This is a genomic window from Leisingera sp. ANG-DT, from assembly GCF_000813785.1.
Taxonomy (GTDB): Bacteria; Pseudomonadota; Alphaproteobacteria; order Rhodobacterales; family Rhodobacteraceae; genus Leisingera.
In genome coordinates, this window is sequence record NZ_JWLE01000005.1 from 109,068 (window position 1) to 220,899 (window position 111,832).

At 63.8% G+C, this 111,832-nt stretch carries 108 protein-coding genes, 1 tRNA gene and 1 riboswitch (2 of these 110 only partly in view); of the genes, 47 read left to right on the forward strand and 62 right to left on the reverse strand.

Annotated elements, in window-relative coordinates; all coding sequences use genetic code 11:
- On the reverse strand, positions 1-57 hold the 5' portion of the coding sequence (locus RA21_RS05780) for a universal stress protein (RefSeq protein WP_019296687.1). 351 nt of this gene lie to the left of the window's left edge; only the first 57 of its 408 coding nucleotides appear in the window; its start codon is at positions 55-57; its stop codon lies beyond the left edge, outside the window.
- Between the two features lie 170 nt (positions 58-227).
- On the opposite strand from RA21_RS05780, the gene RA21_RS05785 reads away from it, so the two are divergent.
- Positions 228-770, forward strand: a complete 543-nt coding sequence (locus RA21_RS05785) for a hypothetical protein (RefSeq protein WP_039147229.1) — start codon at positions 228-230, stop codon at positions 768-770.
- Between the two features lie 36 nt (positions 771-806).
- Here RA21_RS05785 and RA21_RS05790 read toward each other — a convergent pair whose 3' ends face one another.
- Positions 807-1,130: an antibiotic biosynthesis monooxygenase family protein gene (locus tag RA21_RS05790; protein ID WP_019296689.1), complete on the reverse strand. Its 324-nt coding sequence runs from the start codon at positions 1,128-1,130 to the stop codon at positions 807-809.
- 153 nt (positions 1,131-1,283) lie between these two features.
- Here RA21_RS05790 and RA21_RS05795 point away from each other — a divergent pair, with 153 nt between their 5' ends.
- Positions 1,284-1,943 carry a hypothetical protein gene (locus tag RA21_RS05795; RefSeq protein ID WP_052257606.1) on the forward strand — a complete coding sequence of 220 codons (660 nt, stop codon included), beginning with the start codon at positions 1,284-1,286 and terminating at the stop codon, positions 1,941-1,943.
- Positions 1,944-1,970: 27 nt separating this feature from the next.
- Entirely contained in the window at positions 1,971-2,456 is a 486-nt protein-coding gene (locus RA21_RS05800; RefSeq protein WP_039147232.1) for a HugZ family pyridoxamine 5'-phosphate oxidase, read from the forward strand.
- 2 nt (positions 2,457-2,458) lie between these two features.
- Here the strand turns inward: RA21_RS05800 and RA21_RS05805 are convergent, their stop codons facing one another.
- The 3 genes from RA21_RS05805 to RA21_RS05815 all read right to left on the reverse strand — a co-directional run bounded on the left by RA21_RS05805 (position 2,459) and on the right by RA21_RS05815 (position 7,064).
- Positions 2,459-4,744 (reverse strand): hypothetical protein, encoded by a 2,286-nt coding sequence (locus RA21_RS05805; protein WP_039147235.1) that lies wholly within the window; start codon positions 4,742-4,744, stop codon positions 2,459-2,461.
- A 97-nt stretch (positions 4,745-4,841) separates the two neighbouring features.
- Complete coding sequence (locus RA21_RS05810; RefSeq protein WP_039147236.1) at positions 4,842-5,243, reverse strand: DUF4864 domain-containing protein; 402 nt, start codon at positions 5,241-5,243, stop codon at positions 4,842-4,844.
- Positions 5,244-5,420: 177 nt separating this feature from the next.
- Positions 5,421-7,064: a lysine--tRNA ligase gene (locus tag RA21_RS05815; protein ID WP_039147238.1), complete on the reverse strand. Its 1,644-nt coding sequence runs from the start codon at positions 7,062-7,064 to the stop codon at positions 5,421-5,423.
- Positions 7,065-7,316: 252 nt separating this feature from the next.
- Here RA21_RS05815 and RA21_RS05820 point away from each other — a divergent pair, with 252 nt between their 5' ends.
- Together RA21_RS05820 and RA21_RS05825 are read left to right on the forward strand one after the other, a co-directional pair.
- The gene (locus tag RA21_RS05820) at positions 7,317-7,739 is read left to right on the forward strand and encodes a tellurite resistance TerB family protein (RefSeq protein WP_039147779.1); all 423 of its coding nucleotides are present in this window, start codon (positions 7,317-7,319) and stop codon (positions 7,737-7,739) included.
- A gap of 122 nt (positions 7,740-7,861) precedes the next feature.
- Entirely contained in the window at positions 7,862-8,269 is a 408-nt protein-coding gene (locus RA21_RS05825) for a DUF2513 domain-containing protein (protein ID WP_039147240.1), read from the forward strand.
- A gap of 54 nt (positions 8,270-8,323) precedes the next feature.
- Here RA21_RS05825 and RA21_RS05830 read toward each other — a convergent pair whose 3' ends face one another.
- Complete coding sequence (locus tag RA21_RS05830; protein WP_039147243.1) at positions 8,324-9,235, reverse strand: PLP-dependent cysteine synthase family protein; 912 nt, start codon at positions 9,233-9,235, stop codon at positions 8,324-8,326.
- Positions 9,236-9,352: 117 nt separating this feature from the next.
- On the opposite strand from RA21_RS05830, the gene RA21_RS05835 reads away from it, so the two are divergent.
- Positions 9,353-9,727 (forward strand): winged helix-turn-helix transcriptional regulator, encoded by a 375-nt coding sequence (locus RA21_RS05835; RefSeq protein ID WP_019296698.1) that lies wholly within the window; start codon positions 9,353-9,355, stop codon positions 9,725-9,727.
- Here the strand turns inward: RA21_RS05835 and RA21_RS05840 are convergent.
- Positions 9,724-10,443 carry a GNAT family N-acetyltransferase gene (locus RA21_RS05840; RefSeq protein WP_039147244.1) on the reverse strand — a complete coding sequence of 240 codons (720 nt, stop codon included), beginning with the start codon at positions 10,441-10,443 and terminating at the stop codon, positions 9,724-9,726. The genes RA21_RS05835 and RA21_RS05840 overlap by 4 nt on opposite strands.
- Positions 10,444-10,552: 109 nt before the next feature.
- On the reverse strand, positions 10,553-12,040 hold the full coding sequence (gene dacB / locus RA21_RS05845) for a D-alanyl-D-alanine carboxypeptidase/D-alanyl-D-alanine endopeptidase (RefSeq protein WP_082008905.1): 1,488 nt from the start codon (positions 12,038-12,040) through the stop codon (positions 10,553-10,555).
- A gap of 132 nt (positions 12,041-12,172) precedes the next feature.
- Here dacB and RA21_RS05850 point away from each other — a divergent pair, with 132 nt between their 5' ends.
- The gene (locus tag RA21_RS05850; protein WP_241477385.1) at positions 12,173-12,979 is read left to right on the forward strand and encodes a DMT family transporter; all 807 of its coding nucleotides are present in this window, start codon (positions 12,173-12,175) and stop codon (positions 12,977-12,979) included.
- On the opposite strand, the gene RA21_RS05855 is transcribed toward RA21_RS05850, so the two are convergent.
- The 3 genes from RA21_RS05855 to RA21_RS05865 form a co-directional block, all read right to left on the reverse strand.
- Positions 12,959-13,591: a nicotinate-nucleotide adenylyltransferase gene (locus RA21_RS05855; protein WP_082008895.1), complete on the reverse strand. Its 633-nt coding sequence runs from the start codon at positions 13,589-13,591 to the stop codon at positions 12,959-12,961. The two genes, RA21_RS05850 and RA21_RS05855, sit on opposite strands and share 21 nt — an antisense overlap.
- A 188-nt stretch (positions 13,592-13,779) precedes the next feature.
- Positions 13,780-14,310: a YcnI family copper-binding membrane protein gene (locus RA21_RS05860; protein WP_039147249.1), complete on the reverse strand. Its 531-nt coding sequence runs from the start codon at positions 14,308-14,310 to the stop codon at positions 13,780-13,782.
- Positions 14,311-14,365: 55 nt separating this feature from the next.
- The gene (locus RA21_RS05865; protein WP_039147251.1) at positions 14,366-14,704 is read right to left on the reverse strand and encodes a hypothetical protein; all 339 of its coding nucleotides are present in this window, start codon (positions 14,702-14,704) and stop codon (positions 14,366-14,368) included.
- A gap of 227 nt (positions 14,705-14,931) precedes the next feature.
- On the opposite strand from RA21_RS05865, the gene RA21_RS05870 reads away from it, so the two are divergent.
- From RA21_RS05870 to RA21_RS05895, 6 genes are all read left to right on the forward strand, one after another.
- Positions 14,932-15,465, forward strand: coding sequence for a DUF2059 domain-containing protein (locus RA21_RS05870; RefSeq protein WP_162183421.1), 534 nt, complete (start codon positions 14,932-14,934; stop codon positions 15,463-15,465).
- A gap of 218 nt (positions 15,466-15,683) precedes the next feature.
- A complete protein-coding gene (gene ettA, locus RA21_RS05875) occupies positions 15,684-17,339 on the forward strand; it encodes an energy-dependent translational throttle protein EttA (protein ID WP_019296706.1) in 1,656 nt (551 codons plus the stop codon).
- Positions 17,336-17,947, forward strand: a complete 612-nt coding sequence (locus RA21_RS05880) for a DMP19 family protein (RefSeq protein ID WP_039147252.1) — start codon at positions 17,336-17,338, stop codon at positions 17,945-17,947. Before ettA ends, RA21_RS05880 begins: the two co-directional genes overlap by 4 nt.
- A gap of 277 nt (positions 17,948-18,224) precedes the next feature.
- A complete protein-coding gene (locus tag RA21_RS05885) occupies positions 18,225-18,599 on the forward strand; it encodes an eCIS core domain-containing protein (RefSeq protein WP_019296707.1) in 375 nt (124 codons plus the stop codon).
- 136 nt (positions 18,600-18,735) lie between these two features.
- Entirely contained in the window at positions 18,736-18,954 is a 219-nt protein-coding gene (locus RA21_RS05890) for a hypothetical protein (protein WP_039147253.1), read from the forward strand.
- Between the two features lie 156 nt (positions 18,955-19,110).
- Complete coding sequence (locus tag RA21_RS05895; protein ID WP_019296709.1) at positions 19,111-19,353, forward strand: hypothetical protein; 243 nt, start codon at positions 19,111-19,113, stop codon at positions 19,351-19,353.
- Between the two features lie 48 nt (positions 19,354-19,401).
- Here the strand turns inward: RA21_RS05895 and RA21_RS05900 are convergent, their stop codons facing one another.
- A complete protein-coding gene (locus RA21_RS05900) occupies positions 19,402-19,827 on the reverse strand; it encodes a thioredoxin domain-containing protein (RefSeq protein WP_039147784.1) in 426 nt (141 codons plus the stop codon).
- A 164-nt stretch (positions 19,828-19,991) separates the two neighbouring features.
- Between RA21_RS05900 and RA21_RS05905 the strand changes: the two genes are divergently transcribed.
- Together RA21_RS05905 and RA21_RS05910 are read left to right on the forward strand one after the other, a co-directional pair.
- Entirely contained in the window at positions 19,992-20,564 is a 573-nt protein-coding gene (locus tag RA21_RS05905; protein ID WP_039147254.1) for a L,D-transpeptidase, read from the forward strand.
- A 230-nt stretch (positions 20,565-20,794) separates the two neighbouring features.
- Entirely contained in the window at positions 20,795-21,004 is a 210-nt protein-coding gene (locus RA21_RS05910; RefSeq protein ID WP_008557431.1) for a cold-shock protein, read from the forward strand.
- Between the two features lie 52 nt (positions 21,005-21,056).
- On the opposite strand, the gene RA21_RS05915 is transcribed toward RA21_RS05910, so the two are convergent.
- Positions 21,057-21,698 (reverse strand): arylesterase, encoded by a 642-nt coding sequence (locus RA21_RS05915; protein WP_039147257.1) that lies wholly within the window; start codon positions 21,696-21,698, stop codon positions 21,057-21,059.
- 48 nt (positions 21,699-21,746) lie between these two features.
- Between RA21_RS05915 and RA21_RS05920 the strand changes: the two genes are divergently transcribed.
- A complete protein-coding gene (locus tag RA21_RS05920) occupies positions 21,747-22,451 on the forward strand; it encodes an ABC transporter ATP-binding protein (protein WP_039147258.1) in 705 nt (234 codons plus the stop codon).
- Positions 22,448-24,973, forward strand: coding sequence for an ABC transporter permease (locus RA21_RS05925; RefSeq protein ID WP_039147260.1), 2,526 nt, complete (start codon positions 22,448-22,450; stop codon positions 24,971-24,973). Before RA21_RS05920 ends, RA21_RS05925 begins: the two co-directional genes overlap by 4 nt.
- A 24-nt stretch (positions 24,974-24,997) precedes the next feature.
- Here RA21_RS05925 and RA21_RS05930 read toward each other — a convergent pair whose 3' ends face one another.
- Positions 24,998-25,447, reverse strand: coding sequence for an RrF2 family transcriptional regulator (locus RA21_RS05930; protein ID WP_019297740.1), 450 nt, complete (start codon positions 25,445-25,447; stop codon positions 24,998-25,000).
- Between the two features lie 100 nt (positions 25,448-25,547).
- Here RA21_RS05930 and RA21_RS05935 point away from each other — a divergent pair, with 100 nt between their 5' ends.
- Positions 25,548-26,120, forward strand: a complete 573-nt coding sequence (locus RA21_RS05935; RefSeq protein ID WP_029204977.1) for a gamma-glutamylcyclotransferase family protein — start codon at positions 25,548-25,550, stop codon at positions 26,118-26,120.
- On the forward strand, positions 26,117-27,310 hold the full coding sequence (locus RA21_RS05940; RefSeq protein ID WP_039147262.1) for a DUF2254 domain-containing protein: 1,194 nt from the start codon (positions 26,117-26,119) through the stop codon (positions 27,308-27,310). Before RA21_RS05935 ends, RA21_RS05940 begins: the two co-directional genes overlap by 4 nt.
- Positions 27,311-27,391: 81 nt before the next feature.
- On the opposite strand, the gene gltX is transcribed toward RA21_RS05940, so the two are convergent.
- The 4 genes from gltX to RA21_RS05960 form a co-directional block, all read right to left on the reverse strand.
- Positions 27,392-28,717: a glutamate--tRNA ligase gene (gene gltX / locus RA21_RS05945; RefSeq protein ID WP_039147264.1), complete on the reverse strand. Its 1,326-nt coding sequence runs from the start codon at positions 28,715-28,717 to the stop codon at positions 27,392-27,394.
- A 121-nt stretch (positions 28,718-28,838) separates the two neighbouring features.
- A complete protein-coding gene (locus RA21_RS05950) occupies positions 28,839-29,267 on the reverse strand; it encodes a DUF1801 domain-containing protein (RefSeq protein ID WP_039147266.1) in 429 nt (142 codons plus the stop codon).
- Between the two features lie 75 nt (positions 29,268-29,342).
- The gene (locus RA21_RS05955) at positions 29,343-30,674 is read right to left on the reverse strand and encodes an NAD(P)/FAD-dependent oxidoreductase (RefSeq protein ID WP_029204976.1); all 1,332 of its coding nucleotides are present in this window, start codon (positions 30,672-30,674) and stop codon (positions 29,343-29,345) included.
- 179 nt (positions 30,675-30,853) lie between these two features.
- Positions 30,854-32,512 (reverse strand): NAD+ synthase, encoded by a 1,659-nt coding sequence (locus RA21_RS05960; RefSeq protein WP_039147268.1) that lies wholly within the window; start codon positions 32,510-32,512, stop codon positions 30,854-30,856.
- A gap of 182 nt (positions 32,513-32,694) precedes the next feature.
- On the opposite strand from RA21_RS05960, the gene RA21_RS05965 reads away from it, so the two are divergent.
- Complete coding sequence (locus RA21_RS05965; RefSeq protein ID WP_039147271.1) at positions 32,695-34,131, forward strand: MORN repeat-containing protein; 1,437 nt, start codon at positions 32,695-32,697, stop codon at positions 34,129-34,131.
- Positions 34,132-34,187: 56 nt separating this feature from the next.
- Here the strand turns inward: RA21_RS05965 and RA21_RS05970 are convergent, their stop codons facing one another.
- Positions 34,188-34,853, reverse strand: a complete 666-nt coding sequence (locus RA21_RS05970; protein WP_039147273.1) for a pyridoxamine 5'-phosphate oxidase family protein — start codon at positions 34,851-34,853, stop codon at positions 34,188-34,190.
- 95 nt (positions 34,854-34,948) lie between these two features.
- Between RA21_RS05970 and pdxR the strand changes: the two genes are divergently transcribed.
- Entirely contained in the window at positions 34,949-36,325 is a 1,377-nt protein-coding gene (gene pdxR, locus RA21_RS05975; protein WP_039147276.1) for a MocR-like pyridoxine biosynthesis transcription factor PdxR, read from the forward strand.
- A gap of 74 nt (positions 36,326-36,399) precedes the next feature.
- On the opposite strand, the gene RA21_RS05980 is transcribed toward pdxR, so the two are convergent.
- Positions 36,400-37,944 (reverse strand): alanine/glycine:cation symporter family protein, encoded by a 1,545-nt coding sequence (locus RA21_RS05980; protein ID WP_019297730.1) that lies wholly within the window; start codon positions 37,942-37,944, stop codon positions 36,400-36,402.
- Between the two features lie 21 nt (positions 37,945-37,965).
- A complete protein-coding gene (locus tag RA21_RS05985) occupies positions 37,966-38,400 on the reverse strand; it encodes a universal stress protein (RefSeq protein ID WP_039147279.1) in 435 nt (144 codons plus the stop codon).
- 502 nt (positions 38,401-38,902) lie between these two features.
- On the opposite strand from RA21_RS05985, the gene RA21_RS05990 reads away from it, so the two are divergent.
- Positions 38,903-40,489, forward strand: coding sequence for a 2-isopropylmalate synthase (locus RA21_RS05990; RefSeq protein WP_039147281.1), 1,587 nt, complete (start codon positions 38,903-38,905; stop codon positions 40,487-40,489).
- 57 nt (positions 40,490-40,546) lie between these two features.
- Here the strand turns inward: RA21_RS05990 and RA21_RS05995 are convergent, their stop codons facing one another.
- The 3 genes from RA21_RS05995 to RA21_RS06005 all read right to left on the reverse strand — a co-directional run bounded on the left by RA21_RS05995 (position 40,547) and on the right by RA21_RS06005 (position 43,390).
- Entirely contained in the window at positions 40,547-42,289 is a 1,743-nt protein-coding gene (locus RA21_RS05995) for an adenylate/guanylate cyclase domain-containing protein (protein ID WP_039147283.1), read from the reverse strand.
- Positions 42,290-42,354: 65 nt separating this feature from the next.
- The gene (locus RA21_RS06000; protein ID WP_039147286.1) at positions 42,355-43,077 is read right to left on the reverse strand and encodes an SDR family NAD(P)-dependent oxidoreductase; all 723 of its coding nucleotides are present in this window, start codon (positions 43,075-43,077) and stop codon (positions 42,355-42,357) included.
- On the reverse strand, positions 43,067-43,390 hold the full coding sequence (locus tag RA21_RS06005; RefSeq protein ID WP_039147288.1) for a darcynin family protein: 324 nt from the start codon (positions 43,388-43,390) through the stop codon (positions 43,067-43,069). Before RA21_RS06005 ends, RA21_RS06000 begins: the two co-directional genes overlap by 11 nt.
- Positions 43,391-43,541: 151 nt before the next feature.
- Between RA21_RS06005 and RA21_RS06010 the strand changes: the two genes are divergently transcribed.
- Positions 43,542-44,114, forward strand: a complete 573-nt coding sequence (locus RA21_RS06010) for a TetR/AcrR family transcriptional regulator (RefSeq protein WP_193747133.1) — start codon at positions 43,542-43,544, stop codon at positions 44,112-44,114.
- Here RA21_RS06010 and RA21_RS06015 read toward each other — a convergent pair.
- Complete coding sequence (locus tag RA21_RS06015; protein WP_039147294.1) at positions 44,051-44,845, reverse strand: 23S rRNA (adenine(2030)-N(6))-methyltransferase RlmJ; 795 nt, start codon at positions 44,843-44,845, stop codon at positions 44,051-44,053. The genes RA21_RS06010 and RA21_RS06015 overlap by 64 nt on opposite strands.
- A gap of 132 nt (positions 44,846-44,977) precedes the next feature.
- Here RA21_RS06015 and RA21_RS06020 point away from each other — a divergent pair, with 132 nt between their 5' ends.
- From RA21_RS06020 to RA21_RS06050, 7 genes are all read left to right on the forward strand, one after another.
- The gene (locus RA21_RS06020; protein ID WP_039147296.1) at positions 44,978-45,754 is read left to right on the forward strand and encodes a hypothetical protein; all 777 of its coding nucleotides are present in this window, start codon (positions 44,978-44,980) and stop codon (positions 45,752-45,754) included.
- Between the two features lie 231 nt (positions 45,755-45,985).
- A complete protein-coding gene (locus RA21_RS06025) occupies positions 45,986-47,032 on the forward strand; it encodes a rod shape-determining protein (RefSeq protein WP_019297721.1) in 1,047 nt (348 codons plus the stop codon).
- Between the two features lie 64 nt (positions 47,033-47,096).
- Entirely contained in the window at positions 47,097-48,038 is a 942-nt protein-coding gene (gene mreC, locus RA21_RS06030) for a rod shape-determining protein MreC (RefSeq protein WP_039147299.1), read from the forward strand.
- Entirely contained in the window at positions 48,031-48,567 is a 537-nt protein-coding gene (locus RA21_RS06035; RefSeq protein ID WP_019297719.1) for a hypothetical protein, read from the forward strand. Before mreC ends, RA21_RS06035 begins: the two co-directional genes overlap by 8 nt.
- The gene (gene mrdA / locus RA21_RS06040; RefSeq protein WP_019297718.1) at positions 48,567-50,513 is read left to right on the forward strand and encodes a penicillin-binding protein 2; all 1,947 of its coding nucleotides are present in this window, start codon (positions 48,567-48,569) and stop codon (positions 50,511-50,513) included. Before RA21_RS06035 ends, mrdA begins: the two co-directional genes overlap by 1 nt.
- Complete coding sequence (rodA, locus tag RA21_RS06045; RefSeq protein ID WP_039147302.1) at positions 50,510-51,661, forward strand: rod shape-determining protein RodA; 1,152 nt, start codon at positions 50,510-50,512, stop codon at positions 51,659-51,661. Before mrdA ends, rodA begins: the two co-directional genes overlap by 4 nt.
- A 17-nt stretch (positions 51,662-51,678) precedes the next feature.
- Positions 51,679-52,611, forward strand: a complete 933-nt coding sequence (locus RA21_RS06050; RefSeq protein ID WP_039147305.1) for a 2-hydroxyacid dehydrogenase — start codon at positions 51,679-51,681, stop codon at positions 52,609-52,611.
- An 83-nt stretch (positions 52,612-52,694) separates the two neighbouring features.
- On the opposite strand, the gene RA21_RS06055 is transcribed toward RA21_RS06050, so the two are convergent.
- The 7 genes from RA21_RS06055 to RA21_RS06085 form a co-directional block, all read right to left on the reverse strand.
- On the reverse strand, positions 52,695-54,710 hold the full coding sequence (locus RA21_RS06055; RefSeq protein WP_039147307.1) for a M3 family metallopeptidase: 2,016 nt from the start codon (positions 54,708-54,710) through the stop codon (positions 52,695-52,697).
- 81 nt (positions 54,711-54,791) lie between these two features.
- Positions 54,792-55,142 (reverse strand): hypothetical protein, encoded by a 351-nt coding sequence (locus RA21_RS06060; protein WP_039147309.1) that lies wholly within the window; start codon positions 55,140-55,142, stop codon positions 54,792-54,794.
- Between the two features lie 9 nt (positions 55,143-55,151).
- Entirely contained in the window at positions 55,152-56,201 is a 1,050-nt protein-coding gene (locus RA21_RS06065; RefSeq protein WP_039147312.1) for a HesA/MoeB/ThiF family protein, read from the reverse strand.
- Complete coding sequence (gene dut, locus RA21_RS06070; RefSeq protein ID WP_019297712.1) at positions 56,201-56,656, reverse strand: dUTP diphosphatase; 456 nt, start codon at positions 56,654-56,656, stop codon at positions 56,201-56,203. The genes RA21_RS06065 and dut overlap by 1 nt, the downstream gene beginning before the upstream one ends.
- A gap of 39 nt (positions 56,657-56,695) precedes the next feature.
- Positions 56,696-57,892: a bifunctional phosphopantothenoylcysteine decarboxylase/phosphopantothenate--cysteine ligase CoaBC gene (coaBC, locus tag RA21_RS06075; protein ID WP_039147315.1), complete on the reverse strand. Its 1,197-nt coding sequence runs from the start codon at positions 57,890-57,892 to the stop codon at positions 56,696-56,698.
- A gap of 60 nt (positions 57,893-57,952) precedes the next feature.
- Positions 57,953-58,762: a ChaN family lipoprotein gene (locus RA21_RS06080; RefSeq protein ID WP_082008899.1), complete on the reverse strand. Its 810-nt coding sequence runs from the start codon at positions 58,760-58,762 to the stop codon at positions 57,953-57,955.
- Positions 58,763-58,785: 23 nt separating this feature from the next.
- Positions 58,786-59,664: an RNA polymerase factor sigma-32 gene (locus RA21_RS06085; RefSeq protein WP_029204974.1), complete on the reverse strand. Its 879-nt coding sequence runs from the start codon at positions 59,662-59,664 to the stop codon at positions 58,786-58,788.
- Positions 59,665-59,937: 273 nt separating this feature from the next.
- Here RA21_RS06085 and cobU point away from each other — a divergent pair, with 273 nt between their 5' ends.
- The 4 genes from cobU (at position 59,938) to RA21_RS06105 (ending at position 63,394) form a co-directional block, all read left to right on the forward strand.
- Complete coding sequence (gene cobU / locus RA21_RS06090; protein ID WP_039147322.1) at positions 59,938-60,456, forward strand: bifunctional adenosylcobinamide kinase/adenosylcobinamide-phosphate guanylyltransferase; 519 nt, start codon at positions 59,938-59,940, stop codon at positions 60,454-60,456.
- Positions 60,453-61,034 carry a histidine phosphatase family protein gene (locus tag RA21_RS06095; RefSeq protein ID WP_039147326.1) on the forward strand — a complete coding sequence of 194 codons (582 nt, stop codon included), beginning with the start codon at positions 60,453-60,455 and terminating at the stop codon, positions 61,032-61,034. Before cobU ends, RA21_RS06095 begins: the two co-directional genes overlap by 4 nt.
- Positions 61,035-61,092: 58 nt before the next feature.
- Positions 61,093-61,776, forward strand: a complete 684-nt coding sequence (locus tag RA21_RS06100; protein WP_039147329.1) for a glutathione S-transferase — start codon at positions 61,093-61,095, stop codon at positions 61,774-61,776.
- Between the two features lie 115 nt (positions 61,777-61,891).
- Complete coding sequence (locus RA21_RS06105; RefSeq protein ID WP_039147331.1) at positions 61,892-63,394, forward strand: YifB family Mg chelatase-like AAA ATPase; 1,503 nt, start codon at positions 61,892-61,894, stop codon at positions 63,392-63,394.
- Between the two features lie 19 nt (positions 63,395-63,413).
- Here RA21_RS06105 and gshB read toward each other — a convergent pair whose 3' ends face one another.
- From gshB to rsmI, 3 genes are all read right to left on the reverse strand, one after another.
- A complete protein-coding gene (gene gshB / locus RA21_RS06110) occupies positions 63,414-64,346 on the reverse strand; it encodes a glutathione synthase (protein ID WP_039147334.1) in 933 nt (310 codons plus the stop codon).
- Between the two features lie 71 nt (positions 64,347-64,417).
- Entirely contained in the window at positions 64,418-64,792 is a 375-nt protein-coding gene (locus RA21_RS06115) for a YraN family protein (protein WP_019297703.1), read from the reverse strand.
- Positions 64,793-64,795: 3 nt separating this feature from the next.
- Positions 64,796-65,653, reverse strand: coding sequence for a 16S rRNA (cytidine(1402)-2'-O)-methyltransferase (rsmI, locus tag RA21_RS06120; RefSeq protein ID WP_039147336.1), 858 nt, complete (start codon positions 65,651-65,653; stop codon positions 64,796-64,798).
- Positions 65,654-65,740: 87 nt separating this feature from the next.
- Here rsmI and RA21_RS06125 point away from each other — a divergent pair, with 87 nt between their 5' ends.
- The 5 genes from RA21_RS06125 (at position 65,741) to RA21_RS06145 (ending at position 72,124) form a co-directional block, all read left to right on the forward strand.
- On the forward strand, positions 65,741-66,907 hold the full coding sequence (locus tag RA21_RS06125; RefSeq protein ID WP_019297701.1) for a penicillin-binding protein activator: 1,167 nt from the start codon (positions 65,741-65,743) through the stop codon (positions 66,905-66,907).
- Complete coding sequence (locus RA21_RS06130; protein WP_446720192.1) at positions 66,867-69,707, forward strand: [protein-PII] uridylyltransferase; 2,841 nt, start codon at positions 66,867-66,869, stop codon at positions 69,705-69,707. Before RA21_RS06125 ends, RA21_RS06130 begins: the two co-directional genes overlap by 41 nt.
- The gene (gene murJ / locus RA21_RS06135; RefSeq protein ID WP_019297699.1) at positions 69,704-71,254 is read left to right on the forward strand and encodes a murein biosynthesis integral membrane protein MurJ; all 1,551 of its coding nucleotides are present in this window, start codon (positions 69,704-69,706) and stop codon (positions 71,252-71,254) included. The genes RA21_RS06130 and murJ overlap by 4 nt, the downstream gene beginning before the upstream one ends.
- Entirely contained in the window at positions 71,251-71,838 is a 588-nt protein-coding gene (locus RA21_RS06140) for a Crp/Fnr family transcriptional regulator (protein WP_039147338.1), read from the forward strand. The genes murJ and RA21_RS06140 overlap by 4 nt, the downstream gene beginning before the upstream one ends.
- 88 nt (positions 71,839-71,926) lie before the next feature.
- Entirely contained in the window at positions 71,927-72,124 is a 198-nt protein-coding gene (locus tag RA21_RS06145; protein WP_039147341.1) for a YgaP family membrane protein, read from the forward strand.
- A 117-nt stretch (positions 72,125-72,241) separates the two neighbouring features.
- Here RA21_RS06145 and RA21_RS06150 read toward each other — a convergent pair whose 3' ends face one another.
- Entirely contained in the window at positions 72,242-72,928 is a 687-nt protein-coding gene (locus RA21_RS06150; protein WP_039147343.1) for a rhomboid family intramembrane serine protease, read from the reverse strand.
- Positions 72,929-73,027: 99 nt separating this feature from the next.
- Here RA21_RS06150 and trpS point away from each other — a divergent pair, with 99 nt between their 5' ends.
- Entirely contained in the window at positions 73,028-74,056 is a 1,029-nt protein-coding gene (gene trpS / locus RA21_RS06155) for a tryptophan--tRNA ligase (RefSeq protein WP_039147344.1), read from the forward strand.
- A 151-nt stretch (positions 74,057-74,207) separates the two neighbouring features.
- Positions 74,208-76,277: an OmpA family protein gene (locus tag RA21_RS06160; RefSeq protein ID WP_039147787.1), complete on the forward strand. Its 2,070-nt coding sequence runs from the start codon at positions 74,208-74,210 to the stop codon at positions 76,275-76,277.
- Between the two features lie 70 nt (positions 76,278-76,347).
- On the opposite strand, the gene RA21_RS06165 is transcribed toward RA21_RS06160, so the two are convergent.
- The 5 genes from RA21_RS06165 to paaG all read right to left on the reverse strand — a co-directional run bounded on the left by RA21_RS06165 (position 76,348) and on the right by paaG (position 79,772).
- Positions 76,348-76,557, reverse strand: coding sequence for a hypothetical protein (locus RA21_RS06165; protein WP_039147347.1), 210 nt, complete (start codon positions 76,555-76,557; stop codon positions 76,348-76,350).
- 62 nt (positions 76,558-76,619) lie between these two features.
- The gene (locus tag RA21_RS06170; RefSeq protein ID WP_019297692.1) at positions 76,620-77,216 is read right to left on the reverse strand and encodes a TetR/AcrR family transcriptional regulator; all 597 of its coding nucleotides are present in this window, start codon (positions 77,214-77,216) and stop codon (positions 76,620-76,622) included.
- Positions 77,217-77,232: 16 nt separating this feature from the next.
- Positions 77,233-78,543, reverse strand: coding sequence for a phenylacetate--CoA ligase PaaK (gene paaK / locus RA21_RS06175; RefSeq protein WP_039147350.1), 1,311 nt, complete (start codon positions 78,541-78,543; stop codon positions 77,233-77,235).
- 15 nt (positions 78,544-78,558) lie between these two features.
- Positions 78,559-78,984 carry a hydroxyphenylacetyl-CoA thioesterase PaaI gene (paaI, locus tag RA21_RS06180; RefSeq protein WP_019297690.1) on the reverse strand — a complete coding sequence of 142 codons (426 nt, stop codon included), beginning with the start codon at positions 78,982-78,984 and terminating at the stop codon, positions 78,559-78,561.
- A 2-nt stretch (positions 78,985-78,986) separates the two neighbouring features.
- Positions 78,987-79,772 carry a 2-(1,2-epoxy-1,2-dihydrophenyl)acetyl-CoA isomerase PaaG gene (paaG, locus tag RA21_RS06185; RefSeq protein ID WP_039147352.1) on the reverse strand — a complete coding sequence of 262 codons (786 nt, stop codon included), beginning with the start codon at positions 79,770-79,772 and terminating at the stop codon, positions 78,987-78,989.
- A 127-nt stretch (positions 79,773-79,899) separates the two neighbouring features.
- Here paaG and paaZ point away from each other — a divergent pair, with 127 nt between their 5' ends.
- From paaZ to RA21_RS06200, 3 genes are all read left to right on the forward strand, one after another.
- The gene (paaZ, locus tag RA21_RS06190) at positions 79,900-81,930 is read left to right on the forward strand and encodes a phenylacetic acid degradation bifunctional protein PaaZ (protein ID WP_039147354.1); all 2,031 of its coding nucleotides are present in this window, start codon (positions 79,900-79,902) and stop codon (positions 81,928-81,930) included.
- A gap of 84 nt (positions 81,931-82,014) precedes the next feature.
- A complete protein-coding gene (locus RA21_RS06195; protein ID WP_039147356.1) occupies positions 82,015-82,815 on the forward strand; it encodes a PaaX family transcriptional regulator C-terminal domain-containing protein in 801 nt (266 codons plus the stop codon).
- 192 nt (positions 82,816-83,007) lie between these two features.
- Positions 83,008-83,084: transfer RNA gene (locus RA21_RS06200), tRNA-Met, on the forward strand.
- Between the two features lie 194 nt (positions 83,085-83,278).
- Here the strand turns inward: RA21_RS06200 and rtcR are convergent.
- The gene (gene rtcR, locus RA21_RS06205) at positions 83,279-84,859 is read right to left on the reverse strand and encodes an RNA repair transcriptional activator RtcR (protein ID WP_039147357.1); all 1,581 of its coding nucleotides are present in this window, start codon (positions 84,857-84,859) and stop codon (positions 83,279-83,281) included.
- Between the two features lie 175 nt (positions 84,860-85,034).
- On the opposite strand from rtcR, the gene RA21_RS06210 reads away from it, so the two are divergent.
- Together RA21_RS06210 and RA21_RS06220 are read left to right on the forward strand one after the other, a co-directional pair.
- Positions 85,035-86,591, forward strand: coding sequence for an RNA-binding protein (locus RA21_RS06210; RefSeq protein WP_039147359.1), 1,557 nt, complete (start codon positions 85,035-85,037; stop codon positions 86,589-86,591).
- Between the two features lie 532 nt (positions 86,592-87,123).
- Positions 87,124-88,539 (forward strand): RtcB family protein, encoded by a 1,416-nt coding sequence (locus tag RA21_RS06220; RefSeq protein WP_039147362.1) that lies wholly within the window; start codon positions 87,124-87,126, stop codon positions 88,537-88,539.
- A 50-nt stretch (positions 88,540-88,589) separates the two neighbouring features.
- Here the strand turns inward: RA21_RS06220 and RA21_RS06225 are convergent, their stop codons facing one another.
- The 3 genes from RA21_RS06225 to RA21_RS06235 all read right to left on the reverse strand — a co-directional run bounded on the left by RA21_RS06225 (position 88,590) and on the right by RA21_RS06235 (position 93,744).
- A complete protein-coding gene (locus RA21_RS06225) occupies positions 88,590-89,573 on the reverse strand; it encodes a GlxA family transcriptional regulator (protein ID WP_039147365.1) in 984 nt (327 codons plus the stop codon).
- Positions 89,574-89,596: 23 nt separating this feature from the next.
- Positions 89,597-92,071 (reverse strand): GcvT family protein, encoded by a 2,475-nt coding sequence (locus tag RA21_RS06230; protein ID WP_152610502.1) that lies wholly within the window; start codon positions 92,069-92,071, stop codon positions 89,597-89,599.
- A 152-nt stretch (positions 92,072-92,223) separates the two neighbouring features.
- A complete protein-coding gene (locus RA21_RS06235) occupies positions 92,224-93,744 on the reverse strand; it encodes a trimethylamine methyltransferase family protein (protein ID WP_039147367.1) in 1,521 nt (506 codons plus the stop codon).
- Positions 93,745-93,837: 93 nt separating this feature from the next.
- On the opposite strand from RA21_RS06235, the gene RA21_RS06240 reads away from it, so the two are divergent.
- Positions 93,838-94,752: a LysR substrate-binding domain-containing protein gene (locus RA21_RS06240; protein ID WP_039147371.1), complete on the forward strand. Its 915-nt coding sequence runs from the start codon at positions 93,838-93,840 to the stop codon at positions 94,750-94,752.
- 1 nt (position 94,753) lies between these two features.
- Here the strand turns inward: RA21_RS06240 and RA21_RS06245 are convergent, their stop codons facing one another.
- The 17 genes from RA21_RS06245 to ybeY form a co-directional block, all read right to left on the reverse strand.
- A complete protein-coding gene (locus tag RA21_RS06245) occupies positions 94,754-95,614 on the reverse strand; it encodes a metal ABC transporter permease (protein ID WP_029204970.1) in 861 nt (286 codons plus the stop codon).
- Positions 95,614-96,492, reverse strand: a complete 879-nt coding sequence (locus RA21_RS06250; protein ID WP_039147373.1) for a metal ABC transporter permease — start codon at positions 96,490-96,492, stop codon at positions 95,614-95,616. The genes RA21_RS06245 and RA21_RS06250 overlap by 1 nt, the downstream gene beginning before the upstream one ends.
- Complete coding sequence (locus tag RA21_RS06255) at positions 96,492-97,409, reverse strand: manganese/iron ABC transporter ATP-binding protein (protein ID WP_052254210.1); 918 nt, start codon at positions 97,407-97,409, stop codon at positions 96,492-96,494. Before RA21_RS06255 ends, RA21_RS06250 begins: the two co-directional genes overlap by 1 nt.
- 95 nt (positions 97,410-97,504) lie before the next feature.
- A complete protein-coding gene (locus RA21_RS06260) occupies positions 97,505-98,407 on the reverse strand; it encodes a metal ABC transporter substrate-binding protein (protein WP_039147376.1) in 903 nt (300 codons plus the stop codon).
- Between the two features lie 109 nt (positions 98,408-98,516).
- Positions 98,517-100,067, reverse strand: coding sequence for an alkaline phosphatase family protein (locus RA21_RS06265; protein ID WP_039147378.1), 1,551 nt, complete (start codon positions 100,065-100,067; stop codon positions 98,517-98,519).
- A gap of 143 nt (positions 100,068-100,210) precedes the next feature.
- A complete protein-coding gene (locus tag RA21_RS06270) occupies positions 100,211-100,966 on the reverse strand; it encodes a maleate cis-trans isomerase family protein (RefSeq protein ID WP_019297674.1) in 756 nt (251 codons plus the stop codon).
- 13 nt (positions 100,967-100,979) lie between these two features.
- A complete protein-coding gene (locus RA21_RS06275) occupies positions 100,980-102,146 on the reverse strand; it encodes a M24 family metallopeptidase (protein ID WP_039147793.1) in 1,167 nt (388 codons plus the stop codon).
- Between the two features lie 134 nt (positions 102,147-102,280).
- Entirely contained in the window at positions 102,281-103,426 is a 1,146-nt protein-coding gene (locus RA21_RS06280; RefSeq protein ID WP_039147380.1) for an amidohydrolase, read from the reverse strand.
- Between the two features lie 167 nt (positions 103,427-103,593).
- On the reverse strand, positions 103,594-104,127 hold the full coding sequence (locus tag RA21_RS06285; RefSeq protein ID WP_039147383.1) for a hypothetical protein: 534 nt from the start codon (positions 104,125-104,127) through the stop codon (positions 103,594-103,596).
- Between the two features lie 97 nt (positions 104,128-104,224).
- Entirely contained in the window at positions 104,225-104,848 is a 624-nt protein-coding gene (locus RA21_RS06290; RefSeq protein WP_019297670.1) for a (d)CMP kinase, read from the reverse strand.
- Positions 104,845-106,191 (reverse strand): 3-phosphoshikimate 1-carboxyvinyltransferase, encoded by a 1,347-nt coding sequence (aroA, locus tag RA21_RS06295; RefSeq protein ID WP_039147386.1) that lies wholly within the window; start codon positions 106,189-106,191, stop codon positions 104,845-104,847. The genes RA21_RS06290 and aroA overlap by 4 nt, the downstream gene beginning before the upstream one ends.
- Before the next feature lie 86 nt (positions 106,192-106,277).
- Positions 106,278-107,054: a tRNA (guanine(46)-N(7))-methyltransferase TrmB gene (gene trmB / locus RA21_RS06300; RefSeq protein WP_039147389.1), complete on the reverse strand. Its 777-nt coding sequence runs from the start codon at positions 107,052-107,054 to the stop codon at positions 106,278-106,280.
- Between the two features lie 79 nt (positions 107,055-107,133).
- The gene (locus tag RA21_RS06305; protein WP_039147392.1) at positions 107,134-107,790 is read right to left on the reverse strand and encodes a COG3904 family protein; all 657 of its coding nucleotides are present in this window, start codon (positions 107,788-107,790) and stop codon (positions 107,134-107,136) included.
- A gap of 169 nt (positions 107,791-107,959) precedes the next feature.
- Positions 107,960-109,141, reverse strand: a complete 1,182-nt coding sequence (metK, locus tag RA21_RS06310) for a methionine adenosyltransferase (protein WP_019297666.1) — start codon at positions 109,139-109,141, stop codon at positions 107,960-107,962.
- Positions 109,142-109,147: 6 nt separating this feature from the next.
- Positions 109,148-109,196, reverse strand: a riboswitch (SAM-SAH riboswitch).
- A 61-nt stretch (positions 109,197-109,257) separates the two neighbouring features.
- Positions 109,258-110,757, reverse strand: coding sequence for an apolipoprotein N-acyltransferase (gene lnt, locus RA21_RS06315; RefSeq protein WP_039147393.1), 1,500 nt, complete (start codon positions 110,755-110,757; stop codon positions 109,258-109,260).
- Positions 110,754-111,653, reverse strand: a complete 900-nt coding sequence (locus RA21_RS06320; RefSeq protein WP_039147396.1) for a hemolysin family protein — start codon at positions 111,651-111,653, stop codon at positions 110,754-110,756. The genes lnt and RA21_RS06320 overlap by 4 nt, the downstream gene beginning before the upstream one ends.
- Positions 111,654-111,675: 22 nt before the next feature.
- Positions 111,676-111,832, reverse strand: the 3' end of a protein-coding gene (gene ybeY / locus RA21_RS06325; protein WP_029204967.1) for an rRNA maturation RNase YbeY. Its footprint extends 356 nt past the window's final position; only the last 157 of its 513 coding nucleotides appear in the window; the start codon falls outside the window, past its right edge — the gene reads right to left on this strand; its stop codon occupies positions 111,676-111,678.

Here is a 111,832-nt window from a genome sequence, read left to right on the forward strand (position 1 = left end):
CCCGGTCACGTCGCGCTCCGGGTCAAATGAGATCGGCACCAGAATATTGTGATACATGTCTGTTCTCCCTTCTTTGCCAGTCTACACCCTTTTCCCGCCCGGCGCGTTGACCATGATCATCCGCGGCGTGCAGAGCGCAGGCTTGTCCGCAACGCCCCAGACCGCATAAGGTTCCAGTCATGGGCCCGCCCGGCGGTGCGCTGAGATAGTCTTTGAAAGGGACCCGGATGATTTTGAAATCCCTCTCCGCCGGTTGTCTGGCCGTGGCCCTGGCCCTGCCCGCAGGCGCCAGCCCGTCAGTACCGCAGGGCAGCTACACCATCGCGATGTCGGACAACGTCACCGCCAAGGCGGTGAAAGTGCTGACCAGCGGCAACGGCACCTGCCGCCAGCTGCCCTCCGCCTATCAGATCGACTGCTACCGGCAGTTCTACCGCCGCGCCGCAGCGGAGCTGAGCCGCTACCCGGACTACAAGGACGGCCGCAAGGCGCTGAAGATGGTGGAGAGCACTCTGAATGCGGCGCTGAAGCAGTACCGGGACAGATCGGCGGCGCCGCTGCGCAGCGGCGGCCAGACGTTCAAGGCGATCAAGCCGGAGGGTTTGAGCCCGGCGGCCGAAGCCTTCCGGCGCGCCCGGGCTGATGCGGTGACCATCCTGCTGCGTTCCCAGGGGCCGATCAAGGTGCACTACGAGCGCATCGCCGCGGTGGTGGATTCGGCCAAGGTCATCATCCGCTCCGGGCTGATGACCCTGCGCCGGTTTATCTAGGGTCAGGCAGCCCGCCGCCTGACCCGGGCCGGGGCCTCAGGCCCCGAACACTTCGGCGACGTCATACATCACCGGCTCGAAGCTGCGGCACAGCTCGTTGATCTTACGGTTGCGCTCGCGCATCTCCGGGCTGCGCAGCATCGCCATGAAATCCTCGCGGCGGCGCCATTGCGAGTAGTTGGCGATCCGGGTCTGCGCATCGTTCACATGCAGGCCGGCCGCAATGAAGCCCGGCTGCTTGGAAATGAAGTCGGCATAGGCGTCCTCAAGCGCCTCCAGCAGGTCCTGGCATGTCCCCGGCGTCATCTCGAATGTGGTGATAACGGTCTGGATGTCCGCGGTTTTTGCTATTTTCGGCATTGGCTCCTCCGTTGACTTGGGTCCAGCCTACGCCCGATCACGCGGAAAGCGCACGACATTTTTTACGGAACACCCCAGGGCAGCGACCATTGTGGTTAATACAACCTTAACCATAACGCCAAACCCTTGAGGAACTCGTGATGAGGCCCAGGGATGAGAACTGCCTATGCCGCCTGTCTTGCCGTGCTGCTGGCCCCGCCGGCGGCTGGCGGCGCTTGGCTGGAGGTGCCGGGCAAGGGCTTTGCCGCGGCCAGCGCCACCTACCGGCAGACCGACAGCGGTGCACTGCATGAGCTGGGTTATTACGGCACTTACGGGATTTCGCAGAAACTGACCCTGGGGGTAGACCTGAACCAGAATGCGGATATCTCCGGGCACGCGATGATCTTCGCACGGCTGCCGCTGCACGCGGGGGAAAGGTACAGGCTTGCGGTTGAGGCCGGCTTCGGCGGCAATCATTACCGCGGCCAATGGGCCTTGATGCAGAGAACGACCCTGTCCTACGGGCGTGGCTTCGGCTCCGCCACAGCAAGCGGCTGGCTGGCCGTTGATGCCGCCTATGAATTGCGCAACAGCGGTCTGGCGGCGGCCTGGAAATTTGATGCCACCCTGGGCCTGAACCGCCCCGGCAAACCTGCACCGATGCTGCAGATTGAGACCTACAAGCCGGAAGGCGGCCAGTTTTCCTATACGCTGACGCCGTCGCTGCGCTATCCGCTGCCTGCCGGGCGCGAGCTGATCCTGGGGTTGGAGCACCGCAACGCGGGCGGCGGCAGTCTTGGCCTGAAGCTGGGGCTGTGGCAGAAATTCTGAACCCTTTCCCAGGACAGAAAGCGCGATATGGCCGATGTGATCCGCCCCACCGATGATGAAGCCCGCGCACTGGCGCGCGGCCTGATGGAAACCGCCCGCTTTGCTGCGCTTGGCGTGCTGCTGGAGGGTGGCCAGCCGCTGGTGACGCGGGTGGCCTTCGGGCTGGACCCGGACGGATGCCCGGTCAGCCTGGTCTCGGACCTGGCGCAGCACACAGGGGCGCTGCGGCAGCACCCGGCCTGTTCGCTGCTGGTGGGGGAGCCGGGCAGCAAGGGTGATGCGCTGACCTACCCGCGCCTCAGCCTGCTGGCAGAGGCGGCGTTTGTGCCGCGCAGCGATCCGGCGCATGAGGCGCTGGCGGCGGCCTATCTGCGCCATCAGCCCAAGGCCAAGCTTTACCTGCAGTTTGCCGATTTCAGCTTTGTCCGCTTTCGTGTCACGGCGGCGCATCTGAACGGCGGCTTCGGCAAGGCCTTCCGCCTTGCCGCTGCTGATCTGCTGCCCGGCAGCTGACATCAGCTGTCCATCCGCATCAGCACCTGCACCTCGCCCTTGACCGCCTCCTGCCAGCGCAGGCGGATTTCGTCGTTGTTCGATCCCTGCAGCACGTCGGCATAGGGCGCGAGGTAACGGATGCTGTTGCCGCTGGTGCGCAGCGCCCCCTGCGCCACCACGCTGTCGACAAAGCGCGCATAGCCCCGGAACGGCAGCTCCCCGTCTGAATCCACGGTCCAGGACGACGACGCCGAGGACTGGTCATGCAGCACCCGCAGCGGATTGGCGGAATGAGCGGTGACATTGTGGTACATGTTGCCGGTGACCACCACGTTCTTGGACCGGCTGAAGTCGAGATCGGCAAAGCTGGTGTCGACCCGTTCCGCCCGGTCGATGCTGCCATTGGTGGAACGGAACTTGTTGCCGGTGATCGAGACGCCGTTGAGGAAGTTGCCGCTGCCGTAAGGTTTCACCACGATGTAGCTGAACCAGGGCGCGACATCGCCGGACAGGAACACATTGGCGTTGATCGACAGCGCGCTGAAGGAGAAGCCGCCGGTGTAGTCCGGGGTGGAGTCGCGTTCGTTGGTCCATTCGATGAAGCAATTGTCGACATAGTTGTCGGACACGGTGGAGGTGCAGTTGTTGGAGGTCAGCACCAGCCCCGCGGTGCGCACCCCGTTCGGCACGCTGTCGCCCTGAAAGAAATGGTTGCCGGTCACTGTGTTGTTGCTGCCGCCCAGGATCGCGAAGTGGCGGAAGCGGGTGGCACGGTTGCTGCGCAGCTTGGCGTCGTTGTTGTTGACGTTGAGCCCGATGCTGACCCGCTGCGACACATCCAACGGGTCCTCGTCCGACAGGAACTGGCAGTTGTCGACCAGTATGCCCTGGCAGCCAGTGCCGATGGAGGTGATGCCGCGGTCCTTGGGGCGGGAGATGAAGCAGCTGTCGATCGAGGTGACGGATCCCGCGGGCGACAGCCGCAGGGCGCTGCAGCGGCCGTTGCACTGGAACTCGATATCCTGCAGCCCGAACTTGCTGAGCGAGCTGAAACCGCTGAAATCCACCAGGTACTTGAAATCTCGGAAGGTGAAATTCTGGGTCCCCTCAGCATCATAAAGCGCCCCGCTGAGGGTCAGCTCGCCGGCCCCGGTGTTCTTGGATTTCACATAGATCTCGCGGCCCACGCCCGCGCCCTCAACCAGCGATCCGACGGCGATGTTGGCGATATTGGACACATTGGTCAGCTTCTTGGAGTCCGACGCGCTGTAGGTCGCCTGCGAGGTCACAACATCCGTGTCCCAGGCGGAACTGCTGGCGGCCTCCAGCTGGCCGTTGCGGATGACGCGGCGGGTTGCATAGGAGGATTTGTTCGGCACCGCTGCGGCCATGTCGATGGGGCCGGTGACGGTGATCTTGCGGCCCATCAGGTCGAGCGATTCATGGTCAGAGTTGTTGATCAGAGCCTGAAATGCTTTCTTGAAGCCCAGCTCCTCATCCCCGAAGGCGGCGGCATAGGCGGGGAAGTTGTAGTTCTTTGTCAGCAGCAGCATGGCGCTGTCCGGCATCTCAACCGTTCCTTCGAACACCGCTTGGTGGTTCAGCGACACCGTGCTGCCAAGGTAGTATTCGCCCGCAGGCACCAGGATGCGGCGGCCGTCTGCGGCGGCATCTGCGGCCTCGAACGCAGCCGCGCAGTCAAAGCTGCCGTTGCCGATGGCGCCGTAATCGGTCACGTCCACCACGTTCAGCATATCGCGCAGGAAGGCGCTGGTGATGTCGGTGATCTCGATATCATCAATCCGCACCACGCCGCCGTTGGCGCCGGTGAGGTCGAGGCCGAAGTGGCCGTACGCCGCATTGCGGCCCCAGGGCATGTCGACCCCGCCGCGGCTGCCGCTGCCGACGATGCCGGTCACCTCCACCACCTCGCCATAAGTGCTGAGCGCGACCTGCGGAGCGGTTTCTGAAACGCCGCTGATGTGGCTGCCATTGCTTTGCGCCGCCCAGCCGGCCACGCGGACCGAGGGCAGCGCGCCGCTGACGGCCTTGATTCGCACCTTGATCTGCAAATAGCAGCCCGGCGTGAGCGGTGTCTGGCCCATGAAGCGGAGTTTCTGGGTGTTTTCGGTCTTCTGCATCTCCAGGCAGCCGCCGAAATCCGCGTCCGCCGCCACAAAGACCGCATTGGCGGCGCCGTCATAGGTGTCAGAGCCGGGGGTGCCGTCGCCGCTGGACCAGACATTCAGACCTTCCGCAAAGGCGGGGGGCATCAGCTGCAGACCTTCGGTGATTGCCTTGTTCATGGAAGCTTCCTTTCCTGCTGCGCATGTCGCGTTCGGGGAAAAGGAAGTACAGAAAGGGCGTTAAATTCCGCCAAGCGGTGCGTACGCTGCCCTGGGTTCAGACGCTGTCAGCCTGCCCTTGCAGCAGGTGCACCGCGTTGATTTTCCAGCCGCTTTCCAGATTAACCATTTGGTAATCCAATAGGTGCACGGCGCCGCTTTGATCGGTGATCATCACCCGCTGCCACAAGCTGCCGGCCACCTCGCGCAGATCCAGATAGCGCACCTCAGCCGGGCGCCAGACCATCGGATAGCCCTGCTGCACCATCTCGCCAAACCGCTCTGGCGTGCCGAAAATCCGCCGGATATTCGGGGAGGCGTAGGTGAACGCCGTCTCAGCATCATTGTTCAGGAAGGCCTCAAACTGAGAGCCGATCACATCTGTGACCGGCTCTTTCTGAGCTATTGCCGGAAAGGACAGAAGAAAAACACTTACCCCCGCAAACAGAACACTGCGCATCTGTCCCTCCCGGTCCGTTCCCTTAAGTTAGACCAGAGTGACGCAGCGTCAAAACATTTTTTGCGATTTGGTAATTTTCTTGCGCAGGGGAAGGCCGCAGGCGCGCTGTGCGCCGCATCGCTGAAACGAAAAGGGCGCGGAATACCGCGCCCTGTCTCATTGTCGTTGAATGCAGGCTCAGGCCAGTTCGCCTGCCAGCGCCTTTTCGATCAGCGCGATGGTGTCCTCGACGCCGTAAAGCGCGATGAAACCGCCGAAACGCGGGCCTTGGGAGGCGCCCAGCAGCACCTCGTAGATCGCCGAGAACCAGGCGCGCAGCGGCTCAAACCCGTGGATCTTGCCGATGGCAAAGACCACCGACTGCAGGAATTCCTCATCCGCGAAGTTGGCCTCGGGCAGCGGGTCGTCGTTGCCTGCGATCTCGTTCTTCTTGGCAATCGCAGCCAGTGCGGCCTCCGGTGATTTCAGCGCGTCTGCCAGATCGCTGAGTGCTGCGCGCTCCTGATCGGTGGGCAGGCGGAATTCCTTGGCCGGCTTCACGAAGTCGTTGAAATAGGCGACCGCAAAGCCCGCTGCCTGATCCATGCCCGGGTGGGTGTCCGGGGTGGCGTTGGGGGCGTATTTGTTGATGAAGCCCCACATGGTTGCCTTGTCCTCGGCGCTGGAGGCAGAGGCCAGGTTCAGCAGCATCGAGAACGGCACCACCATGTCGGACTGCGGAACGTCGCCGCCGTGGATGTGCCACACCGGGTTGTTCAGCTGCGCCTTCAGGTCCTGTGTGTGGTAGGCGCGCAGCTGCTGATGGTATTCGTCCACCGCCTTGGGGATCACGTCGAAATGCATCCGCTTGGCGGTCTTGGGCTTCTGGTACATGAAATACGCCAGGCTCTCGGTCGAGGCGTAGGTCAGCCATTCGTCGATCGAGATGCCGTTGCCGGAGGATTTGGAGATCTTCTGGCCGTTGGCATCCAGGAACAGCTCATAGGTGAAATGCTCCGGCGCGCGCTGGCCCAGCACCCGGCAGATGCCGTCGTAGATCGGCGTGTTGGTGGAATGGTCCTTGCCGTACATCTCGAAATCGACTTCCAGCGCGGCCCAGCGGGCGCCGAAGTCCGGCTTCCACTGCAGTTTCACGTTGCCGCCAGTCACCGGCAGGGTCCATTCCTTGCCGTCCTCGTCGTCGAAAGTGATGGTGTAGGTCTCGGCGCAGACCTTCTTCATCGGCACGTAAAGAACGCGGCCGGTGTCCGGGTGGATCGGCAGGAAGATCGAATAGGTCTGGCGGCGCTCCTCACGCAGGGACTTCAGCATGATCGCCATGATGTCGTCGTACTTCTCGACGGCGCGCTTCAGGATCTCGTCGAACTGGCCGGAGCCATAGAATTCGGTGGCCGAATAGAACTCATACTCGAACCCGAAGGTGTCGAGGAACCGGCGCAGCATGGCGTTGTTGTGGTGGCCAAAGCTCTCATGCGTGCCGAACGGGTCCGGCACCGAGGTGAGCGGCTTTTGCAGGTGCTCTGCCAGCGCCTCCTGGTTGGGGACGTTGCCCGGCACCTTGCGCATGCCATCGAGGTCATCGGAGAAGCAGATCAGCTTGGCGGGGATGTCCGAGATGGTCTCAAACGCCTTCTTGATCATGGTGGTGCGGGCGACCTCGCCGAAGGTGCCGATATGCGGCAGGCCCGACGGGCCATAGCCGGTTTCGAACAGCACATAGCCCTTTTCCGGCGCGCCCTTGGCATAACGTTTGAGAACCCGGCGGGCTTCTTCAAACGGCCAGGCTTTGCTCTTCAGAGCTTCTTCGCGCACATCAGACATTTGTGTTCTCCATCGGCGGCAGTTCTGTCAGCTATCGGGGTGCCGCGTGATCATCCCGGATGCCCCATGCATCCGGCCCTTCCCTCTATTGTGCCTGTGCAGCATGAGTCAATAATGGCAGCCCTGCCGGCACGGGGATTTGCGGGCCGCAGCCGCGCAAAAATTGCCGCAGCGCGCGGTCTGCCGTTGAACCCGGCTGCAGGCATACCTATCCTGATTGCATCGCAATATTTCCAGACAAGGAATTCGTCCATGACAGAGCAAACCCCGCACCCGATGTCCCCGCAGGACTGCCTGGTGGCGCTGATGGTGGCGGTGTCTGCCTCGGACGAGAACATCCGCACCGCCGAGCTGGTCAAGATCCAGTCGGCAGTGAACATGCTGCCGGTGTTTGCCGACTATGATATCGACCGGGTGAGCCGCATTTCCCGCACCGTGTTCGACCTGTTTGAGCAGGAGGACGGGCTGGAGGCGCTGTTCGGCCTCATTCGCGGCGATCTGCCGGAGCGGCTGTTTGAAACGGCTTACGCGCTGTCCTGCGATGTGGCGGCGGCCGACGGGGTGCTGGGCGAGACCGAATTGGAGTTCCTGGCAGAGGTCCGGTACGAGCTGAACATCGACCGGCTGCACGCCGCCGCAATCGAGCGCGGCGCACGGGCGCGGCACATGGTCTAACGCCAGAAGTTGACGCAGCTTCCCTTGCTGCCCGCGCATGGCGGGGTTGCACAACGCAGGCTTGCAGAAAATTTGACCCACTCCCATTTCGCGCTAGTTCGACGCGTGTTGGGAATCGGTTCATGGTCAGGTGGCAAAGAGATATTGGTGAAATCCGCAGGCTTCTGCTTGAGATTGAGGGCGGCAGAGAGGCGTTCTGCGCCCTGCCGCGCTCTTCTGCCGAAGCAATGATGCTGCCCGCGGAGGAGTGCCTGCCCGACGCCGAGGCCCGCAAGCTGTCCTATCACCTGAGCCTCTTGGAAAGCGCCGGGCTGGCGCAGTTCAGCCGGCTGTCGAACGGCAACTGGCATGTGCGCGGCCTGACCTGGAGCGGCCATGAACTGCTGGACAATATCCGCCGCGAGGACATTTGGACCGCGGTCCAGGCGCTCCACCGGCAGATGGGTGGCTTCAGCATGGAGATCCTCAGCGATCTGGCCAGGGACTTGATGCGCCGTGAGGCCGGCGTGCTGGAAACTTCCGGCACCTGAGCAGTGCTTCCGGGGACCCGGCCGGCGCTCACCCCGCGCCGGCCGTACTTTTTTTCACCGGTACAGAGCAGAGTTCAGGTAGCGCAGGCCGGTGTCGATCACCACGGTGACCACCCGCTTGCCTGGCCCCAGTTCGCGCGCCCGCTGCAGCGCCGCCCAGATATTGGCGCCGGAGGTGATACCGCCCAGCAAGCCTTCCTGCTGCGCCAGCATGCGAGCCGCGGCAAAGGCGTCCTCGTCCCGGACCGGCACCACGTCGTCGATCAGGTCGCGGCGCAGGATCTTGGGCTGGAAGGACAGCCCGATCCCCTCCAGCTGATGGGTGCCGCTGGTGTCGCCGCCCGACAGGTTGCGCACGTGGTAGGGCTCGATGGCGATGATGCGGGTTTCGGGGTTCACCTCCTTCAGCACCTCGGCATTGCCGGAGATGCAGCCGCCGCCGCCGGTGGCCGTGACAAACTCATCCACCGCCCCGTCCAGCTGCGACAGGATCTCCCGCGCCATACCGTGATAGCCGCGCTTGTTGTCCATGTTGTTGACCTGATCGGTCCAGAACACGCCGGGTTCCGCCGCCAGTTCCCTAGCGCGGGCAATGGTGCGGTCGATCACGCTGGCGGTCAGGATGCCACCCTCGGCGTGGATGATCTCCACCTCGGCGCCATAGGCGCGCATGGTCTGCAGCTTTTCCTCCGAGAACGCATTGGAAGAGACGAAATGCGCCTGGTAGCCGCGGGTGGCGCAGACCATCGCCAGCGAGCTGCCGGTGCTGCCGCCGGTGTATTCCACCACCCTGCCGCCGGGTTCCAGATCGCCGCGCCGCTCCGCCCCTTCGATCATCGACAGCGCCATCCGGTCCTTCATGCTGCCGGTTGGGTTGGCGCCCTCCCATTTCACCCAGACCTCGGCCATTTCCGGGGTGGTCAGATGCTTCAATTGAACAAGCGGCGTGTTTCCAATGGCGTTCATGCGGCGGGTCTCCCTTGCTGCGCGACTCACTTTCAAAATTAAAGTGACTATGCGCCAGTGGCTTTCATTTTAAAAGTCTCTTAGTGTTAGAGGGCTAATACCCTTAGGAGACGCGCCGTGACCCAGCCGCAGACAAAGTACCGCTCGCGCTGTTCGATTGCCCGCACGCTGGATGTGCTGGGGGACAAGTGGACGCTGCTGGTGGTGCGCGACCTGATGTGGCACGGCAAGCATACGTTTCAGGAGCTGCAGGCGAGCGAGGAGCATATCGCCGCCAACCTGCTGTCAGAGCGGCTGAAGCGGCTGATGGCGCTGGGGCTGGTGGCGCGGGAGGCGTATCAGGACCGGCCGGTGCGCTACCGCTATGCGCTGACGGAGGAGGGCCGCAGCCTGGAGGCGCTGCTGCTGCAGATCATGGGCTGGGGCCACGCGCATCTGGGCGGCGGATTGTATGACCCGCAAACCGGGCGGACAGTGGCGGAAGCGGATTAACCCCTGTGGGCCTCAATCAGCCTTTTTAGGCTCTGTTTTTGCTGCCCGTCAGCGTCGAAATTGCCAGGGTCGAGCCATTCAGCATAGGCCGCCTCCAGCCGCGACCATTCGCTGTCCAGCACCGCATACCAGGCGGTGTCGCGGTTGCGGCCCTTGTAGACGACGGCCTGGCGGAACAGCCCTTCATAAGTGAAACCCAGCCGTTCCGCTGCCCGGCAGGAGGCAGCGTTCAGGGCGTCGCATTTCCATTCATAGCGGCGGTAGCCCAGGTCATTGAACACCCGCGCCATCATCAGGAACATCGCCTCCGTCGCGGCGGGAGTGCGCTGCAAGGCGGGCGCATAGGTGATGCCGCCAACCTCAATCACGCCGTGCTCCGGCTTGATCCGCATGTAGCTGGCCACACCTTCGGCCCGGCCGCTGGCGGTGTTGACGATGGCGAAATAGGGCTGCGCGTCGACGCCGCTGGCACCCTGGATCCAGGCGCGCAGTTCGGTTTCGGTGCCAAACGGCCCCCAGGGGATATAGGTCCAGATTGCGCCGCTGGGGTCCTGGCTGAAGGCGGCAAACAGATCTGCAGTGTGGCGCGCGGCGTCCAGCGGCTCCACCCGGCAATAGCGGCCTGCCAGGCCGTCGTGGCCGGGCAGGCGCGCGCCCTGCCAGTCCGGCAGCGCAGCACCGATGGGCTGTCCGTGGTCATTGATACGCTCGGTCATGGTCTGGTCCTTTGCACTCCGGGCAGGCAGATGCCGCCCGCCGGTCTGCCCGCAAACTGGCCCAGCGCAAACGTCCAGAAAGTGAAAACTTTCCCAGACCAGTCAGGCCCTAACTGCCGTAAACCGCACCCCAGCGTTCAATCAGCTGCTGCTGCAGCTGCTTGGCGCGGCGGTTCCAGCTGCGCCCGCCCTGGGGGCGTTCGCGCTGCGCCCGCGTCAGGCGGTTGCGGGTGTTCTGATCCGCGGTAAAGATGGCAAAGGCCAGCACGGTGCCGTCCGCCGCAGTCATGAAGCCGCCAAGACCGGAGACAAAGTTCAGGGTGCCGGTCTTGGCGGCAACCTTGATCGGGTGGCCCTTGATGGTGCGGCCCTTGGCGTCGCGCATCTGGAACGGTTTCAAAAGCGGCTTCAGCTGGCCCGCCTTGTAGGCGGCCACCAGCGCGCCGGTCAGATCCGCCGGTGTCATCCGCGAGTCCCCGCCCAGGCCGGAGTGATCCACCAGCCGGCTGCCGGACATGCCGTATTTGCCCGCCGCCCAGCGGCTCATCTCTGCCGCCGACGCCTTGAGCGAGGCCGGGCGGCCCGCGCGGGCGGCGGTGGCGGACATGCCGATCATCTCAGCCATCAGGTTGTTGGAGTATTTCAGCATTGCCTTCAGCAGCACATCCAGCGGCGGGCTGTGGTGCTGGGCCAGCAGGGTGGCTGAGGGCAGCGCGCGGGTCTCCTTGGGCTTGGAGAGTTTTATGCCGTTGGCGCGTGCCAGGGTGCGGAACACGTCCCCCGCATAAGCCGCCGGGTTGCGCACCGGCAGCCAGCGCGCGCCGCCCTTGCCCAGCGCCTTGGAGGCGACGGTCCAGTGATCCACCCCGCCCTTCTCCGCGTAGGTATAGACCGGCACCGCGCGGGACTGGATCGCCATCCGGGCGGTAGCGACTTCGGGGCGGTATTTCTCAGTACGGGCGTCCATGGTGATCGCCCAGCTGCCGCCCGCCGCGCGCTTCCATTCGAAGTGCACCCGGTTGAAGTTGAGCGAGATGCCGCTGACTGCAGGGGAATAGCCGACATGGTCGGGCTGGTCGGGGTCGATGGTTTTGACCGACGGCAGCGCGCCGTCCCAGACCAGGAACTTGCCGCGCACCTCGCGCACGCCGGCGGTCTTCAGCGATTTTGCCAGCAGCGCCAGATGGTCGGTGTTCAAGAGCGGGTCGCCGCCGCCGGCCAGGATCAGGTCGCCCTTGACCACGCCACCGGACACGCCGCCGGTGGCGAGGATGCGGGTCTCAAACCGGTGGTCCGCGCCCAGCACATCCAGCGCATAAAGCGCGGTCAGCGCCTTGGCGACGCTGGCGGGCGGCAGGGCCTGAGAGCCGCCGGAGGATTCCAGCAGCTTGCCGGTCTTCACATCCGCCACTGCACAGACCGCCTCGCCGCGCAGCCCCGCGCGTTCGATCAGCGCCTTGAGGCCATCGGCACCCGCGGCCAGAGAGCTCACCTTGCGGGCAACAGGCCGCAAGGAAACCGCCGGCGCATTGGCCAGCGCAGAGGAGCCCGCCAATGCGGCAAGCCCGGAAAGGAGGAATGTCCGGCGTGAAGTCATCTTGTTCATTTTTAGGGTCAGGAGCGGCTCTACTTCAATCCCCGATCCGCAGCTTTGCGCCGCAAGGTCCGGGCTTTTTCACACGGGCAAGTCCTGCTACCGCTGGCAGCCATGTTTCAGGCAGTACTCCTCATGTTCGCGGCCATGTCAATGATCCCCGCAGGCGACCTGTGCGGGAAACTGCTGACCGGCGCCGGGCTGGCGACGCCCGCCTTTGTCGCCTGGTCCCGCTTTGCCATCGGCACCGCGCTGATCCTGCCCTTTGTGCCGCGCCGGGCGTTCTCCCTGCTGGGCGACTGGCGGCTGTGGCTGCGGGCCGGGCTGCTGACCGGCGGCATCTTCTCCATCCAGCTGGCGCTGCAGACGGAACCGCTGGCCAATGTCTTTGCCGCCTTCTTCATCGGGCCGGTGGTCAGCTATGTGCTGTCGGTGCTGCTGTTGCGCGAGCAGGCAACCGGCCTGCGCAGCCTGCTGATGGCGCTGGGGTTCCTGGGCGTGCTGATGGTGGTGCGGCCGGGGTTCGGCGGCTCCGCCAACTTGCTCTGGGCGGTGCTGGCGGGCTGTTTCTACGGCGGCTTCCTGACCAGCTCGCGCTGGCTGGCGCATGTCGGCACACCGCTGGAGCTGAGCCTGACGCAGCTGTTGCTGTCGGCCCTGCTGATGCTGCCGCTGGGCCTCGCCAGCCTGCCGGAGTTCACCCCGTCCACCGCCGCGCTGACGGTGGGGAGTGCGGCGTTCTCGATGCTGGGCAACCTCCTGCTGCTGTTTGCCTATGGCCGGGTGCAGGCGGTAAAACTGGCGCCGATGGTCTATTTCCAGCTGGCCGCCGCGGTCGGCCTTGGCTGGGCGGTGTTCAGCCAGCTGCCGGACGCCTGGACCTGGGCAGGGCTGACGGTGGTGCTGTCGGCCGGGCTGGCCTCAGCCGCCCTCCGTCGCTGACCAGCCGCCGCGGGCGCGGATTTCGGTCGAGCTGGCCTCCACCATCGGCAGGTTCACGAAACACCAGGCCGGGCTGTCGGCCTGCGCCAGCAGGCGGCTTTCGCTGCCTTTCAGCAGCGCGTGGCGGTAGATCCGCGCGGCGGGTGAAAACCGGGCTGAGATCCGGTCGCCGGGCCGCGCCAGCACCCCCACCGGCACCGTGTCGAGGATCTGCTGCCAGTCTTTCCAGCGGTGGAAATGGGTCAGGTTGTCGGCCCCCATCAGCCAGACAAAGCGCACGCCGGGATGGCGGCGGCGCAGGTGGCGCAGGGTTTGGGCGGTGTAGCGGGTGCCAAGGTCCGCCTCGATGCCGCTGATATGGATGCGGGGATGCTGCACCAGCACCTCTGCCGCTGCGATCCGCCGCTGCAGGGGCGCAGGCTGGCGGGTCTTCAGCGGGTTGCCGGGCGACACCAGCCAGAACAGGTGGTCGAGCCCGAAGCGTTTCAGTGCCGCATGGGAAATCGCCGCATGGCCGCGGTGCGGCGGATCAAAGGACCCTCCGAGCAGCCCGACGCTCTGGCCCGGGCGGATATGCGGCAGCTTGCAAACCATGAAGGCCTTGATGCGCATAGTTTTTGGGAGAGATCAATTGCCGCCTGCGGGCGGCAGTGCAGAACAGCGGAAGTACGGCAGCACCTGTCCGCCCTGCAGATGGTGCAGCCGCCATGAGACGGGGCAGCTGCACCGCGAAACGCCAAGGGGCCAGAGCCGCCAGCCCCTGCCGGTGTTCCGCAAACCGGTGTTCCGGCGGGGCCGCGTCAGTGGGTATGCGCGGCGGGCGCGGTCAGATGCAGACCCGGTGCCGGATGCGCCAGGTCATGCGGGTCCTGGCCTGCCGCCGGGATTTCGCTCCAGCTGTTTTCGCCGCTGGCGCATTCCTGCACAGTGGGGAAGAACAGCATCTTCTCCGGCTCCAGCGACCCGTCCAGCTTGGCGCGGAAGGTGAACTCGTCATAGAAGTCATCCTGCAGCTCGCCGGTCCAGATGATCTCCTTCACGCCGGAGGTGAGCGTTTTGCCGTAGTAGTCATAGCTGTTTGCATAATCGCCAGAGACCGTTTCCAGCGTCCAGCCCGCCTTGGGCATCGGCTTCACCGAAATCACACCCTCTGGGATGGTTATCCGCAACTTCAGGGTGGCCTCGCCGCTGCAGCCGTGGCCAATCCGCATCACGCCCTTGTAAAAGCTGCCGGTTGCGGCCTCCTGCTGTTCCAGGGTGGCATGGGCCTGAGCCGCGGTTCCAAAGGCAGCCGCCAGCAGCGCCGCCGAAGCGATTTTCATGAGTGTCATCAGTCTTGTCCGTTTGTTCACATGTCAGATGTGCCGGGGGTCCCGGCGGTGGCTGTCATGTGAAGGCTGGCGGCGCCCGGGCCTGGTAGATGGACACAACGCCCAGTGCCGCGATCCAGCCGCCGCGCGCGGCAGTTGCCGTGCGGCGGTATAGGCAGGAATGCACAGGTGCCTTGGCCTGGGGCAGCACCGCCCCCGCCGCCAGGGTGCAATTCGGGCAGCCTTGGCGGTCTTCGCCGCCGCCAAAGCTGCAGATATCCGAGGCGGCAAAACCAAAGGCCGCAAACCCCGGATCCGCCGCAACCGGCCGCGCCGCATGGATCCCCGCCAGCAGCGCAAAACAGAGCGCCGCCGCCAGCGCCAGCCCCGTCCTGTATCTGTGCCACTGCGTCATGGGGACCTGCCCTTCGGGTGCCTTGTTCCTGGCCCCTGTCTAGAGCACGGACGCGGGGCATTTGTTGCGCTTGATCAATGTGCTGGAGAGATATTCAGCACCACCAGCCCGCAACAAACGATGGCATCTCACCCCATCAAAAAAGTGCCTGCTCGCTTGTTGACCTCGCCTTCAGGTGTTGCTGTAACACGGAATATACCGCCTCGCTTTTTTATTGGAGACCTCCATTGCTCAAACTTCGAAACATTGCCGCGTCCATTGTTTTCAGCACCCTCTTTACCGGTTCCGCCATGGCAGGTGTGAACGAAGATCTGGAGTTTATTGTCACTGAAACGGTGACGGCTGAACTGTTCGAAGCTGCCTTGCAATCCCAAAGGCAACTCATTCTGAGTGCCATGAACAACGACCTTCAAGAAAAAGGAATCCGGGTCAGCGATCTGGATTCCTTCATGGACATTATCATGGAAGAGTTTGTTGCGAGCTTCACAGAAGAAATGCAGAAGCGCACCAAGGATATCTATCTGGACCTTTTCACTAAGAGCGAAATTCAAGGCATCGCAGCCTTTTACCAAACAGCGCCAGGACAGGCTCTCATCCAAAAAACGCCCGCGCTGATGACCCGCGGAGCCGACATGGGCCGGGAGGTCGGCAGATCCTCTGTCTCCAAGCTGATGCCGCGTGTTACGCGCCGGATGGAAGAAGAAGGCATCATCATCGACAGCCCCTCCGTCACCGACAAGCTTCTGAACGCTTTTAACTAGAAGACCTGACGCTGGGCAGCTTTGCGTAGCCAGCGAGCCATTGCCGGCCCGCGCCACCAGCCCGGCGCGGGCCCAAACGGCACGCCCCGGTGCACAGGGGGTGCACAGGGGGTGCACGCTTGGCACCCCCTCGCGCAGGCCTGCTTCCCGCATTGCCCCGCCGCCGCCCATCCGCTATCACTCCCGCCAGCGAATTTCCCCCTTAACGGAGCGAGCACATGGCCTCCTACCAGTACGTCTACCACATGCAGGGTGTCTCCAAGACCTACCCGGGTGGCAAGAAATGCTTTGAAAACATCCACCTCTCCTTTCTGCCCGGCGTGAAGATCGGTGTGGTCGGCGTCAACGGCGCCGGTAAGTCCACGCTGATGAAGATCATGGCCGGCCTCGACAAGGATTTCACCGGCGAGGCCTGGGCCGCGGAAGGCGCCAAGGTCGGCTACCTGCCGCAGGAGCCGCAGCTGGATGAGAGCCTGAGCGTGCGTGAAAACGTGATGCTGGGCGTGCAGGCCAAGAAGGACATCCTGGACCGCTACAACGAGCTGGCGATGAACTACTCGGACGAGACCGCCGAGGAGATGGCCAAGCTGCAGGATGAGATCGACGCTCAGAACCTGTGGGACCTGGACAGCCAGGTCGACGTATCCATGGAGGCGCTCCGCTGCCCGCCGGATGACGCCAAGATCGCTGACCTGTCGGGCGGTGAGCGCCGCCGCGTCGCGCTGTGCAAGCTGCTCTTGGAAGCGCCCGACATGCTGCTCCTCGACGAACCGACCAACCACCTGGACGCCGAGACCATCGCCTGGCTGCAGCAGCACCTGATCGACTACAAGGGCACCATCCTGTGTGTGACCCACGACCGTTACTTCCTGGATGACATCACCGGCTGGATCCTGGAACTCGACCGCGGCCGCGGCATTCCCTACGAGGGCAACTATTCCGCCTGGCTGGAGCAGAAGGCCAAGCGCCTGGAGCAGGAAGCCCGCGAGGACAAGGCCAAGCAGAAGACGCTGGAGCGCGAACTGGAATGGATGCGCCAGGGCCAGAAAGCCCGCCAGGCGAAATCCAAGGCCCGTATTGCTGCCTATAACGAGATGGCGTCGCAGTCCGAGCGCGAGAAGGTCGGCCGTGCCCAGATCGTCATTCCGAACGGCCCGCGCCTCGGCTCCAAGGTGATCGAGGTCAATGGTCTCGCCAAGCACTATGGCGACAAGCAGCTGATCGAAGGCCTCGACTTCTCGCTGCCGCCGGGCGGCATCGTCGGCGTGATCGGCCCCAACGGCGCCGGTAAATCGACCCTGTTCAAGATGCTGACCGGCCAGGAGCAGCCCGATGTGGGCAGCGTGGAATACGGCGACACCGTGAAACTCAGCTATGTCGACCAGTCGCGCGATGATCTGAACGACAACGACACCGTGTGGGAGGCGATCTCCGGCGGTGCCGAGATCATCGAACTGGGTGACGCGCAGGTCAATTCCCGCGCCTATTGCTCCTCGTTCAACTTCAAGGGCGGCGACCAGCAGAAAAAACTGTCGCTGCTGTCCGGCGGTGAGCGCAACCGCGTGCACATGGCGCGGCTTCTGAAAGAGGGCGGCAACGTGCTGCTCTTGGACGAACCAACCAACGACCTGGACGTGGAAACCCTGCGGGCGCTGGAAGACGCGCTGGTCGATTTCGCCGGCTGCGCCGTGGTGATCTCGCACGACCGTTTCTTCCTCGACCGGATCTGCACCCACATCCTGGCCTTTGAGGGCGACGCCCATGTGGAGTGGTTCGAGGGCAACTTCGAGGACTACGAGGAAGACAAGAAGCGCCGCCTGGGTCCCGACGCGCTGGAGCCCAAGCGGTTGAAGCACAAGAAATTTGTGCGGTGAACTGGCTGAAGCGGCTTATGGCAGGAAGTCAATTGATCCTGCCAAAGCCAACAATCCGGGAGACAGATTTTCTGTCTCCCGAAACCGATCCCGACCTGAAGATCGAAGATTACTACATCCGACTGCTCGGTGAGTTTGCCTCAGAAGAGATCTGGGCTGCGCTGGAAGCGCTCAAAGTGGATACGCTGAGGCAACTGGTTTCTGAGGGTCTGTTGACCGAAGGTCAGATGACTTTCTTCTGCTTGGAGTACTTCCGCGCCCAAATCCTTAACGGAGGTTTCCTGCAATTCATGGGAAATGCGGGCTTCATGTCAGCTGACGTTGCATCTTGCCTAAGAAAGCTCAGCCAAACAAAACTAGCCGACGATGTGGAACGCGTCGCTAATGATTTGACCCCTATTCTAAGGCACTTGGATGAGGTTCCAGGTGACGCTCGGAATAGCGCTTTCCGTTCAGCCTTGAGACGCGCCAACGCCCAAATGAAAGAAGCAATGGAGCGTTCCCCAGCAGGGCAACGTCTGGAGGCAGAAGCCGTTGTGCCAAGTCTTGTACTCGAAATGGTGGAGTACATTGAAAGCCACCCAGAAGAATTCTGCAAAGCCGTTTGAAAAGCTGCTGCTCGAACTCTTCACCAAACCTTTTAACAAGCGCCCAGCCTGGTTACGAGCAGAATTGGGCAACACAAGGCCCGCGTCTGACCTTGGGAGGGCGCGGATGCGCCTTCCCGGGGGGAAGGTCAGGCGCGGGCCGTGCCGCTGTGCGACACGCCCCAAGAAAGCAATACATCCGCCGGCCCACCGTTTCGCCTTTCCCCCGCTCTGCGCTACCCTCACCTCAGGCGCCCGGCGCGCCCTGTATTGGTTGAAGCGTTGAAAAGGATCTGCCATGCCCCTGAAACCGGAAGACGTGAAGGCACAGGTCGAGGCGCTGGGTGGCAAGAAGGCCAAGCGCAAAAAGCTGAAGACGGAGCCGGAAGGCACCAAGGGCAAGAAGCTGCCCGGCGATGTGCGCAAAGCTCTGGAGGCGCATTTCTCCAAGGCGAAGCTTGCCAAGGTGCAGGTGCACGTGGGCGGCAACGCCAAGGATGTCTGCAAGGAGCTGAAGGCCAAGGCCTTCACCTATGGCAACGACATTTACTTCATGAAGCCGGGCGACGCCAAGAACCCGCAACTGCTGGTGCATGAGCTGGCGCATGTGCTGGAGCAGGGCAAGGGCCGGATGCCCAAGGCCAAGGACGGGGTGGCGCTGACCTCGAAATGACGCGCGGGCCGGTTATTTGCGCAGGAATGCTGCTGCCGCCGCAATCTTAACCTTTTTACAACACAGTTGGCCGGATGATAGGGAGAGAAGCAGCGGGGCGCTCGGGTCCGCGCTGCGCGGTTTTGTTGGAGACGTCATGGCCTGGGCAGGTGTCATTCTGGGTATGGTTGCGGGCCTGTGCGCCGCGGTTGCGGGCTACGCCGCTGCCGGGCTGCCGCTGTGGGTCTGCATTGTGATCTATCCGGCAGCGGGCTCTGCAACTGCGCTGCTGGCAACCGCCCTGATGTACTGGCGCAGTCAAGCGGGCGGGCCTGGCGGCAGGCTGCCCCCACCCGGCCATCTGGCCGCCGCCTGAGGCAGGCGGCAGGGCGCCGGACTGAGGTTCGGATAACACCACCTTTGACATAGCCGGTTCCGCAGGAATCGCGTGCAAGTGTCATGTGCGCAGTTGCCTGATGGCAGGCTGCGCCCTAGTTTGCTGTTGGATGGGGATTATTGGGGGAAGGGCTGCATGGCCTGGATCAGCGCGTTATTCGGCGCAGTGGGCGGCTTGGTGCTGGCCGTTGCTGCCAGCATGATCGGCGGCTGGCCGGTTTGGCTGGTGCTGCTTCTGTATCCCGTTGCGGCTGTGGTGCTGATGCTGGGAATGCTTGCGTTCCAGCTGTGGCGCAGCGGCAGCGGGGAGCACAGCGCCGGCGCCAGGAGGGGCAGCGGCCCCAAGGCTGGCTGCAGCCCGGGGCTGGACCCGTTCTGAACCTGATCTGTCCGCTGCAGCAAACCTGCCGCCGCAAGGCCAGCGGGGTCAACCGCGCAGCCAGCTGATGATCTGGCCTGACCGCAGCGCGCCGGCCTGGCGTTTCTTTTCCTTGCCGCGCTCAAAGGCAATCAGCGCCGGAATGCCGCGGATGCGGTAGCGGGCGCCGGTGGACTGGTGGTCCTGGGTGTTGAGCTTGACCAGCCGGGCGCGGCCAGCCAGGGCCTTGGCGGCCTTGGCATATTCCGGCGCCATCATCCGGCAGGGGCCGCACCAGGGCGCCCAGAAATCCGCCACCAGCAGCACGTCGTCGTTCTGCACCGCCTTTTGCAGCGTGGCCGGATCCACGTCCAAGGGCTTGGACGGCATCAGCGCCGCGCCGCAGCTGCCGCATTTCGGGCCGCTGCCGAGTTTCTCTTCCGGCACCCGGTTCAACTGGGTGCAGGTCAGGCAAGTGAGGGTCTTGGCGCCCATAACGGCTCCTTTGGCTGTTTGCCCCGGTATAGCCGCGGCACCCGCGCGTGCAACAGCCTGCATCCTGTGCAACAGTTTGCATAACATCCGCCAAAACCCGTTGACCGCCTGCCGCCGCCGCCGGAAGATGAAGGGAGATACAGTTGACGTTCGGAGGTTTGGCCATGTTTTCACGCCGGAAAATTCTGACCACGGGCACCGCAGCCGCAACGGCGGCACTGCTGCCGCTGCCCGCGCTGGCCCGCAAGAAGGAGCCCGCGCCCTTTGACCCCACACCGCAGGAGGTGCGCATCCGCAAGGATTTTGCCCCCGGCCAGATCCTGGTGCTGCCGCGCTCCTACTACCTCTATTTCGTGACCGACAAGCGCAAGGCGATGCGGTATGGCGTCGGCGTTGGCAAGGCGGGGCTGGAGTTCACCGGCAAGGCGGTGATCGAACGCAAGAAGGAATGGCCGACCTGGCGCCCCACCGACGAGATGATCGAGCGCGACCCGCGGGCTTATGCCAAGTTCATCGACAACGAGTACATCCAGCCGGGCGGGCCGGACAATCCGCTGGGGGCGCGGGCGCTGTATCTGTTCCAGAACGGCATCGACACCTATTTCCGCATTCATGGCACCAACCAGCCGCAGACCATTGGCCATTCGGTGTCAAACGGCTGCATCCGGATGATGAACGAGCATGTCATGGACCTGTACGAGCGGGTGCCGCTGGGCACGGTGGTGACTGTGCTATAGGCGCACAACTGACGGTTCATTAGGCGCTCTGCCGCCGGAATCGGCCCCGGAACCCCGCGTCACCGCGCATTTTTCTTGCGCTGAGGGGGATTCGTACCCAATTCTGTCACGGCAATGTTACGCGAATGCCATCACTGTTCCTTACCCGGCACGGTCATGATCATCTGCAAACCTTGCCGGACTGCCGCATAAGCGGGCAGAGAACTGAGACGACTTAGGAGAAGACGACGATGGCCACTGGCACCGTCAAATGGTTCAACACCACCAAAGGCTACGGCTTTATTGCACCCGAAGATGGCGGCAAGGACATTTTTGTCCATATTTCCGCAGTTGAGCGTTCCGGCCTGACCGGGCTCGCAGACAATCAGAAAGTGACCTATGAGCTGCGCGCAGGCCGCGACGGCCGCGAATCCGCAGTGGATATCGCGCTGGTCTCCTGATCCTCTGATCTGCACCGAGAGTTTCAAACAGCCCTGATGGCCGGGGCTGTTTTCAATGGCCTATGGCAGCTACCAGCTGCAGGGCAGCCGGGCCGATAGCGGCCGCATTCAACGCAACGCCGCGGGCGTTGGGGTGTATGCCGTCGTCCTGCATGAAGCCTTGTGCAGCGGCGGGATCATTGCCCGCTTCAGCGGCGATGCCGGCAAAGGCATCCGGGTGCAGTACCGCGCCGTACTCTGCCGCGAGCTCCGGATAGATCGCGTCAAAGGCCTGTTTATACTCCGGGCCGTAATTGCGCGGGGCCTTCATGCCGATCAGCAGGACCTTTATGCCCTTACTCTGAGCTGATTGCAGGATCTGTTCGAGATTGCCGCGCGCTTCCTGCGGATCCAGCCCGCGCAGCATGTCGTTGCCGCCCAGCAGCACGATCAAACCGTCGGGGTTGTCCGACAGGGTCCATTCGGCGCGCTCTGCCCCGCCGGCGGTGGTATCACCGGAAACGCCAGCATTCTGCAGCGAAACCTCTGCGCCGTTTTCGTTCAGCCAGCGCTCCAGCTGCGGCACCAGCCCCTGGCCCTGCGGCAGTCCGTATCCCTGCACAAGGCTGTCACCCAGCGCAGTGATCCGCAGCGGCTCCGCCCAGGCGGGGGCAGTGAAAAGCAGCAAACTCAGCAGTGCCAATGTCTTGCGCATGGCGGCAAACACTCCATATCGGTTAGGTGCATCCAACAGGCAGGCCCGATGACCGATCAAAACAGCCCCGTTCTGCATCTTTTAGATGCGAGTTTGACCCTGAATAGCAATACCGGCCCGGTAGAGATTTTGCACGGCATCTCGCTGGACGTGCGGCAGGGGGAGACGCTGGGGCTGGTGGGGCCGTCGGGTTCGGGCAAGTCATCGCTGCTGATGCTGATGGGCGGGTTGGAGCAGGCGACCGGCGGAACTGTAAATGCCCTGGGCCAGGACCTGACCGGGATGGACGAGGACGCGCTGGCCCGGTTCCGGCGCAACAACATGGGCGTTGTGTTCCAGAGCTTTCACCTGATCCCGACCATGACGGCGCTGGAAAACGTGGCGACGCCTTTGGAGCTGGCAGGCGTCAAGGATGCCTTCCCCCGCGCGCAGGCCGAATTGGAAGCCGTGGGCCTTGGCCATCGGGCAGGCCATTTCCCGGCGCAGATGTCGGGCGGCGAGCAGCAGCGGGTGGCGCTGGCGCGCGCCTTGGCACCGCGGCCTGCGATCCTGCTGGCGGATGAACCGACCGGAAATCTGGATGAGGCCAATGGCGCCGCGGTGATGGACCTCTTGTTCGGTTTGCGCGACCGCTATGGCGCGACACTGGTGATGGTCACCCACGCGCCGGAGCTGGCATCACGTTGCGACCGGGTGGTGCGGCTGCGCGACGGACGGGTGGATGACGCCGCGGCGCGCGAGGCTGCAGAATGAATGCTGCGGCGTTCCGCCTTGCCTGGCGTTTTGCCCTGCGGGAGCTGCGCGGCGGCCTGAAGGGATTCCGCATCTTCCTCGCCTGCTTGGCGTTGGGGGTTGGGGTGATTGCCGCCATCGGCTCCATCCGCGCGTCGATCGAAACCGGACTGGAACGCGAGGGCGCAACCATCCTGGGCGGCGATGCCGAACTGAATTTCACCTACCGGTTTGCCACTGAAGAAGAGCGCGCCTGGCTGGACCGGACCGCGCGGCGCCATTCCGAGATTGCCGAGTTCCGTTCCATGGCGACAGTGGGAGAGGAGCGCGGGCTGACCCAGGTGAAGGCGGTGGATGGGTTGTATCCCCTGAAAGGCGAGATGCAGCTGGCGCCTGAGATGCCGCTGGAAGAGGCGCTGGCGGGCGCGGACGGGTTGCCCGGCGGGGTAATGGACCGGGTGCTGGCCGACCGTTTGGGGCTGCAGCCGGGGGATACTTTCCGGCTTGGAACACAGGATTTCCGGCTGATGGCGATGATCGCGCTGGAGCCGGATGCCGCGGCCTCAGGCTTTGAACTTGGGCCGCGCACGATGGTGCGGACAGCAGACCTGGGTGACTCCGGCCTGCTGGAACCCGGCACCATTTTTGACACCAAGTACCGGATGGAGCTGCCCGCGGGCAGCAACCTGAACGCCCTGCAGGCCGAAGCCGAGGGACTGTTTGAAAGCACCGGCATGCGCTGGCGCGATGCACGGAACGGCGCGCCGGGGATCACTTCCTTTGTCGAGCGGCTGGGCGGGTTCCTGGTTCTGGTCGGCCTGTCCGGTCTGGCAGTGGGCGGGGTTGGCGTGTCCGCTGCCGTGCGCGCCTACCTGGCGACCAAAACCGCAACCATCGCCACCCTGCGCACGCTGGGGGCGGAGCGGCAGACGATTTTCCTCACCTACTTCCTGCAGATCGGCGCGCTGACATTGGTGGGCGTGGGCATCGGCCTGGTGCTGGGCGGGCTTGGTCCGGTGCTGCTGGGGCCGCTGATCGCGGCGCAGCTGCCGTTCCCGGCGGTGTTTTCGCTCTATCCCTCGGCGCTGGCGGAGGCTGCGATTTACGGCGTGCTGACCGCCTTTATCTTTGCCCTATGGCCACTGGCGCGGGCGGAACGCATCCGCGCGGCCTCGCTGTTCCGGGATGCCTTTGCCAGCCGCACAAGGCTGCCCGCGCCGCGCTATCTGCTGGCAACCGGGGTGGCGCTGGCGGCGCTGGTGGGGCTGGCGGCGTGGTTCAGCGGCTCGGCGCAGCTGACGCTGTGGACCGCAGGCGGGCTGATGGGGGCGCTGATGGTGCTGCTGGTTGCAGCGCTAGGGATCGGGTTTATGGCCCGCCGCGGCACCGGGGCGTCGCGCGGGCGCCCTGCCCTGCGGTGGGCGCTCTCGTCCATTGGCAGCGCGCGAGATGGTGCCGTGCCTGCGGTTCTGGCGCTGGGTCTGGGCCTGACGGTGCTGGCTGCCATCGGCCAGATCGACGGCAACATGCGCCGCGCCATTGCGGGCAACCTGCCGGACGTGGCGCCGAGCTATTTCTTTGTCGATATCCAGCGCAGCCAGATGCCCGCGTTCCTGGAGCGGGTGGAGAACGATCCCTCCGTCACCCGGGTGGAAAACGCGCCGATGCTGCGCGGGGTGCTGACCCGGATCAACGGGCAGCCCGCGACGGAGGTTGCGGGCGATCACTGGGTGGTGCGCGGCGACCGCGGCATCACCTATGCCGCCGCCCAGCCGGAGGCGACGGAGGTCACGGCGGGCAGGTGGTGGCCGGAGGATTATTCAGGTGATCCACAGATCAGCTTTGCCGCTGAGGAGGCTGAAGAACTTGGGCTCAAGCTGGGCGACACGCTGACGCTGAACATCCTGGGCCGCGACATCACCGGCACAATCACCAGTTTCCGCAACGTGGATTTCTCTACCGCGGGGATGGGGTTTGTGATGGTCCTGAACGAGGCTGCTCTGGCCGGTGCGCCGCACAGTTTCATCGCCACCGTCTATGCAGAGGAGCAGGCCGAGGCTGCGATCCTGCGCGATCTGGCGCGGGAGATGCCGAATATCACCGCCATCCGGATGCGCGATGCCATCGACCGGGTGTCTGACATCCTGCGCCAGCTGGCGGCGGCCACCGCCTATGGCGCGGCGGCGACGCTGCTGACCGGGTTCCTCGTATTGCTGGGCACCGCGGCGGCGGGGGAGCCTGCGCGGCGCTATGAGGCAGCGCTTCTGAAAACACTGGGCGCGCCGCGCAAGCAGATCCTGGCAAGCTTTGCGCTGCGCTCTGCCCTGCTGGGCGCGGCGGCGGGCATGGTTGCCTTGGCCGCGGGCATTGCCGGGGCCTGGGCGATCAACGCCTATGTGTTCGAGACCAGCTATGCGGTGATCTGGCCCAATGCGCTGATGGTGATTTCCGGCGGGGTTCTGACAACGCTGCTGGCCGGGCTTGCCTTTGCGCTGCGGCCGCTTGCGGCCAAGCCGGCCCGCATCCTGCGCGCCCGCGAGTAAGAAGCAGAACTGCGGCGGCCTGCCTTAGCGGGCGCCGCAGGACACCGGCTGCAGGATCCGCATCAGGTCGTGGTTGTCGCAAACCAGAGATTCCAGCGAGATATCGTCCAGCGAGGTGTAGAAAGCCTGGGCTGCATCCGCCAGCGCCACCTTGAGGCGGCAGGCCGAGGCCAGCGGGCAGGTGTTGTCCGCGTCAGCAAAGCACTCCACCATCGGCAGGTTGCCTTCCACATCGCGGAACACATCGCCGATTCGGATCTCTGCGGCGTTCTTGCCCAGGTTCATACCGCCGTTGCGGCCGCGCTGGGTGGCAAGATAGCCCAGCTGGCTCAGCTGGTTGATCACCTGCGCCAGGTGGTTTTCCGAGATATTACAGCACTCTGCAATCTCGGCCTTGGTCACCAGGCGGTCTTCATGCGCGGCGCAGTACATCAGCAGCCGCACGGCAATGTTGGTCCTTTTGGTAATGCGCATGGGGTGCTCCCGAAGCTAGATTGCATAGCTTATTGCACAAGCCGCCAAAAAGCGGTTTGACATACATCAATAAGCGGAAATGCGGCGGAAGGGTGCGCAGATGACGGCTCCTTACTTCTTTGGCTACGGCAGCCTGGTGAATACGGCGACACACAGCTACGGCGGTGCCCAGCCTGCCCGCCTGAAGGGCTGGCGGCGGGCCTGGGTTCACACCTCCCTGCGCGAGGTGGCATTTCTGTCGGCGGTGCCCTGCGAGAACAGTGAAATCGACGGGTTGATTGCCGAGGTGCCGGGTGCCGACTGGGCGGCGCTGGACGAACGGGAGTTTGCCTATGAGCGGCTGCCGGCCTCGGACCGCGTGCAGCACGGGCTGGCGGGCGCGCCGGAAATCTCTGTCTATGCGGTCGCTGCCGACAAGCAGAACGGCGTCAGCGAGCAGCACCCGATCCTGCTGAGCTATCTGGATGTGGTGCTGCAGGGCTACCTGCGGGTATTTGGTGATGACGGCCTGAAGGGCTTCGTGGACACCACCGACGGCTGGGATGCGCCAATTCTGGATGACCGTGCAGCACCGCGGTATCCGCGCCATCAGAGCATCGCCGCAGCAGAGCGCAAAATCTTTGACGATCTGATCGACAGCACCGGCGCCCGACGCATAGTCTGGAAGGCATGATCGAAAAGCTATTATTGCACCTGGGCCGGATTGCGCGGCAGCTCTGGTTCAGGGTTGTTCTGATTTCCATAATCTCCGTGCTGGCGCTGCTGCTGGCGCCGTTGGCGAAACCCTGGCTGCCAGACAACCTGAGCGAAGATTTCGGGCGCGAGGCAGTGCTGCCGGTGCTGACGATCCTGGCGTCTGGCATGCTGGCGGTCACCACGTTCTCGCTGAACGTCATGGTCAGCGCCTACCGCACGGCCGCGTCAATGGCGACGCCGCGGGTCTACCGGCTGCTGCTGGAGGACACTGTCACCCACCGGGTGCTGGCGACCTTTGTCAGCGGCTTCATCTATTCGCTGAGCGCGGTGATCCTGTTCCGGGCCGGCTATTTCACCCCGGAAGGCGCGCTGGTGGTGTTTGGCCTGACCGTCATCGTGGTGGTGCTGATCGTCGGCGCCATCCTGCGCTGGATCGACCATTTGTCGAGCCTGGGCAGCATGGACCACACTCTGCGGCTGATCGAGAGCCGCGCCCGCGCCAGCCTGCGGGCGCGGATGAAAAAGCCCTGTCTCGGCGGCCTGTGCGCGCGGGAAGAGGCCAAGCCCGAGGACGCCGTTGATATCCCCGCTGCTAAAAGCGGCTTTGTCCGATATGCGGGACTGTCGCGGCTGAATGAGCTGGCAGAGGAGGCCGGCACCCAAATCACCCTGGCGCGGGCACCTGGGGAATACATCCTGCGCGGCCAGCCGGTGGCCTGGGCCACGGCGGGGGACAATGATTTCTGCAAGGCGGCCTCTGCGGCGATCGACATCGGCGATGTGCGCAGTTTCGACCAGGACCCGTCCTTTGGCCTCACGCTGCTGGCGGAGACCGCGCAGCGGGCGCTGTCGCCCGGTGTCAACGACCCCGGCACCGCGGTGGAGGTGATGGGGCGGCTGGAGCGGCTGCTGTGGGAGAATATGCTGGCGGATGAGACCAGCGGGACACGCGAAGCGACCTATCCGAATGTGAGCATCCCGCCGGTCACAGCCAAGCATCTGCTGCACTGCGCCTTTCCGCCGATTGCCCGCTGCGGCAGCGACTCGCCTTCGGTGATGCGCTGGATGGAGAAGTCGCTGGATGCGCTAGGCGGCCACCCGAACCCGGACATGGCAGAGGCGGCCAAGGAGATGTGCCGGGAGGTAAAGGACGGCCGCTGGGGCTGAACCGCCCGCACCCAGCCCTTCTGGACAGAAAAAGGCGGCGCGATCAGGCACCGCCCTTTTTACACCAGTATGTCTCAGGTGTCAGCCGCGGGCGCGCACGGTTTCCATCAGCGCCAGCAGGGCGGACATGTCGGGACCGCGCTCCATGCCGGTGACGGCTTTGCGCAGCGGCATGAACAGGCCCTTGCCCTTGCGGCCAGTCGCCTCTTTCACCGCGGCGGTCCACTTGCCCCAGCTTTCGCTATCGTAGGGGCCTTCGGGCAGCAGGGCCATCGCTTCGGTCATGAAATCCTTGTCTTCATCCGCAACCAGCGGCTCGGCACCGTCGCGGCACAGCTCCCACCAGCCCGCGAGATCCTGGAGCGTGGTGATGTTTTCCTTGGCCATGTCCCAGAAGGCGGCCTGTTTCTCCGCCGGAACGCCCAGCGCGTCCACATGGGTTTGCACGGTCTCCAGCGGCAGCGACTGCAGGTGGCGGGCGGTCAGCGGATAGAGATCCTCGACATCGAACTTGGTCGGCGCGGCACCAAAGCGGTTGATGTCGAAGCCCTCGATCAGCTCTGCCAGTTCCGAGCGCAGTTCAACCGGGTCGGAGGAACCCAGGCGCGCCATCAGGCTGAGGAGCGCCATCGGCTGCACGCCGGCCTCGCGCAGGTCGCGCAGCGCCAGGGTGCCCAGACGCTTGGACAGCGCCTCGCCCTGCGGGCCGGTCAGCAGCGAGTGGTGGGCGAAGGAGGGGACAGAACCGCCCAGCGCCTCGATGATCTGGATCTGGGTGGCGGTGTTGGTGACGTGGTCGGAGCCGCGCACCACATGGGTCACGCCCATCTCGGTGTCGTCGACCACCGAGGCAAGCGTGTAAAGGAACTGGCCGTCGCCGCGGATCAGCACCGGGTCGGAGACCGAGGCCGCGTCGATGGAGATATCGCCGAGTATGCCGTCGGTCCACTCAATGCGCTGATGGTCCAGCTTGAAGCGCCAGACGCCGTCGCCGCGCTCAGCCCGCAGGGCAGCTTTCTCGTCGTCGGACAGGTTCAGCGCGGCGCGGTCATAGACCGGCGGCTTGCCCATGTTCAGCTGCTTCTTGCGTTTCAGGTCCAGCTCGGTCGGGGTCTCGAAAGCCTCGTAGAAACGGCCGATCTCGCGCAGTTTGTCTGCCGCAGCGACGTAGCGGTCGAGGCGCTCGGACTGGCGTTCGACCTTGTCCCAGGTCAGGCCCAGCCACTCCAGGTCCTGCTTGATTGCATCGACATATTCTTCCTTGGACCGCTCCGGGTCGGTGTCGTCGATGCGCAGAATGAAAGTGCCGCCGGCCTTGCGGGCGATCAGATAGTTCATCAGCGCGGTGCGCAGGTTGCCGACATGGATAAAGCCGGTCGGCGACGGGGCAAAACGGGTGGTGGTCATCACGAGTCTCCTGTTGCCCTGCCCCTTGTCACATGGGCCGCGGTTTGTCCAGTTTCGCGAGGGTTAACGCGCCTTTGGCGCGGGCCTGCGGTGCGAGTATTTTTGGAAAGATGAAGCGAGGTTATTCAGGCTGCACAGGCCAGATTGCATTGAGGTCTTTGATGCCCGCGCGGATCAGCTCGCCCAGCACGTTCAGATCAATGTCGGCGAGCTTGTTCACATAGAGGCAGCTTTTGCCGAGGCGGTGCTTGCCCAATCGGGCAAGGATGGAACTGTAGTCCTGGTAGCCCGGCATGATGTAGATCGAATGGCGCGCCCGGCGCGGGGCAAATCCGGTGGCCAGGAACTCGCCTTCGCGGCCCGTTGCGTAGCGGTAGTGGTATCTGCCGTAACCGACGATAGACGGTCCCCACATCTGCGGCTGATAGCCCGTCGCCTTGCGGAACAGACGGTCCAGTTCCTGCGCCTCGACCGATTTTCGCTCCGGCTCCACCGCTTGCAGAAACTCTATGACGCTTGCGCCCGTCAGGGCTGTCTTGTTCCGGCTCATCCGCCAGCCCTCCTGCTGAGATGATAGCACAACGGGAGCAGTCTGGAAGTGCCGGGCGTTTGGCTGGCGGAGGGATCAGTAGCCAGTTTGAGGGCCGTAGCCGCCGCCGTCGGTGAAGCGCGACAGGCGGAAGGCGTGCGGGTCCACCACCGGGATGCTGCCGGTCACCAGATCAGCGGCCAGCCGTCCGGCAGCGGGGCCGATACCAAAACCGTGGCCGGAAAAGCCGGTGGCAATGAACAGCCCCGGCAAGCTGTCGACCTGCGAGAGGACCGGGATTGCATCCGGTGTCACATCCATCAGCCCGGCCCAGCTTTGCACCACATCGGCGCCCTGCAGCACCGGGAATGCCCTTTGCGCTGCGGCCCAGCCGCTGCGGAGTGCTTTCTGAGAGGGTGCCGGATCTAGAACGCGGCACTGTTCAAAAGGGCTAATGTCCTGCGGATCCCATCGGTGCGCCTGGGCAGCTTCCTCGGCCCAGCGGCCGGAGACACGGAATTGCAGGGCCCGCCATTCCTGGCGCAGGCTGGGCAGGTATTTCCAGCCAAGGCGGAAACTGTCAGGAACGATGTCCACCACATTTTCCATCGCATCAGAGACCGTGTAGCCACCGTCTGCCCGCTTGCGCAGGCCGAGATTGCCGCTGCGCACCGCTGTTTCCGGACCTCCCGGCACCGGCGAGGTGCGCAGAACCGAGTTCAGCACCTTGAGCTGCGGCAGGTCCACGCCCGCATTGCCCAGGAACAGCCGCGACCAAGCGCCGCCTGCGGTGACAACGGCGGAACAGGCCACCCGGCCGCGTTCGGTCATCACCCCGCTGATGCGGCCCGCAGAAGTTTCAACACTGCGCACGGCGCAATCGGTCATTACTTTCGCCCCGGCAGCACGGGCGGCGGAGGCGATTGCGTGGGTTGCCAGCTGCGGTTCGGCGCGGCCGTCCATGGGCGTGTGCAGCGCTGCCTGCGCCTTGGTCTGGTGTCCTGGCATCAGCTGGGCCAGCTGTTGGCCGCGGACCATGCGCGCGCCCTGGTCCCAGCTGTCGAGGTTGCGCAGCCAGCGCTCCAGCTGCGCCTCGCGCTTGGCGGTCTCAGCCGTGTAGAGGATACCGGATCGGGTGAAGCCGGTCTCATGCCCGGTGCGTTCTGCCAATCCGTCCCACAGGCGCAAAGCCTCTGCCATCAGAGGGATTTCCCGCGGGTCGCGGCAAGCGATGCGCACCCACCCCCAGTTGCGCGAGCTTTGCTCCCCTGCGATCTGGCCCTTTTCGCAGAGCAGCACCGAGTGGCCGCGTTCGGCCAGCTCCAGCGCGGTGCTGGCACCAATGATGCCGCCGCCGATCACCACGGCGTCAACGGCCTTGGGCAAGGCCAGATCGGATTGGAAATGGGGCAGCTTCGGTCCGGGCATGCGGGCATCTATGCCCGGTGAAAAACCGCCGGTCCAGCGTGCATGCGACACAGGTTGCGCCGCATTCGGCCATTGTGATTTTTCCGCCGCATATCAGAACGTTACCGGCAACGAAAAACCCTAAACCGCGACTAAAGAGACGTGGATTAACCTGCGGAGTCAACGGGTTAGCGCGGCCTTCAAGAGGGGTCGCGCCAGCGGTTCACAATCGGATAGCGGCGGTCCAGCCAGAACGCGCGCCGGGTCAGGCGGGCACCGGGAGCCGATTGGAAGCGCTTGTATTCGCTGATATAAATCAGATGCTCCACCCGCTTGGCTGTATCCCGGTCATAGCCCGCCGCAACACAATCTGCAATTGAGCCATCCTGATCCACCAGAATATCAAGGATTGCATCCAGCACCGGGTAGTCCGGCAGGCTGTCGCTGTCCTTCTGGTCTTCGCGCAGCTCGGCACTGGGCGGCTTGTCGATCACATTGGGGCGGATCACCTCGCCAGCCGGGCCCCTCATCCAAGGACGGTGGTTGGCGTTGCGCCAGCGGCAGGTTTCGAACACGCGGGTCTTGTACAAATCCTTGATCGGGTTGTAGCCGCCGTTCATGTCGCCGTAGATGGTGGCATAGCCGACTGCGACCTCCGACTTGTTGCCGGTGGTCAGCAGCATTTCTCCGAACTTGTTGGACATTGCCATCAGCAGGAGGCCGCGCAGCCGGGACTGGATGTTTTCCTCCGTAAGGCCGGGCTCCATGCCCTCGAACAGCGGCGCCAGCGTATTGGTGATCGCGGCCCGGCCTTCGGAGATCGGCACGTAGTCGTAGCGGACGCCCAGTGCCTTGGCGACGGCCTCTGCATCGTCGAGGGAGTCCCGGCTGGTGTATTCCGACGGCAGCATCACGCAGCGGACATTTTCGGCGCCAAGCGCGTCCACCGCGATGGCCGCAACGATTGCGGAGTCGACGCCGCCGGACAGGCCCAGCAGAGCCTTATTAAAGCCGGTTTTGCCCATGTAGTCGCGCAAGGACTCCACCATCACCCGGTAGTCCTGCTCCCATGCGTCGGGCAGATGCGCCTTTTCGCCCTCGACCGCGCGCCAGCCGTCCTCGGTGCGCTCCAGGTCGAGATGGGCATAGGCCTCATCAAACACCGGCATCTGCAGCGCCAGCGCACCGCCCGGGTTCAGCACGAAAGAGCCGCCGTCAAAGACCTGATCGTCCTGGCCGCCAACCATGTTGAGGTAGATCACCGGCAGATGGGTTTCGACGGAGCGCGCCACCATGTGGTTGAAGCGCACCTCCATCTTGTCGCGGAAATAGGGCGAGCCGTTGGGGATCAGCAGGAACTCTGCGCCGGTCTCAGCCAGGGTTTCCGCGACATCCTCGTGCCAGCCGTCCTCGCAAATGGGGGAGCCGATGCGGGTATTGCCAACGGCATAGGGACCGCCCAGCGGGCCGGCATCAAAAATCCGCACCTCGTCAAACACGGTTTCATTGGGCAGGTGGTGCTTGAGGCTGCGCGAGGCGATCTTGCCGTCTTTCAGGACAAGGTAGGCATTATAGAGTTTAGCGCCCTCGACCCAGGGGCTGCCGATAGCAAGCGCGGGGCCGTCTGCGCAATCCGCGGCCAGTTTCTCTACCTCGGCGATGGCGGCGGTGTGGAAGGCCGGCTTCATCACCAGGTCCTGGGTGTTATAGCCGGTGATGAACATTTCCGGCAGCGCCACCAGATCGGCGCCAGCCTTGCGGCCCTCCTCCCAGGCAGTGCGGGCCTTGGCAGCGTTGCCTGCCAGGTCGCCAACGGTGGGGTTCAGCTGCGCCAGTGTCACGCGGAAACGGTCTGCCATGCTGCTTGGGCCCTTTGTGAAATACCTCTCCCAGCCATTTATCAGATTGACGGCCAAGGAAAAGGGCAAGGGGGGCAGGCCAGGGAAAAGACATTGCGGCCCGTGTTGCGGTAGCTTAGTTTCCGGGCGAGCAACCCAATATGGCAGCAGCACCGTAATCCCTGGGCAGGCAGAGGTTTTCAATGACCCGTTTCGGCACCGCATTCGCGCTTTCCACCATCCTGGCACTGGCCGCCCCCGCGCTGGCGCAGGAAGGCGAGGTCATCACCACCCAGGACGAGATCGGCGGCGTCTATGAAGGCACATTCAAAGGCGGGCTGCAGCATGGCACCGGCACCTACAAGCTGCCCAATGGCTATGAGTACACCGGCGAATGGGTCGACGGCGAAGTGCGCGGCCAGGGCATGGCGCGTTTCCCGGACGGTTCGGTCTATGAAGGCGAATTCGCGCAAGGCAAGCCGCACGGGCTGGGCAAGCTGACCCGCGCCGACGGCAGCACCTATGAAGGTGGCTGGCAGGACGGGCAGATCCATGGTGACGGCACCTCTGTCTATGCCAGCGGCGTGCGCTATCAGGGCAGCTTTGCCGATGGCAAGCGGCACGGCAAGGGCGTGATGACGTCGCCTGACGGCTATACCTATGACGGTGACTGGGTGGAGGGCCGCCAGCAGGGCCTGGCGAAGATCACCTATGCTGAAGGCACCGTTTACGAGGGGTCGGTGACCGACGGACAGTTGCAGGGCCAGGGCAAGCTGGAGACCTCCGACGGGCTGATTTATGAGGGCGAGTGGCAGGCCAGCCAGATGCATGGCACCGGCAAGCTGGTGCAGGCCAATGGCGATATCTACGAGGGCGAACTGCAGAAGGGCCGCCGCCATGGCACTGGCAAGCAGACCTATGCCAATGGTGACGTCTATGCTGGCGATTTCCACGATGACCTGCGTCATGGCACCGGCACCTTCACCGAAAAGGACGGCTACACCTATGAAGGCGCATGGGTGAAAGGCCAGATCGAGGGCAAGGGCAAAGCGGTCTACCCAGACGGCTCGGTCTACGAAGGCGATTTCCGCGATGATCTGGCAGAGGGCAAGGGCAAGATTTCCTATCCTGACGGCTCCACCTACGAGGGCGACTGGGTGGCCGGGGTGATTGAGGGCGAAGGCACCGCCACCTACCCCAGCGGCATCACTTATACCGGCGGCTTCAAGAACGCCAAGAACCACGGACAGGGAGTGATGACCTATGCCGACGGCTACCGCTACGAAGGCGGCTGGCAAAACGGGCAGCGCCATGGCGAGGCAACGGTGACCTATGCGGACGGCTCGGTCTATACCGGCGCATTTGCCAGCAGCCAGCGCCACGGGCAGGGCAAGATCGTGATGCCCGACGGCTTTACCTATGAAGGCGAATGGCAGGAAGGCAAGATCTACGGCCAGGGCGTGGCGACCTATGCCAATGGCGATGTGTACGAAGGCAGTTTCGTCAATGGCAAGCGGCAGGGGCCGGGCACGATGAAATACGCCAGCGGCCAGCAGGCGGACGGCACCTGGGAAAACGGTGCACTGGTCAGCCAGGGGTCCGGGGACACGGGCCAGACCGAAGCAGGGCAGACCGAGTAAGCCGAAAGGGACTTCAGACTGTAAAATGGCGCGCTGGGATGGCGCGCCTTTTTGTTTTAGCCGATGCGGATGCGGCTCAGGTGGTCGGGCATTGCGACGCCCTCCAGGTTGGCCGGGTCCGGCAGCGGCGGCTTCAGTTCCATCGCCATCGGCACCACGCCGGCCCAGATTGGCAGTGCGTAATCCTCTTCATCGTCCTTGGGCGGGCCGGAGCGGATCTTGGCCGCGCCTTCCTCGATCGGCATCCGCAGCAGCGCTGTTGCCTTCAGTTCCTGCGTGGTCATCGGGCGCAGGGTCTCCCAGCGGCCGGGGAAGATGTGATCCACCATCGTCTTGAGGCTGGCGGCCTTGGCGTCCTCGTCCGTGACTTGCTCTGCCACCCCGAACAGCATCGCAGAGCGGAAGTTGACAGAGTGGTGAAAGGCGGAACGCGCCAGCACGTAGCCGTCCATGCAGGTGACGGTCAGGCAGACCTCCGAACCCGCCATTGCCCGGATCGCCCGGCTGGCGGCGGAGCCGTGCCAGTAGACGTGATCGCCCTCACGCCATTGCAGGGTCGGCAGCACCGAAGTTGAGCCGCCGATCTGATATCCTATGTGGGCCAGCGGCATGGCGTCGAGCACCTGATACAGGCTGTCGCGGTCATAGAGCCCGCGTTCATGGGCGCGGCGCAGGCGGCTGCGGTCTGTTTTCAGGGCGGCTTCTTGTTCGGGCTGGCGCATCGGCTGACCTCATATTTCTTGTTGTGTCCCGTGACAGCTACGCGCAAACTGGATTGAACTTAACCTCCACTTTCTGACAAAAAGAACAGTCCAGCATGATTGACCTCTCCGGCATGATTTCTGACAGCAAAGCCGGACCGCTGTACCAGCAGATTGTCGCCGCGCTGCGCCGCCGGATCAGCGAGGGCAGCCTGGGTCTTGGCACCCGGCTGCCGTCCTCACGGGCACTGGCGCAGGATCTGGGGGTGGCGCGCTCCACAGTGGTGACGGCCTATGACCAGCTAGTGGCCGAGGGCTTTGCCGAAACACGCCAGGGTTCCGGGATATTTGTCTGCGACGTGGCGCCGATCCGGCCGCCTGAGGCTGCGGCGCAGCCGGCCGCAGCAGTTCCGCCGCCTGTACCCGGCCTGCTTCTGCCCGGTGCGCCAGATCCTGACGTGTTTCCTGCCCGCCCCTGGGCGCGCTGTGTTTCACGTGTGGCAAGGATGGCCCCGATGAGCCTGAGCCACCAGGAGGATGCCTTTGGCGACCCGGAGCTGCGCCGGGAAATCGCCGCCTATGCGGCGCGCTGGCGGGGCATCGAATGCAGCGCGGAACAGGTGCTGGTCACCAGCGGTGCGCGCGAGGCGCTGGAACTGACAATGGAGTTTCTGGTGGAGGGCGAGGACATCGCGCTGGAGGCTCCTGGCTTCACACCGACCCAGCGGTTTGCGCAGGCCCGCGGCTGGCGGGTGCACTGGCTGCGCACAGGTGCGCGCGGGGCCGAGGTGCCGCAGCAGATGGCCAAGGTCACGCTGCTGACCCCCTCGCATCAGTTCCCGCTGGGCGGCACCCTGCCGGTGCCGCAGCGGCAGGCCTTCCTGCAGGCGGCCAAGGCGCGCGATGGCTGGATCATCGAGGATGATTTTGACAGCGAATTCCGCTATGGCGGCCAGCCGGTGCCTGCGATGGCCGCGCTCGATGGGGAGGGGCGCTGCATTTATGTGGGCACCTTCTCCAAGACATTTTCCCATGCGCTGCGGCTGGGCTATGCGATCCTGCCGTCGGCGCTGGTGCCGCAGTTCAGGGCGCAGTTCATCCACCCGAGCGCAGGCGCTGCCATCACCGCACAGCGGCCGCTGGCGGAGTTCATGGCGTCAGGCCAGTACGACCGCCACATTCGCCGCGCCCGCAGGCTTTATGCAGAGCGCTATGCAGCGGCGGCGGAGGCGCTGGCAGAATGGCCGGAGTCACTGGGATACTTTCACCGCCACAATGCCGGGATGCAGATCGCTTTTCATCTGAAGGAGTCGCAAAACGACACGGAGATTTGCCGCCGCACGGCTGAGGCAGGATATGGCGTCCGGCCGCTGTCGCCGCATGATCCGGAATGCGCAGCTCAGGGTTTGCTGATCGGGTTCTGCCAGTCGCCAGCTGATGACCTGCCCGGCCAGATCGCCGGCTTGCGCCGGATCGTGGAAGGCAGGCGCTAACATCGAGTATAAAAAAGCCTCCCCGGATGGCCGGGGAGGCTTGCCTCATTCAGCGTTGATCAGGCCGGAGCCGATCAGCTGTACTTCTTGATCTCACCCGACTTCAGGCGCGCCATGTAGCTGTTCAGCTCTTTCTTGACGATCGGCATCAGGAAGTAGAGCGCGATGATGTTGACAACCGCCATGGCAAAGATTGCCGCGTCGGAGAAGTCGATCACCGGGCCGAGGTTTGCGGCTGCGCCGATCACCACGAAGATGCAGAAGATCACCTTGAACACCAGTTCGGTGGTCTGGCCTTCGCCGAACAGGAAGGTCCAGGCCTTGAGGCCATAGTAGGACCAGCTGATCATGGTGGAGAAGGCGAACAGGATAACCGCCAGCGCCAGCACGTACTGGAACCAGCCGAAGGCCGACGAGAAGGCTGCCGAAGTCAGTGCCACGCCCTTGTTGCCGTCCACGGTCTGGATGGTGCTTGCGCCCTCATCCAGCAGGTAGAGGCCGGTGTTCGGATCCTGGATCAGCTGACCGGTGATGATGATCACCAGCGCGGTCATGGTGCAGATCACCACGGTGTCGATGAAGGGTTCCAGAAGCGACACGAAGCCTTCGGTGATCGGCTCCTTGGTTTTCACCGCGGAGTGGGCGATCGCTGCAGAGCCAACGCCTGCCTCGTTCGAGAAGGCCGCGCGCTTGAAGCCCTGGATCAGCGCGCCAACCATACCGCCGGCAACACCCGCACCGGTGAAGGCGCCTTCGAAGATCTGGCCGAATGCCCAGCCGATCTTGTCCGCGTTCATCGCCAGAATGACCAGCGCGGCTGCAACATACATTACACCCATGAACGGCACGACCTTTTCGGTGACGCGGGCAATGGATTTCAGGCCGCCAACGATCACGGCAAACACCACAGCAGCGAACACGACGCCGGTGATCCAGCCCGGGTAGTCGCCCACGACGCCGGAGATTTGCGCGTGCGCCTGGTTGGCCTGGAACATGTTGCCGCCACCAAAGGCGCCGAGGATGCAGAACACCGAGAACAGCACTGCCAGGAACTTGCCCATCGGCAGGCCGCGTTCGGCAAAGCCCTTGGTCATGTAGTACATCGGGCCGCCGGAGACGTGGCCGTCTTCGAACTCATTGCGGTATTTCACGCCCAGGGTGCATTCGGTGAACTTCGACGCCATGCCCATCAGGCCGGCCAGGATCATCCAGAAGGTTGCACCGGGGCCGCCGATGCCGACTGCCACCGCAACGCCGGCGATATTGCCGAGGCCGACGGTACCCGACAGCGCGGTTGCCAGCGCCTGGAAGTGGCTGACCTCACCCGCGTCGTTGGGGTCGGAGTAGTCGCCTTTGACCAGCGAAATCGAGTGCGGGAAGGCACGGAACTGGATCAGGCCGAAGTACAGTGTGAACACGGTGGCCGCGACCACCAGCCAGGCCACGATCCAGGGGAAGCTGGTGCCGGGGAACGGGCTGAAGATCAGGTTGACGAACCAGCCGGTGGAGCTGGCAAACAGCTCATTGACGCGCTCATCGACGGATTGTGCCATCGCCGGGGCGGTTGCCGCCAGCAGCAGCGGCGCAGACAGGGCTGCCGCCTTGATTGATTTCCTCATGACTGTCCTCTGAGTTTATCTTTAGGGAACGATGGTGACCGGAACCGGAGCCGCCTGGGCAAGGCTGCCCGCGACAGAGCCGAACAGCCGCGACGACAGTGCCGAATGGCCGGTGCGGCCGATGATCAGGTGGTTGGCGCCACTCTTATTGATCACGTCGATCAGGGTTTCCGCGATATGGCCGTATTTCAGCTCAGTCGAGACGGTGACACCGTCGTCTTCAAGGCTCTTGCGCACCGGTGCCAGCAGGGCGTCTTCTGCGCGCTTCAGTTCTTCCTCGCGGCGCTTGTGGCGCTGCTCGATCTCCTCCGGGGTGAGGAAAGAATAGGGCGACCATTCCAGCACATGCGCGATCACCAGCTCTGCCCCTTGCGCTTTGGCAAGGCTGACGGCAAAAGCAAGCGCCGATTTGGCGGCCTCGCTGTCGTCATATCCAAGGACAATTTTATTCGACACTTTTTCCTCCTATCGATGGCGCATTCCTCTACGGGAGCGCCGGATCCGGGGTGTCAACGCCGGAAAACCTGCCGACGCAAGACCCATTGCCGTTCCCGCCTCAAAAAAAGGCGCAGTGCGGACAAACTGCCGCATTGAAACTGCGGCAGGTCCTTACTTATATTATATCCCTTTTTCAATATTGTCTTGCACTTACCGCATACAGCGGCATACGGCGGTGTCAAAACGGTGCCGTGCCGCAACGGCAACTCAGGCAATCACGGCGGACAGAATCCCCCTTTCCATTCGCCGCCGCCTCTGTATAAATCCCTGCCATGACCATTTGCGCAGATATCACTATTGCAGCCACCGCCGCCCGCGGTGCCGCTCTGCGCGCCCTACTGATCCTAGCCCGCCTCTGAGCGTGCCCTTCCGGCGCGCCCGCTCAGAGGATTGCCGCACGCGCGCCATAGAAGGCTTATGATGCCCCTAAGGGCTTAGGACAGAGACAAGAGATACCATCATGACAAACGCATCCCCGATTTCCGGTGACAAATCCCGTGTATTGATTTTCGATACCACCCTGCGCGACGGCGAGCAGAGCCCCGGCGCCACCATGACCCATGACGAGAAGCTGGAGATTGCCGAGCTTCTGGACGAAATGGGCGTGGACATCATCGAGGCAGGTTTCCCGATTGCCTCCGAAGGCGACTTTGCCGCTGTGTCCGAGATCGCCGAGCGTTCGAAGAACGCGATGATCTGCGGGTTGGCGCGCGCCAATTTCAAGGATATCGACCGCTGCGCCGAAGCGGTGCGCAAGGCCGCGCAGCCGCGCATCCACACCTTCATCGGCACCTCGCCGCTGCACCGCGCCATCCCGAACCTGACGATGGATGAGATGGCGGACAAGATCCACGAGACCGTGACGCACGCCCGCAATCTGGTCGACAACGTGCAGTGGTCGCCGATGGATGCGACCCGGACCGAGTGGGACTACCTGTGCCGGGTGATCGAGATCGCCATCAAGGCGGGTGCGACCACCATCAACATCCCCGACACCGTCGGCTATACCGCACCTGCAGAAAGCGCCGACCTGATCAAGCGCCTGATTGAAACCGTGCCGGGCGCGGATGAGGTGGTCTTTGCAACCCATTGCCACAACGACCTCGGGATGGCGACCGCCAACGCGCTGGCAGCGGTGGCGGGCGGTGCGCGCCAGATCGAATGCACCATCAACGGCCTGGGCGAGCGCGCAGGCAACACCGCGCTGGAAGAAGTGGTGATGGCGCTGAAGACGCGCAACGACATCATGCCCTGGTCGACCGGCATCGACACAACCAAGATCATGCATGTCTCGCGCCGGGTCTCGACCGTGTCCGGCTTTGTGGTGCAGCCGAACAAGGCCATTGTCGGCAAGAACGCCTTTGCCCACGAAAGCGGTATCCACCAGGACGGCATGCTGAAGAACCGCGAGAACTTCGAGATCATGCGGCCCGAGGACATCGGCCTTTCAGGCACCTCGCTTCCCTTGGGCAAGCATTCCGGCCGCGCCGCACTGCGCGACAAGCTGGAGCATCTTGGCTATGACGTGGGCGACAACCAGTTGAAGGACGTCTTCGTCCGCTTCAAGGAGCTGGCAGACCGCAAGAAAGAAGTGTTCGACGACGACCTTATCGCACTGATGCGCATCGGCGCCGACGCGGAAAACGACCACCTCAAGATCGTTTCAATGAAAGTGGTTTGCGGCACCGGTGGCCCGGCGGAATCCACCGTCGAGATGGAAATTGACGGCAAGGACGTTACCGAGACCGCCGAGGGTGACGGGCCAGTGGATGCGACCTTCAAGGCGATCCGGATGATCTATCCGAACACAGCGCGGCTGCAGCTTTATCAGGTGCATGCGGTGACCGAGGGCACCGACGCGCAGGCGACGGTTTCGGTACGGCTGGAAGAGGACGGCAACATCGCCACCGGCGAAAGCGCCAACACCGATACGGTTGTGGCGTCGGCAAAGGCCTATGTGAATGCACTGAACCGCCTGATCGTGCGCCGCGGCCGGGTCGGCGAAGGTGCCGACACCAAGGAGATTTCCTACAAGGATCTCGCCTGAGCCAGGCTCAATTGAAAGAGAAAGGGCGCCCGTTGCGGCGCCCTTTTTCGTTACAACTTACTCCAGCCCGGCCTTGCGCAGCCCTTCAGTGAAATGTTCTTTGTCTTCGCTGCGGCCGTAGTGCAGCCCGGCCAGCAAAGCCTCTGCCGTGGCGTCCGGCTGCATCACCCGGATTTGCGCCACGCAGTCCTGCGCCTGTGCCTCGTCGCCCAGCCAGCTGTGGCATGCCGCCACCAGCGCGGTCTGCACCGCATCCATTGATGGCAGGCGTTTGAAATCCGTCAAAGCCTGCTCATACAGGCGGGCGGTGAAATGCGCCTTGCCCAGATGGCTCCAGAAGCGGACCGGGAAATGCGGATTGAGGCGCATCGCCTTCTCGATCCATTCCGCGCCCTCTTCCGGCCGTCCCTGCCAGGTCAAGAGCTCGCCCATCTGCACCACAACCAGATCATAATTAGGGTTCAGGGACAAAGCGCGTTCCTGATGGTACTGCGCCTGATCGAGGTTCTCTTGCAGGATGGACACCGCCGCCATCAGCCGGTGCACATCCGCATCATTGTCATCCATCGAGGCGGCTTTCTGGATCGACTCCAGCGCCAGTTGCAGCATCCCCTCAACATCATCGCACCAGCCATACCCCCAGGCCTGGCCGCGGATGCAACCGCGCCAGGCGTGGGCATGGGCAAACTCCGGGTCCAGCTCCACCGCGCGGTCGATCAGCTTCATCGCCTCTGCATTGTCTTCAGCCGTGCTGCGGTGATGCAGCACCTTGGCCGCCAGCACGCATTCATAAGCCGCCAGGCTGGCGGGTTTCTTGCGCGAGACCTCATCCTGCTGCGCCGCTTCGATCCGGCCCGGCAGGGTGGCGACAATCGCCGATGTCACCTCGTCCTGAATCTCAAAGATATCATCCAGGGTCCGGTCGTATTTCTCTGCCCAGATGTGGGAATCATTGCAGCTGTCGATCAGCTGTACCGTGATCCGGACACGGTTGCCGCCTTTACGCACGCTGCCTTCGACGATGTAGCGGGCGCCAAGCTTCTCTGCCACTTCGCGGATGTTCACTGCCTGCCCCTTGTAGACAAATGTCGAGTTGCGGGAGATCACGAACAGCTCGTGGCGGCGGCTGAGCTCGGTCAGGATGTCCTCCGTCAGGCCGTCGGCAAAGAACTCCTGCTCCGGATCGCCGCTCATATTGGCAAAGGGCAGCACCGCGATGGAGGGTTTGACCACGGCAACCGGTTCAGCCGCGCTGCTGTCCTGTTCCGGCGCGTCGGCGGCGTCTCCTTCCAAGAGCAGCCTGTAGACCTGCACCGGCTCTGCGATATTCTTGAGCTGTTGCGGCCCCAGGTCCTCAAACTGCAAGTCATCCATGCGACGGACCTGATCGAAAACCGCGGCCGAGATGCAGACGTCGCCGGTGCCGGCAAATTGCTCCAGCCGGGCCGCCACGTTGACGCCGCCGCCGTAGATATCGCCCTCGTCAAAGATGATATCGCCAAGGTTCACACCAATCCGGAACTGGATACGTTTGTCGGGCGCCACATCGGCGTTGCGGCGGCGCATCCTGTCCTGCACCTCAGCGGCGCAGGCAACTGCGTCGCAGACGCTGGGAAACTCGACCAGCATCCCGTCGCCGGTGGTCTTGATAATGGAGCCGCGGTTTTTGGAGATCGCAGGGTCAATGAGTTCGATCCGGTGGGTGCGAAGGCGGGCCAGCGTGCCCTGTTCGTCCACGTCCATCAGACGGCTGTAGCCAACCATATCCGCCGCCAGCACGGCGGCCAGCCTGCGTTCCATGTAGCGCCCTCCCTGCCGGAAAGCGTAGCGGGAAAGCGCTGGATTTCAAAGCTGTTTGCAAACCCTCAGCCGCGCAGGATGCGGGCTGCCAGCGCCGGTGAGAGGCGGTGGATCAGCCGCAACAGCTTCATTTGACCCACCCAGATTTCGATTTTGCCCGCCGCGGCCCCGTCCAGCAAAGCGGCGGCGGCGGTGTTGGGGCTGATCTTGCCCCGGCCGCGCCCGGTGGTCATCTGCGTCGCCGCCAGCGCCATCACGCAGTCGGTGATTTGGACCCGCAGGCCGGCATCCTCAGCCTGATAGCGCAGGGCGCGGGTGAAGCTGCGCAAGCCGGCCTTGGAGGCGCAGTAGACCGGCGCCTGCGGTTTCGGGGCCAAGGCAAGGCCGGAGGTCACATTGATCAGAAAGCTGCCTGGCGTGCGCGCCAGAACCGGAAGCAGCCCGGCGGCAAGATGCATGGGCGCTGTCAGGTTCACCGCCAGCTCCTGCTCGATGTCCTGCGTGTCCGCAGAGCCTTTGGCAAAATCAGCGGCGATCTGAATACCCGCGTTGTTGATCACCCCGTCCAGACGCTGCCGCTGCAGCCCGGCAATCAGCGCAGTGCGCGCGCTGCCGTCCGTCAGGTCGCAGGCCAGCCGCTCAATACCCTCTGGCAGATCATCCAGCGCTTCGCTGCTTCGTGCCAGGGCCAGAACCTCTGCCCCCTCTGCAGCCAGCTGCAATGCCAGCGCCCGCCCGATCCCGCGGGAGGCACCGGTGACCAGGATGCGCTTGCCATCAAACCGCATGGGTGGCCTCAAAGCTGCGGAAGCCATTTTCATAGGCTGGAATGATCCCGGTTACCGTGAAGTAGCCCTCGGCGATCAGGGCGGTGTCCCGCAGTTGCTCGATGGCAAAATAGTAGGCCTCGGGCGTTTCCGCCTCGATCATCGCAACATCGCTGCAGTCCGCATGAAACGCCTCGGCATCAAAATGGCGCAGCGACAGCCCGTTTCGGGTGAAGGGCTCCAGCCCGGTTGCCGCCAGGCGCCCCCGCTCCTGCCGATCCAGGCGCAGCCAACTGGGGGAAGCGTGCAGCAGCAGGAAAATGGTCATTTTCATCGGGGAACCTCCGGGATGTTGCCTTTGCCGCCAAGAATGTGAAGAATTGCTCACATTCTCAACTCGCATTCCCGGCAGGAAGTCACCCGCAATGCACAGCCCAAGAAAACAAGCCCGCCAGGCCCGTTCCCGTGCCACGCAGGAGGCAATTGTGGAGGCAGCGGCTCGCATTCTGGAAACCGCTGGACGGGAGGGTTTGACCACCAATGCGATTGCCGAGCGGGCCGGCGTCAGCATCGGGTCGCTGTATCAGTATTTTCCCAACAAGGAGGCGGTGCTGGCCGCGGTGCTGCGCAGCAAGCGGGCAGAGCTGCTGGGCTGGATGCAGGACGCCGCAGCGCGTTGCCGGGAGGCGCCGCCAGAGGCAGCATTGCAGGAATTGCTGACCGCCGGGATGCGGCATCAGTTCGAGCGGCCGCGACTGGCGATGGAGGCGGAATATGCTGAACAGCACTTGCAGCTGGCACCGGAAACCGCAGCATTGGCGCAGGAGATGGCTCAGATCGTACTGGACACCATCCGCCGGTTTTCCCCCGCCGCCGGACCGCAGGAGGCACGCGACGTGGTCGCCATTGCCAAGGGCATGATCAACTCTGCCGCTTTTGCCGGTGAGGCTGGCGGTGCTGCGCTGGTCCAGCGGGTGGAATGCGCGATCCGGGGTTACTTGCGCGAAACCGCGTCAAACAGCGCCGAAATCCGCGCGGCTTCCTCTGCTGCACCATAAGGCGCGTTGACCACGAACATGCCGCTGCCGACCATCCGGTGTCCTTCGCGCACCGGCGGAAAGGACACCTCGTGGCGCAGCGCATCTGGCAGCCTTTGGCTTTCCAGCGCCTTCAGCATCTGCTTGTGGCTGCCGTCCTTCAGGATCGGATACCACAGGGCGATGACGCCGACGTTCCACTTCTTGTGCAGCTGGCCGATGATGCCGGGGATGCGGGCATAGTCGGATTTGATCTCGTAACTCGGGTCGATCAGCAAGAGGCCGCGGCGCGGTGTTGGCGGCGCCAGGGACATGGCGAGTTCAAACCCATCCTGCTGATGCACCTTGGCCTTCCAGGGTCTCAGTGCCGCGCGCAGGGCGGCGTTTTCCTGCGGGTGCAGCTCCGCAAAATGCAGCGAGTCGCCCGGGCGCAGCAGCGAGGCCGCAATCAGCGGCGATCCGGGATAGGCGGCCGCGCCATGCGCCTTGCGGGTCTCCGACAGCGCGCGGTGCAGTGGATGATCCGCCGCCAGCCCCTGCTCTGCCAGCACCTTGGTGATGCCCTGCTCCGCTTCGCCTGTCTTCACGGCCTCGGGCGCGTCCAGCTGATAGAGCCCCCGGCCCGCGTGAGTCTCGATATAGCTGACCGGTTTGTCCTTGCGGGTGAGATAGGCCAGCATCCAGGCAAGCAGCGCGTGCTTCTGAACGTCGGCCAGGTTTCCGGCGTGATAGATGTGCTGATATGAGAGCATGCGCCCCCTCTAGCCGCTATTTCCAAAGGGCGGAAGAGGCGGCGTACGCCCGGTAAACGGAATCTCAACCCCGCTGGGGCAGACTGCATCCCGACGAGATACCGCAGAATGCAGGTTCCCATGCCCCTCAGAATGAGCGCCCTTGCCCTGATCGTGACATTTCTGGCCCTGCTGCTGTGCAGCGCGGCCGCCGTCAGCGCGCAAGGCTATTCGCTGGTTGGCAATAATTTCTTCCTGCAAAAGGCCTCTGCCCCGATGCCCGGACCGGCCCCTTCCGCAGCTCCGGCCCCGCAGGCCATTGCAAGCCTGCTGCCCGACACCCTGCCGGGCGCCGATCAGGGCCGCGGGGCGGTATCGCTCAACCCCGGTGCGGCCAGCCTGTTCCGCGGCCGCAGCGGCGGCGGGCTGTTCGCCCCCATCCTCAAAGCGCCACCCAGCGTCAAGCGGCTGCTGGACCTGATTGCCAGCGCCGAAGCCGGCAAGGCGCAGTACGATGCAGTGCAATACGGGGCCACCCGCAAGCCGCCGGAAAAACCGACAAGCATGACAATTGCCGAGATCAACGCCTGGATCGATGCCACCCCGGGACAGCCCCATGCCATCGGGCGCTATCAGTTCATCCCCGCAACGCTGCGGCGGCTGGTCAAACATCAGGGGGTGAAACCGCAGGCCCGCTTCACACCTGAGCTTCAGGACCAGCTGGCACATCAGCTGATCGAGGAAGCTGGCTATAGCGCTTTCCTGGCCGCGGAAATGCCGCGCAAGACCTTCATGCTGAACCTGGCCAAGATCTGGGCCGGGCTGCCGGTCTCCAGCGGGAAATCCTATTACGAGGGTTATGCCGGCAACAGCGCCAGCCTGACCTGGGCGCATTTCAAGGCGGAGATGCAGCGGATTTTCCCGGCCTGAGCGTTGAAACTCAGGTCACTGAGGCTGCCCCTCCGGGCGCGTCTCCCCGGCCCTGCCGGAACAGCGCGTGAACGCGGCAGGCTGACGCCGCTGGATACTGGGCGGAAAGGCGCTGTTTCACCATAATACGCCCTTTCGCGGCCCTGCCGTGCCGCTTATAAGGTTTGGGAAGGCGGCTCCTGCGGGGAGTCGCCCAAGGAATATTGGCAGCACTCACAGGATCCCTTCTATATGGCGCTTTTCGGAAACTTGGGCGGTCTGTTCTCCTCGGACATGGCCATCGACCTCGGCACAGCCAACACTCTGGTCTATGTCAAGGGCCGCGGGGTGATCCTGTCCGAGCCTTCCGTGGTTGCCTACCACGTCAAGGACGGCGTCAAGAAGGTGCTGGCCGTGGGCGAAGACGCCAAGCTGATGCTGGGCCGCACCCCCGGCTCGATTGAGGCGATCCGGCCAATGCGCGAAGGCGTGATTGCCGACTTCGACACCGCCGAGGAGATGATCAAGCACTTCATCCGCAAGGTGCATAAGCGCTCGACCTTCTCCAAGCCCAAGATCATCGTTTGCGTGCCGCATGGCGCCACCCCGGTTGAAAAACGCGCGATCCGCCAGTCGGTTCTGTCCGCTGGCGCCCGCCGGGCCGGCCTGATTGCCGAGCCGATTGCCGCTGCCATCGGGGCCGGCATGCCGATCACCGACCCGACCGGCAACATGGTTGTCGACATCGGCGGCGGCACCACCGAGGTGGCGGTTCTGTCGCTGGGTGACATCGTTTACGCCCGCTCTGTCCGCGTCGGCGGCGACCGCATGGATGAGGCGATCATCAGTTACCTGCGCCGTCAGCAGAACCTTCTGGTAGGCGAATCCACCGCCGAGCGCATCAAGACCTCCATCGGCACCGCCCGGATGCCCGACGACGGCCGCGGCCAGTCGATGCAGATCCGCGGCCGCGACCTGCTGAACGGGGTCCCGAAGGAGATCGAGATTTCCCAGGCCCAGGTGGCCGAAGCGCTGGCTGAGCCGGTGCAGCAGATTTGCGAGGCGGTGATGACCGCGTTGGAAACCACCCCCCCGGACCTTGCCGCCGACATCGTTGACCGCGGCGTTATGCTGACCGGCGGCGGTGCTCTGCTGGGCGATCTGGATCTTGCCTTGCGCGAGCAGACCGGCCTGGCCGTCTCCATCGCGGACGAGAGCCTGAACTGTGTGGCGCTCGGCACCGGCAAGGCGCTGGAATTCGAAAAGCAGCTGGCGCACGCCATCGACTACGACAGCTAACGCCGCAGCCTGCCGGAATGGCACCAGCTGACAGGCCGGTTTCCGGGTAGCTGGAAGGAGAGACGTGGCCAAGGACAAGTCACAGCGCGACGATTACGCAACCCCGCTGCGGCGTCTGCTGACAGCGGTACTGTGCTTGTGCCTGGCAGTCATCTTCATCGTCTGGCGGATTGACAGCCCGCGGGTGGAACGCTTCCGCGCGCAGGTGGTCGACACCGTCGTGCCCAGCATGGACTGGGCGATGGTGCCGGTCACCGCAACCATCAATCTGATCCGCGATTTCCAAAGCTACCAGCGGCTGGCCGAACAGAACCGCGAGCTGCGCAGCGAGCTGCGGCAGATGCGGGCCTGGAAAGAGGCGGCATTGCAGCTGGAACAGGAAAACGCGCGGCTTCTGGACCTCAACAACGTGCGGCTCGATCCGCAGCTGACCTACATCACCGGAGTGGTGATGGCCGACAGCGGCTCCCCGTTCCGGCAGTCGGTGCTGCTGAATGTGGGCAGCCGCGACGGGGTGCATGACGGCTGGGCCGCGATGGACGGGATCGGGCTGGTGGGCCGGATCTCCGGCACCGGGCGTAACACCGCGCGGGTGATCCTGCTGACCGATGCCGCCAGCGCCGTGCCGGCCACAATCCAGCCCTCTGGCCAGACCGCGCTGGTCAGCGGCGACAACAGCGCCGCGCCGGTGCTGAGCTTTTTGGAAAACGCCGACCAAGTGCGTCCCGGCGACCGGGTGATTTCCTCCGGCGACGGCTCTGTCTTTCCGGCGGGCCTGCTGATCGGCCAGGTCGCCAAGGACCGCTCCGGCCGGATGCGCGTGCGCCTGTCCGCTGACTATGGCCGGCTGGAGTTCCTGCGTGTGCTGCGCCACCACGGGACGCAAGTGATCCAGGACCCCGGCGGGCTGGTTGGCGCCGCCCCCGGCGACCCGCAGCCGCAGCCGCGGCCGGAAACCCTGGGGGAGGACAGCGCCGAAAGCACGGCTGAGGCGGGCAATGGCTAATACCTCGCCCGCCCGGATCTGGACCATGCGCGCGGCATTTCCGGCGCTGGCGCTCTTGATCATGTTTTTCCACCTGCTGCCGCTGGAAACCGAACCGCGGTTCTGGTCACCCCCGGATCTGCTGCTGGCACTGGCCATGGCCTGGAGCCTGCGCCGTCCGGATTATGTGCCCGCCTTGTCGATCGGCCTGGTGATGCTGCTGGCGGATCTGCTGTTCCACCGCCCGCCCGGGCTGCTGGCACTGCTGACGGTGCTGGGCTGCGGCTTCCTCAAAGGCCGCGCGGCACCGCACCGCGAGAGCACTTTTGCCAGCGAGTGGCTGGCCGTTGCCTTGGTGCTGACCGGGATTGCCACGCTGAACCGGCTGATCCTGACCCTGTTCGGAGTGGAACAAGCGCAGCTGAGCCTGACGGTTATACAGGTTGTGATGACCATCGCCGCCTATCCGCTGGCGGTTTGGGCCAGCCAGTCTATTCTGGGGGTGCGCAAACTGTCCCCATCTGAAGCCGAAACCCTGGTGAACCGCTGATGAAACGCAATCCCAAGGATCTGGATGCCGCACACGGCAAGATGACCCGGCGGGCGCTGTTCCTAGGCGGGCTGCAGCTGGCCTTTGCCGGCGGGCTGGCGGCGCGGATGCGCTATCTGCAGGTGGATCAGGCCGATGAGTTCCGCCTGCTAGCCGAGGAAAATCGGATCAACATCCGTCTGCTGCCGCCGGCCCGCGGCCAGATCTTTGACCGCAACGGTCTGATCATCGCGCAGAACTCGCCCTCCTACAGGATCACCGTGGTGCCAGAGGATGCCGGCGACGTGGAGGCGGTGATTGCCAAGCTCTCCAGCCTGGTGCCGCTGGACCCGGAAGACCTGGAGCGTGCCCGCACCGAAATGCGCCGCTCGCCGCCGTTCTTGCCAATCACCCTGGCGGACCAGATCGGCTGGGAAGATATTTCCAAAGTTGCAGTGAACGCCCCTGCCCTGCCTGGTGTCACGCCGGAGGTGGGCCTGACCCGGGTCTACCCGCAGCTTGGCGACTTCGCTCATGTCATCGGTTACGTCGGGCCGGTCTCCGATTATGACCTGAGCAAAATGGAAGACCCGGAGCCGGTCCTGATGATCCCGCGCTTCCAGATCGGCAAGGTCGGCTTCGAGGCCAAGCGCGAGGATGTGCTGCGCGGCAAGGCCGGTGCCAAGCGGGTGGAGGTCAATGCCACCGGCCGGGTGATGCGCGAGCTGGACCGGCGCGAGGGGATTTCCGGCGCCGACATGCAGCTGACCATCGACGCGGAGCTGCAGAATTACGTACAGGCGCGTCTGGGCCGGGAAAGCGCAGCTGCGGTGGTGATCGACTGCGAAGATGGCGATATCCGCGCAATCTGCTCCTCGCCCAGTTTCGACCCCAACCTGTTCGTGCGCGGCATCTCGGTCGCCGATTACCGGATGCTGACCGAGGACAACTACCGCCCCCTGTCCAACAAGACGGTGCAAGGCACCTACCCGCCCGGCTCCACCTTCAAGATGATCACGGCGCTTGCGGCGTTGGAAAACGGCGTGGTCGGGCCGGAGGAAACCGTCTGGTGCCCCGGCCACCTGAAAGTTGCCGGCCGCCGCTTCCACTGCTGGAAACGGGCCGGCCACGGGCATGTGGACCTGAATACCTCGCTGAAGCGGTCCTGCGATGTCTATTACTACGACGTGGCGATTAAAACCGGCATCGACAAGATTTCCGAAATGGCCAATCTGTTCGGCCTGGGTATCAAGCACGATCTGCCGATGTCGGCGGTCGCCCAAGGCATCACACCGACCAAGGAGTGGAAATCCAGCTCCTACGGCAAGGACTGGCTGATCGGGGATACGGCAAACGCTTCGATCGGGCAGGGCTACATGCTGGCCTCGCCCCTGCAACTGGCTGTCATGTCCGCGCGGATTGCCACCGGCCGCAGCGTAACGCCGCGGCTGCTGAAGTCTCTGGACGGTGTAGAGCAGCCCAGCGGCGCGGGCGAGCCGCTGCCGGTCAGCGAAAACAGCCTGCGTATGGTGCGCCGCGGCATGTATTCGGTCAGCAACGACCGCCGCGGCACCGCCTACCGCTCGCGCATTGCCCCCAAGGAGATGGAGATGGCCGGCAAGACCGGCACCAGCCAAGTCCGCAACATCACCGCCGCCGAACGTGCCGCCGGTGTGATCCGCAATGAGGACCTGCCGTGGGAACGGCGTGACCACGCGCTGTTTGTCTGCTTTGCACCTTATGACAAGCCGAAATATGCGGTTGCCGTGGTTGTCGAGCATGGCGGCGGCGGCTCCAAGGCGGCGGCACCGGTGGCGCGCGACGTGATGCTACAGGCGCTTTACAACGGCACGCCGCCGCTGGAGGCCTACCCCAAAGCCGACCGAAGCCGCATCAAGGCGCAGCAGGAACGGCTGGAACGCGAACGCGTCAAGCGCCCGCTGGGCAGCAGGAGCAGCCGGGCATGAGCTATCTTGAATATCACGCCAAATCGACCCCCACCGGCCTGCGCAAGGTTTTGCATTTGAACTGGGGGCTGACGCTGCTCCTGATCACCGTGTCCAGCGTCGGCTTCCTGATGCTCTATTCGGTGGCAGGCGGATCGTTCAGCCCGTGGGTGGAACCGCAGGTCAAGCGCTTTGCCCTTGGCCTTGGCGTGATGTTTGTGGTGGCGATGATCCCGATCTGGTTCTGGCGCAATATCTCAGTGTTGGCCTACCTGGGGTCGTTGGCCTTGCTGGTTGCGGTGGAGCTGTTCGGCACCGTCGGAATGGGCGCGCAGCGCTGGATCGACATCGGCTTCATGCGGCTTCAGCCATCGGAGGTGACCAAGATCGCCCTGGTGATGCTGCTGGCCGCCTATTACGACTGGCTGCCTGCCGAGAAGACTTCGCGCCCCTTGTGGGTGCTTCTGCCGGTGATACTGATCCTGGTGCCGACGGCACTGGTTCTGAAGCAGCCGGACCTTGGCACCTCGATCCTGCTGATGGCCGCGGGCGGCGGCGTGATGTTCCTGGCGGGCGTGCATTGGGCCTATTTCGTGGCGGTGATTGCGGCTGGCGTGGGGCTGGTCAGCGCGGTTTTCCAAAGCCGCGGCACTGAGTGGCAGCTGCTGAAGGACTACCAGTTCCGCCGCATCGACACCTTCCTCGATCCCTCGCAGGACCCCTTGGGCGCGGGTTATCACATCACCCAGTCCAAGATTGCACTGGGGTCCGGGGGCTGGTCCGGGCGTGGCTTCATGCAAGGCACCCAATCGCGGCTGAACTTCCTGCCGGAAAAGCACACCGACTTCATCTTCACCACCCTGGCGGAGGAATTCGGCTTCATCGGCGGCGTAACCCTTCTGTCCATTTACATGCTGATCATCGTGTTCTGCATCGCCTCCGCCATCGCCGCCAAGGACCGGTTCTCTTCGCTGGTGATCATGGGAATCGCCATCACCTTCTTCCTGTTCTTTGCGGTGAACATGTCGATGGTGATGGGGCTGGCGCCGGTGGTCGGGGTGCCGCTGCCGATGGTCTCTTACGGCGGCTCGGCGATGCTGGTTCTGCTGGGTGCTTTCGGCATCGTGCAAAGCGCCCATATCCACCGCCCGCGCCAGGCCTCACGTTAGATATTCAGGGAGTTTCCATGACCGCCAATGTCCTGTTTGCAGGCCGCCCCGACGCCTGGCCCGCCTATGAGCCGCTTTTGAAGGCAGAGCTTGCCCGGCTTGGCGTGGATGCCGATCTGCGCAATGAATTTGCGCCAGAGGAGGTGGATTACATTGTCTACGCCCCCAGCGGGCCGGTCAGCGATTTCACCCCCTTCACCCGCCTGAAAGCGGTGCTGAGCCTGTGGGCAGGTGTCGAGAAAATTGTGCCTGTTGTGCCCGCCGAACTGCCGCTCACCCGGATGGTGGACAGCGGGCTGGAGCAGGGCATGACCGAATGGGTTGTTGGCCACACCCTGCGCTACCACCTGGGCATGGACGCGCATATCCTTGGTCAGAACGGGCACTGGGAGCCCAAGGCCCCGCCGCTGGCGAAGGACCGCAGCGTGACTGTGCTGGGCCTAGGTGCGCTGGGAACTGCCTCGGCCAAAGCCTTGGCCGCACTCGGGTTTCAGGTTTCCGGCTGGAGCCGGAGCCAAAAGGACATCGCGGGCATCACCTGCCACTCCGGCGCAGAGGGGCTGAAGGCGGCACTGGCGCAGGCGGAAATTGTCATTCTGTTGCTGCCGGACACACCCGCCACAGAGAATACCCTGAACGCCGAAACTCTGGCGCTGCTGCCCAAGGGGGCCAGGATCATCAACCCGGGCCGCGGGCCGCTGATTGATGACGATGCACTGCTGGCGGCACTGGACAGCGGCCAGGTCGGCCATGCCACGCTGGACGTTTTCCGCGTCGAGCCGCTGCCGCCGGAACACCCCTATTGGGCGCATCTCAATGTGACGGTGACCCCGCATATCGCCTCGGAAACCCGCGAAAGCACCGCGGCGGAGGTGATCGCCGAAAACATCCGCCGCGCCGAGGCGGGGGAACCGCTGCTGCATCTGGTCGACCGCAGCCTCGGCTACTGAACGCAAAAGAGCGGGCCAGCACCCGCTCTTTCATCCTTCCTGAAATACTCCCGCCGGAAGCAGCGCCCTTCAGGGCGCGTCGCTTACTCTGCGGCCAGACCGCGGCCTTTCAGCAGCGCCTCGACGCCCGGCAGCCGCCCGCGGAACGCGGTGTATAGCTCAGCCGGATCAACAGACCCGCCGGTGGAAAGGATATGCGCCTCCAGCGCCTTGGCACGTTCTGCATCAAAGGCCCCGCCTGCCTCCTCAAAAGCGGCAAAGGCGTCGGCGTCCATCACTTCCGACCACATATAGCTGTAGTAGCCCGAGGAATAGCCGTCGCCGGAAAACACATGGGCAAAATGCGGCGTAGCGTGGCGCATGATGATCGCCCGCGGCATGCCGATTTCCTCCAGCACCTCGGCCTGCTTGACCATCGGGTCGGAGGGTGCCGCCCCGTCGTGGAAGGCAAGGTCGACCAGCGCGGAGGCGACGTACTCTACCGTCTGAAAGCCCATGTCGAAATTGGCCGCCCCCAGCACTTTCTCCAGCATCTGCTGCGGCATCGGTTCGCCGGTTTCCGCGTGGGTGGCAAACTCCTGCAGCACCTCCGGCACTTCCAGCCAGTGTTCAAAAAGCTGGCTGGGCAGTTCGACAAAGTCACGTGCCACCGAAGTCCCGGAGATGCTCTCGTAAGTCACATTAGACAGCATCTGGTGCAGCGCGTGGCCGAACTCATGGAACAGGGTGCGGGCGTCGTCCCAGGACAAGAGTGCCGGGTCGCCCTTGGCGAAATTGCAAACGTTGATCACCACAGGTGCCTGAACATCAGGGAACTTGGCCTGCTGGCGCATGGCGGAGCACCAGGCTCCCGAGCGTTTGGAACCGCGCGCGAAATAGTCGCCGATGAACACCGCCACATGGCTCCCGTTCCGGGTCACCTCCCAGGCGCGGCAATCCGGATGGTAAAGCGGCACATCCAGCGGCGCGAACTTCAGTCCGAACAGTCTATTGGCGCAGGCAAAAGACGCCTCGATCAGCCGGTCCAGCTGCAGGTAAGGCTTCAGCGCAGCCTCATCCAGGTCATGCTCGGCCTTGCGGCGTTTCTCCGCGTAGTAGCGCCAATCCCATGGTTCCAGATCGCCGTTGACACCGTCCGCCTGCATCATTTCAGTCAGTATCTGCGCGTCCTGATCGGCCCGCGACTTGGCCGCCTCCCAGACCTCCATCAGCAGCCCGCGCACTGCTTCCGGCGTCTTGGCCATTTCTGTTTCCAGCTTATAGGCTGCGAAGTTTTCGTAACCCAGCAGCTGCGCACGTTCTTCCCGCAGCTGCAGGATTTCCGCTGCGATGGCGCGGTTGTCGGTCTCGCCGCCATTGGCGCCGCGGGCGGCCCAGGCGTTGAAGGCTTTTTCGCGCAAGTCGCGGCGCGGCGAAAATTGCAGGAACGGTGTGATCAGCGAACGGGACAAGGTGACGACCGGGCCTTGCTTGCCCTTTTCCTCGCCAGCCGCACGGGCCGCCTTGACCACGAAATCCGGCAAGCCTTCCAAATCCTCTTCGGACAGTTCCATGAACCACTCGCGCTCATCCGCCAGCAGGTTCTGGGTGAACTGAGTGCCCAGGGTGGCCAGCCGCCCCTTGATCTCCTGCATCCGCGTATCGGCGTCACCTTCCAGCGCCGCGCCGCCGCGGACAAAGCCGCGATGGGTCAGCATCAGAACCCGCTGCTGTTCATCGGTCAGGTCCAGCTGCTCGCGCTGGTCCCACACTGCCTTAATGCGCGCATAAAGCGCCTTGTTGGCGGTGATGGCCGAGAAATGCGCGGCAAGTTTCGGAGAGAACGCCCGCTGCAGTTCTTCCCGCTTGGGGTTGCTGTCGGCGCCGGCCACGGTGAAGAACACGCCCAGCACCTGCTCCAGCTCGCGGCAGGGTGTCTCCAGCGCCTCGATCACATTGGCAAAGCCGGGCGGCTCGGAATTGCTTGCGATGGCGTCGATCTGTGCCTTATGCGCCGCTAGCGCCTGTTCCAGCGCAGGGGCGAAATCATCATCGGAAATGCTTTTGAACGGGGCGATTTCAAACGGCGTGTCCCAGCGGGACAGAAGCGGATTGGACATATGAAAGGTCTCCTTTGCAGGTGACGCTATCGGCAAAGACAGGAGGCTGCAATTGGCCTTTCCCGGCGCAGGTCCGCTGTCTCAGCCGCCTACGCCCTCGCCCTCCGTCAGTTCTGCTGGAATGATGCGGATGGGCACATCCGCCACATTGGCTGCCCGCGCGATGCGCCACTCAAAGCGTCCCATTTTGCCATCGGTGTCGATCAGCACCACCACCGGCTCCTTGCCGGTAATCTCTGCCGCAAACAGCGCCTGCTGGATACTGTCGAGACTGCTGCGTTTATCCAGCCCGAACTCGATGACGCGGTTCTCGTTCTCGCAATCGGTGCGGATCGAGGCGCCGCCGCCGGGATAAGTGAAATCATGCACCCGTTCCGGCTGGCCGCCGAACAGGGCACCGCAAAGGAGCGCGATGTAGTAGGCTTCGTTCACTGGCGGCGTTCAGCTTTCCGCTTTGCCGCTGCAGGCCGGGCAGCCCGCCCGCCGGGACAGGCGGATCTTGCGGGTTTCGCCATACAGCCCGTCATAGATCAGCATCTCGCCGCGCAGCACCGCCCCGGCGCCGGTGATCTGCTTGACCGCCTCCACCGCCATCATCGATCCGACCACGCCGGGCAGCGGACCGATCACCCCGGCCTCGGAGCAGCTGGGCGCAAGACCGGCTGCGGGGGCCTCAGGAAAGATGCACTGGTAACACGGGCCGTCTTCGGCCGGGTGAAACACACTCAGCTGGCCCTCCCACTGCGAAAGCGCGCCGGAGATCAGCGGCTTGCCCAGCGCCACCGCGGTGCGGTTGGCCAGATAGCGGGTTTCGAAATTGTCAGTGCCGTCGAGGATCAGATCATATTCGGCAAATAGCTCTGCTGCGACCTCCTCTGTCAGACGGCGGTTGTACGGGCGCACCTCCACGTAGGGGTTCTGCGCCTGCATCGCGGCCTGGGCCGAGAACACCTTGGGTTTGCCGATATCTGCGTCCTGGTGGATCACCTGGCGCTGCAGGTTGGCGTTGTCGACCACGTCGTCGTCAATCACCCCGATTGTGCCCACGCCGGCCGCGGCCAGGTATTGCAGCGCAGGCGCGCCAAGCCCGCCGGCACCGATCACCAGCACCTTGGCCTTCTTCAGCTTCTTCTGCCCCGGCCCGCCCAGTTCCCGCAGAACGATGTGGCGGGCATATCGGTCAAGCTCGCTTTCGGTGAAGGTGCTGGCGGGCTGGTTCATCTTTGCTTCCTGAGGCTGGGCGCGGTTTTTCAAGGCCGCCACGATACGCGCATAGAACCCCGCCACAAGGGCAAAGCCGCCGAGCAACAGCCAGGATGCCGCAGAGCCGCCAGTGCCCTCACGCAGCGGGTGCCCGTCCGGCAAGGTCAGCTGCACTGCCAGCACGGCGGTGAACAGCACCGCCAGCAGCGTGATACGCAGATTGCGCGGCAGGCCAAGGAAGCGGCCGCCCCACCAGATCAGCACAGCAAGAATGAGAATGCGCAGCATCAGCCGCGCCCGGTGGAGCCGAAGCCGCCGTCGCCCCGCTCAGTTCCTGTAAGCGCGTCCGCAACCTCGAACCGCGCTTGCAGAACCGGCGCCACCACCATCTGCGCAATACGTTCGCCGTGGTGAACCTCAAAGGGCTTCTGACCGGCATTCATCAGGATCACCCCCAAGGGCCCGCGGTAATCGCTGTCGATGGTGCCGGGCGTATTGGGCAGGGTGATGCCATGCTTCAGCGCCAGCCCGGAGCGGGGACGGACCTGCACCTCATAGCCTGCCGGGATCTCGATCCGCAGGCCGGTCGGCACCAGCGCCCGCTCGCCCGGCTGCAGCACCAGACAGCCGCGGTCCGGCAGGTTGGCGCGCACGTCGGCACCGGCAGCACCGGCAGTTTCATACGACGGCAGCGGCACATCCCGGTCTGCCCCCTCATCGTGGATCACACGGATAGTCACCATCACAGCGCCCCTGCTTCATCTTTCCAAAAATACTCAAAATCACCCGGCCAGCGCCGCCGCTATCCGTTCTGCCAGCTTGCGGGCCACTTCATCCTTGCCCATGCGCGGCCATTCTTCAGCCCCGTCATCTGAAATCAGGATCACCGCGTTTTCACTGCCGCCCATGATGCCGGTTGCGGGGGAGACGTCATTGGCCACGATCCAGTCGCAGCCCTTGCGCTTGCGTTTGGCGGTTGCGTTCTCGATAACGTCGTTGGTTTCCGCCGCAAAGCCGACCACCAGCCCGGGGCGGCCTTGCTTCATCTGCGAGACGGTTTTTAGAATGTCGGGGTTTTCAGCGAACTCCAGCACCGGCAAACCATCCTTGGATTTCTTCAGCTTCCGGTCAGAGGCGCTGGCCACCCGCCAGTCCGCCACCGCGGCGGCAAAGACACCAGCGTCGGCGGGCAGTGCCTGCTGCACGGCGGCTTCCATCTCACGGGCGCTTTCCACCGGCACCACTTGCACGCCCTCAGGCGGGCGCACCTCTGCGGGGCCCGTGACAAACACGACCTCCGCCCCCAAGTCGCGCAGAGCACGGGCCACCGCTGCCCCCTGCGCCCCGGAGGAGCGGTTGGCGATATAGCGCACCGGGTCGATCGGCTCATGCGTCGGTCCGGAGGTCACCAGGATGCGCTTCCCCTTCAGCGGTCCATCCGCAAGCTTGGCGGCAATAGCGGCCAGGATTTCCTCCGGCTCCGCCATTCGGCCGGGGCCGAATTCACCGCAGGCCATACTGCCCTCGTTGGGGCCAACAAAGGACACGCCATCCTCTTTCAGGGTTTCAAGGTTGCGCTGCGTGGCCGGATGCTCCCACATGCGGACGTTCATCGCAGGCGCCAGCAGCACCGGCGTGTCGGTCGCCAGAAGCAGAGTCGAGGCAAGGTCATTGGCAAAACCTTGCGCCATCTTCGCCATCAGATCGGCGGTGGCCGGCGCCACAACCAGCAAATCGGCGCTGCGCGACAGTTGGATATGGCCCATCTCAGCTTCTGCCGTCAGGTCGAACAGCTCCTGATGCACCGCAGTCCCGGCCAAGGCCGAAACCGAAAGCGGCGTCACGAACTCCGCGCCCGCCTTGGTCAGCACCGGCGTCACCCGGGCGCCATGATCCTGCAGGCGCCGGATCAGCTCCAGCGACTTATAGGCCGCAATGCCGCCGCCGATGATCAATAGAATATGTTTGCCAGCCAGCATTTGCGCATCCTCGCCCGGTTTCCCGCGACCTTACTGCGGCGCGGCAAAAGTGTGAAGCTGTCAGCCGTCCTCGCGGAACGCAAGGCAGGGATCGGGGCGTTCGACCGCAGGGGCATCCAGTATCACGTCAAATTGCCCGCCGATTTGCCCGTCCTCAGACTGGCCCAGGCTGCGGATAACGGCCTCCGGGCGGGCCTTTGCCAGATAGACCGCCAGCCCCCTGTCCATGCGGGCATGGCCGTTGCCGGTGATGACAGCAACCGGGCCTCCAGTCTCTGCCAGAGCCTTGTCTGCAGCCGCCGCAAGCGCAGCATCGCGCAAGCGCTGGAAGCCCACCAGCACCGGCAGCATTTCTTCTGGCATGGCGTTGCAGTGATTGATCTGCTGATCCGTCTCCCGCGCTGCCTGTTCCGCTTCCGGCAGCGGCTGGTCCAATCCGAAACGCGCGGAAGCGTCAGCACCGAAATAGTCCGCTATCCCGTCACTCATGATTGCAGGGGCGTTTTCCCTCGGCACCAATGCGCCATACTGGCGTGCACCCTTGGCTGCCGCAAAGACCGGGGCATACAGGCCGAACTCCGGCCAGCCACTTGCCGCCCAGTTCAGCGCTTTGGCCGTTTGCTCTGCATCACCGAGACCTCCGGTTTCCAGCCTTTCAGCCTGTTCCGCGGTGATCATCTCCCAGACCACGGCCTTAGGCTCCAGAACAGCCAGCAGCTCCGCCTGCCGCTGGTGGTGCACAGGATTGTCGTGCACCTCGCCCAGGATCGCAACATCCGCTCCCCTTAGCACTTCAACTGCGCCGGCAAGCTCTTCTGCGCGGGCACCCATCACGCCAAGCGCCGCCAGAACGGCGGCGCTTGCAATCATTTTCAGGCCAGTTAAGCGCTTTCTCATGAAAGCAGTTTGTGCACCTCGCGCGATTGGCCTTCAAGGCATTTGCGCATTTTCTGGAACGCGCCGGCCTCCAGCTGGCGCACCCGCTCCTTGGACAGGCCAAGCTCTGTGCCCAGGCTTTCCAGCGTGCGGGGCTGCTCGCGCAGCTTACGCTCTGTGATGATGAACCGCTCACGCTCATTCAGTGCCTGCAGCGCAGAGACCAGCCATTTGCGCAGCTGACGGCGGTCATGCCGCTCCTGCACCAGTTCCTCGGCCTGCGAGGTTTCATCCTCCAGCGCATCAATCCATTCGCGCCCCTCATCCTCCGCCGACTGGATCGCGTTGAGCGAGAAGTCGGCGCCGGACAGGCGGCCTTCCATCATCTCGACATCGCGCAGCGGCACCCCGATTTCTGTTGCGATTTTCTGGTGCAGCTGATGCCGGTCCAGCCGCACGCCCGACACACGTGCCTCGCGTTCGAACTGCGCCTGCACCCGGCGCATGTTGAAGAACAGCGATTTCTGCGACGAGGTGGAGCCGGTGCGCACCATCGACCAGTTGCGCATCACATAATCCTGGATCGACGCCTTGATCCACCAGACCGCATAGGTCGAGAACCGCACCCCGCGGTCCGGGTCGAACTTGTCCGCTGCTTTCATCAGACCCAGGCCTGCTTCCTGGATCAGGTCGTTCATCGGCGCCCCGTACCGCTTGAACTTGGCCGCCATGGAAATTGCCAGGCGCATGTAGGCGTTGATAAGCCGGTGCAGCGATTGCACGTCGCGGTCATCCCGCCAGGCATATGCCAGGCGCCGCTCGGTCTCTGCATCCAGCAGTTCCGCCTTCATTGCCTGTCTCGGCAATGGGTTTTCAAGTGTTTGATCAAGTGCCATTGTGATTTCCCCCCGGAAACTAATTAACAAACTGCCGCCTGGGGGCGTGCATGGAACAATCGGGGGCCCGGTTTTAGGCCGGCAGCAACAGCGCACTGGATGCGACTCTCGGCTCATCCAAAGGCCAAAACGGAAAAGTTAAATTGTATTTTGGCCCCTGCGCAGACTTTCCCGGCCTAAATAAGTGGAACCCCGGGACGCTGCGGTCTCTTGTCTTCACCGGGCCCTGCAGTTACCCACAGGAACGGCTTCGGACTCATAGGTTAGCAAAAAATGCCGCTAAATGTAACTTTTATTCTGGGGGGCGCTGCCTCAGGCAAATCGGCATTTGCCGAACAGCTATGCGCAAACACCGGAAAAGACAAAGTTTACTGGGCAACTGCACAAATTTTTGACACCGAAATGCGCGAAAAAGTGTCCCGGCACCTCGAACAAAGAGGTTCTAGCTGGGCGACTGTCGAGGAACCGGAAACAGCCGCGAAGGTCCTGGATCCCCTCAACAGCCGCCAGGTTTGCCTGATGGATTGCGCGACCATGTGGCTGACAAACCATTTGCTGGCAGAGCATGACCTGAACGCGGCAACCGACGAATTGCTGGCCGCCATCAGCCGCTGCCAGGCCGATCTGGTAATTGTCTCCAATGAAACCGGCCTGGGCATTGTGCCGGAAAACAAGCTGGCGCGCCGCTTCCGCGAAGCCCAGGGAAGGCTCAATATTGCTCTGGCGGCACGGGCGGATACCGTTGTTCAGGTCACGGCCGGGCTGCCCCTGGTGCTGAAAGGGGCGCTGTGATCACCCGCCTGTTTCTGGTGCGGCATGGTCCGACTCACGCGAAGTGCATGGTCGGCTGGTCCGACCTGCCCGCCGACTTGTCCGATTCGGCAGCGCTGAAGCGCCTGTCAGCGTATCTGCCTGCGGATGCCCTGGTGGTGTCCTCCGATCTTTCCCGAGCGGTTGAGACAGCCTCCGCCATCCAGGGCAGCCGGGAACGCCTGCCCCACGCCGAGGCCCTGCGCGAAATCCATTTCGGCGCCTGGGAACTGCGCACCTGGGCCGAAGTGGACGCCGAAGACCCTGAGCGCATCCGCGCCTATTGGGAAACCCCGGGCGACGTCACCCCGCCCGGCGGTGAAAGCTGGTACCAGGTCTGCAACCGGGTGAACGCGGCGATTGACGCACTGATCGGCGCCCACAGGGGCCGCGACCTGATCGTGGTCGGCCATTTCGGCCAGATCCTGACCCAAATCCAGCGGGCGGAAATGCTGACGGCGGAGGAGGCCTTTGCCCACCGGATCGACAACCTGTCGGTCAGCGAAGTCTCCCTCGGGCCGGATGGCTGGAAGGCCGGAAGTATCAATCACCTGCCGTGACGGGCACCATCACAAACATTCCATTTTGAAATGTGCGGGCCCGCGCTAGCCTCCTGCCATGGCTTATGAAATCTATATTGGCGACCGCATGTATTCCAGCTGGTCATTGCGCGGCTGGCTCATGCTCGAGAAATTCTCCCTGCTCCATACAGTGCATATGGTGGGGCTTTATTCCGGAACCATGGCGCAGGAAATGGCGCATCTGGCACCGGCGCGGCTGGTGCCCGCGCTGCACACGCCGGAGGGCATGGTGGTTGGCGAAAGCCTGGCCATTGCCGAAACCCTGGCCGAACGCCACCCGGACGCCGGGCTGTGGCCGTCCGATCCTGCACAGCGGGCCACAGCGCGCTGGCTGGCAGCGGAAATGGTTGGCGGCTTCTCGTCCTTGCGCGGCGAATGCCCGATGCAGCTGGCCCATATCTATGAAGGCTTCGAGGTGTCGCGCAGCGTAAAAGCCGACCTGGACCGGATCGAGGCGCTGTTTGCCCATGCCCGCAAGGTTTCCGGCCACAGCAGCGGTTATCTGTTCGGGGAATATTCTCTGGCAGATGTTTTCTACACCCCGGTTGCGGCCCGGATCGTGGGATATGGCCTGCCGGTTTCCGCGGAAACCCGCGCCTATTGCAAACTGCTGCTGTCGGACCCGGCAGTCCTGCGCTGGCAGGAACAGGCGCATGAGGTCAGCTATGACCCGGAACCCTATGCGATGGACCTGCCAAAGCGGCCCTGGTCGCTGGACTGAGCCCGCGGCCTGCGCGAATTCTTCGTGAATTCGCGGCTGCCCGGCGAACACGTTAACCAATCGGAAACCACGATTGCCAAGCATCTCTCCCTGACCTTTCAGGAGGCGGGGAGAGATGACAGCACGGTCCTACACGGTGGCTTTTCAGGGCGTCGAGGCCCGCCAGGTCGAGGTGCAATGCGCCGTCGCCCCCGGATTGCCTGCTTTCTCGGTAGTTGGCCTGCCGGACAAGGCGGTCCAGGAAGCGCGCGAACGGGTGAGGGCAGCCTTTGCGGCGATGTCCATCGCCCTGCCCTCGCGCCGGATCACCATAAACCTGTCACCCGCGGATCTGCCCAAAGAAGGCAGCCATTTCGACCTGCCGATTGCACTCGCCTTGCTGGCCGCCATCGGCATCGTTCCGGCGGAAAAGGCTGAGGAAACCATTGCCCTTGGCGAGCTGTCTCTGGACGGCCAGTTGATGCCCGTGGTTGGCGCCCTGCCCGCAGCTGTGACCGCGGCAGAGGAAGGCCGGATGCTGCTCTGCCCGAAACATTCCGGGCCGGAAGCCGCCTGGGTCGATGCCGCGCAGGTGATCGGGGCCGCCACGCTGACAGAGGTGGTACAGCACTTCACCGGCCAGCGGCGCATCGAGCCTGCCGTGCCGGGCGAGGCCGTCCTCGGGCTGGGCGGCAAGGACCTGCGTGATGTGAAAGGCCAGGAGACCGCCAAACGCGCGCTGGAAATCGCCGCCGCCGGGCGCCATCACACTCTGATGGTCGGCCCGCCAGGATCGGGTAAGTCGATGCTGGCGGCACGGCTGCCCTCGATCCTGCCGCCGCTGTCCCCAGCCGAGGCGCTGGAAACCTCGATGATCCACTCCCTATGCGGGCTGATCGACGAGGGCGGCATCAGCCGCGCCCGCCCTTTCCGCGAACCGCACCACACCGCCTCCATGGCCGCAATCGCCGGCGGCGGGCGGCGGGCGCAACCGGGCGAGATCAGCCTGGCCCACAACGGCGTGCTGTTCCTGGACGAGCTGCCGGAGTTCGGCCGCCCGGTGCTGGAAACCCTGCGCCAGCCGCTGGAAACCGGCGAAGTGATGGTGGCGCGCGCCAATGCCCATGTGAAATACCCCAGCCGCTTCATGCTGGTGGCCGCCGCCAACCCCTGCAAATGCGGCTATCTGGCCGATGCCAACCGCGCCTGCTCCCAAGCCCCCATTTGCGGGGCGAACTACCTGGGCCGGATTTCAGGGCCGCTGCTGGACCGTTTCGACCTGCATCTGGACGTGCCGCCGGTGGATGTGGCCGACCTGGAGCTGCCGCCCAGCGCCGAAGGTTCTGCCGAGGTTGCGCAGCGCGTGGCAATTGCGCGGGAAGCGCAGACCGCCCGGTTTCAGGACCACCCCGGCCTGCGCCAGAACGCCGACGCCGAGGGCGCGGTGCTGGAAGAAATTGCCGCCCCTGACGCCGAAAGCCGCGATCTGCTGGTCCGGGCAGCCGAACGTTTCGGCCTCAGTGCGCGCGGCTACCACAGGGTGCTGCGGGTCGCGCGTACGATTGCGGATCTGGCCTGCGAAGAAGCGGTGCAGCGCCCTCATTTTGCTGAGGCGCTGAGCTTCCGGCTGCCGGGATGACCCGGAGCCGGAGCAGACGTCAGACCTTCGCTTCGATCGCCCGCCAGACCTTCTCAGCGATATTCACGCCGTCGAACCGCTCCAGCTCCTGAATCCCGGTGGGTGAGGTCACGTTGATCTCGGTCAGGTAGTCGCCAATAACGTCAATACCGACAAAAATCTGGCCCTTTTCGCGCAGCAGCGGGCCGATGGCGGCGCAGATCTCAAGGTCTCGCTCGCTCAGGCCGATCTTCTCAGGCCGGCCGCCCACATGCATGTTCGACCGGGTCTCTCCCGCTGCCGGCACCCGATTGATGGCCCCCACCGGCTCGCCATCAACCAGGATCACCCGCTTGTCGCCATTGCTGACATCCGGCAGGAATTTCTGCACGATCAGAGGCTCGCGGCTGAAGCCGGTGAACAGCTCATGCAGGGAGGTGAGGTTGCGGTCGTTTGCATCCAGCCGGAACACACCCGCGCCGCCGTTGCCATAGAGCGGCTTCAGGATCACATCGCCATGCTTTTCCTTGAACGCCTTGATGGTCTGCAGGTCGCGGGCGATGGTTGTGGGCGGAGTCAGCTCCGGGAAGTTCAGCACCAGCAGCTTTTCCGGATAGTTGCGCACCCAGAACGGATCGTTCACCACCAGCGCTTTGCCTTTCAGCATGTCCAGCAGGTGGGTCGAGGTGATGTAGTGCATGTCAAACGGCGGGTCCTGGCGCAGCCAGACCACGTCGAATTCCGCTAAATCAACTTCGCGTTCGGGCCCCAGAACCGCCGGGGCGCCCTCCACCCGCTGCACGGTCATGTCGTGGCCGCGGGCGGTGATGCGGCCTTCCTGGTAGGCCAGCTGGTCGGGGCCGTAATAAAACAGCTCATGGCCGCGCGCCTGCGCTTCCTCGGCCAGGCGGAAGCTGCTGTCGGCGTTGATGTTCACGCCCATGACCGGGTCCATCTGGAAGGCGATTTTCATGGCAGTATCCCTCGTAAGCTGCCCGAATACATGGCCCACAGAACGCCAGGGTTCAATGGGGCAGCTGCGGATCAGTCAAAGCCGATGGCGTTTTCGATAATCTCCACCGCGCCCGTGCCATCCACCAGCGCCGCGTCGAACCGGACCGGCGTCAGCTGGCCTAGCGGTTCGTTTTCCAGATACTGTCCGGCACTGGCATAGATGCGTTCCGCCTGCCGCGGTGTGATCCGCAGCGCCGCGCCGGCGCAGGTTGCGCTGTGTTTCACCTCGACAAACACCAGCCCGTCCGGACCGCGCAGGATCAGGTCAATCTCGCCTCCAGCCCCGCGCCAGCGGCGCTCGGCCACGGAGTAGCCGCGGTTTTCATAGTGGCGCGCGACGATCTCCTCCGCCGCTTCACCGGCCAGATGCGCGCGGGCGCCGCGGTGCTGGCGGGCACGGCTCACGGCTCAGCTGTCCTTCGCCATCTTCAACGCCATCTGGTAAACCTTTCGCCGGGGCAGCCCGTGCATCTCGGCGACGATTCCTGCGGCATCCTTGACCGAATTGCCCTGCAATGCGGCCTGCAGGTCGCTTTCAAGGTCGCCCTCGCTGACCTCAACCTCCTGCGCGCGGTCAACCAGCAGCACGATTTCGCCCTTGACCGGCGTCTCCTCCAGCCCGGCAGCCAATTCCGTCAGCGGTGCACGTCGCACCTCCTCAAATTTCTTGGTCAGCTCGCGGCACAACGCGGCAGGTCGGTCGCCCAGCACCGCCGCCATATCGGCAACCGAAGCCGCCACCCGTTTCGGGGATTCATAGAAAATCAGCGTGCCGGGGATTTCCCGCAACTCCTCCAGCCGCTTGCGCCGGGCGCCGGAGGCATTGGGCAGGAAGCCTGCAAAGAAAAACGCATCCGTCGGCAGCCCTGCCAGCGTCAGCGCCGTTGCTGCCGCCGAGGCGCCGGGGGCGCAGGTGACCGTATGGCCTGCCTCCGCCGCCGCGCGGCTGAGGTCAAACCCGGGATCGGCAATCAGCGGCATCCCGGCCTCGGACGCATAGGCGACCGATTTCCCCTCGCCAATCGCCTCCAGCAATTTTGCCCGCGCACCGGTGCCGCTGTGGTCATGGTAAGCAATGATCCGCCGCCCGCCCAAAGGCACCCCGTGAATCTCCATCAGCTTGCGCAGCGAGCGTGTATCCTCAGCCGCGAGCACATCGGCCGAGGCCAGCACATCCAGCGCCCGCAGGGTAATGTCGCGGGCGGTGCCAATCGGCGTGGCAACAAAGTAAAGCCCGGGGGACAATATGACATTCTGGTGATTCAACGCTGGACCCGCCTTTTTGGTCGTTTATGATCCGCCCTTAAACCCACGCGGCGCATTGCGCCGGGAGAACGGAGTTTCAAGTCCATTATGTTTGCTGTTTTCAAACGCGCCCGCAAGGCGGCTCTGACTGCCGCCGCCGCCCTTTCCGCCATTGCCCTTTCCGCCTGTGACCCGATTGCCGTCGGCACCGGCCCGACCATCAACACCTCTAAACCCGTTCCGGTGGCGCTGCTGGTGCCGCGCGGTTCTGCCCAGCAAGGCGACAGCGTGCTGGCAAAAAGCCTGGAAAACGCCGCCCGCATGGCGATTGCGGACCTGGATGGGGTGCAAATTGACCTGCGGGTTTATGATACCGCGGGCAGCCCCGAGGTGGCCTCCGGCGCGGCGCAGCAGGCGCTGAAGGACGGGGCCCGCGTGATCCTTGGACCGGTATATGCCGAAGCCGCCAATGCCGCAGGCATTGCAGCCCGCCAGCGTGGCGTGAACGTGCTCGCCTTCTCCAACAACACGGCAATTGCAGGCGGCAACGTCTTCATCCTGGGGCCGACCTTTGACAACACGGCCCAGCGGCTGACCAGCTTCGCCGCCCGCAACGGCAAGCGCAACATTCTGGTCGTTGGCGGCAATGATGCCGCAGGCACCGCCGGGCGCAGCGCGATCCAGCGCGCCGCAGGCAACAGCGGCGTGAACATCGCCGGCAGCGTCGGCTATGAGCTGTCGCAGCAGGGAGTGATCAATGCCATTCCCACTATCCGGTCCCAATCGGCCGGCGCAGATGCCGTCTTCCTGACCTCCACCACCGCAGGCGCGCTGCCGCTGCTGGCGCAATTGCTGCCTGAGGCCGGGGTTGACCCGGCAGAAAAACAGTACATCGGTCTGACCCGCTGGGATATTCCGCCGCAAACCCTGGCCCTGCCCGGTGTTCAGGGCGGCTGGTTCGCGCTGCCGGACCAGGGAAAGGTTCAGCAGTTCAGCGCCCGCTACCAGGCCACTTACGGCGCCTCGCCGCATTCGATCGGCAGCCTGGCCTATGACGGCATCGCCGCCATCGGCGCCCTGGTTGCGGCCGGCAAATCCGACGCGCTGACCGCGGGTGCCCTGACCCAGGGCGCGGGCTTCCAGGGCGCGGGCGGCATTTTCCGGCTGCGGCCCGACGGCACCAACGAACGCGGGCTGGCAGTGGCCACCATTCAGGAACAGAAGGTCGTGATCATTGACCCAGCCCCAAGCAGCTTCGCAGGCGCAGGCTTCTAAAGCCCCCGCCGCTCAGTCGCAGCCCGCGGGCACAGGCCTGCCGGAACCGCTGGGTCCGCTGATCTGCGGACCCGCGGACATCTTTGATGCCATCGGCATCCGGGCGCAGATCAAGGCGCTGGCAGAGGACACTGCACCCGCGGCCCTGCGCGGGGAAACAGTGAAAATCCTGAAGGCCGCAAACAAGGCTGGCCGCGCGGTCATTGCCGAAGCCTTCGCGGACAAACCCTTTGCCGCGCGCGAACTCACCCGTTCCTACACTTTCCTGACCGACGGGCTGGTGACCACAGCGCTCTATGTGGCCAGCGAGCTGCTGCATCCGCTGGCGACCCCGACCCGGGGCGAACGGATCGCCGTGATGGCGGTTGGCGGCTACGGCCGGGGGGAAATGGCGCCGGCCTCTGATGTCGATCTTCTGTTTCTAACTCCCTACAAGATCACCGCCTGGGCGGAGAGCGTGATTGAATCCATGCTCTACATCCTGTGGGATCTGCGGCTCAAAGTTGGCCACGCCAGCCGCACCATCAAGGACTGTATCCGCCTGGGCGGCGAGGATTACACCATTCGCACTGCGATGCTGGAACACCGGTTTCTGGCCGGCCATGCGCCGCTGGCTAAAGAGCTGGACAAGCGCCTGAAAAAGGAGCTGTTCTCCCAGGATGCACCGGAGTTTGTCGAGGCCAAGCTGGCCGAACGCGACGCCCGCCATCTGAAGCAGGGCCAGCGCTACATGGTTGAGCCCAACGTGAAAGAGGGCAAGGGCGGCCTGCGCGACCTGCAGTCGCTGTTCTGGATTGCCAAATACCTCTACCAGGTTAAGGATGCCGAAGATCTAGTGCCGCTGGGCCTGTTCCGCCCGGAGGAGATGGAATTGTTCGCCAAGGCGGCAACCTTCCTGTGGGCGGTGCGGTCACACCTGCATCTGGCAACGGGGCGCGCCACCGAACAGCTGACCTTTGACCTGCAGGTCGAGGTGGCCAGCCGCATGGGTTACGAGGACAAGGCGGGCCGCCGCGGCGTCGAAGTTTTCATGCAAGAGTATTTCCGCCACGCCACCCGCGTCGGCGACCTGACCCGCATCTTCCTGACCAAGCTGGAGGCCAGCCAGCAAAAGAACGCACCGCTCCTGGAGCGGATTTTCCGCCGCCGCCCGCGTATCAAGCCCGGCTACAAGGTGGTGAACAACCGGCTGGACGTGATCGACCCCAAGGCCTTCCTCGAAGACCGGCTCAACCTCTTGCGGCTGTTCGAGGAAGCCCTGCGCACCGGCATGCTGATCCACCCGGACGCGATGCGGCTGGTGACCGCCAACCTGCACCTGATCGACGACGGCATGCGCAACGACAAGGAAGCGCGGAAGCTCTTCCTGGACCTGCTGCTGAAACACGGCAATTCCGAACGCGCGCTCAGGCGGATGAACGAACTGGGGGTGCTGTCAGCATTCCTGCCGGAATTCGAACCCATCGTGGCGATGATGCAATTCAACATGTATCACTCCTACACGGTGGATGAGCACACCATTCAGGTGATCGCCAACTTTGCCGCCATTGAACGCGGCGAATTGGAAGACGAGCTGCCGCTGTCGTCGGAAATCCTGCGCAAGGGTCTCAACCGCAAGGTGCTGATGGTGGCGATGCTGCTGCACGACATCGGCAAGGGGCGTGAGCAGGACCATTCGATCCTGGGCGCGCAGATCGCCCGCAAGGTCGCACCGCGGCTAGGATTGAAGCCTTCGGAATGCGAAACCGTGGAATGGCTGGTGCGCTATCACCTCCTGATGTCCGACATGGCGCAGAAGCGCGACATCGCCGACCCGCGCACGGTGCGCGATTTCGCCAAGGCAGTGCAGACAGTGAAACGGCTCGACCTGCTGCTGTTGCTGACCGTCTGCGATATCCGCGGCGTCGGTCCGGACACCTGGAACAACTGGAAGGCGGCGCTGCTGCGCGCGCTCTACGGCCAGACCCGCGCGGCGCTGGAGGGCGGCATGGAGGCCCTGAACCGCGAACACCGCGGCGTCTCCGCCAAGAAGGCCTTGCGTGAGGCGCTCCCGGACTGGTCCAAGGCCGATCTCAAGACCGAAACCGCCCGCCACTACCCGCCCTACTGGCACGGGCTTCATGTGACCGCCCATGTGGATTTTGCCGAGATGCTGCGCGATTACACCGCCAAGGGCGACCCGGGCGAGGTGATGATCCGGCTCTACCCGGATGAGGATCGCGACGCCACCCGCGCCTGTTTCGTGATGGAGGACCACCCTGGCATCTTCGCCCGCATCGCCGGCGCCCTGGCGCTGGTCGGGGCCAATGTGGTTGATGCGCGCTCCTACACCACCAAGGACGGCTATGTGACCGATGCCTTTTGGATTCAGGACAGCGAAGGCCACCCCTTCGATCCGATCCGCCTGCACCGGCTCAAGCAGATGATCGAAAAGACCCTGAAGGGCGAGGTGATCACCCGCGATGCCCTGAAATCCCGCGACAAGATCAAGAAGCGCGAACGCGCCTTCAAGGTGCCGACCCATATCACTTTCGATAACGAAGGCTCGGAAATCTACACCATCATCGAGGTCGATACCCGTGACCGGCCCGGCCTGCTCTATGACCTCGCCCGCACCCTGGCCTCCGCCAATGTCTATATTGCCAATGCGGTGATTGCGACCTATGGCGAGCAGGTGGTGGATGCCTTCTATGTCAAGGACATGTTCGGCTTGAAATACTACGCGGACTCCAAGCAGCGGACGCTGGAAAAGAAACTGCGCGCGGCGATTGCCGAGGGTGCAAAACGGGCGGATACATGAAACCGATCAAATTGCTGTCGGGCTTCCTGACCGTTGGGTTCTGGACGCTGGCAAGCCGTGTGCTGGGCTTTGCCCGCGAAATCCTGATTGCCGCCTTCATCGGTCCGGGGCCGGTGCTGGACGCCTTCATCGTCGCCTTCCGCCTGCCCAACCTGTTCCGCCGCTTCTTCGCCGAGGGTGCTTTCAACGCAGCCTTTGTGCCGGCATTTTCGAAACGCTACGAGGCGGATGAGAACGCAACCGCCTTTGCCCAGCAAGCCTTCAACCTCCTGGCGGCAGCGGTGCTGGCACTGGTCGGCCTTGGCATGGTGTTCATGCCGGGACTGGTCTGGCTGACGGCAGGCGGCTTCGTGGGCGATGCACGGTTCGATATGGCCGTGGGATACGGCTACATCGTCTTTCCCTACATCCTGTTTATGTCTTTGGCGGCACTGTTTTCTGGCGTGCTGAACGCCACCGGACGGTTTGCGGCCGCCGCCGCTGCGCCGGTGCTGCTCAATATCTTTGCCTGCTCTGCGATGGCAGCCGGGGCGGTCCTGGGCGGCGATGTGATTGTCTGGCTGGTCTGGACAATCCCGGTTGCCGGCGTGGCCCAGCTGGCACTCGTCTGGGCCGCGGCTGAAAAGGCCGGCATCCCTCTGCGCCCCGGCCTGCCGCGCTGGAATGCTGATATGCGTGCCCTGGTGCGTGTGGCGGTTCCGGCCGCGCTGGCCATGGGAGTCACTCAGATCAACCTGGTTGTCGGGCAGTATGTGGCCTCGGACATTGAAAAGGCCGCCAGCTGGCTGTTCATTGCCGACCGCCTGTATCAGCTGCCGTTGGGGGTCGTGGGCATCGCCGTCGGCATCGTTCTGCTGCCAGCCCTGTCCCGCCGCCTGCGCGCCGGTGACAGCGCCGGGTCCCAGGACGCCCTGTCCCGCGCCGGAGAGTTTTCACTGTTGCTGGCAGTTCCTTCGGCTGTTGCCTTCATGACCGTGCCAGTTCCGCTGGTCTCCGTTCTGTATGAGCGGGGTGCGACCGGCCCCGAAGACGTCGCGGCGATTGCCGTGGCCGTCGCCATCTATGGCGCTGGCCTGCCGGCCTTCATGCTGCAAAAAGTGCTGCAGCCGCTCTATTTCGCACGCGAGGACACCAGAACCCCGTTCCGCTACGCGCTGGTGGCGATGGCCGTGAACGCCGCTCTGGCCTTTGGCCTGAAACCGGTGCTGGGCTGGATCGCGCCTGCCATTGCCGCCTCTGCCGCCGGCTGGGTGATGGTGGCATTGCTGGCGCTCGGCGCCCGCGGCATGGGAGACGAAGCCCGTTTCGACGCCCGCTTCCGCCACCGCGCCTGGCGTATTCTTGCGGCCTCGGCAGCGATGGGCGCGGTGCTCTATGCCGTGGCCGCCTCCGCCGGCTGGCTGTTCACGCTGGACTACTGGCGCTACCTGTCGCTGCTGGGCCTGGTTGTCCTGGGCGGCGCGGTCTACTTCGCCACGGGTCAGGCCATCGGCGCCTTCCGCCTGTCGGAGTTCCGCAGCGCCCTCAGCCGCCGCAAACAGGCATGAGCCGCCTCTCCTGCGCCGCCGGCACCGTGCTGTTCCGCCCCGGGCAGGACTGCCCCGGCTTTGTCCGGCTCACCGCCGGCCGCATTAAGGTCACCCTGACCGCCGCCAACGGCCGCGAAGTCGTGCTGTACCGCGTCAGCCCGGGCGACGTCTGCCTGCAGACCTTTGCCTGCCTCACCGACGGCCGCAGCTACGCCGCCGAAGGCGTGGCAGAGACCGCGCTGGAGGGCGAGATCCTCCCGCATGCGGCCTTTCGCCAGGCGATGTCAGAGGACGGGGCGTTCCGCAGCGAGGTGCTGACAGCCGTTGCCCGCCGCTTTGCCGATTACGAGCAACTGGTCGAGGACGTCGCGCTCACCGGATTTGACGCACGGCTTGCACGCGCGCTGCTGCGTCTGGCGCAGACCGGCGACGATATCCGCATTACCCATGACGCGCTGGCGGCCGAAACCGCCTCCGGCCGTGCCTTCGTCACCCGCCGGCTGCGCGAGTTTGCCCGCCTCGGCCTGGTGGAAACACAGCGTGGCCACCTGCGGATCCTGGACCGCACCGGGCTGGAGCGGGTGGCTCAGGATGAAACTTGAGCTTTGGTGACACTGTCACCGTCAGCCAGTGCCGCCGCGGTCTAAAATAGGCTCAGAATTTCCAACCTGAGTTCGAAAGGACCACGCAATGCCCCGTAACGAAGGCACCCTCGACCGCGCCCTGCGCATCATTCTCGGCCTGATCCTGCTGTCGCTGGTGTTCATCGGCCCGCAAACCCCGTGGGGCCTTATTGGCCTGGTGCCGCTGGCGACCGGCCTCATGGGTTACTGCCCGCTCTACCAGATCCTTGGCCTCAGCACCTGTCCTTTGAAGAAACAGGGCTGACCTTCCCGGCAAACCCCGGATCAGGTGCGGCTTGTCCGCCGCGCGTCAGCGCGGCCCGGCCCAAGGGCTGGCGATGCCCCGGCAGGGGCGTCACCAGCGGGCGGGAGCAACCCGGCTTCAATCGTGGCGGATGCGGTTCCTGATCCGCGCCCAGCCGCCCGGCGCCAGGAAAAACGACAGGCCAAAGCCGGTGGCAAAACCTGTCAGATCCGCCACCCAGTCCTTCTGGCCGCCAAACAGCAGACCGAACAGCAGCTGCGCCCCCATCAGAAAGGCAATCAGCGTGAACGCCCGGCTCTGCTGCGCCCCAATCAAGGCCAGCGAGCGCCACAGCAGGAACGTGAACGCCCCGATCAGCCCGTAAACCGCGGGAAACCCGCCCACCAGCGGCGCAGGTGAGCTGACCAGAAGCGCATAGCCGAGCGCGCCGCCGGCGCCGGACAGCAGGAAGATGATGACCATCGCCAGGTCACCCATCACTTCGCCCACCATCTTGCCCATCGCCAGCACAAAGACGCAGACGAACAGCGCGTGGGTAAAGGCGCCGTGGACGAAGATATAGGACAGGAACCGCATCAGATGCTCCGGCACCCAACGCCCGCTTTCTTGCATCCACCAAAAAATATCGCCGGAAAACGCATAGGATTGAATCGCCTCCAGCCGCCAGCCGATTGCCTCAGGCCCGCCCAGGATGCCGCGCGCGCCTAGCGAGAACACCGCCTCGATGCCGATGATGATCAGCACCAGCGCCACCACGGCAGCGGGCAGCGGGTTGACGGGGGCGTTATGGGGCTCACTGCTCATTCTGGCTCCTTGCCGCACGGAATTCCCCGCGCCTGTTGACCTATCCTGGCCCCATGGGTAAGCGACGATGGTGCATAATTCCAGACGGGAGTTTCCGCGATGAGCGAAACCAGCTTCACCCCGCGCGTGTTTTCGGGGATCCAGCCTTCGGGCAACCTGCACTTGGGGAATTACCTCGGTGCATTGAAGCGCTTCGTCGACTGGCAGGCCAAGGACGTTGAGACCATCTACTGCATGGTTGACCTGCATGCGATCACCGTCTGGCAGGACCCCGCGGACCTCAAGAAATCCACCCGCGAGCTCTGCGCAGGCTTCATCGCCGCCGGCATCGACCCCGAAGATTCTATCCTGATCAACCAGTCCCAGGTGCCCGAGCACGCGCAGCTGGCCTGGGTGTTCAACTGCGTCGCCCGCATGGGCTGGATGCAACGGATGACCCAGTGGAAAGACAAGGCGGGCAAGAACCAGCAGAACGCCTCGCTGGGCCTGTTTGCCTACCCGGCCCTGATGGCCGCCGACATCCTGGTCTATCACGCCACCCATGTGCCGGTCGGCGAGGACCAGAAGCAGCACCTGGAGCTGACCCGCGACATCGCGATCAAGTTCAACCACGACTACGGTGTCAACTTCTTCCCGGAAACCGAGCCGGTGATCGAAGGCGCAGCCACCCGGGTGATGTCCCTGCGCGACGGCTCCAAGAAAATGTCGAAGTCCGATCCTTCGGACGCCAGCCGCATCAACCTGACCGATGACGCCGACGCCATCGCCAAGAAGATCCGCAAGGCCAAGACCGACCCCGAGGCGCTGCCCTCCGAAGTGAAGGGCCTGGAGGAGCGCCCGGAAGCGCGCAACCTCGTGAACATCTACGCCGCCCTGAACGAGCAGACCGTCGAACAGGTGCTGGCTGATGTGGGCGGCCGCCAATTCTCGGAATTCAAACCGATGCTGGCGGATCTTGCGGTTTCCAAGCTGGCGCCGATCTCCACCGAGATGGCGCGGCTGATGCAGCAGCAGGACGAGATCGACAAGATCCTGGCCCGCGGCGCCGAACGCGCCCGCGCGATCACCGCACCGATCCTGCGCCAGACTTATGACATCATCGGCATGGTGCCTCCGCCGGCGATCTAACGCCCACCACGGCATCCGCCAGCGGAAAACAGCCTGATCCAAGCCGCCCCAGCCCGGGGCGGCTTTTCTTTTTGCCCCGCGATGCGCAACTAACCCGGTGTTTATCCGTTATCCTTGTGCGGCCATGTGCCGGAACAAGAAAGGAACCGTAATGAAACCGGGAATTTTCAAATCATCCACGGCGCTGGCAGTGATGATCTCGCTGGCGGCCCCGCTGCCCGCCCTGTCGCAGAACCAGGGCGGCAAGCAGATTGACCTCCGCCAGATGTCCGCTGCAGAAATCGGCGATCTGGTGGACCGCTGCCGCAAGCGGGCCGAGCGGCGGCAGAAGAAGCTGGAAGCCGGTGAAGAAATCGAACAAAAGAACGGCAAGGTCGCAAGTTTCTGTCAGGCCTATGGCGAAGGCGCATTTGACCCCGCCCTGCCCGCAGACCTCCAATCCGCCAGTGTTCTGGCAGGCATCGGTGCTGCGGAGACAGAGGTCACAGCGACGGCGGAACAGGGAGCCGGGGCGCAGGCAGAAGCTGTAGCGGAAGCCCAGAGCGAAACCGGCAGCGAAGATCAGCCCCAGGCTGAAGCTGCAGCGGAAACCGCCGGGCAGCAGGACGCGCAGGAACAGCCAGCAGAGGCTGAAGCGCAAGTAGAGGCCGAAGCTCAGGCTGAAGCCGAAGCGCAGGCACTGGCAGAGGCTTTGGCACAAGAAGAAGCTGAAGCGCAGGCTGCAGCTGAGCAACAAGCGCAAGCCGAGGCCGAAGCTCAAGCTGCAGCAGAAGCACAAGCCGCGGCTGAAGCTCAGGCGGAAGCAGCTGCGCAGGCTGCGGCAGAAGACCAGGCGGCCGCTGCAGAACAAGCTGCAACAGAACAGGCTCAAGCAGAAGCGGCGGCACAGGCCGCAGCTGAGGAACAAGCCCAAGCAGAGGCTCAGGCTGAAGCCGAAGCACAGGCAGAGGCAGAGGTTCAAACTGCCCCCCAGGCTGATAGCAGCGGCGAGGCATCCGCAGGCGCCAGCGCCGAGGAAATCGCTGCGGACCTTGCCCAGTCACAAGGCGAAACGACTGAAGAAACTGACAATCCTGAACTGGTTGAACAGGACAGTCAGACCCAGGCTGATGCCCTGGCCGAGGAAACCAGCGAACCTGCTGCCGCCGCCGCGGCAGCCGCAGACGGCGCTGCTGCCGAAGGTGAGGCAGAAGTGACCGAAGAAGTGGTCACCGAAGAGACCGCGCGCAGCTCTGACGAGGAATTCGAAACCGGCGTCAATGAAAACGCCCAGGCGGAAGCCCAAGCACCTGCCCCGCAGACCAATGCCGCCACTGAGGAGGACAGCGGCCTGTCGACCCGCGAGCGCAACGCCCTGCTTGGCCTAGGCGCGCTGGCGATCGGCACCTTGCTCAACAACGGCGGCAAGGTCGTGTCCAACTCCGGCGACCGCGCCATCGTCGAACAGGACGGCCAGTACCGCGTCCTGAAAGACGATGACGCGCTGCTGCGCCAGCCGGGCTCCAACGTGACCACCTACCGCTTCCAGGACGGCTCCACCCGCACCGTGGTGGTGCGCGAGAACGGGGTTGAAGTGGAAACCATCCGCTCCGCCGAAGGCCGGGTGCTGCGCCGCACCAAACTGCTGCCGGACGGGCGCAGCGTGGTGCTGTTCGACGACACCCAAAAGGCCGAGCGCGTGGTGGTCAACGAGCTGCCGCAGGTGCAGGACAACCGCCGCGCCTTCTCCAGCACCGGCGCGGTATCGGCAGAGGACCTGGCCGCGGCGCTGGCCGCACAGGAAGCCAAGACGGTGGACCGCCGCTTCTCGCTGGCGCAGATCCGCAACATCGACGCGGTGCGCCGCCTGACGCCGGTGATCAACGTGGATTCGGTCAACTTCGACACCGGCTCCTCGGTGATCCGCCCGCAAGAGGCTGAAGAACTGGCAACGTTGGGCAACGCTCTGCGCGAGCTGATCGACCGCAACCCGGGCGAGGTGTTCCTGATCGAGGGCCATACCGACGCCGTGGGCGCCGCGACCTATAACCTGGCCCTGTCGGACCGGCGCGCCGAAACCGTGGCGCTGGCGCTGACGGAGTATTTCGGCGTGGCACCGGAAAACATGGTGGTGCAGGGCTACGGCGAGAGCGACCTGGCGGTCAGCACCCTGGCAGCCGAACGCGCCAACCGCCGCGTCGCGGTGCGCCGCATCACCCAGCTGCTGGGCAACCCGGGCTGACAGGCCTGAAACCAGCCATATCTGAAAAGAAACAACACCCGGCGGGCACGAACTGCCGGGTGTTTCACTGTTACTCTGCCGGTGTCTTCTTCCGCGACAGCAGCCCGTATTTCAGCGCAAACCCCTTCCAGCTGAACCGGCGCCTGCCGCTGGCCTCCTTCGGCTTCCCTGCCGTACGGTCGAACTCATACATATCGATGGCCCGCTCGGCGCAGCCACAGGCCTCGCCCAGTCCAACCTTCTTGAAATAGAAATTCTCGAAGTTCTCAGGTTTCTGCATGGCACCCTCCGGTATCCGGACAGGCTAGCGCAGAAACAACCAAACACCAAACCGCGCCGCTGTCAGAGCCCCTTGACCCCGCTCAGCGTCAGGTCTGCGACCAGCCCCGCATAATCCTCGCGCGCCTTTGATCCGGCGCCGGAATTCCACATGTAATACCAGTTCAGCATGCCAAAGACGGACATCGTGGCGCCGCGCAGCTTGGCCGCGTCACCGTTGAAAATCTCCGGTGCCACATCCTTTAGCGCATCGCTCATGAACTGAACCATCTCGCGCTGGTAGCCGCGCAGATGCTTCTGCTGCACCTCCGGCAGCGCCCCCATCGCGCCCAGCTGCACCTGATGCTCATGGTCGGCGCCCTGATAGGCCAGCATGATTTCCGACACGATGCGGCGCAGCCGGTCCTCGGCACCAAGCCCCGCCAGATCCACCCCGCAGACCCGGTCGCGCAGCTCGCAAAGGTAGGTATCAAGGAGGCCGTAGAGCACGGCATCCTTGCTGTCGTAATAGTGGTAGATGTTCGCCTTGGAGATCCCGCACTCGCGCGCCAGCTGGGTCATTGAGGCCCGGTCGTAGCCGGACTCGGCAAACACCTTGGCTGCCGACTTCAGGATCTGCGCGCGTTTCTCATCGTGGTCTTTTGCGATCGTACGGGCCAAGGCTCACTCTCCCGGGTCAGGTCTTGCTGCGGTTGTCGACGACGCGCTTGGCCTTGCCCTGGCTGCGCTCGACGGACCCTGGGTCGCCTACAATGATCTCGGTTGAAACGCCAACCATATCCTTGATCCGCTTGGTCAGCATCCGCGCCGCTGCGGTTTTGCTCAACTCGTCAGTGGCATCCGGATTGGCCTCCACAAACACCCGCATCGCGTCCATGCGGCCGGATTTGTACAGCTCGATCTGATAGTAAGGCGCGAGGCCCCCGGTCGCCAGCAGCTGCTCCTCCACCTGGCTGGGGAAGACGTTGACACCGCGCAGGATGATCATGTCGTCGCTGCGGCCGGTGATCTTCTCCATCCGCCGCATCGAGCGCGCGGTGCCCGGCAGCAGCCGGGTCAGATCGCGGGTGCGGTAGCGGACCATCGGCAGGCCTTCCTTGGTCAGCGTGGTGAACACCAGCTCGCCCAGCTCCCCGTCCGGCAGCACTTCGCCGGTCTGCGGGTCGATGATCTCCGGCAGGAAGTGGTCCTCCCAGATCACCGGGCCGTCCTTGGTCTCAACGCATTCGTTGGCGACACCCGGCCCCATAATCTCGGACAGGCCATAAATATCGACCGCATGCATATCAAAGGCGTCTTCAACTTCCTTGCGCATTGCGTCAGTCCAGGGTTCAGCCCCGAAAACGCCAACCTTCAGCGAGCACTCGCGCGGGTCCATGCCGACCTTGTGGTACTGCTCCAGGATGTTGAGCATGTAGGAGGGCGTCACCATGATACCGTCGGGTTTGAAGTCGGTGATCAGGCCAACCTGCTTCTCGGTCTGACCGCCCGACATCGGAACGACAGTCGCCCCCAGCCGTTCGATCCCGTAGTGCGCGCCGAGGCCGCCGGTGAACAGACCATAGCCATAGGCGTTATGCACCATGTCGCCCTTGCGCAGGCCAGATGCCCGCAGGGACCGCGCCACCAGATCCGCCCAGTTCGAAATATCATTGGCAGTGTAACCCACCACCGTCGGCTTGCCGGTGGTGCCGGAGGACGCGTGCAGACGGATGATTTCACTGCGCGGCACCGCAAACAGCCCAAAGGGGTAATTGTCCCGCAAGTCGTTCTTGTAGGTGAAGGGGAACTTGGCCAGGTCCTTCAGTTCCTGCAGGTCGTCCGGATGCACACCTGCCTCGTCGAACCGCTGCTTGTACATCGGCACGTTGTCATAGGCGTGGCGCAGCGACCACTTCAGCCGCTCCAGCTGCAAGCTGCGGATTTCGTCGATCGAGGCAATCTCGATTGGGTCCAATTCACCCTTCTTGGGGCTCAGGTCTTCCATGGCGTCCTCCACACCTTATTCTTCAAACAACTGGCCTTTGACCGCCCGGGAGAAGCCCCGGAACTCGGCAATCTGCTGGCCGTCCTGGTTGGTCACTGTCACGTCGTAAATACCGCTGCGCCCGGTCAGGGAAATCTCGCGGGCCGTGGCAATCAGCTTGTCGCCCAGCCGTCCCGGCGCGGTGAAGCTGATCACGTTGTGCTGCGCCACGGTGGCCTGATTGCGGCTGTTGCAGGCAAAGGCAAAGGCGCTGTCGGCCAGCATGAAGGTCACACCGCCATGGCAGATGCCATGCCCGTTGCAATGGTGCTGGGCGATGGTTAGCTCCAGCGTGGCCTCACCCTCGTCCACATGGGTGATCTCCATACCCGCCCATTTGGACGCGTGGTCGTCCGCCCACATAGCGGCGGCGGATTTCTGGGCGCGTTCTTTCGGGGTCATGGTCACTTGCCCTTGAACGCGGGGGCGCGCTTTTCCAGAAAGCTGGCCACGCCCTCGGCGTAGTCCGCGCTTTCGCCGCAGGTCTTCATCGCGTCCGCCTCGATCTCCAGCTGGTCGGACAGCGTGTTGACCGCCGCGGCTTGGATGCACTGTTTGGTCAGCCCCAGACCCAGCGTCGGGCCGTTGGCGAATCTCTCAGCCATCGCACGCGCCTCTGCCATCAGTTCGTCATCCGGCAGCGCCTTCCAGATCAGGCCCCAGTCCTCGGCCTTCTTCGCAGGCAGCGGCTCTGCGGTCAGCGCCAGCCCCTTGGCGCGGGCCTCGCCCAGAAGCCGCGGCAGATGCCAGCTGCCGCCGGTGTCCGGGATCAGGCCAACCTTGGAAAACGACTGGATGAACTTGGCGCTTTCCGACGCCAGCACCATGTCGCAGGCCAGCGCCAGATTGGCACCCGCCCCTGCGGCCACACCGTTCACCGCGCAGATCACCGGGAAGTTCAATTCGCGGATCAGCCGCACCAGCGGCGCGTAGAATTTGCGCACCGTCTGGCTCAGGTCCGGCGGCCCGTCCATCTTGCGCGGGTCGCGGTCGCCCAGATCCTGGCCGGCGCAAAAGCCGCGCCCGGCGCCGGTCAGCAGCACCGCGCGGGCGCCGCCGTCGCGGGCGGCCTCCAGCGCGCCGCGCAAGGCGTTGTGCATCTCCTCGTTGAAACTGTTCAGCCGGTCCGGGCGGTTCAGGGTGATCTCCACCCAGGTGCCGTGGTCCTCAACCAGAATCGTATCGCTCATCGCTCCCTCACCCTGTCAGCGGTGCATTTGACAAACTTCTTGCATAAACCGACCGGACGGTCAATATATCTCAGCATCGGATTCCAGCCAGCCGGCCCCGCGCCGGCCTGATGAAAAGGACAGCATCATGAGCCTTCTTGAGATTTCCAGCTTTGCAGCGGGTCAATGGGTCGCACCGGGCGCAGGCGCCCGCAACATAGCCAGCGCCATCACCGGCGAGGTGATTGCGTCAGCGGGCAATGACGCGCTCGACGTGCAAGGAATGCTCGACTACGCCCGCGCGGTGGGCGGTGCCAACCTGCGCAAGCTGACCTTCCACGACCGCGCCCGGATGCTGAAGGCGCTGGCAGGCCACCTGAACCAGCACAAGCAGGCGCTTTATGATCTGTCGTTCAACACCGGCGCCACCCAGTCCGACCACATGATCGACATCGACGGCGGCATCGGCACCATGTTTGTCTTTGCCTCCAAGGGCCGCCGCGAAATGCCGGATGCCCATGTCTACCTTGACGGCGATGTGGAACAGCTCTCCCGCAACGGCACCTTCCTGGGCCAGCACATCTGCACCCCACTTCGCGGCGTTGCGGTGCACATCAACGCCTTCAACTTCCCGGTCTGGGGCATGCTGGAAAAACTCGCCCCCACCCTGTTGGCAGGCGTACCGGCCATCGTGAAACCGGCCACCAACAGCTGCTATGTGACCGAACTGGCAGTGAAACTGATGCTCGACAGCGGCATCCTGCCCGAGGGCGCGCTGCAGCTGGTCTCCGGCGGCCTCGGCGACATGCTGGATCATCTGACCATGCAGGACGTGGTCAGCTTCACCGGCTCCGCCAGCACCGCGCTGAAACTGCGCGCGAACCCGGTGATCCTGGAAAACTCGGTCCGTTTCGTCGCCGAACAGGACAGCCTCAACGCGTCTATCCTCGGCCCCGAAGCGCAGCCCGGCACGCCGGAGTTTGACCTCTTCGTCAAGGAAGTCAGCCGCGAGATGACCACCAAGGCGGGCCAGAAATGCACCGCCATCCGCCGCATCATCGCACCGCAGGCACAGGTGGACGCAGTGATCGAGGCACTCTCTACCCGCCTGGCGAAAACCCAGATCGGCGACCCGCGCCTGGAAACCACCCGCATGGGCGCGCTGGTCTCGGGCAGCCAGAAACGCGACGTGCTGGAAAAGGCCGCGATCATCGGCCAGGAAGCAGAACGCGTCTTTGGCGACCCGGACAGCTTCACCGTCGACGGCGCCGACGCCGACAAAGGCGCCTTTGTGCCGCCGATGCTGTTCCACTGCGCCGATCCGGACAACGCACAGCGCGTGCACGATACCGAGGCCTTCGGTCCCGTCTCCACCATCATGGGCTACCGCGACCTGGGCCACGCCATTGATCTGGCCAACCGCGGCCAGGGCTCGCTGGTGGCCTCTGTCATCACCCACGATCCGGCTGTTGCCCGCGAGGTCGCCATTGGCGCCGGCGCCTATCACGGCCGCCTCTACTTCAACAACCGCGACTCGATGAAGGAATCGACCGGCCACGGCTCCCCCCTGCCCCACATGGTGCATGGCGGCCCGGGCCGCGCCGGCGGCGGCGAGGAGATGGGCGGCGTGCGCGGCGTCAAACACTACATGCAGCGCACCGCCATCCAGGGCTCGCCCGACATCCTGTCCGCGATTGGCGAGAAATGGGTCCCCGGCGGCACCGAGATCGAAGGCCCCGCGCATCCCTTCACCCGCAAGTTCGGCGAGCTGTCCATCGGCGAGACCCTGCACACCGCCCCGCGCACCGTCACGCTGGAGGATATCGAGACCTTCGCCCATTTCACCGGCGACACCTTCTATGCCCACATGGACGACGCAGCCGCCAAACGAAACCCGTTCTTCCCGGGCCGTGTCGCCCATGGCTACCTGCTCCTATCCTTTGCCGCGGGCATGTTCGTGCAGCCGGACGAGGGCCCGGTTCTGGCCAACACCGGCCTCGACAACCTGCGCTTCATGAAACCGATTTCAGCAGGCGAAAGCATCAAGGTCCGCCTCACGGTCAAGAAGAAGACCCCCCGCAACGAGGAATACGGCGAGGTGCGCTGGCACGTCACCCTCACCAACCAGGACGGCGAGATCGCGGCAGAGTATGAACTGCTGACCATGAACGCCTTCTGAGCTTGTGCAAAAGTGGTAGGCAGCGGTAACGCTGCCGCACGCCCGGACTGGTCTAACCAGTCCGGGCGAACTATGTTTATCCCCATGAACGAACAGCATAACCCCTGGTTTGACGCCACCGTCCAGCAGCTGAACGACCCGCAGAACCAGCGGGTCTGGTCGGTCATCGTGTCGCTGTTCGGCGATCTGGCCCAGGACAAGGGCGCCCAGATCAGCGGCGGTGCGCTCACCCGCATCATCACCCCGATGGGGATCAAGCCCGAGGCGATCCGGGTAGCCTTGCACCGGCTGCGCAAGGACGGCTGGATCGAAAGCGAGCGCGCAGGCCGCGCCTCGGTGCATTACCTGACGGAATACGGCCGCAACCAATCCGCAGCCGTCACCCCGCGGATCTATGAACGCGACGCCGCAGCCCCGGGTGAATGGCACCTGCTGATCGCCGAGGACGGTGCCGGTCAGGCCACCTTGGATGAGGTGCTGCTGCTGCCCAGCTATGTGGCGGTGAACCGCACAACCGCCCTGGGCCGCGGCCCGATGCCGCGAAGCCTGGATGACCTGCTTGCAGCCGGCGTCAGCTCCATCGCGGTGCCGGACTGGCTCAAGACACGCCTGTTTCCGGATCACCTGTGCGATGCCTGCGCAGCCCTGCAGCAGGACCTGCAAAAAATCTCTTCGCCGCCCACGGGCCTGACACCTGCGCAGACCGGCACCCTGAGAACTCTGATTGTGCACCGCTGGCGCCGCGTGGTGCTGCGCCACCCGGACCTGCCGCCGGGCTTCCACCCTGCGGACTGGACCGGTGAATCCTGCCGCGGACTGGTGTTTTCCCTGCTGGACCAGCTGCCGCGGCCGGATCTGACGGCCCTCGACGGCCTGTCCGAATAACCAAGCCGCCACTGACCCGCCCGCGCCGCGGCAGCGTCAGTGACCGGCCGCAACTAGGCCAACAGACCTGTAAGCAATTGAATTTTCTATGCCAATTCCAGAAGCCGGAAAAATCTCGGAAGAATCCGGGATTCTTCCGCTTTTCTGCTTGACCCGGCTGGCGGCATTCCGTAAATCGCCTCCACACAGAGCGGCGGAGTAGCTCAGTTGGTTAGAGCAGCGGAATCATAATCCGCGTGTCGGGGGTTCAAGTCCCTCCTCCGCTACCACCCTTCCCCATATATTCGGATCAGCTGGAAACATCGGCACCCAAGCGGCCTTTGATTTCAACCTGCTTGCAACCGGCCCCGAAAACCCCGTTCGTGAATGCGGTCCAGTCCAGGCGATTACCGGATCACGGCGCAGAGCGTCTTCCACGGCGCCGGGCTGCCGCTGTTTCGCCGTTTGGCTTGCACTCCGAAATTCAACCCGTCCCGGGTGCACTCAAGGATTCCCAGTCCAGGCCAAACTTGTGCAGGTATTTCCGCAGCCGGTCGGCGTCATTCTGGGTCTTTCGCTTGCGCCGCGACGCTGAAAAAAGGGTGCGCCCAGCCGCGCTCAGGCTTGTCGATGCCCGGCAAACACGCACAACTTTGGCCAGTTGAACCATGTCGAACGGATCAATGTCCGCTGCAGCTGCGCCCAAAACCTGCTCCACCAGCCGCACATCGGTATCGGAACTGGAAGCCTGCCAGTCCGTTTGCAGCCTGAGCATTTCGCCCTCGACCATCGCGCGGGTGATCCTGCCGCGGGGCGCCAGGGTGCACAGGCGCCGGACCGACCCGCTGAAATCGCGGAAATTTGCCGGCCAAAGCGTCGCCGGATCCTGGGCGAAGCGAAGGAATTTTTCCCGTGCATCCGCGTTGAAGCCGACCTGCGTGCCCAGTGCCCGTTCTGACCGCACAAGTTCAAAAGCCAGATTGGCCTCGATGTCCTCCCGGCGCGCGCGCAGCGGCGGCAGGCTGAAGCGCCACATGCTCAGCCGCGCCAGCAGATCAGACCGGAACTTCCCGGCGGCAGAAAGGCTGCGCAGGTCACGGCTGGCACCAGCGATCACCTGAAAGCGGCTTGAGACCTCGTGGTCTGACCCCAGCGGGTAATAGCGCCCGGTTTCCAGGGCATGCAGCAGGATGGCCTGCATGCTGAGGTTCAATTCATCCACCTCATCCAGAAACAGCATCCCGCCATCCGCCTCGCGCAGCAGCCCGCTGCGCTCAGACCCGGCCTGGCCCAGGTAGCTGCGGCGCTGGCCAAACAGCGTTGCAACCGCGTCAGGTCCGTTCAGGGTCGCGCAATTGACATGCACCAGCCGTCCTTTCACCCGGCGGCGGTCCAGCTTCAGGTTATAGATGCGCTCTGCCAGTTCGCTCTTGCCGGTGCCGGTTTCACCCAGCAGCAGAATCGGCTCATCGGAACTGCCCGCCACCAGTTCAACCTGGTCAATCAGGGCGTTATAGGCCGGGTTCCGGGTCTCGATCCCGCCCTTCAGCTGATCGCTGTATTCCCGTGACAGCTGGTCGAACCGCTGCTGCAGGGCGTTGTAGCGGCTGAGATCCAGATCGATGATGTCGAACTTTGCCGCGGTGTCCTCCGGACCTGGCGGGCCGGTCTGAACAAGCCTTGCCGGCACATGGCGGCTTTCCGTCAGCAGGAACCAGCAGATCTGCGCCACATGGGTGCCGGTGGTCAGATGCACATGATATTTTTCGCGGTCCTCGTCAAACCCGTATCCCCGGGCGAAATCAAACAGCTTGCCGTAGACCTCCTGAAAATCCCAGGGGTCGTTCAGGTTCAGCTCCTGCAGCAGCACCTCCGTGCCCGGCGACGCGTCCTCGACCTCGCGCTTCACCTGATGGGCAAGGCGGTTGAACTTGATGTCAAACAGCAGTTCCAGCCGGTCCACGCGGAAGCTGCCGTGTTCAACCAGGCTCAGCGTCGGGCGCCAGCGCCGTTTCTTGCCCATGTCGAGCTGCGTTCCAAGAAAGCCGATGACGACATTCCGCATTCACTTATCCATTCAGATAAATCCTTATATCTACAGATAGTATGACCGGAGACTTATTTCCGCAACAATCCAATTATCCATTCATTATCAGCACACTACGTGGATTTCCCAATTTTCTCGATCGCCACCTCCACGCATGGCAAAACAATTCCACAAACAGAGAAGGACGAGGAAAATGGCAAACAAATCCGTGTTTGCATCGCTGAGGGGCCGGCTGCAGCCGAAAGTGGACGCTAAAAACGCCGCAGGCGCACCGGCCTACGCCCACACTGACGAACAGGCGCTGGCGCAGGCGGCCATGACCGGCACCTTCGGCGGCCTGTTCTACCAGGACGCCCAGGCGGAGCTGGAGTTTGCCCTCGCCGCGGCTGAGGCCGTCCCGGCAGAGTTCCTGGCCCGGACCGCTGTCTATGCCCGCACCCAAGGGCACATGAAGGACATGCCGGCGGTGCTGCTGGCCGTACTGGCGCGCCGCAACCCGGTGCTGTTCCGCGCGGTTTTCGGCCGGGTGGTGGACAACGGCAAGATGCTGTGCAGCTTCGTGCAGGTGGTCCGCTCCGGCCAGACGGGGCGCAAGTCGCTGGGCTCCGCGCCCAAGGCGATGGTGCAGGACTGGCTGAACACAGCGTCCGAGCGGGCGCTGCTGCAGGCCAATATCGGCAACAACCCGTCGCTGGCGGATGTGATCCGGATGGTGCACCCGAAACCGGCAACCCCGGAGCGGGAGGCGCTGTTCGCCTGGATCGTCGGGCGGCCGTGCAATGCGGCACGGCTGCCGCAGGTGGTGCAGGACTGGATGGTGTTCAAGGAAACCGGCCAGGGGCCGGTGCCGGATGTGCCGTTCCAGATGCTGACCCAGCTGCCGCTGACACCGCAGCACTGGGCGCAGATCGCCCGCCAGGGCTCGTGGCAGATGGTGCGGCAGAACCTCAACACCTTCCACCGCCGCGGTGTGTTCGAGGTGCGCAAGAACGCGGACCGCGTTGCGGCCCTGCTGCGCGCACCCAAGGCAATCGCCAGGGCACGGGTGCTCCCGTACCAGCTGATGGCGGCGGCGCAGAACGTTGTGCCGGATATGCCGCCTCAGATCGTGGATGCGCTGCATGACGCGATGGAGATTGCGGTCTCCAATGTGCCCCAGGTGGCGGGCCAGGTTGTGGTGTGCCCGGATGTGTCCGGCTCGATGACCTGGCCGGTAACGGGCCACCGCCCGGGGGCGGCTTCGGTGGTGCGTCACGTGGACGTGGCCGCCCTGGTTGCCGCGGCCTTTGCCCGGGTGAACCGCGGCTGCCAGGTGCTGCCGTTCGATCTGGAAGTGCGCGATGTGCGGCTTCAGGCGCGCGATACGGTGCTGACCAATGCCGAGCGGCTCGCCGCACTGGCAGGCGGCGGGACCAACTGTTCGGCGCCGCTGAAATGGCTGAACAGCCGCGGCCGGGCGCCGGATCTGGTGGTCTTTGTCTCCGACAACCAGTCGTGGGCAGATGCCCGCGGCGGACGTCAGGGCACAGCGATGATGCAGGAATGGGAGCTGATCAAGCTTCGCAATCCCAAGGCCAAACTGGCCTGCATCGACATCGCGCCCTACGGCACCACCCAGGCGCAGACGCGCAGGGATGTGCTGAACATCGGCGGCTTCTCGGATGCGGTGTTCGGCCAGATTGCCGACTTCGCCGCAGGCCGGACCGGCCCGGACCATTGGGTTGGCGAGATCGCAAAGATCGCATTGTAACAAACCGGTCAGGTGGACCGCCTGCCTGACCGGGCCTGAAATTGGAATGAAAGGATACCCCTGGCGAATGCCGGCGGAACTACAGAGCTGATAACTCCCTTGTCGCGGGTTCGAATCCCGCCGCGCCAGCCAATCAAGTGATGGCGCGTAGCTCAGTCTGGTAGAGCAGGAATGTTTCGCCCCGGCCGTGCTTTGCACGCAAACACGGCCACCTTGTCGCCAGGGACCAAATAAAATGCAGGAGGAATGCCTGTGGGACTACATCTGGTGCTGCCTGTTCGATTCAGGCTCGCCCTTCGGGGTTAGAATGTCCCGCACCCCTTTGTCCTCCTGACCCGAATTGAAAGGAAAGCCCCGGCGAATGCCGAAGGAACTACAAGGCACTTCACCTCCGGAACGGCCGAGCGGGTTCAACTCCCCTCCTTGCCGGCGCCCAGACGGAAAACGCATCTGCCCATTCAGATGCGGGGCGGGCCTCCGGGTTGTTTCTTCCCCCTTGTCGCCGGGGCCATTGTCAGAGTGAGATAACGGTATGACCAATGACGCGACCTACGACCCCGTTACCGGGGCGCATCTGAAGGACTGGGGCCACCGCCCCGGCAAACAGTTCCCGGCCCTGCTGGAGAAGGCCAACGCACTGCGGGCCGAAGGCTTTGGCCTGGTCCGCATCCGCCAGGAACTGGAAGGCGAGATCCCGCCGCAGCCGGCCACCCTGAGCCTGCGCGCCCGTGGCGAGGTGCCGTTTGAGGAAAACATCACCGCTGCGCACCCGGACGAGGAAACCAACGTGGCCCAGGTCCGCGCCACCATGACAGAGCTGATGCGCACCCCGACGATCGACGCCGGTGCCATCATGCCGGACGCCTGCCCGGCCGGCCCGGTGGGGACAATCCCGGTCGGCGGCATTGCCGCTGCGCGGAACGCCATCCATCCTGGGATGCATTCGGCGGACATCTGCTGTTCCGTTATGATCACCGATCTGGGCAACGCAGACCCCAAGGCGGTGCTGGACGCCGCCCAGTCGGTTACCCATTTCGGACCCGGCGGGCGGCCGCAGGGCAAGCGGTTCACCACCTCGCTCAAGCTGCTGGACGCGTTCCGCGAAAACCCTTTTCTGGACAACCCCAAGTCGCTGCGCATGGCGCAGGAGCACATGGGAACCCAGGGCGACGGCAACCACTTCCTGTTTGTGGGCCGCTCGCGCAAGACCGGCCGCACCGCGATTGTGACCCATCACGGCTCGCGCGGGCCGGGGGCCGTGCTCTACAAGAACGGCATGGCGGTGGCGGAGCGCTTCCGCAAAGAGCTGTCGCCGGAAACCGCCAAGCAGAACGCCTGGATCCCTGCGGACACGCAGGAGGGCCGCGACTACTGGGAAGCGCTGCAGCTGATCCGCAAATGGACCAAGGCCAACCATAACGCCATTCATCAGGCGACGGTGGAGGCCGCCCGGACAGGCGACGTCGGCGACCGCTACTGGAACGAACATAACTTCGTTTTCAAACGCGGTGATCTCTACTACCACGGCAAGGGTGCGACCCCCGCCTGGGGGGATTACGCCGCTGATGCCACCGGCCTCACGCTGATTCCGCTGAACATGTCGGAACCGGTGCTGGTGGCCCGCGGCAAGGATGCGGCCCGCGGCCTGGGCTTCAGCCCGCATGGCGCGGGGCGGAATTTTTCCCGCTCCGAGCACAAGCGCCGGATGGGGTCCGTGACGCCGGAACAGATGCTGCAGGCCGAGACCGAAGGCCTGGACATCCGCTTTCATGCCGGCGGGGTTGACGCCTCGGAGCTGCCGTCGAGCTACAAGAAGGCGCAGAGCGTTGTCGATCAGATCAAATCCTACGATCTGGCCGAAATTGAGGACTACATCGACCCTTACGGCTGCATCATGGCCGGCGATGTGCCGCCGTTCTGGAAGAACCGGAAGAAAGGCCGGCGATAGGCCCTAATCCCGACAGGCACCGCCCTGGCCGCTGGCCTAGGGCGGACGCCTCAGAACGGCCGCTCCTGATGCGGTGATTTACCAAAGTAACGGCGGTAGACCTTGGCGAAATGGGTCTGGCTGTTAAAGCCCGCCGCCAGCGCCACGTCGATTATCCGCATGTTGGTCTGCAGCAGCAGGCTGCGCGCATAGTCCAGCCGCAGCTTGGTGTAGTAGACCTTGGGCGTGGTCTGCAGATACTTGGAAAACAGCCGCTCCAACTGACGTACCGACAGGCCGACCAGATCAGCAATGCCGCCGGGGGTTAGCGGCTCTTCCAGGTTGCTGCGCATCAGCCCCAGCGCCGCGGCCAGTTTTTCGTGCCGAACGCCTGCGCGCCCGAATTCGGAAACCGTCTGGTCTTGACTGCCCTTGCGGGCCGAGGAACAAACCATCAGATCCGCCGCCGCGGTCGCCGCATCAGCCCCGTGATGATCCGAAATCAGGTTCAGCATCATGTCGACCGTGGCTGTGCCGCCGGCGCAGGTGATCAGTTTGCCGTCGATGGTGAAAAGCGAGTTTTTCACTTCCACGTCCGGGTGCATCTCAGCCAGCGTCGCGCGCTGCGCCCAATGGGCTGAGGCCTGACGCCCAGCCAGCAGACCGGCCCGTGCCAGCGCCATGATGCCTCCGCCCAGCGCCGCCATGGGCAGCCCCATCCGCTGCGCCTTCCGAAGCCAGCCCAGCACCTTCAGCGAGATCCCCGGCTCCACCCCCTGGCCGCCGCAGACAAACACCATGCTGCCGCGCGCCAATTCCGGCAGGCCGCCATCGACGGCCACACCCAGCCCGTTCGGGGCGGTGACCGCCTGCCCGTCCTCGCTGACCACGCGCCAGTCATAGCGCGCAGTCCCGCCATGTGTATTCGCAGCCTCCAGCGCCGCCACCGCGCTGGACAGATCCAGCGGCGAAAAGGTCGGTAGCAGCAGGAAGATGCAGCGGCAGGCCGGCACGGCCTCAGCCGCTTCGGGGAGCGTCCGCATGGGTTTGGTCATGGCTTCCGCTCCCCCGTCCCGGATCAGGCGCGCATATTGGCGCCGTTGGCGTCATAGATCGGCGCGCCCAGAACCTCGGCGTCATACATCTCGCCCAGGATCTCCACCTGCAGCCCGGTGCCGGCCGCGGCGTGCTCCGCCGAAACATAGCCCATCGCCATCGACGTCTTTGCGTGATGCGCATAGCCGCCGGAGGAGATGTAGCCAACGGCCTCGCCGTCCTTCAGGATCGCTTCGTCGTTGGAGACATCAATGCCATCCACGTCGATGGTCATGGTGACCAGCTTGCGGCTCGGACCGGCCTCGCGGGCCTTCAGCGCGGCCTCCTTGCCGACGAAATCCTTCTTCCAGTTGATGAAGACATCCATGCCGCTCTCCGCCGCATCGAAATCCGGGCGGAAGTCCAGCGTCCACACACCCCAGCCCTTTTCCAGCCGCATCGACATCAGCGCCCGCGCCCCGTACCAGCGGTAGCCCAGATCGGCGCCCGCCTCCTCGATCGCCTCCGCCAGGCGCAGCAGATACTGCGGCTTGCAGTAGATCTCGTATCCCAGCTCACCCGAGAAGCTGATCCGGTTCAGGATCACCGGCACGCCGCCCACGAAGGTCTGGCGCAGGTCGCGGAACTTGAACGCCTCGCCCGATACATCCTCGCGGGTGATCCGCTGCAGCAGTTCCCGCGACTTCGGCCCCGACAGGGCAATCCCGTGCCAGTCGTCGGAGACGTTCTGGTACGACACATCCGCGGGCAGGTCCTTCTCGAACCAGCGGCGGTGCGCCTCCTGCATCGCGCCGGAGCCGAACAGCATGAAGTGATCCTCCCCCAGGCAGGCCACGGTCAGATCGCCATAAAGCTTGCCCTTCGGCGTCAGCATCGGCGTCAGCGTCAGACGGCCCGGTTTCGGCACATAACCGGCCAGCACCCGGTCCAGATAGGCGCGCGCGCCCGCGCCCTTGAACTCATGCTTGGCAAAGTTGGCAACCTCGATGCCGCCCACAGCCTCGCGCACCGCCTTGACCTCGCGCGCCACATAATCGTGGCTGCGGTTGCGCTCAAACGTCGGCTCTTCATGGGCGTCCTCCGGCCCGTCGGCAAACCACAGCGCGTTCTCCAGGCCAAAGCCCTGGCCCATCCGCGCGCCCTTGGCGACCAGCCGGTCATAGAGAGCAGTCGTTTTCTGCATCCGCCCCTTCGGCAGGGTCTCGTTCGGGAAAGTCATTACAAACCGGCGCTCATAGTTCTCGGTCGACTTCACAGTGCCCCAGTCGGGGGTCGCAAACTCGCCGAACCGCGCCACATCCATCGCCCAGACGTCGATGGACGGCTCGCCGTCGATCATCCACTCCGCCATGGTCAGGCCCACACCGCCGCCCTGGCAGAAGCCCGCCATGACGCCGACGGCGCACCAGTAGTTCTTCATGCCCGGAACCGGGCCGATCATCGGGTTGCCGTCGGGGCCGAAGGTGAAGGGCCCGTTGATCATATCCTTGATGCCCGCCTCGCCGATGGCCGGGATACGCTCAAACGACATCTCCAGACGGTCGGCAATGCGGTCCAGATCGGGCTGCAGCAGCTCATGCCCGAAATCCCAGGGCGTGCCATCCACCTTCCAGGGCGTGCCCTTCGGCTCATAGGTGCCCAAGAGCATCCCCTGCCGTTCCTGGCGGAAATAGATGTTCGCCTCATAGTCGATCCCGGCCGGCAGGCGGGTCGGGTGGTTGGCGACCGCGTCGATCTTGTCGGTGATCAGGTAGTGGTGCTCCATCGGCTGCACCGGCAGGTTGACGCCCTGCATATGGCCGACCTCCCGCGCCCAAAGGCCGCCGCAGTTCACGATATGCTCGGCGTTGATGACCCCGCGCGGGGTCACCACGTCCCAGCTGCCGTCGGGGCGCTGGGTGGTACCGGTTACCGGCGTATGGGTGAAATACTGCGCGCCATGCACGCGGGCGGATTTGGCAAAGGCATAGGTCGCACCCGACGGGTCCAGATCGCCGTCCTGATCATCCCACAGCGCCGCGTGGTAATGCTTCGGATCAATCAGCGGGTGGCGTTCCGCCACTTCCTTGGGGCTGATGAATTCCTGGTTCAGCCCCATGTAACGTGCCTTGGAGCGTTCCCGCTTCAGATAGTCATACCAGGTCTTGTTCGACGCCAGATAGAACCCACCAGTGATGTGCAGACCCACCGAGTGGCCCGAGGTCTCCTCGATCTCCTTATAGAGGTCGATGGTATAGCTCTGCAGGCGCGAGATGTTCGGGTCCGACGAAATCGTGTGGATCTGCCCTGCCGCGTGCCAGGAGGAGCCGGAGGTCAGCTCATCCCGTTCCAGCAGCACCACGTCCTTCCAGCCGAACTTGGCCAGGTGGAACAGGATCGAGCAGCCAACCACACCGCCGCCGATGATCACCGCCTTGGCGTGGCTCGGCAGCTTCTTGTCGCCGGTGCTCTCCTCTTTGTGGATGTTGAGCGTCGATTGGGCAAAATTGTCTGACATGGATTTGTCCTCAGATCTGGGGCAAAGCGCGGGAATTGCGGCAAGTGGCACCCAGGGGGTGCACAAGTGGTGTACGGGGGGTGCACAGGGGGTGCCGGGGCAATCCGGCATTTCCTGCATAAGCTGTGGAAATGGGTGAAGAGTTTCTTAACTCAGTACCACGCATCCGGGATCTCCTCCTTGCGGCGGGCGACATAGGCGGCCAGTTCCTCTTTCACCGCCTCATCCATCGGCGGCGCCTGATATTCATCCAGCATCTGGTTCCAGCGTTCATAGGCGCGCTGGCGCATGTCCTTGGACCCGCCCTCTTCCCAGCTCTCGACATTCTCGCTGTCGCTCAGCTTCGGCTCATAAAACGCGGTCTGGTAGTTGCGCATGGTATGGCCGGAGCCCAAGAAATGCCCGCCCGGCGCAACCTCGCCATAGGCATCGCGCGCCATCGCCTCATCGCTGGTATCCAGCCCCTGGCTCAGCACTTTCTGGTAGGAGCCCAGCCGGTCCGCATCCATGATCAGTTTCTCGAACCCGGTGCACAGGCCGCCTTCCAGCCAGCCCGCCGAATGCAGCACATAATTGGCGCCTGCCAGCATGGTGGAATGCATCGAGTCGGCACTTTCATAGGCCGCCTGCGCATCCTCGATCTTGGACGCGGTCAGCGATCCTCCGCAGCGCAAGGGCAACCCGGCCCGGCGGGCAAGCTGGCCGATGGCGTAGTTGGAAATCACCGGCTCCGGCATCCCGAATGTCGGTGCACCGGACTTCAGCGACATCGACGACAGGAAGTTGCCCAGCACAAACGGCGCACCGGGACGGACGATCTGGGCAAAGGCGCAGCACATCATCGCCTCAGCCATCGCCTGCGCAACCGAGGCGGCGGTAGAGACCGGCCCCATGGCACCCGAGAGGATAAAGGGAACAACCACAATTCCCTGATTCCGCCCGCAATAGACTCTGATTGCCTCTGTCACCACCTTGTCCACCAGCAGCGGCGAATTGGTGTTCACATTGCCCATGATCACGCAGTTTTCGTCCATGACGTCCTTGCCAAAGACAATCTCCGCCATGTCCACACTGTCCTGCGCCCGGCTCATCTCGGTGATGGCGCCCAGATGCGGTTTATCGCTCAGCGTCATATGAGCAAACAGCATGTCGAAATGGCGCTTGGAGACCGGCACATCACAGGGCTCGCAGATCACAAACCCGCCGTGATGCAGGTTCGGATGCATGTAGGTGAGCTTCACCAGTTTCTCGAACGCGGCCATGTCGCCATAGCGCCGCCCGCCCTCCAGATCGCGCACAAACGGCGCACCATAGATCGGGGCAAACACCTGGTTGCTGCCACCAATGGTGACAGAGCGCGCCGGGTTGCGGGCCAGCTGGGTGAACTCCCGCGGCGCCTTGGCGCAAAGCGACCGGATCCACTGCGCATCGGCGCGGATCGTGTCACCGTCGATCTTTGCCCCGGCCTCTTTCCAGATCCGCAGCGCCTCCGGATCGTCGCGGAAGGCGATGCCGACCTCCTCGAAAATCCAGTCGACCTGGGCTTCCAGCTTGACCAGCTTTTCCTCGTCCAGCGCGTCAAAGAACGGCAGCGAACGCTGAATCCAGGGCGAAGCCGGAGCGCCGGCGGGGGCAGTGTTTCTGTCACGGGATGCGCGGGCGCGTCGGGCCATGGGGCTCTCCATCTTCAGGCGTTGTGGCACAATAAGACCCGGCGCAGATGTTGTGACGGTTGAAAATTCTGATGATTTGGATAACACACAGTTATGCAAGAACTCTGGAAACTCCTCACCAGCCCCCGCCACCTGATCGTCTTCGAAGCCGCCGCCAGGCATGGCTCTTTTACGCGGGCGTCGGAGGAATTGAACGTGCAGCAGCCTGCCGTCAGTGCGGCGATCAAGCAGCTGGAAGCGTCGTTGGGCGTTATTTTATTCCGCCGCGGGCACCGGAAGGTGGAGCTGACCGGGGCGGGGATGAGGCTTTACACCGATGTCTCCAAAGCGCTGGAGGACATCCTGTCCTCCGCCAAGGCGGTGCGGCAGTTCGGGCGCAATGACCATGTGACGCTCAATTGCTCCTCCGCCTTTGCATACTACTGGGTGATGCCAAGACTGGCCCAGCTGCATGAGGCGTACCCTGATATCGACCTGCGTTTGCAAAGCTCCGACCGGGAACCCGATATCAATACCGAAGGCATCTCGCTGGCGGTGCGCCGCGGTGACGGCAATTGGCCGGACTGCCATTCAGCTCTGATCGCACCTGAGGTGATCTTTCCGGTGGCCAGCCCGCGGGTGATGGCCTCGGCGGTCAACCTGGCAACAGTGCCGAACCTGCTGCATGAGCGGCTGATACATCTGGAGGAACCGATCCGGGAGCGCCCTAGATGGCAGCAATGGTTTGCCCATTTCGGGGTCACAGGCCAGCTGCCCGCCGCGGGGCTGCGCCTCAACGATTATGCGCTGGTGCTTCAGGCGGCGATTGCCGGCGAAGGTTTTGCATTCGGCTGGCAGCATGTGACCGAACCGCTGATCAAACAGGGGCTTCTGGCGGCACGCAAGGAGTGGTCCTGGACCACCGGGTCAGGGTTCTATCTGGTGTGGTCCAAGACGCAGGACTTGGTTCCTAACGCAGAACTGGTGCGGCAGTGGCTCCTGGATATGGCAAAACCCGGAACCGCGTGACTCACGCGGCTCCCGTGGCTTCCCTGGCCCGCTGCTTCGAGGTCTTGCGGGTCAGGTAAAGGCGGCGCACAAAGGCCAGCACAAACAGCGCGCTCAGGATCAGCACGATGGTCGGCGCAGGCGCGCTGTCGAGGAAGAAGCTGGCATAGGTGCCCGCCAGCATCGAGATCATGCAGACCAGAACTGAAACCCACAGCATGGTGCTGAACTTGCGCACCACCAGGAAGGCAATGGCACCGGGTGCAATCAGCAGGCCGATGGCCAGGATCAGACCAGCAGCCGACAGCGTCGCCACGATGGTCAGCGACAGGGCTGCCAGCAGCCCGTAGTGCAGCACCGTGACCGGCAGACCGGAGGCCTGCGCCTGTGCCGGATCGAAACTGTGCAACAGCAGGTCTTTCCATTTCAGGACCAGCGCGGCACCAACCACCAGAGAGATGATGCCAGCTGTCCAAAGCTCATCCGGTTCCACCCCCAGCATATTGCCGAACAGGATGTGGTCGAGGTGCGCATTGGTTTCAACCGAGACATAGAGCACGATGCCCAGCCCGAACATGCCGGAAAACACCACCCCCATCACGGTGTCCTGCTTGACCCGGCTGTTGCCGGACAGAAACCCCGTGGCGACAGCACAGAGCATACCGGCCGCAAAGGCTCCGATAATCAGCGGCAAACCAACGATATAGGCCAGCACGATGCCGGGCAGCACTGCATGGCTGACGGCATCCCCCATCAGCGCCCAGCCCTTCATCACCAGAAAACAGGACAGGAGCGCGGTGGGGACCGAGACGATCAGCGAGATCAGGAAAGCGTTCTGCATGAACGCGAACTGGAACGGCATCAGCAGCGTATCGAGGTCCATCACGCAACTCCCCCTTGTGCAGCCGGGCCGCGCTTCAGCGCCTCGCGCGCCTTGCGCTTGGCCGCCAGCAGCCCGTGTTTCGGGGCGAAGACAAAGACCACAAGGAAGATCACGGTTTGCAGCGTCACGATGATGCCGCCGGTGGCCCCGTCCAAAAAGTAGCTGGCATAGGCGCCGAAGAAGCTGGTGAGGGCACCGATAAGCACCGAGACCAGGATCAGCCGCGGGAAGCGGTCGCACAGCAGGTAGGCGGTCGCGCCCGGCGTCACCACCATGGCGATCACCAGGAACGCGCCAACGGTCTGCATTGCCGCCACCACGGAGGCCGATAGCAGCACGAAGAACACCGCCTTGAGCAGGCCGGGGCGCAGGCCGATGGTGCGGGCATGGTTTTCGTCAAAGAAGGTGACCATCAGATCCTTCCACTTGGCCAGCAGCACCGCCAGCGAGACAAAGCCGATGATCGCCAGCTGCAGCGTATCCTCCGGCGTGATCGCTAGGATGTTGCCCATGGTAATGGTCTGCACAGAGACAGACATCGGGCTGATTGAGACGATGAACAGGCCAAGCCCGAAAAAGGATGTGAAGATCAGGCCGATGATCACATCGACCTTGAGGCCGGAGCGTTCCGACAGAAACAGCATTGCACCGGCAGCCAGACCGCCCGCGATGAAAGCGCCCAGCGCAAAGGGCAGGCCGAGGATGTAGGCGCCGGCCACGCCGGGGACCACCGAGTGCGAGAGCGCATCGCCGATCAGCGACCAGCCCTTGAGCATCAGATAGGCGGACAGGAAAGCGCAGACGCCGCCCACCAGCGCGGAAACCCACATTGCATTGGTCATATAGCCATAAGTGAACGGCTCCAGCAGGTATTCCATCACTGCTGCCCTCCGCCCTCGCCGCTGCCTTCGCTGGTCTGGGTTTTTTCGCCGTACTGGACAAAGGGGCGTTCGTCGTCGGTCAGGATGGTCACCTGGCGGGTGTCGCCATCGTCATGCAGCGCTTCGCCGCCCAGGGTGAAATGGCGCAGCACGCCGCCGAAGGCGTGTTCCAGGTTTTCGCGGGTGAAGGTGGTCTCGGTCGGGCCATACCCAAGCACAGTCCCTTTCACCAGCACGGTTCGGTCGCAGAACTCCGGCACGCTGCCGAGGTTGTGTGTGGAAACCAGCATCACCCGGCCTTCGTCCCGCAATTCACGCAACAGGGCGATGATCTGTTCCTCTGTCTTCACGTCCACGCCGGTAAAGGGCTCGTCCAGCAGGATCACCTGCCCGTCTTGGGCCAGGGCGCGGGCCAGAAACACCCGCTTGCGCTGGCCGCCAGACAGCTCGCCGATCTGGCGGTGGCGGAAGTCTTGCATGTTGACCCGGCGCAGTGCCTGATCGACAGCTTCGTGATCGGCCGCCTTGGGACGGCGCAGAAAGCCCATGTGGCCGTAGCGGCCCATCATTACCACATCCTCGACCAGAACCGGGAAGGCCCAGTCGACCTCCTCCGACTGCGGGACATAGGCGACCAGATTCTTGCGCAGCGCGTCCTTGACCGTCATGCCAAGGATGCGGATTTCGCCTTGTGCGGCCGGAACAAACCCCATGATCGCCTTGAACAGGGTCGATTTTCCGGCCCCGTTCACCCCGACCAGCGCCGTCACCGTGCCGCGGGGAATGGCAAAGCTGGCATCCCACAGCGCGGTATGGCCGTTGCGGTAGGTGACCGTGACGTTGCTGGCGGCTATGCCGCCATCCAGAAGCGCGGCGCTGGTGTTCATGGTGCGGGTCTCGCTGGCATCAAGCATGGGCTGTCCTGCTGAGTTACACACAGAAAATGTGTTTTGTGAAATGAAACGCCCCGCAACATCTGCTGCGGGGCGTCCGGGTTTGAAATGCGGTCTTAGTTGGTAACCTCTGTCAAACCGCGAGCAACGGTTTCCGATGTGACCTTGAGCAGATCCAGATAGGTCGGCACCGGGCCGTCCGCCTCGCTGAGCGAGTCGACATAGAGTTCGCCGCCATAAGCCACGCCGGTTTCGCGGGCGACCTGTTCAGCCGGCGCGGTATTCACGGTGCTTTCGCAGAACACCACCGGAATGTCATTGGCGCGCACGCCATCAATCACGCCGCGCACCTGCTGCGGGGTGCCGACCTGATCGGCGTTCATCGGCCACAGGTACAGCTCCTTCATTCCGAAATCGCGTGCCAGGTAGCTGAAGGCACCCTCGCAGGTCACCAGCCAGCGCTTGTCCTCGGGAATCTCCGCGATGGAACGGCGCAGCGGCTCGATGGTGGCGCGCAGCTTGTCTTTGTATTCGCCAGCGTTCTTGACATAGACGGCGGCGTTTTCCGGATCGTGTTCGGCAAAGGCCTCGACGATGTTGTCGATGTAAATCAGCGCGTTATCCAGGCCCATCCAGGCGTGCGGGTTGGGCTTTCCCTCATAGGAGCCGGCCGCGATCGGGATCGGGTCGATGCCGTCGGTCAGGGTGACGGAGGGCACATCATCGAGGTTCGACAGGAACTGCTCGAACCACAGCTCCAGGTTCATGCCGTTCCACAGGATCAGGTCAGCGTCGGACGCCCGGACAATGTCGCGCGGGGTCGGCTCGTAGCCGTGGATCTCAGCCCCGGGTTTGGTGACCGAGACGACTTCAGCCGCGTCACCCGCCACATTGGCGGCCATGTCGGCCAGAACGGTGAAGGTGGTGACCACCTTCATCTTGTCGTCTGCCATTGCCGCGCTGGCAGCAACGGCTGCAACGGCGGCAGCGGATACGGTCTTCAGCAACTTCGGAAACATCCGATTCTCCCTTTGAAGGCACAATTGACGTACTGTTATTGCAAATCATTCTCAACTGTCAATGAAATTGAGAATGATTTGCAAAAGCGAGACACTCTTGCCTGACGGCTTACTGTGGATACCGGAGCCTGCTGCGGGGGCCGTCACCCGTGATGGCTGTCAGCGACAGCGTATGATCCATATTTTTCATCCGGTGCCGCAGCATGAGCCGGGTCAGCCGGTTAAGGTCACCTGCATACGCCGCCTGCCCGGCCACATTCTCCAGCTCCCCGCGCCCTTGGCTGTCAAACAGCATCGGCGGCAGGTCGGCGGCGAACTCGACCAGCGTGAACCGCTCATCCCGCAGGATTCCCAGGCAGGAGTCGCTGGCGGTGGTGCCGAGCTCCTGCTGCCACAGGGTCGGCTCAAGCGGGTCCGAGAAATCCAGCTCCGAGAAGGAATACTGCCGCCAGTCCTGCGGTGCCTCCCCGCGCAGGAGCGGCAGCAGAGACCGTCCGTCCATGGAATTGGGCACCTCCTGCCCTACCCATTCCAGGATGGTCGGCGTCACGTCGATTGACTCGGTAATGTAATTGAGGCTGGCGCCTGCGCGTTCCTCGTTACCCGGCATCCGGATGATCAGCGGCGTGTGATAGGCGGCGTCATAGACCGTCATCTTGCCCCAGGAGTGCCGGTCGCCCAGCATCTCGCCATGGTCAGCAGTCAGCACCACCATGGTGTTGCCGTACTGCCCGCTGTCCTTCAGGAACCGGATCACCCGCCCGACATGGTGATCCACTTCTGTTGCCAGGCCCAGATAAACCGCGCGAAGGGTTTGGATGTTCTCATCCGTCGGCTCCAGGTCCGGAAAGCCCTCGACAAAACTGGCGGCAGTGCTTTTCCGGAGCAACGGGCCAAAGAAGGGGTGCTGCGCGCTTTCCTCTTCCGGCTCTGCCAGCCGCTGCGGCAAGGGCAGGCTGGCCGGGTCGTACATGCTGTTATAGGGCGCCGGCGCCACCAATGGCGGATGCGGTCGGATGTAGGTCAGATGCGCAAACCAGCTGTCCTTGCCGTGGGCCGGCATCGTATTCAGGAATGAGTTTGTGAGGAATGCAGTATCGCTGTCCTCTGCCGCATAAAGCGCCGGATCATTCAGCCTGGGCGCGCCGCCCTCGGGTGAGACCGGTTTGTAGACATCCCAGTAGTCCTCGAACTCATAGCCGCGGCTCATCAGATGCGACTGCCACGGGTAGGACATCTCCAGCCGCATCTCGGTCACTTCATGGAAGCCGTTCATCGGGAATTCGTAGGTCCGAAGCGCCGGATCGTTGGCGTCAAAGGCGCGGGGGTCCTGCGAGGTGTCGGTATAGCCGAACAGCATCGGCAGGTAGCCAGCCTTGCGCATCTCGGTGGCGATGTTCGGCGTGTCGTGGCGCAGGGGCGTGCCATTGCGGACCGAGCGGTGGTTCATGGCGTACTGCCCGGTCAGGATCGATGCGCGCGACGGCCCGCAAGGGTTGGTTACCGAAAAATGCCGGTTGAAGGATACCGCCTCCTGCATAAAGGCGCGGATGTTCGGCAGGTCTACATGCTCCGCCAGCGCGCCCGACAGGCAGTCCGCGCGCAGCTGGTCAATGATGATGAACAGGACATTCCGGTTTTCGGGGCGTGCGGCAGGCATCCGGGCTTCCTCGCTGGAACAAGTCAGGTTTCCGGAGACAATCTGTGGCAGTCTGCGCCTGGATTACAAGCGCAGACTGTGCCGATCCCGTGGGGCAGCCTGCCGCAGGTTGCCAGCTGGCAATTCCCGGACAATTTTAGCGGTCAGTCCGCAAGCGGCAGAGTAAACAGCTTACCGAACTGCGGTTGCGGATCTGTTACGCCCGCAAGCCGCAGCATGTGCCATCCCAGCGCCTGGTTGCTGGAGATCACCGGCACCCCTGTCTGCGCCTCGATTGCGGGAATGATCCGCAGGCAGCGCAGGTTGGTGCAAGAGATCACGATGGCATCGCAGTCTCCCTGATTGGCGACTTGCTTTGCCGCCTCTGCAATGGCCGACTCAGAGATCCGGGCCACCACCCGGTCATCCATCTGCTCAAACGAGCCGAAGCCTGCAATCTCAAACCCCGCCGCTTCCAGCTTGGCGCGCATCTGCGCCGAAACCTCTGGCAGGTAGGGTGTCACAAATCCAAACCTGGCAGCGCCCAGCGCCTTGCCCGCCGCAATGATGGCGGCTAGCGGGTCGGTCACCTTGGCGTTTGGCAGAACAGTCTGCACCGCCTCGGCCACCTTGGCGGAGCCGATCACGGTCGAAGCCGAAGTGCAGCCATAGCCGATGACATCGAAGCCTGGAGCAGAGGGAAACAGCCGGGCCGAGGCCGGCAGGTCCGCCTGCATCTGCGCCAGTGTTTCAGGGCGCACCTCAGGCACCATCGGGATGCGGCTGTGATAGAGCGCGACGCCTGGCTGTGCCATCATCCGGGAGAATTCCGGTTCCAGCGTCTCGTCGGTTTCGAGCACAATTACACCCAGAGTAGCGCGGGTGCCGATGCCTTGGTCCGTTTCATAAGCGAGCTTCATGACTTTAGCTTCCTCAGATCACCGGCAGTTCCGGGGCGGCGCGCTCTGTCAGCAGCTCTGCGCCACTGGCCCGCACCACGATGTTTTCTTCGTGCACCATGATGCGGCCTGCGCCATAGCCCAGCGAGGGCTCCAGCGTCAGCACCATGTTTTCCTCAAGCACCGTCTCGTCAAAGGCCGCGTGCGAGGGCCATTCGGTCAGCTGCATGCCCAGCCCGTGGCCAAGCCGCCCAACGTCCCCCCCCTGATCGTCCATTTCCGCAATCACCGACTGCATCGCCTGGAACAGGTCACGGCAGGTGGCACCGGGTTTGGCGGCGGCAATGCCGGCCTCTGTCGCGCGCCACAGCACATCATGGGCGCGGCGCGACAGGTCGTCGGCACGGCCAATGGCAAAGTTGCGGTCGAAGTCGCAGAAGTACCCGTCCCAGGTCGATCCGGTGTCCAGCATCACGATGTCGCCCGCCTGCAGAGGACGGCTGGTCGGCGGCGAGATCACGTCGCTGTAACCGCCCTGATCTGCTCCGCCAACCAGATAGGGCACGTCGTCTGCCCCCTGCGCCAGCGCCTCGCGCCGGAAGGCGCGGAACAAATCCTCAAACGGCAGGCCCTCATGGGCAATCTGCGGCACCTGCGCAAAGGTGCGCGAGCCAATGCCGCAGATGTGGCGCAGCTTTTCAATCTCGGCGGCGGATTTCACCATCCGCAGGCCACGCACCAGCGGGGTGGCATCGGCCACCTTCAGCCCCGGTAACCCCGCCATCAGGCGTTCGTAATCGCCGAGCGGCATTCTGAGCGAAGTCTCGTGCCCTTTCATCAGGCCGATAGAACCGCCGCGTCCGGCAATGGGCGACAGCAGTTCGGTCAGCAGGCTGATGCCGTCATCCTGCGGTGCAGGTGCGCTCCAGGTGCGGATGTCCTTGATCCAGGTGCGGCGCATCAGGTCGGCGCCGATCTCCGGAATGATGGCAATGGGTTTGCCTGCAGGCGGTACAAACAGGAACCAGGGCCGGGTCGGGCTTTGCCAGAACAGCGTGTGGAAGCCGCTGAAATAGCGCACCTCCGGTTCGGTCAGCAGCAGCAGCCCGTCCAGCCCCTGCGCTGCCATCAGCGCCTGGGCCTTTTCCGTGCGGGCGGCAAATTCAGACTCCGGAAAACCGCGAGCGGGAGCCTTGGACATGGTCATTTCCTTTCACGGTCGCGGCAATGGCCTCCGGGCCGGAGACTGTCCCGGAACCAGGCGGCTGTGCTGGGGCGCCTTTGGGCGGCCCCCATGGTTATTTTCATCTGCGGCAGCAGGCTCGTCAAACGAGGTCAGCCGTTTACGGAAGGCAGCCGGTCACGCACCAGCTGCACCCAGTATTCCGCGCCGATGGGCAGCAAAGCATCGTTGAAATCATAATCCGCCGAATGCAGCGGCTGGCCGTGCGGCCCCTCTTCTCCGTTGCCCAAAAGCAGGAAGCAGCCCGGCACGGCGGCTGTGAAATGGGCAAAATCCTCGGAGAAGCTCATCGGCGGGCGGTTGCGGATCACCTCGCAGCCTGCGGCTTCACCTGCCCGGCTGGCGGCCTCAGCAGGTTCTGCCGCATTGATGGTCTCGACAAATTCGGTGTTGAAGCTCACCTCTGCTTCCACCCCGTGGGTGGCGGCGACACCGGCGGCGATCTGGCGCATGAAGCGCTCCACCGCCTCGCGGTCTTCGGGCACCCGGGCGCGCACGTCGCCCTTGAGCACCGTATGGCCCGGCAGCACGTTGCGCTGGCCGTCGGTCAGGAATTCGGTCACTGACACCACCGCGCCGGAGCCAGGTGCCAGCTTGCGCGCCACGATGGTTTGGAGCGCCAGCACCATTTCGGCGCCGACCGTGATAGCATCCACCCCCGCCTGCGGCATCGAGGCATGACCGCCCTGACCTTTGATCGAGATTTCAAACAAGCTTTCGCTGTTGCAGATCTGGCCGGGACGGGTTGAGATCTGCCCTACCGGCGCGCCCGGCAGATTGTGGATGGCATAGACCTCTTCGATCGGAAACTGCTCCAGCACACCTTCGGCAATCATTGCCTGCGCGCCCAGCCCGTGTTCCTCGTTGGGCTGGAAAATGAAGACAACGGTGCCGTCAAATCCCTGCTCTTGCGTCAGCCGTTCAGCAGCACCCAACAGCATCGTCATATGGCCGTCATGGCCGCAGGCGTGCATCTTGCCTGGCGTTTCCGAGACATAGTCGTGTGCGGAGGTTTCAGTGATCGGCAGCGCATCCATATCGGCGCGCAGCCCGATGGCGCGGTTGCCGGTACCTGCGCGCAACAGACCAACAACGCCTGCACCCACATGCACTTCCAAACCGAGGCTGCGCAATTGCTCCGCCACCTTTGCCTTGGTGCGGTCCTCCTGAAAGCCAAGCTCCGGGTGCCGGTGGAAGTCCCGGCGCATTGCGGTCAGTCGGTCCTGAAAGCTTGCCATCTGCACTCTCCAAGCTGTGTGCGGCGAAAATATGCGTCTGCACACGACTTGATGCATATTAATGCAGCTCTCAGGTGACGAAATTCATTCCCGTTCCGCCATTTCGCGGCGAAAAACGTATCCGGGACATCAGGGAAACCGCCAACCGGAGGAATCCCTTCAACGCATCAGATCTCCTCACCCTTCTCCAGCAATTCCTCGATCAGCTGCCGCTGAATACCCGGGCTGTCGCCGCCGCCAAACTGCAACGCCCCGCCGGTGTAAAGCGTTCCATAGGTGCGGGCGATGTTGACCGTCTGTCCCAGCGAGGAAATCAGCTGGTCTTTCTTGAGCGGAGACAGGGGGTGAATGAATACCGCCCACAGCTGTCCCTTGGCCACTGCATAACGCGCATCCAGCGCTGTGTCGAAGTTGGCCTGCATCATCCGCATCAGTTCTTCCGCTGTCAGCCCTTCGGAGGGGCGCAAGGGCACCATCGCGCGCATCCGGTCCGCCGCCGGATCGGTGACCACCAGCATCGGCACGCCGGAAATACTCAGCTGAAACCCGCGCCCGACGGGCTGCGCCTGGTCATCCAGCGCAAATAGTATCCGCCCCAGCCGCTCATAGGTCATTGGCGGTTCCGGCGCGTCCTTCGCTTCCTGCGCAAACGCGGGTGCGGCCAGCACAGATGCCATCAAAATTGCCCGCAGCCAGATCATGCCGTCACCTCCTGATTGATGCGCCTTGCCACAGGCTACTGTGCGCTGGCGCAAGGCACCATGCACAGATCAGTGAGTAACAGCGGATGATGGCTGGTCAGCCGGCAGTTTCGCGGAGGGCGTCAATCACCGTCATCGCCTTGGCCAGGGCTTCCTCGATGCTCAGGTCGCTGGTGTCGATCAGAATGGCATCCGCTGCCGGGCGCAGCGGTGCTTCGGCGCGGTTCATGTCGCGGTCGTCCCGGGCCTTCACGTCGCCCAGCACTTCCTCCAGTGTCGTCACCTTACCTGCCGCGGCCAGTTCCAGGAAACGGCGCCGGGCCCGCACTTCGGCGCTGGCGGTGACAAAGAACTTCACTTGCGCATAGGGGCAGATCACGGTGCCGATGTCGCGCCCGTCCAGCACTGCGCCGCCCGCGCGGCGGGCAAAGGCGCGCTGGAAGTCGACCAGAGCGGCGCGCACCTCGGCAATCACCGCGACCTTGGAAGCCGCCTGCGCAACCTCCGGCCCGCGCAGGTCGTCACGCGCCAGATCCTCAGGTGTCAAGTTCTGCGCGGCTTCCACCGGGGCCGCACCATCCAGCATCTTGGCTCCGACGGCCCGGTACAGAAGACCGGTGTCCAGATGACCAAACCCGTAATGCGCGGCCAGGGCCTTGGACAGCGTGCCCTTGCCCGCAGCAGCAGGGCCGTCGACGGCTATGGTGAAACTTTCGCTCATGTGCGCTCCAGCTTGGCACCCAATCCGCCCATCAGGCTTTCAAAGATCGGGAAGGACGTTGCGATCGGGCTGCCGTCGTCGACGGAAACAGCGTTTTGCGCACCCATGCCCATTACCATGAAGGACATGGCGATCCGGTGGTCGAGGAAGCTTTCGCAGGTGCCGCCGCCCGGCACGCCGTCCGGCCCAAGGCCGGTAACCTCCCACCAGTCATCGCCTTCGTCGACAGTGATACCATTGGCGCGCAGGCCCTTTGCCATCGCGTCGATGCGGTCGCTTTCTTTGACCCGCAGTTCCTTGACGCCCGCCATCATGGTCTTGCCTTCCGCGAAGGAGGCAACCACCGACAGCACCGGGTATTCGTCGATCATCGAAGCCGCGCGCTCCGGCGGCACGTCGATGCCTTTCATGTTAGGCGAGAACTTGGCGCGCAGATCGGCAACCGGCTCGCCGCCCTCCTCACGCATGTTCTCGAACGTCAGGTCGGCCCCCATGTCCTGTAGGGTGTAGTAGAGGCCCGCACGGGTCGGGTTGAGACCGATGTTTGGCACCAGCACGTCAGAGCCGGGGGTGATCAGCGCCGCACAGACCGGGAAGGCGGCAGAAGACGGATCGCGCGGCACAGCAATGACCTGCGGTTTCAGCTCCGGGCGTCCGGTCAGGGTGATGACGCGGCCCTCTTCGGTCTCCTCGGTGGTGATCTCGGCACCGAAACCGGCCAGCATCCGTTCGGTGTGGTCGCGGGTGGCTTCCTTCTCGATCACCACGGTCTTGCCGGGCGCGTTGAGGCCGGCAAAGAGCACCGCCGATTTCACCTGCGCCGATGGTACCGGGACCTCGTAACGCACCGGCACCGGGTCCGCGGCGCCAACGATGGTCATCGGGAGTCGCCCGCCGGAGCGGCCAACGGATTGGGTTCCGAACAGCGCCAGAGGGTCGGTCACGCGCGCCATCGGACGCTTGTTCAAGGACGCATCTCCGGTGAAGGTCGCGGTAATCGGGGAGGTTGCCATCACCCCCATGATCAGCCGCACGCCGGTGCCGGAGTTGCCGCAGTCGATCACGTTTTCCGGTTCCGCAAAACCGCCGACGCCGACACCGAACACCGACCAGTTGCCGCCGCCGTGGTTCACCACCTCTGCGCCAAAAGCCTGCATCGCCTTGGCGGTGTCCAGCACATCCTCGCCTTCCAGCAGGCCAGAGATCTTGGTTTCGCCCACCGACAGCGCGCCAAGGATCAGCGAGCGGTGCGAGATCGACTTGTCGCCGGGCACCTCTGCCACGCCCTTGAGCGGGTCAGCACGGTGGGAGGTCATCGGGATGGGCGTGCCGTGTCCGGACATGGGGCTTCCTTCGTCTGTCGGTCGTTCGTCTGTGCGTTTGCGCTATCGGTAACGGATTGGGTCTGGCCGGTCCAGCGTAATTGGCCTCAGCCCAGGCGGCGGAAGGTCAGGTAATGCGGGGTCCGCCCCTCTCGCAGGGCCTTCTGCTCGTACCGCGTGGAGATCCAGTCATCCCACGGCTTGCGCCAGTCGGTTGGGCCTTCGGCCAGCCATTCGAAACCGGCCTTCGGCACTTCCTCCAGGGTCTGGCGGACATAGTCGGGGATATCCGTTGCCACCCGGAAGATCGCGCCCGGCTTCAGGCAGCGGGCCAGCGGCTCCAGATGCTCCTGCGTCACAAAGCGGCGGCGGTGGTGGCGCGCCTTGGGCCAGGGGTCAGGATAGAGCAGGAAGGCGCGGGAGACCGATGCCTTCGGCAGAACATCCATCAGATCGCGGGCGTCGCCCGGATGCACGGCGATGTTATCCGCGCCCGCGTTGCGGATCTTGCCCAACAGCATCGCCACACCATTGATGAAGGGCTCCGCGCCGATGATGCCCGCATCCGGGTTGCCGGCCGCCTGATGCACCAGATGCTCACCGCCGCCAAAGCCGACCTCCAGCCAGACGTCCTTGCCGCCGAACAGCGCCTCAAGGTCCAGTGGTTTGCGGTCCGGGTTTTCGTCCCAGCCAACCGCTCCGGGGCTAAGGCTGGCCAGGTCCTCGTCAAGGTAGCGCTTTTGGCTGTCCTTCAGCGTCTTGCCTTTGAACCGGCCATAGAAGTTGCGCCAGGGCGCGCCGCTGGCGTGTTTATCGGCAGCGTTTTCAACTGCGGGCCGGGTTTCCTTGGACTGGTCGTCGCGGGGCTTCTGGTCGCCGGACATGCGTCTGGGCTCCTGTTCGAGGCGTCTTTTGAAAGGCTGGCCGCCCCTGTGCCGCAAGCAGGCCCGCGGGTCAAGCCATCTAGGGCTGCTCACCCGGCTTCAATTCGCGCAGCACCCCTGCCGCGATCAGCCGCAGGCGGCTGGGGTACCATTCCCCGTCCGGATCCGTGCGCAGCGTTTCGATGGCAAAACCCGGATCGACCCCGCGTGCCACCATATAGCTGAGGTGCTCGTAAACTTCGCTCTGGGTGTCCTCGTAGATCCAGGAGCCGAACTCAAACGGTGTTGCCCAGCGGCGGCGCTTGCGTTCGCTTCGGTAGTATTTGTGCACGGCCTCGGAGGGCCAGTTGCGCTGGTGGAAGCCAATGCTGGAGCCGATTGTCATCCGCCGACGCTCGCCCGCGAGAAACACGTCGACACAGGCGCTGATGCAGGTACCGTCAACCAGTGTGTCCAGCCCGTATTCCAGCACCAGCCCGGCGATTTCCTCTCCGGCATAGACGCTGCCGCCGACGCTGTTGAGCTGCAGTTCAGTAATCTCAGGGCTTTTCTTCAGAATATTCCGAAGGTGCGATACGTCCTCTTCGGTGATTTCCGCCAGCTCGCCTGTCACCTCTGTTTCGGTGTCGTAGACCAGCGTCTTGCCTTGCAGGCTGAATTTCTGCGGCAGCACCTCCTTGGCGGCAACGGCGGACGCCAGAAACAGGCAGATCGTTAGAGGAATTAAGCGCAGCATCGTGGCTCCGGCAGCTGAATGGTCCCTGCGCGGAACTATGGCGCAGGCTGCCGTTTCACTCCACCCCGAACACAAGTGGTGAAGACGAAGCCTAAGGATTCGGGCGAGCGTGCCCGCAAAAGAAAGGAGCGGGCACCGGGACCCGCTCCTTTTTAGGCAATTTCCAGCTTCAGACGGCTCTCTTCAGCGCCTCGGCCAGATCGGTTCGTTCCCAGCTGAACCCCCCGTCTGCTTCCGGCTCGCGGCCAAAGTGACCATAGGCCGCCGTGCGCTGATAGATCGGTTTGTTCAGCCCCAGGTGCGAGCGGATGCCGCGCGGTGTCAGATCCATGACCTGGTCGATCGCCCGTTCGATCGCCGCCGGGTCGACCTCTCCGGTGCCGTGGGTTTCAGCATAAATCGACAGGGGCTTGGACACACCAATCGCATATGACAGCTGGATGGTGCATTTCTCTGCCATGCCCGCGGCTACCACGTTCTTGGCCAGGTAGCGCGCCGCATAAGCCGCAGAGCGGTCCACCTTAGTTGGATCTTTGCCAGAAAACGCGCCGCCGCCATGCGGGGCTGCGCCGCCATAAGTGTCGACGATGATCTTGCGGCCGGTCAGACCTGCGTCGCCATCCGGGCCGCCGATCACGAATTTGCCGGTCGGGTTCACATGCCACTGGGTGGCACTGGTCAGCCAGCCCTCGGGCAGGGTTTCGCGGATGTAAGGTTCGACAATGGCGCGTATGTCATTCGAGGTCAGCGATTCATCGAGATGCTGAGTCGACAGCACCAGAGAGCTGATGCCCACCGGCTTGCCGCCTTCATAGACCACCGACAGCTGCGATTTGGCATCCGGACCCAGGGCCGGTTCGGTGCCGTTCTTGCGCACTTCCGCCAGGCGGCGCAGAATCGCGTGGCTGAACTGGATCGGCGCCGGCATCAGCGCGTCGGTCTCATTGGTGGCAAAGCCGAACATGATGCCCTGGTCGCCAGCACCTTCGTCCTTGTCCCCGGAAGCGTCCACGCCCTGCGCGATATGGGCGGATTGTTCGTGCAGCAGGTTAGTCACTTCCACTGTCTCGTGGTGGAACTTGTCCTGCTCGTAGCCGATGTCCTTGATGCAGGCGCGGGCGATTTCGTCAATCCGGCCCATGTAATCGTGCAGCTTGTCCTGATCGGACAGGCCCACCTCGCCCCCGATAACCACACGGTTGGTGGTGGCAAAGGTCTCAGCCGCGACACGCGCTTCGGGCTCCTCCGCCAGGAATGCGTCCAGAACAGCATCGGAAATGCGGTCACAGACCTTGTCCGGGTGGCCTTCGGAAACCGATTCCGAAGTGAAAGTGTAGTTCGTACGGGTCATGAAAAGTGCTCCATTGGTTTAGCCTTGCCACGCCAGGAAGCCGTTGTGACAGGTATCAAGCCGCATTACGCGGCTCATCCGCGCAGGTCAATCTATATTCCGGTAGAGTTAAGCAGCTATGACCGCGGCGCAAGAGCGCGGGAGAAAAAGAATACTCCGCCCGCAATGAACATGCACAGCAGGAATACAGGCCAATCACCGGTGCGGCTGTATAGGGTCGGTGGCAGCGGCATAGGCAGGGCTGCGTCAATGTAGCCAGCCTGGCCCAGCGGCAACTGATCCAGAAGCTGCCCGTCAGGTGCAATCATTGCTGAAACGCCCGTATTGGCAGCCCGGATCATCGGCAGCCCCTGTTCCAGTGCCCGCATTCGCGCCTGCACCAGGTGCTGATAAGGGCCGGAACGGGTGCCGAACCAAGCATCATTGGTGATCTGCACCAGCATGTCGGGACGGGCCGCGGCGGCGTTCACATCCTGCGGGAAAACAGCCTCATAGCAGATCAGCGGCAATGCGCTGCCGATGGGCAATTCCATCAGCCTTGCCCCCGGACCGGCGGCATATCCGGCCCCGGCCTGGGAAGCGAAACCGTGGATTCCGAACCGGGCCATGAAGTCGCCAAACGGCACATATTCCCCGAATGGCACCAGATGCGCTTTGTCGTAGGTTGCGGCTGGCAGACCATCTGCATCCAGCAGCACCGCTGAGTTGTAGTAGGCGCCGCCATCCTCCCGCTGGATGCCCAGCAGAACCGGCACACCGCCGGCGCCTTCTGTGATGACCTGCAGAGTATCTTCGGCATAGTTCAGCAGTTGCGGCACCGCGGTTTCCGGCCAGACGATCAGGTCAGGCCGCGGGTCCTCTGAAGAGAACGCCAGCGCGCGGCGAACAAACTCCCACCTGTGGTCCGGGTGCCATTTCTGATCCTGAGGCGCATTGGGCTGGACGATCCTTACTGTCTTTTCAGACGGCCCAGCCAGGTCCGGCGCAGGCACGGCCAGGACTATAGCTGCAGCCAGAACCGGCGACAGAATGCCGGCAGCAGGACTTTTCCGCAGCAGGGCAAGCGGCAGGAATGCAACGAGCGTCAGCAGCGCCAGCCCCTGCGGCCCGATCCACGGCAGAAGACTTGCAGCAGGTGTATCTATCCAGAACTGGCCGAAGGCTGCCCAGGGAAATCCAGTGAGCAGATAAGCGCGCCCAAATTCCGCAAGCGACCACAAGGCCACCAGCATCACAAGTCGCGCGGCGCCATGGCTGAGACGGGCTGCGAGACCGAACGCCGCGCCCCAGAACAGGGCCAAGCCAGCAGCAAGAAAAACCAGCGCAAAGGGCGCCATCCAGGCGTGACGGTCAGGGTCGATCTGAAACGGCTCAAGGATCCAGGACAGCCCAAAGGCAAAGTAGCCCAGGCCGAACAGCCATCCCGCCAGAGCCGCAGCACGGGCAGAGGCTGCCTGCAGCACCAGCCAGCCAGCCGCAGCCAGCGCAACCGGCAGCCCGATCAGCATGTGCCAGGGTGCCAGCGCCAGCGACAGCAGCGCACCGCTGCCAAGGGCCAGCCCCGCCGGGGCCAGCCGGAGCCGGCGTGCAGCCTGCCGCAGCCCGAGTGACATCATGCAGCGGCGTCCGGCAGCCGCACCCGCAGCCGCTTGATCCGGCGCGGATCAGCATCCATGACTTCGAACTCAGCGCCCTCGGGGTGTTCAATCACCTCACCGCGCGCAGGCACACGGCCTGACAGCATGAAGACCAGTCCGCCAAGCGTATCGATCTCTTCCTCGTCCACGTCATCGTGGCTGGTCAGCGAATGGCCGGTCTCGGCCTCAAACTCCGGCAACGAGGTGCGGGCCAGTGCGATGTAGCAGCCGGGCTTTTCCTCGAACCAGGTCTGATGTTCGTCGGCGTCGTGCTCATCCTCGATCTCGCCCACAACCTGTTCGATCAGGTCCTCGATGGTGACAAGCCCGTCCACGCCGCCGTATTCGTCGATCACCAGCGCCATGTGGCGGCGTTCGGCCTGCATCTTGGTCAGCAGCACGCCGATCGGCATCGAGGGTGGCACGAACAGCAGCGGGCGCAGCATCTTTGACAAGTCAAATTCAGAGGTGCCGCCGCTAAAACCATGCGTCAGCGAGAAATCCTTGAGGTGAACAAAGCCCAGCGGCGTGTCCAGCGTGCCCTCGTAAACGGGAATGCGGGTAAAGCCGCTTTGCCGGAAAATGCCGACCAGATCATCCTTGGCGACTGTCACAGGCACGGCAGCGATTTCGGCAGAGGGGATAGCAACGTCCTCAACCCGCATCCGGCGCAGGTTGATCATGCCGTGCGGCCCAGCACCCGTTGCAGGCTGTTCGCCGCCGGTGTCCTGTCCGTCCTGCGGATCGGGGCTGAATACGTTGCGCAGCCGCGTCCACAATCCGGTATTTTCAGAGGCCGGCGCTTCCGCCGCCGTGCCATTGATGTCCTGCAGCGCGCCTTGCGCCGCGTTAGAACTGCCTTCTATGTCGCCCATCGGTCCTATCCAAAAACCCCGCTCACGGGGCATCCTCACTCATATATGGGTTCGCGATACCCAGTTTGCCAAGTAGCAGGACCTCAATCCCTTCCATCAATGCGGCATCGCGGTCACGTATGTGATCATACCCCAAAAGGTGCAACAGTCCGTGAATGATGAGATGGCGGGTGTGATCG

What these genes read in the sequence shown, in the direction of transcription:
- RA21_RS06230 (WP_152610502.1), bottom strand. Translation starts at nt 92,071, where the DNA reads ATGTCAGACAATTTTGCCCAATCGACGCTCAACATCCACAAAGAGGAG.
- RA21_RS05900 (WP_039147784.1), bottom strand. Translation starts at nt 19,827, where the DNA reads ATGGGCGCCAAGACCCTCACTTGCCTGACCTGCACCCAGTTGAACCGG.
- ettA (WP_019296706.1), top strand. Translation starts at nt 15,684, where the DNA reads ATGGCCTCCTACCAGTACGTCTACCACATGCAGGGTGTCTCCAAGACC.
- paaG (WP_039147352.1), bottom strand. Translation starts at nt 79,772, where the DNA reads ATGAGCGATACGATTCTGGTTGAGGACCACGGCACCTGGGTGGAGATC.
- RA21_RS06025 (WP_019297721.1), top strand. Translation starts at nt 45,986, where the DNA reads ATGGCGCTTTTCGGAAACTTGGGCGGTCTGTTCTCCTCGGACATGGCC.
- dut (WP_019297712.1), bottom strand. Translation starts at nt 56,656, where the DNA reads ATGGTGACTATCCGTGTGATCCACGATGAGGGGGCAGACCGGGATGTG.
- RA21_RS05885 (WP_019296707.1), top strand. Translation starts at nt 18,225, where the DNA reads ATGCCCCTGAAACCGGAAGACGTGAAGGCACAGGTCGAGGCGCTGGGT.
- RA21_RS06265 (WP_039147378.1), bottom strand. Translation starts at nt 100,067, where the DNA reads ATGCCTGCCGCACGCCCCGAAAACCGGAATGTCCTGTTCATCATCATT.
- RA21_RS06160 (WP_039147787.1), top strand. Translation starts at nt 74,208, where the DNA reads ATGAAACCGGGAATTTTCAAATCATCCACGGCGCTGGCAGTGATGATC.
- RA21_RS05950 (WP_039147266.1), bottom strand. Translation starts at nt 29,267, where the DNA reads ATGAGCCGGAACAAGACAGCCCTGACGGGCGCAAGCGTCATAGAGTTT.
- RA21_RS06280 (WP_039147380.1), bottom strand. Translation starts at nt 103,426, where the DNA reads ATGGCAAGCTTTCAGGACCGACTGACCGCAATGCGCCGGGACTTCCAC.
- RA21_RS06285 (WP_039147383.1), bottom strand. Translation starts at nt 104,127, where the DNA reads ATGATCTGGCTGCGGGCAATTTTGATGGCATCTGTGCTGGCCGCACCC.
- RA21_RS05825 (WP_039147240.1), top strand. Translation starts at nt 7,862, where the DNA reads ATGGTCAGGTGGCAAAGAGATATTGGTGAAATCCGCAGGCTTCTGCTT.
- RA21_RS05800 (WP_039147232.1), top strand. Translation starts at nt 1,971, where the DNA reads ATGGCCGATGTGATCCGCCCCACCGATGATGAAGCCCGCGCACTGGCG.
- RA21_RS06000 (WP_039147286.1), bottom strand. Translation starts at nt 43,077, where the DNA reads ATGCGGTTTGATGGCAAGCGCATCCTGGTCACCGGTGCCTCCCGCGGG.
- RA21_RS06020 (WP_039147296.1), top strand. Translation starts at nt 44,978, where the DNA reads ATGAGCGCCCTTGCCCTGATCGTGACATTTCTGGCCCTGCTGCTGTGC.
- RA21_RS06220 (WP_039147362.1), top strand. Translation starts at nt 87,124, where the DNA reads ATGACCAATGACGCGACCTACGACCCCGTTACCGGGGCGCATCTGAAG.
- pdxR (WP_039147276.1), top strand. Translation starts at nt 34,949, where the DNA reads ATGATTGACCTCTCCGGCATGATTTCTGACAGCAAAGCCGGACCGCTG.
- gshB (WP_039147334.1), bottom strand. Translation starts at nt 64,346, where the DNA reads ATGAAAATCGCCTTCCAGATGGACCCGGTCATGGGCGTGAACATCAAC.
- RA21_RS05820 (WP_039147779.1), top strand. Translation starts at nt 7,317, where the DNA reads ATGACAGAGCAAACCCCGCACCCGATGTCCCCGCAGGACTGCCTGGTG.
- RA21_RS06240 (WP_039147371.1), top strand. Translation starts at nt 93,838, where the DNA reads ATGCAAGAACTCTGGAAACTCCTCACCAGCCCCCGCCACCTGATCGTC.
- RA21_RS05970 (WP_039147273.1), bottom strand. Translation starts at nt 34,853, where the DNA reads ATGCGCCAGCCCGAACAAGAAGCCGCCCTGAAAACAGACCGCAGCCGC.
- RA21_RS05815 (WP_039147238.1), bottom strand. Translation starts at nt 7,064, where the DNA reads ATGTCTGATGTGCGCGAAGAAGCTCTGAAGAGCAAAGCCTGGCCGTTT.
- RA21_RS06320 (WP_039147396.1), bottom strand. Translation starts at nt 111,653, where the DNA reads ATGGGCGACATAGAAGGCAGTTCTAACGCGGCGCAAGGCGCGCTGCAG.
- RA21_RS06210 (WP_039147359.1), top strand. Translation starts at nt 85,035, where the DNA reads ATGGCAAACAAATCCGTGTTTGCATCGCTGAGGGGCCGGCTGCAGCCG.
- aroA (WP_039147386.1), bottom strand. Translation starts at nt 106,191, where the DNA reads ATGTCCGGACACGGCACGCCCATCCCGATGACCTCCCACCGTGCTGAC.
- dacB (WP_082008905.1), bottom strand. Translation starts at nt 12,040, where the DNA reads ATGACTTCACGCCGGACATTCCTCCTTTCCGGGCTTGCCGCATTGGCG.
- RA21_RS05850 (WP_241477385.1), top strand. Translation starts at nt 12,173, where the DNA reads ATGTTCGCGGCCATGTCAATGATCCCCGCAGGCGACCTGTGCGGGAAA.
- RA21_RS05995 (WP_039147283.1), bottom strand. Translation starts at nt 42,289, where the DNA reads ATGGAACGCAGGCTGGCCGCCGTGCTGGCGGCGGATATGGTTGGCTAC.
- RA21_RS05810 (WP_039147236.1), bottom strand. Translation starts at nt 5,243, where the DNA reads ATGCGCAGTGTTCTGTTTGCGGGGGTAAGTGTTTTTCTTCTGTCCTTT.
- RA21_RS06245 (WP_029204970.1), bottom strand. Translation starts at nt 95,614, where the DNA reads ATGGACCTCGATACGCTGCTGATGCCGTTCCAGTTCGCGTTCATGCAG.
- paaK (WP_039147350.1), bottom strand. Translation starts at nt 78,543, where the DNA reads ATGGAAGACCTGAGCCCCAAGAAGGGTGAATTGGACCCAATCGAGATT.
- RA21_RS05860 (WP_039147249.1), bottom strand. Translation starts at nt 14,310, where the DNA reads ATGACACTCATGAAAATCGCTTCGGCGGCGCTGCTGGCGGCTGCCTTT.
- RA21_RS05920 (WP_039147258.1), top strand. Translation starts at nt 21,747, where the DNA reads ATGACCGATCAAAACAGCCCCGTTCTGCATCTTTTAGATGCGAGTTTG.
- RA21_RS06035 (WP_019297719.1), top strand. Translation starts at nt 48,031, where the DNA reads ATGGCTAATACCTCGCCCGCCCGGATCTGGACCATGCGCGCGGCATTT.
- RA21_RS06050 (WP_039147305.1), top strand. Translation starts at nt 51,679, where the DNA reads ATGACCGCCAATGTCCTGTTTGCAGGCCGCCCCGACGCCTGGCCCGCC.
- RA21_RS05855 (WP_082008895.1), bottom strand. Translation starts at nt 13,591, where the DNA reads ATGCGCATCAAGGCCTTCATGGTTTGCAAGCTGCCGCATATCCGCCCG.
- RA21_RS05790 (WP_019296689.1), bottom strand. Translation starts at nt 1,130, where the DNA reads ATGCCGAAAATAGCAAAAACCGCGGACATCCAGACCGTTATCACCACA.
- rodA (WP_039147302.1), top strand. Translation starts at nt 50,510, where the DNA reads ATGAGCTATCTTGAATATCACGCCAAATCGACCCCCACCGGCCTGCGC.
- RA21_RS05940 (WP_039147262.1), top strand. Translation starts at nt 26,117, where the DNA reads ATGATCGAAAAGCTATTATTGCACCTGGGCCGGATTGCGCGGCAGCTC.
- RA21_RS05930 (WP_019297740.1), bottom strand. Translation starts at nt 25,447, where the DNA reads ATGCGCATTACCAAAAGGACCAACATTGCCGTGCGGCTGCTGATGTAC.
- metK (WP_019297666.1), bottom strand. Translation starts at nt 109,141, where the DNA reads ATGACCCGTACGAACTACACTTTCACTTCGGAATCGGTTTCCGAAGGC.
- RA21_RS06085 (WP_029204974.1), bottom strand. Translation starts at nt 59,664, where the DNA reads ATGGCACTTGATCAAACACTTGAAAACCCATTGCCGAGACAGGCAATG.
- lnt (WP_039147393.1), bottom strand. Translation starts at nt 110,757, where the DNA reads ATGATGTCACTCGGGCTGCGGCAGGCTGCACGCCGGCTCCGGCTGGCC.
- mrdA (WP_019297718.1), top strand. Translation starts at nt 48,567, where the DNA reads ATGAAACGCAATCCCAAGGATCTGGATGCCGCACACGGCAAGATGACC.
- RA21_RS06150 (WP_039147343.1), bottom strand. Translation starts at nt 72,928, where the DNA reads ATGAGCAGTGAGCCCCATAACGCCCCCGTCAACCCGCTGCCCGCTGCC.
- RA21_RS06145 (WP_039147341.1), top strand. Translation starts at nt 71,927, where the DNA reads ATGCCCCGTAACGAAGGCACCCTCGACCGCGCCCTGCGCATCATTCTC.
- RA21_RS06065 (WP_039147312.1), bottom strand. Translation starts at nt 56,201, where the DNA reads ATGCTGCGCATTCTCATTCTTGCTGTGCTGATCTGGTGGGGCGGCCGC.
- RA21_RS06250 (WP_039147373.1), bottom strand. Translation starts at nt 96,492, where the DNA reads ATGGAATACCTGCTGGAGCCGTTCACTTATGGCTATATGACCAATGCA.
- RA21_RS06005 (WP_039147288.1), bottom strand. Translation starts at nt 43,390, where the DNA reads ATGAAAATGACCATTTTCCTGCTGCTGCACGCTTCCCCCAGTTGGCTG.
- RA21_RS06015 (WP_039147294.1), bottom strand. Translation starts at nt 44,845, where the DNA reads ATGCTCTCATATCAGCACATCTATCACGCCGGAAACCTGGCCGACGTT.
- RA21_RS05910 (WP_008557431.1), top strand. Translation starts at nt 20,795, where the DNA reads ATGGCCACTGGCACCGTCAAATGGTTCAACACCACCAAAGGCTACGGC.
- RA21_RS06260 (WP_039147376.1), bottom strand. Translation starts at nt 98,407, where the DNA reads ATGTTTCCGAAGTTGCTGAAGACCGTATCCGCTGCCGCCGTTGCAGCC.
- RA21_RS05935 (WP_029204977.1), top strand. Translation starts at nt 25,548, where the DNA reads ATGACGGCTCCTTACTTCTTTGGCTACGGCAGCCTGGTGAATACGGCG.
- RA21_RS06225 (WP_039147365.1), bottom strand. Translation starts at nt 89,573, where the DNA reads ATGACCAAACCCATGCGGACGCTCCCCGAAGCGGCTGAGGCCGTGCCG.
- paaZ (WP_039147354.1), top strand. Translation starts at nt 79,900, where the DNA reads ATGAGCCTTCTTGAGATTTCCAGCTTTGCAGCGGGTCAATGGGTCGCA.
- RA21_RS06055 (WP_039147307.1), bottom strand. Translation starts at nt 54,710, where the DNA reads ATGTCCAATCCGCTTCTGTCCCGCTGGGACACGCCGTTTGAAATCGCC.
- RA21_RS06100 (WP_039147329.1), top strand. Translation starts at nt 61,093, where the DNA reads ATGGCTTATGAAATCTATATTGGCGACCGCATGTATTCCAGCTGGTCA.
- RA21_RS06270 (WP_019297674.1), bottom strand. Translation starts at nt 100,966, where the DNA reads ATGAAGCTCGCTTATGAAACGGACCAAGGCATCGGCACCCGCGCTACT.
- RA21_RS05895 (WP_019296709.1), top strand. Translation starts at nt 19,111, where the DNA reads ATGGCCTGGATCAGCGCGTTATTCGGCGCAGTGGGCGGCTTGGTGCTG.
- RA21_RS06235 (WP_039147367.1), bottom strand. Translation starts at nt 93,744, where the DNA reads ATGGCCCGACGCGCCCGCGCATCCCGTGACAGAAACACTGCCCCCGCC.
- RA21_RS05840 (WP_039147244.1), bottom strand. Translation starts at nt 10,443, where the DNA reads ATGACCGAGCGTATCAATGACCACGGACAGCCCATCGGTGCTGCGCTG.
- RA21_RS05980 (WP_019297730.1), bottom strand. Translation starts at nt 37,944, where the DNA reads ATGAGGAAATCAATCAAGGCGGCAGCCCTGTCTGCGCCGCTGCTGCTG.
- RA21_RS06105 (WP_039147331.1), top strand. Translation starts at nt 61,892, where the DNA reads ATGACAGCACGGTCCTACACGGTGGCTTTTCAGGGCGTCGAGGCCCGC.
- RA21_RS05925 (WP_039147260.1), top strand. Translation starts at nt 22,448, where the DNA reads ATGAATGCTGCGGCGTTCCGCCTTGCCTGGCGTTTTGCCCTGCGGGAG.
- RA21_RS05830 (WP_039147243.1), bottom strand. Translation starts at nt 9,235, where the DNA reads ATGAACGCCATTGGAAACACGCCGCTTGTTCAATTGAAGCATCTGACC.
- RA21_RS05905 (WP_039147254.1), top strand. Translation starts at nt 19,992, where the DNA reads ATGTTTTCACGCCGGAAAATTCTGACCACGGGCACCGCAGCCGCAACG.
- RA21_RS05785 (WP_039147229.1), top strand. Translation starts at nt 228, where the DNA reads ATGATTTTGAAATCCCTCTCCGCCGGTTGTCTGGCCGTGGCCCTGGCC.
- RA21_RS06255 (WP_052254210.1), bottom strand. Translation starts at nt 97,409, where the DNA reads ATGCTTGATGCCAGCGAGACCCGCACCATGAACACCAGCGCCGCGCTT.
- RA21_RS05960 (WP_039147268.1), bottom strand. Translation starts at nt 32,512, where the DNA reads ATGGCAGACCGTTTCCGCGTGACACTGGCGCAGCTGAACCCCACCGTT.
- trmB (WP_039147389.1), bottom strand. Translation starts at nt 107,054, where the DNA reads ATGTCCGGCGACCAGAAGCCCCGCGACGACCAGTCCAAGGAAACCCGG.
- RA21_RS06165 (WP_039147347.1), bottom strand. Translation starts at nt 76,557, where the DNA reads ATGCAGAAACCTGAGAACTTCGAGAATTTCTATTTCAAGAAGGTTGGA.
- paaI (WP_019297690.1), bottom strand. Translation starts at nt 78,984, where the DNA reads ATGACCCCGAAAGAACGCGCCCAGAAATCCGCCGCCGCTATGTGGGCG.
- RA21_RS06290 (WP_019297670.1), bottom strand. Translation starts at nt 104,848, where the DNA reads ATGAGCGAAAGTTTCACCATAGCCGTCGACGGCCCTGCTGCTGCGGGC.
- cobU (WP_039147322.1), top strand. Translation starts at nt 59,938, where the DNA reads ATGCCGCTAAATGTAACTTTTATTCTGGGGGGCGCTGCCTCAGGCAAA.
- RA21_RS05890 (WP_039147253.1), top strand. Translation starts at nt 18,736, where the DNA reads ATGGCCTGGGCAGGTGTCATTCTGGGTATGGTTGCGGGCCTGTGCGCC.
- gltX (WP_039147264.1), bottom strand. Translation starts at nt 28,717, where the DNA reads ATGACCACCACCCGTTTTGCCCCGTCGCCGACCGGCTTTATCCATGTC.
- RA21_RS06275 (WP_039147793.1), bottom strand. Translation starts at nt 102,146, where the DNA reads ATGTCCAAGGCTCCCGCTCGCGGTTTTCCGGAGTCTGAATTTGCCGCC.
- RA21_RS06080 (WP_082008899.1), bottom strand. Translation starts at nt 58,762, where the DNA reads ATGATTGCAAGCGCCGCCGTTCTGGCGGCGCTTGGCGTGATGGGTGCC.
- murJ (WP_019297699.1), top strand. Translation starts at nt 69,704, where the DNA reads ATGAAACCGATCAAATTGCTGTCGGGCTTCCTGACCGTTGGGTTCTGG.
- RA21_RS05955 (WP_029204976.1), bottom strand. Translation starts at nt 30,674, where the DNA reads ATGCCCGGACCGAAGCTGCCCCATTTCCAATCCGATCTGGCCTTGCCC.
- RA21_RS05805 (WP_039147235.1), bottom strand. Translation starts at nt 4,744, where the DNA reads ATGAACAAGGCAATCACCGAAGGTCTGCAGCTGATGCCCCCCGCCTTT.
- RA21_RS06140 (WP_039147338.1), top strand. Translation starts at nt 71,251, where the DNA reads ATGAGCCGCCTCTCCTGCGCCGCCGGCACCGTGCTGTTCCGCCCCGGG.
- RA21_RS05965 (WP_039147271.1), top strand. Translation starts at nt 32,695, where the DNA reads ATGACCCGTTTCGGCACCGCATTCGCGCTTTCCACCATCCTGGCACTG.
- RA21_RS06305 (WP_039147392.1), bottom strand. Translation starts at nt 107,790, where the DNA reads ATGCTGCGCTTAATTCCTCTAACGATCTGCCTGTTTCTGGCGTCCGCC.
- RA21_RS05795 (WP_052257606.1), top strand. Translation starts at nt 1,284, where the DNA reads ATGAGAACTGCCTATGCCGCCTGTCTTGCCGTGCTGCTGGCCCCGCCG.
- RA21_RS05865 (WP_039147251.1), bottom strand. Translation starts at nt 14,704, where the DNA reads ATGACGCAGTGGCACAGATACAGGACGGGGCTGGCGCTGGCGGCGGCG.
- RA21_RS06195 (WP_039147356.1), top strand. Translation starts at nt 82,015, where the DNA reads ATGAACGAACAGCATAACCCCTGGTTTGACGCCACCGTCCAGCAGCTG.
- trpS (WP_039147344.1), top strand. Translation starts at nt 73,028, where the DNA reads ATGAGCGAAACCAGCTTCACCCCGCGCGTGTTTTCGGGGATCCAGCCT.
- RA21_RS05990 (WP_039147281.1), top strand. Translation starts at nt 38,903, where the DNA reads ATGACAAACGCATCCCCGATTTCCGGTGACAAATCCCGTGTATTGATT.
- coaBC (WP_039147315.1), bottom strand. Translation starts at nt 57,892, where the DNA reads ATGCTGGCTGGCAAACATATTCTATTGATCATCGGCGGCGGCATTGCG.
- rtcR (WP_039147357.1), bottom strand. Translation starts at nt 84,859, where the DNA reads ATGCGGAATGTCGTCATCGGCTTTCTTGGAACGCAGCTCGACATGGGC.
- RA21_RS05915 (WP_039147257.1), bottom strand. Translation starts at nt 21,698, where the DNA reads ATGCGCAAGACATTGGCACTGCTGAGTTTGCTGCTTTTCACTGCCCCC.
- RA21_RS06125 (WP_019297701.1), top strand. Translation starts at nt 65,741, where the DNA reads ATGTTTGCTGTTTTCAAACGCGCCCGCAAGGCGGCTCTGACTGCCGCC.